This is a genomic window from Streptomyces sp. NBC_00670 (assembly GCF_036226765.1).
GTDB lineage: Bacteria > Actinomycetota > Actinomycetes > Streptomycetales > Streptomycetaceae > Streptomyces.
In genome coordinates this window covers 910,794-1,025,081 of the sequence record NZ_CP109017.1, presented here as the reverse complement: position 1 = coordinate 1,025,081, position 114,288 = coordinate 910,794, and the positions used below count along the sequence as shown (strand labels likewise).

The 114,288-nt window shown below is 73.6% G+C and carries 99 protein-coding genes (2 of these 99 running past the window's edge); 51 read left to right on the top strand and 48 right to left on the bottom strand.

The window, feature by feature from the left end:
- Positions 1-159, top strand: the final stretch of a protein-coding gene (locus tag OIE12_RS04470) for a hypothetical protein (protein ID WP_329141731.1). 597 nt of this gene lie to the left of the window's left edge; the window shows 159 of its 756 coding nt (coding positions 598-756); its start codon lies off the left edge, out of view; the stop codon is at positions 157-159.
- On the opposite strand, the gene OIE12_RS04465 is transcribed toward OIE12_RS04470, so the two are convergent.
- Positions 156-593 (bottom strand): MarR family winged helix-turn-helix transcriptional regulator, encoded by a 438-nt coding sequence (locus tag OIE12_RS04465; protein ID WP_329141730.1) that lies wholly within the window; start codon positions 591-593, stop codon positions 156-158. The two genes, OIE12_RS04470 and OIE12_RS04465, sit on opposite strands and share 4 nt — an antisense overlap.
- A 193-nt stretch (positions 594-786) precedes the next feature.
- Here OIE12_RS04465 and OIE12_RS04460 point away from each other — a divergent pair, with 193 nt between their 5' ends.
- Both OIE12_RS04460 and mltG read left to right on the top strand, forming a co-directional pair.
- Complete coding sequence (locus tag OIE12_RS04460; RefSeq protein WP_329131945.1) at positions 787-2,589, top strand: ABC transporter ATP-binding protein; 1,803 nt, start codon at positions 787-789, stop codon at positions 2,587-2,589.
- 43 nt (positions 2,590-2,632) lie between these two features.
- Positions 2,633-3,496: an endolytic transglycosylase MltG gene (mltG, locus tag OIE12_RS04455; protein ID WP_329131943.1), complete on the top strand. Its 864-nt coding sequence runs from the start codon at positions 2,633-2,635 to the stop codon at positions 3,494-3,496.
- A gap of 77 nt (positions 3,497-3,573) precedes the next feature.
- Here the strand turns inward: mltG and OIE12_RS04450 are convergent, their stop codons facing one another.
- Complete coding sequence (locus OIE12_RS04450) at positions 3,574-4,659, bottom strand: NAD(P)-binding domain-containing protein (protein ID WP_329131941.1); 1,086 nt, start codon at positions 4,657-4,659, stop codon at positions 3,574-3,576.
- Between the two features lie 97 nt (positions 4,660-4,756).
- Here OIE12_RS04450 and OIE12_RS04445 point away from each other — a divergent pair, with 97 nt between their 5' ends.
- Positions 4,757-5,179 (top strand): secondary thiamine-phosphate synthase enzyme YjbQ, encoded by a 423-nt coding sequence (locus OIE12_RS04445; protein ID WP_329131939.1) that lies wholly within the window; start codon positions 4,757-4,759, stop codon positions 5,177-5,179.
- 146 nt (positions 5,180-5,325) lie between these two features.
- Positions 5,326-5,541, top strand: a complete 216-nt coding sequence (locus tag OIE12_RS04440) for a DUF4177 domain-containing protein (protein WP_329131937.1) — start codon at positions 5,326-5,328, stop codon at positions 5,539-5,541.
- Between the two features lie 48 nt (positions 5,542-5,589).
- Here OIE12_RS04440 and OIE12_RS04435 read toward each other — a convergent pair whose 3' ends face one another.
- The 7 genes from OIE12_RS04435 to OIE12_RS04405 form a co-directional block, all read right to left on the bottom strand.
- On the bottom strand, positions 5,590-6,336 hold the full coding sequence (locus OIE12_RS04435; protein ID WP_329131935.1) for a vWA domain-containing protein: 747 nt from the start codon (positions 6,334-6,336) through the stop codon (positions 5,590-5,592).
- The gene (locus tag OIE12_RS04430; protein WP_329131933.1) at positions 6,314-8,635 is read right to left on the bottom strand and encodes a glycoside hydrolase family 3 N-terminal domain-containing protein; all 2,322 of its coding nucleotides are present in this window, start codon (positions 8,633-8,635) and stop codon (positions 6,314-6,316) included. Before OIE12_RS04430 ends, OIE12_RS04435 begins: the two co-directional genes overlap by 23 nt.
- Positions 8,632-10,566: a cellulase family glycosylhydrolase gene (locus OIE12_RS04425; RefSeq protein ID WP_329131931.1), complete on the bottom strand. Its 1,935-nt coding sequence runs from the start codon at positions 10,564-10,566 to the stop codon at positions 8,632-8,634. The genes OIE12_RS04430 and OIE12_RS04425 overlap by 4 nt, the downstream gene beginning before the upstream one ends.
- A gap of 64 nt (positions 10,567-10,630) precedes the next feature.
- Positions 10,631-11,674 carry a LacI family DNA-binding transcriptional regulator gene (locus OIE12_RS04420; RefSeq protein ID WP_329131930.1) on the bottom strand — a complete coding sequence of 348 codons (1,044 nt, stop codon included), beginning with the start codon at positions 11,672-11,674 and terminating at the stop codon, positions 10,631-10,633.
- The gene (locus tag OIE12_RS04415; RefSeq protein ID WP_329131928.1) at positions 11,671-12,498 is read right to left on the bottom strand and encodes a carbohydrate ABC transporter permease; all 828 of its coding nucleotides are present in this window, start codon (positions 12,496-12,498) and stop codon (positions 11,671-11,673) included. Before OIE12_RS04415 ends, OIE12_RS04420 begins: the two co-directional genes overlap by 4 nt.
- An 18-nt stretch (positions 12,499-12,516) precedes the next feature.
- Positions 12,517-13,458, bottom strand: a complete 942-nt coding sequence (locus OIE12_RS04410; RefSeq protein ID WP_329131926.1) for a carbohydrate ABC transporter permease — start codon at positions 13,456-13,458, stop codon at positions 12,517-12,519.
- Positions 13,459-13,507: 49 nt separating this feature from the next.
- The gene (locus OIE12_RS04405) at positions 13,508-14,797 is read right to left on the bottom strand and encodes an ABC transporter substrate-binding protein (protein ID WP_329141729.1); all 1,290 of its coding nucleotides are present in this window, start codon (positions 14,795-14,797) and stop codon (positions 13,508-13,510) included.
- A 240-nt stretch (positions 14,798-15,037) separates the two neighbouring features.
- Here OIE12_RS04405 and OIE12_RS04400 point away from each other — a divergent pair, with 240 nt between their 5' ends.
- Together OIE12_RS04400 and OIE12_RS04395 are read left to right on the top strand one after the other, a co-directional pair.
- Positions 15,038-15,730, top strand: a complete 693-nt coding sequence (locus OIE12_RS04400) for a response regulator transcription factor (protein WP_329131924.1) — start codon at positions 15,038-15,040, stop codon at positions 15,728-15,730.
- A 278-nt stretch (positions 15,731-16,008) separates the two neighbouring features.
- Complete coding sequence (locus OIE12_RS04395; RefSeq protein ID WP_329131922.1) at positions 16,009-17,751, top strand: sensor histidine kinase; 1,743 nt, start codon at positions 16,009-16,011, stop codon at positions 17,749-17,751.
- A gap of 167 nt (positions 17,752-17,918) precedes the next feature.
- Here OIE12_RS04395 and OIE12_RS04390 read toward each other — a convergent pair whose 3' ends face one another.
- From OIE12_RS04390 to OIE12_RS04360, 7 genes are all read right to left on the bottom strand, one after another.
- A complete protein-coding gene (locus tag OIE12_RS04390) occupies positions 17,919-18,656 on the bottom strand; it encodes a DUF2249 domain-containing protein (RefSeq protein ID WP_329131919.1) in 738 nt (245 codons plus the stop codon).
- Positions 18,657-18,764: 108 nt separating this feature from the next.
- Entirely contained in the window at positions 18,765-19,220 is a 456-nt protein-coding gene (locus OIE12_RS04385) for a Crp/Fnr family transcriptional regulator (protein WP_329131917.1), read from the bottom strand.
- Between the two features lie 180 nt (positions 19,221-19,400).
- Positions 19,401-20,015, bottom strand: coding sequence for a vitamin K epoxide reductase family protein (locus OIE12_RS04380; RefSeq protein WP_329131915.1), 615 nt, complete (start codon positions 20,013-20,015; stop codon positions 19,401-19,403).
- The gene (gene narI / locus OIE12_RS04375; protein WP_329131913.1) at positions 20,012-20,761 is read right to left on the bottom strand and encodes a respiratory nitrate reductase subunit gamma; all 750 of its coding nucleotides are present in this window, start codon (positions 20,759-20,761) and stop codon (positions 20,012-20,014) included. Before narI (OIE12_RS04375) ends, OIE12_RS04380 begins: the two co-directional genes overlap by 4 nt.
- Positions 20,758-21,570: a nitrate reductase molybdenum cofactor assembly chaperone gene (gene narJ, locus OIE12_RS04370; protein ID WP_329131911.1), complete on the bottom strand. Its 813-nt coding sequence runs from the start codon at positions 21,568-21,570 to the stop codon at positions 20,758-20,760. Before narJ (OIE12_RS04370) ends, narI (OIE12_RS04375) begins: the two co-directional genes overlap by 4 nt.
- Entirely contained in the window at positions 21,567-23,084 is a 1,518-nt protein-coding gene (gene narH / locus OIE12_RS04365) for a nitrate reductase subunit beta (RefSeq protein WP_329141728.1), read from the bottom strand. The genes narJ (OIE12_RS04370) and narH (OIE12_RS04365) overlap by 4 nt, the downstream gene beginning before the upstream one ends.
- Before the next feature lie 34 nt (positions 23,085-23,118).
- Positions 23,119-26,826, bottom strand: a complete 3,708-nt coding sequence (locus tag OIE12_RS04360) for a nitrate reductase subunit alpha (protein WP_329131909.1) — start codon at positions 26,824-26,826, stop codon at positions 23,119-23,121.
- A 370-nt stretch (positions 26,827-27,196) separates the two neighbouring features.
- Between OIE12_RS04360 and OIE12_RS04355 the strand changes: the two genes are divergently transcribed.
- From OIE12_RS04355 to OIE12_RS04340, 4 genes are all read left to right on the top strand, one after another.
- Positions 27,197-28,447: a TIGR04053 family radical SAM/SPASM domain-containing protein gene (locus tag OIE12_RS04355; protein WP_329131907.1), complete on the top strand. Its 1,251-nt coding sequence runs from the start codon at positions 27,197-27,199 to the stop codon at positions 28,445-28,447.
- Positions 28,444-31,185, top strand: coding sequence for a multicopper oxidase domain-containing protein (locus OIE12_RS04350; RefSeq protein ID WP_329131905.1), 2,742 nt, complete (start codon positions 28,444-28,446; stop codon positions 31,183-31,185). The genes OIE12_RS04355 and OIE12_RS04350 overlap by 4 nt, the downstream gene beginning before the upstream one ends.
- Entirely contained in the window at positions 31,185-31,637 is a 453-nt protein-coding gene (locus OIE12_RS04345; protein WP_329131903.1) for a hypothetical protein, read from the top strand. The genes OIE12_RS04350 and OIE12_RS04345 overlap by 1 nt, the downstream gene beginning before the upstream one ends.
- A gap of 153 nt (positions 31,638-31,790) precedes the next feature.
- Positions 31,791-32,786, top strand: a complete 996-nt coding sequence (locus tag OIE12_RS04340) for an Acg family FMN-binding oxidoreductase (RefSeq protein WP_329131901.1) — start codon at positions 31,791-31,793, stop codon at positions 32,784-32,786.
- Positions 32,787-32,849: 63 nt separating this feature from the next.
- On the opposite strand, the gene OIE12_RS04335 is transcribed toward OIE12_RS04340, so the two are convergent.
- The gene (locus tag OIE12_RS04335) at positions 32,850-33,272 is read right to left on the bottom strand and encodes a pyridoxamine 5'-phosphate oxidase family protein (protein WP_329131899.1); all 423 of its coding nucleotides are present in this window, start codon (positions 33,270-33,272) and stop codon (positions 32,850-32,852) included.
- Positions 33,273-33,645: 373 nt separating this feature from the next.
- On the opposite strand from OIE12_RS04335, the gene OIE12_RS04330 reads away from it, so the two are divergent.
- The 6 genes from OIE12_RS04330 (at position 33,646) to narI (OIE12_RS04305) (ending at position 42,532) form a co-directional block, all read left to right on the top strand.
- A complete protein-coding gene (locus OIE12_RS04330) occupies positions 33,646-34,836 on the top strand; it encodes a nitrate/nitrite transporter (RefSeq protein ID WP_329141727.1) in 1,191 nt (396 codons plus the stop codon).
- An 82-nt stretch (positions 34,837-34,918) separates the two neighbouring features.
- The gene (locus OIE12_RS04325) at positions 34,919-35,392 is read left to right on the top strand and encodes a hemerythrin domain-containing protein (protein WP_329131897.1); all 474 of its coding nucleotides are present in this window, start codon (positions 34,919-34,921) and stop codon (positions 35,390-35,392) included.
- 270 nt (positions 35,393-35,662) lie between these two features.
- Positions 35,663-39,352, top strand: a complete 3,690-nt coding sequence (locus OIE12_RS04320; protein WP_329141726.1) for a nitrate reductase subunit alpha — start codon at positions 35,663-35,665, stop codon at positions 39,350-39,352.
- Positions 39,352-41,088, top strand: coding sequence for a nitrate reductase subunit beta (narH, locus tag OIE12_RS04315; protein WP_329131895.1), 1,737 nt, complete (start codon positions 39,352-39,354; stop codon positions 41,086-41,088). Before OIE12_RS04320 ends, narH (OIE12_RS04315) begins: the two co-directional genes overlap by 1 nt.
- Complete coding sequence (narJ, locus tag OIE12_RS04310) at positions 41,085-41,753, top strand: nitrate reductase molybdenum cofactor assembly chaperone (RefSeq protein ID WP_329131894.1); 669 nt, start codon at positions 41,085-41,087, stop codon at positions 41,751-41,753. The genes narH (OIE12_RS04315) and narJ (OIE12_RS04310) overlap by 4 nt, the downstream gene beginning before the upstream one ends.
- Positions 41,750-42,532 carry a respiratory nitrate reductase subunit gamma gene (narI, locus tag OIE12_RS04305; protein WP_329131892.1) on the top strand — a complete coding sequence of 261 codons (783 nt, stop codon included), beginning with the start codon at positions 41,750-41,752 and terminating at the stop codon, positions 42,530-42,532. The genes narJ (OIE12_RS04310) and narI (OIE12_RS04305) overlap by 4 nt, the downstream gene beginning before the upstream one ends.
- 181 nt (positions 42,533-42,713) lie before the next feature.
- On the opposite strand, the gene OIE12_RS04300 is transcribed toward narI (OIE12_RS04305), so the two are convergent.
- The 5 genes from OIE12_RS04300 to OIE12_RS04280 all read right to left on the bottom strand — a co-directional run bounded on the left by OIE12_RS04300 (position 42,714) and on the right by OIE12_RS04280 (position 49,561).
- Entirely contained in the window at positions 42,714-43,976 is a 1,263-nt protein-coding gene (locus tag OIE12_RS04300; protein WP_329131890.1) for a vWA domain-containing protein, read from the bottom strand.
- Positions 43,973-45,211: an AAA family ATPase gene (locus OIE12_RS04295; protein WP_329131888.1), complete on the bottom strand. Its 1,239-nt coding sequence runs from the start codon at positions 45,209-45,211 to the stop codon at positions 43,973-43,975. Before OIE12_RS04295 ends, OIE12_RS04300 begins: the two co-directional genes overlap by 4 nt.
- Before the next feature lie 67 nt (positions 45,212-45,278).
- Complete coding sequence (locus OIE12_RS04290; protein WP_329131886.1) at positions 45,279-46,682, bottom strand: hypothetical protein; 1,404 nt, start codon at positions 46,680-46,682, stop codon at positions 45,279-45,281.
- A 176-nt stretch (positions 46,683-46,858) separates the two neighbouring features.
- Positions 46,859-49,093, bottom strand: a complete 2,235-nt coding sequence (katG, locus tag OIE12_RS04285) for a catalase/peroxidase HPI (RefSeq protein WP_329131884.1) — start codon at positions 49,091-49,093, stop codon at positions 46,859-46,861.
- A gap of 24 nt (positions 49,094-49,117) precedes the next feature.
- A complete protein-coding gene (locus tag OIE12_RS04280; protein WP_329131882.1) occupies positions 49,118-49,561 on the bottom strand; it encodes a Fur family transcriptional regulator in 444 nt (147 codons plus the stop codon).
- Between the two features lie 339 nt (positions 49,562-49,900).
- On the opposite strand from OIE12_RS04280, the gene kdpF reads away from it, so the two are divergent.
- From kdpF to OIE12_RS04260, 4 genes are read left to right on the top strand one after another with little or no spacing between them, the layout of a single operon-like run.
- Positions 49,901-49,999, top strand: a complete 99-nt coding sequence (kdpF, locus tag OIE12_RS04275; protein ID WP_030377838.1) for a K(+)-transporting ATPase subunit F — start codon at positions 49,901-49,903, stop codon at positions 49,997-49,999.
- A gap of 8 nt (positions 50,000-50,007) precedes the next feature.
- Positions 50,008-51,669, top strand: a complete 1,662-nt coding sequence (kdpA, locus tag OIE12_RS04270; protein ID WP_329131879.1) for a potassium-transporting ATPase subunit KdpA — start codon at positions 50,008-50,010, stop codon at positions 51,667-51,669.
- The gene (kdpB, locus tag OIE12_RS04265; RefSeq protein WP_329131877.1) at positions 51,666-53,759 is read left to right on the top strand and encodes a potassium-transporting ATPase subunit KdpB; all 2,094 of its coding nucleotides are present in this window, start codon (positions 51,666-51,668) and stop codon (positions 53,757-53,759) included. The genes kdpA and kdpB overlap by 4 nt, the downstream gene beginning before the upstream one ends.
- 27 nt (positions 53,760-53,786) lie before the next feature.
- Entirely contained in the window at positions 53,787-54,458 is a 672-nt protein-coding gene (locus OIE12_RS04260) for a potassium-transporting ATPase subunit C (RefSeq protein ID WP_329131875.1), read from the top strand.
- A 15-nt stretch (positions 54,459-54,473) separates the two neighbouring features.
- Here OIE12_RS04260 and OIE12_RS04255 read toward each other — a convergent pair whose 3' ends face one another.
- Entirely contained in the window at positions 54,474-55,055 is a 582-nt protein-coding gene (locus tag OIE12_RS04255) for a TetR/AcrR family transcriptional regulator (protein ID WP_329131873.1), read from the bottom strand.
- A 270-nt stretch (positions 55,056-55,325) separates the two neighbouring features.
- Here OIE12_RS04255 and OIE12_RS04250 point away from each other — a divergent pair, with 270 nt between their 5' ends.
- The 5 genes from OIE12_RS04250 (at position 55,326) to bla (ending at position 61,251) form a co-directional block, all read left to right on the top strand.
- Entirely contained in the window at positions 55,326-55,928 is a 603-nt protein-coding gene (locus tag OIE12_RS04250; protein WP_329131870.1) for a (2Fe-2S)-binding protein, read from the top strand.
- Positions 55,925-56,917 (top strand): FAD binding domain-containing protein, encoded by a 993-nt coding sequence (locus OIE12_RS04245; RefSeq protein WP_329131868.1) that lies wholly within the window; start codon positions 55,925-55,927, stop codon positions 56,915-56,917. The genes OIE12_RS04250 and OIE12_RS04245 overlap by 4 nt, the downstream gene beginning before the upstream one ends.
- Positions 56,914-59,052: a xanthine dehydrogenase family protein molybdopterin-binding subunit gene (locus OIE12_RS04240; RefSeq protein WP_329131866.1), complete on the top strand. Its 2,139-nt coding sequence runs from the start codon at positions 56,914-56,916 to the stop codon at positions 59,050-59,052. The genes OIE12_RS04245 and OIE12_RS04240 overlap by 4 nt, the downstream gene beginning before the upstream one ends.
- A complete protein-coding gene (locus OIE12_RS04235) occupies positions 59,045-60,190 on the top strand; it encodes an XdhC family protein (protein WP_329131864.1) in 1,146 nt (381 codons plus the stop codon). Before OIE12_RS04240 ends, OIE12_RS04235 begins: the two co-directional genes overlap by 8 nt.
- Before the next feature lie 137 nt (positions 60,191-60,327).
- Positions 60,328-61,251 carry a class A beta-lactamase gene (gene bla / locus OIE12_RS04230; RefSeq protein WP_329131862.1) on the top strand — a complete coding sequence of 308 codons (924 nt, stop codon included), beginning with the start codon at positions 60,328-60,330 and terminating at the stop codon, positions 61,249-61,251.
- A 253-nt stretch (positions 61,252-61,504) separates the two neighbouring features.
- On the opposite strand, the gene OIE12_RS04225 is transcribed toward bla, so the two are convergent.
- A complete protein-coding gene (locus OIE12_RS04225) occupies positions 61,505-62,017 on the bottom strand; it encodes an Lrp/AsnC family transcriptional regulator (protein WP_329131860.1) in 513 nt (170 codons plus the stop codon).
- A 220-nt stretch (positions 62,018-62,237) separates the two neighbouring features.
- Here OIE12_RS04225 and OIE12_RS04220 point away from each other — a divergent pair, with 220 nt between their 5' ends.
- Together OIE12_RS04220 and OIE12_RS04215 are read left to right on the top strand one after the other, a co-directional pair.
- Positions 62,238-63,707, top strand: coding sequence for an FUSC family protein (locus OIE12_RS04220; protein WP_329131858.1), 1,470 nt, complete (start codon positions 62,238-62,240; stop codon positions 63,705-63,707).
- A 114-nt stretch (positions 63,708-63,821) separates the two neighbouring features.
- The gene (locus tag OIE12_RS04215) at positions 63,822-64,856 is read left to right on the top strand and encodes a lactonase family protein (protein WP_329131856.1); all 1,035 of its coding nucleotides are present in this window, start codon (positions 63,822-63,824) and stop codon (positions 64,854-64,856) included.
- A gap of 137 nt (positions 64,857-64,993) precedes the next feature.
- Here the strand turns inward: OIE12_RS04215 and OIE12_RS04210 are convergent, their stop codons facing one another.
- The 4 genes from OIE12_RS04210 to OIE12_RS04195 all read right to left on the bottom strand — a co-directional run bounded on the left by OIE12_RS04210 (position 64,994) and on the right by OIE12_RS04195 (position 69,083).
- A complete protein-coding gene (locus OIE12_RS04210) occupies positions 64,994-65,917 on the bottom strand; it encodes a sirohydrochlorin chelatase (protein ID WP_329131854.1) in 924 nt (307 codons plus the stop codon).
- Positions 65,918-66,055: 138 nt separating this feature from the next.
- On the bottom strand, positions 66,056-67,195 hold the full coding sequence (locus OIE12_RS04205) for an N-acetylglucosamine kinase (protein ID WP_329131852.1): 1,140 nt from the start codon (positions 67,193-67,195) through the stop codon (positions 66,056-66,058).
- A complete protein-coding gene (locus tag OIE12_RS04200) occupies positions 67,192-67,869 on the bottom strand; it encodes a uracil-DNA glycosylase (protein ID WP_329131850.1) in 678 nt (225 codons plus the stop codon). The genes OIE12_RS04205 and OIE12_RS04200 overlap by 4 nt, the downstream gene beginning before the upstream one ends.
- Before the next feature lie 128 nt (positions 67,870-67,997).
- Entirely contained in the window at positions 67,998-69,083 is a 1,086-nt protein-coding gene (locus OIE12_RS04195; RefSeq protein ID WP_329131848.1) for a WD40/YVTN/BNR-like repeat-containing protein, read from the bottom strand.
- Positions 69,084-69,376: 293 nt separating this feature from the next.
- Here OIE12_RS04195 and OIE12_RS04190 point away from each other — a divergent pair, with 293 nt between their 5' ends.
- Complete coding sequence (locus OIE12_RS04190) at positions 69,377-69,943, top strand: Rv1733c family protein (RefSeq protein ID WP_329141725.1); 567 nt, start codon at positions 69,377-69,379, stop codon at positions 69,941-69,943.
- 60 nt (positions 69,944-70,003) lie between these two features.
- On the opposite strand, the gene OIE12_RS04185 is transcribed toward OIE12_RS04190, so the two are convergent.
- A complete protein-coding gene (locus OIE12_RS04185; protein WP_329131846.1) occupies positions 70,004-70,744 on the bottom strand; it encodes a TetR/AcrR family transcriptional regulator in 741 nt (246 codons plus the stop codon).
- Positions 70,745-71,025: 281 nt separating this feature from the next.
- Here OIE12_RS04185 and OIE12_RS04180 point away from each other — a divergent pair, with 281 nt between their 5' ends.
- Positions 71,026-71,271 (top strand): DUF2630 family protein, encoded by a 246-nt coding sequence (locus OIE12_RS04180; protein ID WP_329131844.1) that lies wholly within the window; start codon positions 71,026-71,028, stop codon positions 71,269-71,271.
- 95 nt (positions 71,272-71,366) lie between these two features.
- Here the strand turns inward: OIE12_RS04180 and OIE12_RS04175 are convergent, their stop codons facing one another.
- The 3 genes from OIE12_RS04175 to OIE12_RS04165 form a co-directional block, all read right to left on the bottom strand.
- On the bottom strand, positions 71,367-72,086 hold the full coding sequence (locus OIE12_RS04175; protein WP_329131842.1) for a phosphatase PAP2 family protein: 720 nt from the start codon (positions 72,084-72,086) through the stop codon (positions 71,367-71,369).
- Positions 72,087-72,156: 70 nt separating this feature from the next.
- Positions 72,157-73,092, bottom strand: coding sequence for a M56 family metallopeptidase (locus OIE12_RS04170; RefSeq protein ID WP_329131840.1), 936 nt, complete (start codon positions 73,090-73,092; stop codon positions 72,157-72,159).
- 79 nt (positions 73,093-73,171) lie between these two features.
- On the bottom strand, positions 73,172-73,801 hold the full coding sequence (locus OIE12_RS04165; protein WP_329131837.1) for a DUF5134 domain-containing protein: 630 nt from the start codon (positions 73,799-73,801) through the stop codon (positions 73,172-73,174).
- A gap of 180 nt (positions 73,802-73,981) precedes the next feature.
- Between OIE12_RS04165 and OIE12_RS04160 the strand changes: the two genes are divergently transcribed.
- Both OIE12_RS04160 and OIE12_RS04155 read left to right on the top strand, forming a co-directional pair.
- Positions 73,982-75,667 (top strand): FUSC family protein, encoded by a 1,686-nt coding sequence (locus OIE12_RS04160; RefSeq protein WP_329131835.1) that lies wholly within the window; start codon positions 73,982-73,984, stop codon positions 75,665-75,667.
- Positions 75,664-76,275 (top strand): MarR family winged helix-turn-helix transcriptional regulator, encoded by a 612-nt coding sequence (locus OIE12_RS04155; protein WP_329131833.1) that lies wholly within the window; start codon positions 75,664-75,666, stop codon positions 76,273-76,275. Before OIE12_RS04160 ends, OIE12_RS04155 begins: the two co-directional genes overlap by 4 nt.
- 20 nt (positions 76,276-76,295) lie before the next feature.
- On the opposite strand, the gene OIE12_RS04150 is transcribed toward OIE12_RS04155, so the two are convergent.
- Complete coding sequence (locus OIE12_RS04150) at positions 76,296-76,688, bottom strand: VOC family protein (protein ID WP_329131831.1); 393 nt, start codon at positions 76,686-76,688, stop codon at positions 76,296-76,298.
- Positions 76,689-76,992: 304 nt separating this feature from the next.
- Here OIE12_RS04150 and OIE12_RS04145 point away from each other — a divergent pair, with 304 nt between their 5' ends.
- Entirely contained in the window at positions 76,993-77,532 is a 540-nt protein-coding gene (locus OIE12_RS04145) for a GNAT family N-acetyltransferase (protein WP_329131829.1), read from the top strand.
- A gap of 13 nt (positions 77,533-77,545) precedes the next feature.
- Here the strand turns inward: OIE12_RS04145 and OIE12_RS04140 are convergent, their stop codons facing one another.
- Positions 77,546-78,229, bottom strand: coding sequence for a glycerophosphodiester phosphodiesterase (locus tag OIE12_RS04140; protein ID WP_030377866.1), 684 nt, complete (start codon positions 78,227-78,229; stop codon positions 77,546-77,548).
- A gap of 551 nt (positions 78,230-78,780) precedes the next feature.
- On the opposite strand from OIE12_RS04140, the gene OIE12_RS04135 reads away from it, so the two are divergent.
- From OIE12_RS04135 to OIE12_RS04120, 4 genes are all read left to right on the top strand, one after another.
- A complete protein-coding gene (locus OIE12_RS04135; RefSeq protein ID WP_329131825.1) occupies positions 78,781-80,178 on the top strand; it encodes a DUF6421 family protein in 1,398 nt (465 codons plus the stop codon).
- A 35-nt stretch (positions 80,179-80,213) separates the two neighbouring features.
- A complete protein-coding gene (locus OIE12_RS04130) occupies positions 80,214-80,969 on the top strand; it encodes an SDR family NAD(P)-dependent oxidoreductase (RefSeq protein ID WP_030377868.1) in 756 nt (251 codons plus the stop codon).
- Between the two features lie 38 nt (positions 80,970-81,007).
- Positions 81,008-82,078 carry a threonine aldolase family protein gene (locus OIE12_RS04125; RefSeq protein WP_329141724.1) on the top strand — a complete coding sequence of 357 codons (1,071 nt, stop codon included), beginning with the start codon at positions 81,008-81,010 and terminating at the stop codon, positions 82,076-82,078.
- A gap of 86 nt (positions 82,079-82,164) precedes the next feature.
- Positions 82,165-82,758, top strand: a complete 594-nt coding sequence (locus OIE12_RS04120; RefSeq protein WP_329131823.1) for a transglutaminase domain-containing protein — start codon at positions 82,165-82,167, stop codon at positions 82,756-82,758.
- A 22-nt stretch (positions 82,759-82,780) separates the two neighbouring features.
- Here OIE12_RS04120 and OIE12_RS04115 read toward each other — a convergent pair whose 3' ends face one another.
- Positions 82,781-83,509: a lysophospholipid acyltransferase family protein gene (locus OIE12_RS04115; RefSeq protein ID WP_329131821.1), complete on the bottom strand. Its 729-nt coding sequence runs from the start codon at positions 83,507-83,509 to the stop codon at positions 82,781-82,783.
- A 318-nt stretch (positions 83,510-83,827) separates the two neighbouring features.
- Between OIE12_RS04115 and OIE12_RS04110 the strand changes: the two genes are divergently transcribed.
- From OIE12_RS04110 to OIE12_RS04095, 4 genes are all read left to right on the top strand, one after another.
- A complete protein-coding gene (locus tag OIE12_RS04110) occupies positions 83,828-84,157 on the top strand; it encodes a TlpA family protein disulfide reductase (RefSeq protein ID WP_329131819.1) in 330 nt (109 codons plus the stop codon).
- A gap of 205 nt (positions 84,158-84,362) precedes the next feature.
- The gene (locus OIE12_RS04105) at positions 84,363-84,884 is read left to right on the top strand and encodes a flavin reductase family protein (RefSeq protein WP_329131817.1); all 522 of its coding nucleotides are present in this window, start codon (positions 84,363-84,365) and stop codon (positions 84,882-84,884) included.
- 212 nt (positions 84,885-85,096) lie between these two features.
- Positions 85,097-85,882, top strand: coding sequence for an electron transfer flavoprotein subunit beta/FixA family protein (locus OIE12_RS04100; RefSeq protein ID WP_329131816.1), 786 nt, complete (start codon positions 85,097-85,099; stop codon positions 85,880-85,882).
- Between the two features lie 90 nt (positions 85,883-85,972).
- Positions 85,973-86,935 (top strand): electron transfer flavoprotein subunit alpha/FixB family protein, encoded by a 963-nt coding sequence (locus OIE12_RS04095; protein WP_329131814.1) that lies wholly within the window; start codon positions 85,973-85,975, stop codon positions 86,933-86,935.
- A 102-nt stretch (positions 86,936-87,037) separates the two neighbouring features.
- On the opposite strand, the gene OIE12_RS04090 is transcribed toward OIE12_RS04095, so the two are convergent.
- Positions 87,038-87,847 carry a hypothetical protein gene (locus OIE12_RS04090; RefSeq protein WP_329131812.1) on the bottom strand — a complete coding sequence of 270 codons (810 nt, stop codon included), beginning with the start codon at positions 87,845-87,847 and terminating at the stop codon, positions 87,038-87,040.
- A 7-nt stretch (positions 87,848-87,854) separates the two neighbouring features.
- Entirely contained in the window at positions 87,855-88,931 is a 1,077-nt protein-coding gene (locus OIE12_RS04085) for a LacI family DNA-binding transcriptional regulator (RefSeq protein ID WP_329131810.1), read from the bottom strand.
- 174 nt (positions 88,932-89,105) lie between these two features.
- Here OIE12_RS04085 and OIE12_RS04080 point away from each other — a divergent pair, with 174 nt between their 5' ends.
- Positions 89,106-90,059, top strand: coding sequence for an ROK family protein (locus OIE12_RS04080; protein WP_329131808.1), 954 nt, complete (start codon positions 89,106-89,108; stop codon positions 90,057-90,059).
- 146 nt (positions 90,060-90,205) lie between these two features.
- Here OIE12_RS04080 and OIE12_RS04075 read toward each other — a convergent pair whose 3' ends face one another.
- A complete protein-coding gene (locus tag OIE12_RS04075) occupies positions 90,206-92,269 on the bottom strand; it encodes an NPCBM/NEW2 domain-containing protein (RefSeq protein ID WP_329131806.1) in 2,064 nt (687 codons plus the stop codon).
- A gap of 211 nt (positions 92,270-92,480) precedes the next feature.
- Between OIE12_RS04075 and OIE12_RS04070 the strand changes: the two genes are divergently transcribed.
- Both OIE12_RS04070 and OIE12_RS04065 read left to right on the top strand, forming a co-directional pair.
- A complete protein-coding gene (locus OIE12_RS04070; protein ID WP_030377881.1) occupies positions 92,481-92,678 on the top strand; it encodes a hypothetical protein in 198 nt (65 codons plus the stop codon).
- Between the two features lie 184 nt (positions 92,679-92,862).
- Positions 92,863-93,903: an NUDIX hydrolase gene (locus tag OIE12_RS04065; protein WP_329131803.1), complete on the top strand. Its 1,041-nt coding sequence runs from the start codon at positions 92,863-92,865 to the stop codon at positions 93,901-93,903.
- Positions 93,904-94,147: 244 nt separating this feature from the next.
- Here the strand turns inward: OIE12_RS04065 and OIE12_RS04060 are convergent, their stop codons facing one another.
- Entirely contained in the window at positions 94,148-95,503 is a 1,356-nt protein-coding gene (locus OIE12_RS04060) for a dipeptidase (protein ID WP_329131801.1), read from the bottom strand.
- Between the two features lie 194 nt (positions 95,504-95,697).
- On the opposite strand from OIE12_RS04060, the gene OIE12_RS04055 reads away from it, so the two are divergent.
- The 3 genes from OIE12_RS04055 (at position 95,698) to OIE12_RS04045 (ending at position 99,049) form a co-directional block, all read left to right on the top strand.
- Positions 95,698-96,903, top strand: coding sequence for a geranylgeranyl reductase family protein (locus OIE12_RS04055; RefSeq protein ID WP_329131799.1), 1,206 nt, complete (start codon positions 95,698-95,700; stop codon positions 96,901-96,903).
- 113 nt (positions 96,904-97,016) lie between these two features.
- Positions 97,017-98,387 (top strand): sensor histidine kinase, encoded by a 1,371-nt coding sequence (locus OIE12_RS04050; protein ID WP_329131796.1) that lies wholly within the window; start codon positions 97,017-97,019, stop codon positions 98,385-98,387.
- Positions 98,384-99,049 carry a response regulator transcription factor gene (locus tag OIE12_RS04045; protein ID WP_329131794.1) on the top strand — a complete coding sequence of 222 codons (666 nt, stop codon included), beginning with the start codon at positions 98,384-98,386 and terminating at the stop codon, positions 99,047-99,049. The genes OIE12_RS04050 and OIE12_RS04045 overlap by 4 nt, the downstream gene beginning before the upstream one ends.
- 23 nt (positions 99,050-99,072) lie before the next feature.
- On the opposite strand, the gene OIE12_RS04040 is transcribed toward OIE12_RS04045, so the two are convergent.
- From OIE12_RS04040 to OIE12_RS04030, 3 genes are all read right to left on the bottom strand, one after another.
- The gene (locus OIE12_RS04040; RefSeq protein WP_329131792.1) at positions 99,073-99,834 is read right to left on the bottom strand and encodes a maleylpyruvate isomerase N-terminal domain-containing protein; all 762 of its coding nucleotides are present in this window, start codon (positions 99,832-99,834) and stop codon (positions 99,073-99,075) included.
- A gap of 114 nt (positions 99,835-99,948) precedes the next feature.
- Complete coding sequence (locus OIE12_RS04035) at positions 99,949-101,118, bottom strand: MFS transporter (protein ID WP_329131790.1); 1,170 nt, start codon at positions 101,116-101,118, stop codon at positions 99,949-99,951.
- Between the two features lie 137 nt (positions 101,119-101,255).
- A complete protein-coding gene (locus tag OIE12_RS04030) occupies positions 101,256-102,407 on the bottom strand; it encodes a methyltransferase (RefSeq protein ID WP_329131788.1) in 1,152 nt (383 codons plus the stop codon).
- A gap of 213 nt (positions 102,408-102,620) precedes the next feature.
- Between OIE12_RS04030 and OIE12_RS04025 the strand changes: the two genes are divergently transcribed.
- Positions 102,621-103,865, top strand: a complete 1,245-nt coding sequence (locus OIE12_RS04025; protein ID WP_329131786.1) for an ROK family protein — start codon at positions 102,621-102,623, stop codon at positions 103,863-103,865.
- A gap of 37 nt (positions 103,866-103,902) precedes the next feature.
- Here OIE12_RS04025 and OIE12_RS04020 read toward each other — a convergent pair whose 3' ends face one another.
- On the bottom strand, positions 103,903-104,487 hold the full coding sequence (locus OIE12_RS04020) for a DUF4865 family protein (protein WP_329131784.1): 585 nt from the start codon (positions 104,485-104,487) through the stop codon (positions 103,903-103,905).
- Positions 104,487-105,059, bottom strand: coding sequence for a TetR/AcrR family transcriptional regulator (locus tag OIE12_RS04015; RefSeq protein WP_329131782.1), 573 nt, complete (start codon positions 105,057-105,059; stop codon positions 104,487-104,489). Before OIE12_RS04015 ends, OIE12_RS04020 begins: the two co-directional genes overlap by 1 nt.
- Positions 105,060-105,238: 179 nt before the next feature.
- Here OIE12_RS04015 and OIE12_RS04010 point away from each other — a divergent pair, with 179 nt between their 5' ends.
- A complete protein-coding gene (locus tag OIE12_RS04010) occupies positions 105,239-105,529 on the top strand; it encodes an SHOCT domain-containing protein (protein ID WP_329141723.1) in 291 nt (96 codons plus the stop codon).
- A gap of 127 nt (positions 105,530-105,656) precedes the next feature.
- Here the strand turns inward: OIE12_RS04010 and OIE12_RS04005 are convergent, their stop codons facing one another.
- Positions 105,657-106,166 (bottom strand): ATP-binding protein, encoded by a 510-nt coding sequence (locus OIE12_RS04005; RefSeq protein ID WP_329131780.1) that lies wholly within the window; start codon positions 106,164-106,166, stop codon positions 105,657-105,659.
- A 440-nt stretch (positions 106,167-106,606) separates the two neighbouring features.
- Entirely contained in the window at positions 106,607-106,930 is a 324-nt protein-coding gene (locus tag OIE12_RS04000; protein WP_329131778.1) for a hypothetical protein, read from the bottom strand.
- 271 nt (positions 106,931-107,201) lie between these two features.
- Between OIE12_RS04000 and OIE12_RS03995 the strand changes: the two genes are divergently transcribed.
- Entirely contained in the window at positions 107,202-108,326 is a 1,125-nt protein-coding gene (locus OIE12_RS03995) for a PLP-dependent cysteine synthase family protein (RefSeq protein ID WP_329131776.1), read from the top strand.
- A 92-nt stretch (positions 108,327-108,418) separates the two neighbouring features.
- On the opposite strand, the gene OIE12_RS03990 is transcribed toward OIE12_RS03995, so the two are convergent.
- Positions 108,419-109,288 carry a DeoR/GlpR family DNA-binding transcription regulator gene (locus tag OIE12_RS03990; protein WP_329131774.1) on the bottom strand — a complete coding sequence of 290 codons (870 nt, stop codon included), beginning with the start codon at positions 109,286-109,288 and terminating at the stop codon, positions 108,419-108,421.
- A 372-nt stretch (positions 109,289-109,660) separates the two neighbouring features.
- On the opposite strand from OIE12_RS03990, the gene OIE12_RS03985 reads away from it, so the two are divergent.
- Positions 109,661-112,048 (top strand): hypothetical protein, encoded by a 2,388-nt coding sequence (locus OIE12_RS03985; protein WP_443053758.1) that lies wholly within the window; start codon positions 109,661-109,663, stop codon positions 112,046-112,048.
- Here OIE12_RS03985 and OIE12_RS03980 read toward each other — a convergent pair.
- A protein-coding gene (locus OIE12_RS03980; RefSeq protein WP_329141721.1) for a right-handed parallel beta-helix repeat-containing protein crosses the window boundary here: on the bottom strand, positions 112,018-114,288 show its 3' portion. It continues 171 nt past the right edge of the window; the window shows 2,271 of its 2,442 coding nt (coding positions 172-2,442); its start codon lies off the right edge, out of view — the gene reads right to left on this strand; the stop codon is at positions 112,018-112,020. The two genes, OIE12_RS03985 and OIE12_RS03980, sit on opposite strands and share 31 nt — an antisense overlap.

Genomic DNA, 114,288 nt, shown 5'->3' with positions numbered 1-114,288 from the left:
AAGGGCGGCAGCATCTGGCTGCACATGGACCACGGCAGCGGCACCTCCGCGTGCGTCAGCCTGTCCAAGTCCGGCATGGAGTACCTGCTGCGCACGCTCGACCCGGCCCAGCACCCGGTGGTGGTCATGGGCGACAAGGCCGATCTGAAGGCCGCTTAACGGGCGTCCCCCGGCGGCGGCGCGGCAGGTGCGCCGCCACCGTGCCGGCCCTCCACCAGCGCGTCCAGCAGATCCTCCAGCGCCGTGCGCTGATCGCCCGTCAGAGGGGCGAGGATCTCCTCCACCGCCGACCGCCGTGCCGCGTGCAGTTCGCGCAGCGACGCCAGCCCGTCGTCCGTGAGTTCGATCCGGGTGACCCGGCGGTTCGTGGGATCGGGCACCCGGCGCACCTTGCCGCTCGCCTCCAGCCCGTCGACCAGCGTCGTCACGGCCCGCGGCACGACCTCGAGCCGGGCGGCGAGGTCCGCCATGCGCGGCGGCTCACCGTAGTGCGCGAGAGTGCGCAGCAGCCTGGACTGGGCGGGGGTGATGCCCAGATTGCGCTCCTGCAGATGATGTTTCTGAATGCGGTGCACCCGGCGGGTGAGCCGCATCAGATGCTCGGCGAGCAGCCCTTCGGCATCGGAACGGTCGGACGGGCCCTCGTGGTGGTGGGACGGGGCGTCGTGGTCGGCGGGGCCGGACGTGGTCATGACGGAAACAATATCAGGACCAAGTTCATTGTGAGTATAGGTAACAATGAGCTATGCTCCGTCTGTCATCGACGTCTCACCACCCGTAGGAGCCATGCCCCACGACGACATCACCTGGACCCCGTCCCCCGGCACCTCGACCGACCAGCCCCGGCAGGTGCGCCGCATCCTCGGACTCTTCAAGCCCTACCGCGGCCGGCTCGCGGTCGTCGGCCTCCTGGTCGGCGCCTCCTCGCTGGTCGCCGTCGCGACCCCCTTCCTGCTCAGGGAGATCCTCGACGTCGCGATCCCGCAGGGCCGCACCGGACTGCTGAGCCTGCTGGCCCTCGGCATGATCCTCAGCGCCGTCGTCACCAGCGTCTTCGGCGTCCTGCAGACCCTGGTCTCCACGACCGTCGGCCAGCGTGTCATGCACGACCTGCGCACCGAGGTCTACGGCCGGCTGCAGCGCATGTCGCTCGCGTTCTTCACCCGCACCCGCACCGGTGAGGTGCAGTCCCGCATCGCCAACGACATCGGCGGCATGCAGGCGACGGTCACCTCCACCGCGACGTCTCTGGTCTCCAACGTCACCAGCGTCGTCGCCACCGTCATCGCCATGGTCGCCCTCGACTGGCGGCTCACGGTCGCCTCGCTGCTCCTGCTGCCGGTCTTCGTCTGGATCAGCCGCCGGGTGGGCAGGGAACGCAAGAGGATCGCCACCCAGCGCCAGAAGCAGATGGCCGCCATGGCCGCCACGGTCACCGAGTCGCTCTCCGTCAGCGGCATCCTGCTCGGCCGCACCATGGGCCGCGCCGACTCCCTCACCCACTCGTTCGCCAAGGAGTCCGAAGGACTCGTCGACCTCGAGGTGCGGTCGAACATGGCCGGGCGCTGGCGCATGGCCGTCATCAGCGTCGTCATGGCCGCCATGCCCGCCTTCATCTACTGGGTCGCCGGCATCGCCCTCCAGATCGGCGGACCGTCGATCTCCCTGGGCACGCTGGTCGCCTTCGTCTCGCTGCAGCAGGGCCTGTTCCGGCCGACCGTCAGCCTGCTCGCCACCGGTGTGCAGATCCAGACCTCGCTGGCGCTGTTCCAGCGCATCTTCGAGTACCTCGACCTGCCCATCGACATCACCGAGCGGGAGAACCCCGTCCACCTGGACAAGGTCAGGGGCGAGATCCGCTTCGAGGACGTCACCTTCGCTTACGACGACAAGGGCGGACCCGTCCTGCGGGACATCGACATCCGCGTTCCGGCGGGCGGCAGTCTCGCCGTCGTCGGCCCCACCGGCTCCGGCAAGTCCACGCTCAGCTACCTGGTGCCCAGGCTGTACGACGTCACCGGCGGCCGGGTCACCCTGGATGGCGTCGACGTGCGCGACCTCGACTTCGACACGCTCGCCCGCGCGGTCGGCGTCGTCTCCCAGGAGACGTACCTCTTCCACGCCTCGGTCGCCGACAACCTCAGATTCGCCAAGCCCGACGCCACCGACGAGGAGCTGTACGCGGCGGCCGGGGCGGCACAGATCCACGACCACATCGCGTCCCTGCCCGACGGGTACGACACGGTCGTCGGCGAGCGCGGCCACCGGTTCTCCGGCGGGGAGAAACAGCGCCTCGCCATCGCCCGCACCATCCTGCGCGACCCGCCCGTGCTCATCCTCGACGAGGCGACCAGCGCCCTGGACACCCGCACCGAGCACGCCGTGCAGGAGGCCATCGACGCGCTGTCGGCCAACCGCACCACGCTGACCATCGCCCACCGGCTCTCCACCATCCGCGGCGCCGACCAGATCGTCGTCCTCGACTCCGGGCACGCGGTCGAACGCGGGACGCACGAGGAACTGCTGGCCCGGGGCGGCCGGTACGCGGCACTCGTCCACCGGGACGCCCAACTGGAGCCGACAGGATGACGATATGCCAGGTTTGTGGCGGTACCCGCGTTACGGTGCCCGTATGCCGACGCACATCCCGCCATGGAAGACGAGGAGCACGGTCCGTCTGACCCGCCGCGGCCGTGCCGCCCTCGTCGCGACCGGAGCCGTCCTCGCGGCCGCCGCCGTGGCGGTACCGCTGCTGACCCTGGGCGGCGGTGACCGGGAACACCGGCCCCGGACACTCCTGATCCCGGAAGGACGGCGGGCGAGCCAGGTCTACACGGCCGTCGACAAGGCACTCGGACTGCCCGCGGGCAGCACCGCGAAGTCCGTACCCAAGGCGGACCTGAGGCTGCCGGCGGAGGCGCACGGCAACCCGGAGGGCTACCTCTTCCCGGCGACGTATCCGATCGACGACAGGACGACGCCGAGGTCCCTGCTGCGGTTCATGGTCGACACCGCCCACGACAAGTTCGACGGCGGCCCGAGCACCGCCGGGGCGCGGCCCACCGCGAGCACCGCCTACCGGACGGTCACCGTAGCGAGCATCGTGCAGGCGGAGGCCGACCGGAAGGCGGACATGGGCAAGGTGGCCCGGGTCGTCCTCAACCGGCTCCAGCGGGGCATGCCCCTGCAGATGGACTCGACCCTCAACTACGCGCTGCACCGCTTCGCACCGGTCGTCTCCACGGCCGACACGAAGATCGACAGCCCCTACAACTCGTACCGGCGGATGGGGCTGCCGCCGACCCCGATCTCCAACCCGGGCGAGGACGCGCTGCGGGCCGCGCTGCACCCGACGCCCGGGAACTGGCTGTACTTCGTCACCGTCAAGCCGGGCGACACCCGCTTCACCGCGAGCTACGAGGAACACCGGCGGAACGTGGCCGACCTCAACCGGCTGCGGGCGAGCGGCACGCCGTCGTCCACCGCGCCGCACTGACGCGACCGCCCGCGGGCCGGGCACACGCCCGGCCCGCGCCCGGACCACCCGGCCCGTGCCGGCCCCGAAGGGGCGGCTCAGGCGGCTGCCGCCGGTTCCGCCGCCAGCAGCCGACGGATGTCGCGTACCGCCGCCCGGCCGGCCCGGTTGGCCCCGATCGTGCTGGCCGAGGGGCCGTAGCCGACGAGATGGACGCGGGGGTCGGCCGCCGCGCGGGTGTTCTCGACGCGGATGCCGCCGCCCGACTCGCGCAGCCGGAGCGGGGCGAGGTGCCCGACCGCGGCCCGGAACCCGGTTGCCCACAGGATGACGTCGGCGTCCACGCGCCGCCCGTCGTCCCACTCCACGCCGCTCTCCGTGATCTGGTCGAACATCGGCCGGCGGTTCAGGACGCCGTCGGCGAGCGCCTGCCGTATCGCGTCGTTCAGCGGCAGCCCGGTCACCGAGACGACACTTCTCGGCGGCAACCCCTGGCGCACCCGCTCGTCGACCAGCGCCACGGCCGCCCGCCCCAGGTCCTCGGTGAACGGAACGTCGCGGAAGACCGGCGGACGCCGGGTGACCCAGGTGGTCGCGGCGGCGTACGGGGCGATCTCCATCAGGTGCTGGGTCCCGGACGCGCCCCCGCCCACCACGATCACCCGCTGTCCGGCGAACTCCTCGGGGCCCGGGTACTGGGCGGTGTGCAACTGCCGTCCGCGGAAGGTCTCCTGGCCCGGGTAGCGCGGCCAGAACGGCCGGTCCCAGGTGCCGGTAGCGTTGATGAGCGCACGCGTCGACCAGACGCCGGCGGAGGACTCCACGCGCAGCCGGCCGCCCACGCCCTCCCGTACGGCGCGGACGTCGACCGGGCGCCGCACCCGAAGATCGAAGGTGCGTTCGTACGCGGCGAAGTAGTCGGCGATCACCTCGGAGGAGGGGCGCCCCGGGTCCGCGTCCGTCAGCTCCATGCCCGGCAGCGAGTGCATCCCGTGCACCTTGCCGTACGTCAGCGAGGGCCAGCGGAACTGCCAGGCGCCGCCCGGGCGCGGGGCGTGGTCCAGGACCACGAAACCGGTCTCCGGCTCGAAGCCGGTGCGCCGCAGGTGGTAGGCGGCCGAGAGCCCCGCCTGCCCGGCACCGACGACCACGACCTCGACCTCGCGCACCCCAGTGTCGTTCATGTTTCTACTAACCTCGTTCGGGGTGCCGCTCTTCCCGCCCCGCCCCGGCGGGCGAGCCGGGAGGTGTGAAAGCGGGCGCGCGGGTGAGGATGGGGGCATGCCCGATGCCTTCGCCACCCATGTTCTGCACGTGTCCTCCGGCAGCTCGGAGAGGGTCGTCGACCTCACCCGCGACTGCGAGGCCTTCCTGCGCGAAACCGCGGCGGGCCGCGACGGCCTGCTGAACGTCTTCGTCCCGCACGCCACCGCGGGCATCGCGATCATCGAGACCGGCGCCGGCAGCGACGACGACCTGCTCGCCGCCCTGCACACGCTGCTGCCCGCCGACGACCGCTGGCAGCACCGCCACGGCAGCCCCGGCCACGGCCGCGACCACGTCCTCCCGGCCCTCGTACCGCCCCACGCCACCCTCCCGGTCGTCGACGGCACCCTCCAGCTCGGCACCTGGCAGTCCGTCTGCCTGGTCGACACGAACGAGGACAATCCCGACCGCCAGGTCCGGCTGAGTTTCCTGGGGTGACCGTCCGCGGGTGAGGGGCGGCCCGGTGAGCGCTCCGTGCCGAGCGGAGCTGGTGCCCGGCCGTGCGTGGGGAAGGCCGGGGATGATTGGCTGGCCCCGGCAATCCGACGCCTATCCGGCCTGGCCGGCAGGAGGACCGCGCAACCATGAGCAGCTCTTACGCGTACGAGTACAAGGTCGTCACCTTCCGGGAGTCGTTGGTCGGGGACGCGTTGGACAGCGACAAGCTGGAGAAGGTCCTGAACAAGCACGCCGAGGACGGTTGGCAGCTCAAGGCCCTCACCGCCGCCGACGTCAAGGGGCGCATAGGCCCCGGTGCCGTCGAGGGGCTGCTGCTGACCTTCGAGCGCCCGCGCGGCTGACCGGAACGTTCCGCGCGGCGCGGAACCGGCACGGTGCGATGCGACTCCTCACCGCACGACCCCGGCCTCCCGCGCGGCGGTCAGCCACTGGGGGAACTCCCGCAGCAACCGGTCGAAGAGCCGCTGGTCCGCGAGGGCCCGCGGCGTCCGTCCGGCATGGAAGAAGCCCGCGTTGTCGACGACGCGGCGGGCCGGAACGGCGAGGGTGTCCAGCTTGCGCAGAAAGGCGAACTCGTTGTCGTCGGGGTCGCCGAAGCCGATGAACTGCCAGAACAGCGGCAGACGGGCGGCCTTGCACAGGTAGCGTTCGGCGGCCTGTCTGCTGGTGGGACCACCGTCGGTCTGGAAGACGACCAGGGCGGGGCAGTCGCTGCCGGACTCCAGGTAGTGGTCGATGACCTCGTCCATCGCCCAGTGGTAGTTGGTGCGTCCCATGTGGCCGAGGTTCTCGTGCAGCTTGTTGATCCGGCCCCGGTGTCCGCCGATGGCCAGGTCCGTGGAGCCGTCGACGTCGGTGGAGAAGAACACCACCGGCACGGTCCCGTCGTCGTCCAGGTGGGCGGACAGGGACAGCACCTGTTCGGCCAGGTGCTGCATGGTGCCGTCCCGGTAGTAGGGCCGCATGGACCCGGAGCGGTCCAGCACGAGGTACACCGCGGCCCGCACGTCCTCCAGTCCGTGTCTGCGGACGCTGGAGCCCGCCGCCTTGTACAGATCGACCAGGTCGGGTGCCTTCTCCCGCATCGTGGTGAGGCTGACACCCGCCGTGCGCTCAATGCCGTTCGTCGAGACCATCGCCCCATGATGGAGCCTGTCCGCCGGCATCCGTGGCGGTTGCCGTGATCTCCAATCGGACCCCCTGCGTCCGGTCCGACGCCGGGCCCGTTTCCAGGAGCACTTCTCCGGGTTCCACCGTGAGATGCAGGGCGCGGTCCACGGAGGCCAGGGTGTTGCCGTCGATCGTGAAGACCGCCTCGGCCTCGGTGCCGGGAGGGACGGTCAGGCGGGTGAAGCCGCGCAGTTCGCGGACGCGGGGCCAGGACGTGGCACCGGTGAGGCGGCGGAGGTAGAGCTGGACCGTTTCGTAAGCCGGGCGGGGGCCGGTGTTGCGGACGGTGACCCGGCAGGTCAGGTGCGGGGTGCCGGCGTCCACGCGGTGCGCCGACAGGCGGGGCGGGCCGTACTCGACGGTCGTGTACGACAGGCCGTGGCCGAACGCGTGGCGGGGCAGGGCGGGTTGGTCGACGTAGCCCCGGTAGCGGTGGTCCTTGGCGTTGTAGAAGACCGGCAGCTGGGCGGCCGAGCGGGGGACGGACACCGGGAGGCGGCCGCGTGGCTCGCAGACGCCGAAGAGGACGTCGGCCACCGCGCGTCCGCCCAGTGGCCCCGGGTACCAGGCACTCAGTACGGCCGACTCGGTGGCGGTGACGTCCGGTACGGCGTGCGGGCGGCCCTGGACCAGGACCACGACGACCGGGGTGCCGGTCGCCGCCACCGCCTCCAGCAGCGCCCGTTGACCGGCCGGCAGCGCGAGGTCCGCCAGGTCGACGCCCTCCCCGCACGTCATGCCGGACGGCGCCCCGGAACCGGTCACCGCCGCCCCGTTCGCGTCGAAGACCGTGTCGGCGGAGCGGGCGCTGGAGCCGCCGAGGACCAGCACCGCCACGTCGGAACCGGCCGCGAGCGAGACGGCCGCCGGGACGCCCGACACGTCGTCGCCCACCAGCGCGCAGCCCCGCGCGTGCACCACCTCCGTACCGGGCGCCGCCGCCACGCGGATGCCGTCCAGGACGGTGATGCCGGCGCCGGGCCGCTGCGGTGCCGTGTAGTCGCCGAGCTGCTGCGCCAGACAGTCGGCGTTCGGGCCGAGGACCGCGAGCCGCCGTACCGCGCGGGACAGGGGGAGGACCCCGCCCTCGTGGGACAGCAGTGTCACCGAGGCACGGGCGAGGCGTTCGCCCAGAACCGGCAGCGGCAGGCTCTCACCTCCGGCCGACGGCACCGGCGCCTCGAACAGGCCCAGGCGGAACTTCAGCGTGAGGACGCGGGCCACCGCCGCGTCCAGCGCCGCCTCGGACACCAGACCGCGTTCCACCGCCTCGCCCAGCCGCGTGAAGCAGTCGTCCCAGAGGCTCAGATCGCAGCCGGCGTCCAGGGCCAGGGCGCCGGCCGACACCGGGTCGCCGGTGAGCCGGACCAGGCGGTCCACGGCGGTGCCGTCCGCCATGACGACGCCGTCGAAGCCCCAGCGTTCCCGCAGCAGCTCCGTCAGCAGATACTTGTTCGCCGCGCACGGCAGGCCGTCGAACTCGTTGTACGCCGCCATCACCCCGGCCGCGCCCGCCGCGACGCCCGCCCGTGCCGCCAGGAGATGGATCTCGTGCAGTTCCCGCACCCCCAGCTCCGTCGCCGCGCTGTTGCGGCCGCCGACCGTGGCGCCCTGGCCGGCGAAGTGCTTGAGCACCACGCCCACCCCGGCCCGCCGCGCCCCCTCGACCAGCGCCCCGGTCAGCCGGGCCGCGAGGTACGGGTCCTCCCCGAAGCACTCCTCGGCCCGCCCCCAGCGCGGGTCGCGCACCAGGTCGAGCGCGGACACCAGCGCCACGTGCGCGCCCCGGGCGCGCAGTTCGGCACCGGCGGCCGCGGCCGCCTCGGCGTACAGCTCCGGGTCCCAGGTGGCGCCGACCGCCAGGTTCACCGGCAGCACGGTGCCGTCCAGGGCCTGGTGGCCGTGCGGCATCTCCTCCACCAGCAGGACCGGGATGCCGAGCCGGGTGTGCTCGCGGACGTAAGCCTGCACCTCGGCCGCCATCCGGGCGCCGTCCCGCGCGTCCAGCCCGTCCGCGAAGCCGACGCCGGACCAGGGGTCCGCCCGCTGGAGCCCGTACAGCGCGCCCATGCCGTCGAAGGCGGCGACCTCCGCGCGGAAGGCGGAGGTGAGGCGGTGGCCGTCCCCGGCGCGCGCGTAGGCGTGCCAGCCGTACATGCGCTGGTTGACCTGGCCGACCTTCTCGGCGAGCGTCATCCGGCCCAGCAGGTCGCGGACCCGGTCCGCCACCGGGGCGGCGGCATCCCGATAGCGGGGGAGCGTCATCGCAGTTCCAGCACGGCGACCCCGTACGCGTCGAGCGCCACGTCCGCGACGGGGGCGCCGCCCTCCAGCGTGTGCAGTGTGCCCTCGGCGGCGGGGGTGACGGTCAGCGGCGCGGCGCTCTGGCTGACCAGCCACACGAAACGCCGTCCGTCGGCGTGCACCAGCACATCCGCCGAGACGTGCGGATCGGTGACCGTGACCGGCCGTCGTATGCCCGCGACCTCCGCCAGCGCCTGGTACAGACGGTGCGTGGCGTCCGGGTTGGCGCGCGGGGTGCGGGCCGCCATGTGCTCCAGGGGGTACGTGGCCAGCACCGTGCGCCCCGCCCCCGTCCCGTGCACGAGCAGCGCCGGCCGGCCGTGGGCGTCCACCGCCACGACACGGGCCGCTCGCGGCACCACGGGCAGATAGGCGCGGCTGTCCTCGTTCCCGGCGACCGGGAACCGCAGCACCTCGCCCGCCCGCAGTCCGCCGAAGTCCTCGGTGAACGTCATCTCCAGCACGTCGTCCTCGATCGGCTCGGCCACGCCGTAGGACAACTGGAGCTCCACGCCGAACAGTCCGTCGAGGTCGTCGAACCAGGGGCCCCGCGTGGCCGGGTGCTCGCCGGAGCAGAACGACAGGTAGACGGTGGCGCCCGCCTCCGCCCGGCGGGCCAGCTCGCGGCGGGTGCGGGTGGTGAGCTGGCGGGTGGCCGGCAGCAGGTACAGGGCGGCGTCGCCGGGCAGTCCGTCGGCCTCGCGGGCGAGGGCCACCGGCAGGTCGGCGGCGCGCGCGGTGACGTAACCCTGGTGCAGGGAGGTGAAGATGAGCGGCCGGTCGGCGGGGCGGCTGTAGGGGTAGCCGCGTTCGAGGAAGGCGGGCACCACCAGGGCGGCGTCGGCGTCGGCGCGAGTGCAGCGGGCGAAGTCGACGGCCCGCAACACCTCGGCGAAAGCGGCCAGTTCACGCAACGGCTGCTTCGGTGCGCCGGTGGAGTCGGTGATGCCGAAGTGCATCTCGAAGGGGTGGTGGTCGTAGGGGGACCGGTCCCACAGGTCGTCGTAGTCGGTGTTGTTCCAGGCGATCCATCCGGTGGCGCCGCCGAGCAGCGAGTTGTGCAGGGTCTGGCGGTAGAAGACCCCCGCGTTGGCCGCCGAGACGGTGTCGGTGGACAGGCCGAACTCCTCCAGCACGACCGGCTGCCCGGTCACCGAGGCCAGCTCGCACTCGAAGGCGGCGCGGTAGTGCTGACGTGGCCGGTCGGTGTCCGAGCGGTACACGTGCGGGCCCACGAAGTCGACGTACTCGGCGGTCTCCCGCAGCGAGAAGCCGTTGTCGCGGCCGGTCACCTCGATGCCCCACGCCCCGTCGCCCAGCGACACCGGCTGGGTGGCGCCGGCCGCGCGCACCGCGTGGCACATGGCCTGCGCCCACGCCGTCACCACGTCGGAGGAGGGCGGGTCGACCTGGTAGATCCGCCCGTAGCCGGGCATCTCGTTGGTGATCAGCCAGCCCGTGACCGCCGGGTGGTCCTTGAAGCGGCGGGCCATGCGGTGCACGAACCAGGCCTGCCGGCCCACCATCCACACGTCCTCGTACAGGTCCCGGCCGCCGCGCCAGGCCGGGTCCCAGTTCTCCCCGGACATGTGCCCGACGATGAACGTGGGCACCGTCCCCATGCCCGCCTCCCGGTGCGCGTCGAGGAAGTCCTCGAACCGCGCGCACAGTTCCTCGTCGATCCGGTGCGGCTCCGGGTGGAAGTCGGGCCAGTAGAAGAAGGACCGGGTCATGGTCAGCCCGTGCTCGCCGAGTACCCGCAGCTCCTCGCGGACGGTCTTCGGGTCGTAGTTCCGCCACATCAGCGGACCCCCGGTGCGGGACCAGAAGTTGGCGCCGAGCCAGGGCAGGACGTCGGACTGGTGGGTGAGCTGGGCGCTGTGGCGTCGCATGGTCCTTCTCGCGGGGAGGGGATCGGGTACGGGTGGTGCGGGGTGGTCGTGAGGGCCGTGCGGGTCAGCCGGGTGCCGGTCCGGTGGACTCGCGGACGACGAGCCGCGGCCGTCCGGTGAGGGCGGGCTCCTCGACGTCCTCGCCGCACAGGGCGAGCAGCATGCGCGCGGCGGCGGCGCCGACCCGCTGCACCTGCTGGTCGACGGTGGTGAGCCGGGGATGCAGCCAGCTCCCCAGCGGCAGGTTGTCGTAGCCGACGACGGACACGTCTCGGGGGACGGTCAGCCCGGCGCGCTGCGCGGTGCCAATGCCGCAGACGGCCATGGAGTCGTTGGCGTACACGAGCGCGGTCGGCCGGTCGGCGGCGTCGAGGAGTGCCTCGGTGGCGCCGACCGCCCGCCGTTCGCTGAAGTCGGTGTGCAGCACGGCGAACGGGCGCAGCCGGGCCTCGCGCAGGGCGTCCTCGAAGGCGGCCCGGCGCACCCGCGTGTGCTGCAGCTCCGGCGGTCCGGCGACGTAGGCGATGCGCCGGTGGCCGAGGCCCAGCAGGTGCCGTACGGCCTCCGTGACCCCGGCGCCCTGGTCGCCGAGGCCGATCCGGGGGACGACGGCGGTGCCGTCCGGCGAGCCGAGCAGGACCGCGGGCAGGCCGAGGCGGGCCAGCAGGGCGGGCCGGGGGTCGTCGTCGCGGGCGTCGGTGAGGACGGCGCCGTCCACCCGGCCCTCGGCGGCGAGCCGCTCGTACAGCGCGTGCTCCTCGGGCGGGCCGGTGACCAGGTGCAGCAGCAGACCGTAGCCGCGGGGCGCGAGTTCGCCCTCTATGCCGGTGATCAGCTCGCTGAAGTGCGGGTCGGAGCCCAGCACGTCGGTGGGGCGCCGCACCACCAGGGCGAGGCTGCGGGTGCGGGCGTTGCGCAGGGCGGCGGCGGGGGCGCTGGGGGACCAGCCGAGCTCCAGTGCCGCGTCGAGGATGCGGCGGCGGGTCGCCTCGGAGAGCCGGCCCTTGTGGTTGAAGGCCTGGGAGACGGCGGCGGTGGAGACGCCGGCCGCCGCCGCGACCGCCTTGATCGTGGGGCGGCGGGCCGCCCGTCCGGTGGGCGCGCTCACATCTTCACCGCGCCGCTGACCAGGGCCTGCTGCATGCGCTTCTGGAGCACCGTGTAGACCACCCAGACCGGGATCAGGGTCAGCACGGTGCCCGCGGTGAGCACGCCGTAGTCCGTGCCGGTGATCGACTTCAGCGTGGGCAGCGCCACCTGGACCGTGCGCTGCGAGGGGTCGGGGCCGATGATGACCAGGGAGTACAGGTATTCGTTCCAGAAGGTCAGGAAGTTCAGCAGCAGGACCGTGGCGATGCCCGGCAGGCACATCGGGGTGTACACGTGCCGCAGCACCGCGAACGTGGACGCCCCGTCGAGCCGGGCTGCCTCCTCCATCTCGGCGGGGATGGTCCGCATGAACTGCACGAGGATCACCACCGACAGCGGCAGCGCCGTGGCGGGCAGGAACAGCACCATGAACGTGCGGGTGTGGAACAGCCCGGTGGCCGCCGCGAGCAGGAAGGTGGGGAACAGGGCGGCGAAGGTGGGGATCAGGAAGCCCAGCGAGAACACCTTCTCGATGAGCCCGGCCAGGCGCCCCGTCGACCGCGCCAGGGCGAACGAGGCGGGGATCGCCAGCAGCAGGGTGAGCACCAGCGAGAACACCGTCACCAGCGCCGAGTTGACGACCGCGAGCCCCAGGTCGCCGTTGTCGAAGGCGGTGCGGAAGTTGCCGAGGCCGAGGGAGGACGGCGGGGCGAAGGGGTGCGCGAAGATGTCGTCGTTCGACTTGAACGCCGAGGCGAGGAAGTAGTAGAGCGGGACCACGAGCAGCACCGCGTACGTCCACACCAGGAGGTGGGCCGGCAGCCAGCGTTTGCCGAGCTTCATCGTTGTCGCTCCGATCGATCAGTAGGTCTGGCGGAAGACGCGGCGGATCGTCAGCAGCCCGGCGAGCCCGACGAGGAAGAGGAAGACGCCCACGGTCTGGCTGTAGCCGAGGTCCGCGGCGATGAACGCCTTCTGGTAGACGAGGAACGACAGCGTCGTGGACGACGTGCCGGGGCCGCCCTGGGTGAGCAGCAGGACGTGCTGCGCGGAGCCGAACAGGGTCCACAGGAACTGCAGCATCGTCACCACGCCGACGTAGTCGCGGATCACCGGGAAGTGCACCGTCCACATCGTCCGCCAGTGCCCCGCCCCGTCGAGCTGGGCCGCCTCGCCGAGTTCGTCCGGCACGCTGCTCAGCCGGGCGGCGAACAGGACGGCCGTGAAGCCGATGCCGCTCCAGACGTCCAGGGCGATCAGACAGGCCAGCGCGGTGGACGGCGAGGCCAGCCAGGCGTCGGTGAGCGAGCCCAGACCGACGCCCTCCAGCGCCCCGTTGACCAGACCGTCCGGGGACAGCGCCGCGTAGAAGACCATGGCCTTCGCCGGGGTCGAGATCAGCCCCGGGATGAACAGCAGATAGCGCAGGACGCGGTGGCCGGGCGGGCGCTGGGCCACGTAGTAGCCGAGCATGTACGCGCACACGATCATCAGCGGCAGCGCGACGGCCAGCTGGATCGCGGTGTTCTCGACCGAGTCCCAGAACACCGGGTCGTCCAGGACCGTACGGACGTTGTCCAGACCGGCGTAGGACACCGGTTGCAGCATGCCCGGCCAGTGCAGGGCCGCGATCACGAAGATGGCGAGCAGCGGCCCGACCATGAAGAGCAGGTACCACACCAGGGCGGGCACGGCGAGGACGGTGCCGCCCTGCCGGAGCGTGCGCGGGGCCGAGGCGCGCGAGGAGGGCGGGACGGGGCGGCGGGCGGAGGTGCCGTCCGGTGTCGTCGTCAGCGTCGTCATGCGGTGACTCCCGGAGGTCGGGTCGGCGAGGAGGGGCGGGTCCGGCGGGTCATGCGGACCGGTACGCGGACTCGAGGGCGGCACGGACCTTCGCCGGGCCGGTGCCCCTGGTGAACGAGGTGCTGGTCGCCGTGATCAGCGGCTGGGTGGCGGCGGGCGGCACGTACACGTCGGGCAGCAGCACCTCGCTCACGTCGGAGCCGAGCCGCTGGGCGGCCGCCACCAGCGGGAAGTCCTTGCTGACGGTGTCCGAGCGCACGGCCATGTCGCGGCCGCTCTCGGTGATGAAGCGCGAGACGGTGTCGGGCCGGTACATGAACCGCAGGAACTTCTCGACGTGCCCGATCTTGCGGACGCCGTTGGGGCTGATCCAGAACCCGATGAGGGTGAACGCCCGGATGATGGTGGGGCGCTCGTGCGCCGCCCCGTCGGCGAGCGGCCAGCCGCCCACCTCGGTGTGCCGGGCCGCTTTGTCCGGCACCTTGGCCAGCGCGGAGGACATCGCCGACTCGATCGCCGCGGCCTGCGTGTTGTACTGCGTGGTCATCGTGTCGGAGGTCAGTCCCTGGGCCTTGTCCGCGAAGACGCCCGCGTCGCGCAGGGTGGTGAAGTACTCGATGCCCTCGCGGGCGCCCCGGACGCCGAAGTCGCCGGTGGAGTAGACGTGCCGGGCCTCGTCCTGGGACAGGAACGTCTGGATGATCTGTGCCAGCAGCTTCTGGCCCGTCCAGTCGTTGCCGCCGACGGTGACGGGGGCGATGCCCTTGGCGCGGAGCTTGCGGGCGGCGGCGATCAGGGCGTCGCCGGTGGTGGGGATCTCGTCGACGCCTGCCTTGTCGAGCAGGGAGCGGTTGTAGGCGACGGGCCAGTTGGTGGCGAAGTAGGGGAAGGCACGGAGCCTGCCCTTGTCGTCGGTCCACGCGGACAGCGCGGCGGGCAGCACCCGCTCGCGCAGCCCCCAGTCGTCCAGGTAGGGCATGACGTCGACGGTGGCGTTCACGTCCGTCCAGGCCAGGGTCTTGTCGTAGAGGTTGACCATGACGACGTCGGCCTCCTTGCGGGCCAGCCGGGAGGTCTCGTAGACCTGGCCCAGGTCGTCGCCGTTGATGAGGTTCTTGACCTTCAGACCGGGGTTCTCGTCCTGGAAGCGGTCGACGGCATCGAGGTAGGTGGGGGAGCCCGGCGCGGTGGTGCCGAGCTGGGTGTGGACGACGAGGGTGTCGGGATCGGAGTCCGCCGCGGCCAGTGCCGAGCAGCCGGACAGGGCGGGCAGGGCGGCGGCCGCGGCCAGACCGGTACCGGCGGCGAGCAGGTCGCGCCGGGTCAGCGAGGAGCGCACAGCGGGGTCTCCAACCAAGCGGTTAACGATTGGTTAATCGATGTACCTCGGGAGGTGGGAGGACCATAGGGAGTGCGGGGGCCGGGGTCAAGGGGTGGGACCGGGTCCGTCGGCGGGCAGGGACGCTTCGGCGGCCGTCCGCGCGCGGGGCGTGCCAGGGCCGATCGGCCCTGGCACGGGAGCCCGGTGGCCGGGAAGGATGGCCCGTACAGCCGTACCCAGCGCGACAAGGAGCGACCGATGACGGACCGCGAGCAGGCCGGGACCGAGCGCCCGATCCGGGTCTTCCTCCTCGACGACCACGAGGTGGTGCGGCGCGGAGTGCACGACCTGCTGAACGACGAGGCGGACATCGAGGTGGTCGGCGAGGCGGCCACCGTCGAGCAGGCGCTGGTGCGGGTGCCCGCGCTCCGTCCGGACGTGGCGGTCCTCGATGTGCGTCTGCCCGACGGCGACGGGGTGACCGTCTGCCGCGAGCTGCGCTCCCGGCTGCCGGAGCTGGCCTGTCTGATGCTCACCTCGTTCGACGACGAGGAGGCGCTGCTCGACTCGATCATGGCGGGTGCCTCCGGGTATGTGCTGAAGCAGATCCGGGGTTCCGACCTGGTCTCGGCCGTGCGCACCGTCGCCCGCGGCCAGTCGCTGCTCGACCCCAGCGCCACCACCAGGCTGATGGCGCGGCTGCGCGGGGGACAGGAGAAGCCGGAGGAGCCCGACGCGCTGCCCGGGTTGACCGACCGCGAGCGCGAGATCCTCGCCCTGATCGGCGAGGGGCTGACCAACCGGCAGATCGGGCAGCGCCTCTACCTCGCCGAGAAGACCGTGAAGAACCACATCTCCCGGCTCCTCGCCAAGCTCGGCGTGGAGCGCCGCATCCAGGCAGCCGTCATCGCCACGGAGGCCCGCGACCGGCTACGCGGCGACAGCCGCTGATCCCGCCGGCGTGCGCCGGCCTCCCGGCCCGGGGTGGCCTGCCGGCCCGCGTCGGCCGCCGGCCCCGTCGGCGCCCTCCGCGCACCCGTAGGGCGGGGAGGCCGCGCCGGGCCGTCGCCGCGTCGGCTGCCCGGCTCCCGTCGGCCTCCCAGTCCGTCTGGGGCGGGGGAGCCCGTGCCCGGTCGTGGTCGGGTCGCTACTGTTGCGGGTGGGTGCTGTTTCGGGCGTGGGTGTTGTGCGCGGATGGCGGGATGTCATCGGGGCTTGGAGGGCTGGGCGTGGAGAGCTCCGGGGTGTCGGGAGGCGCGGCGGAGGCCGCTGTCGTGCGGCTGCCGCAGTTGCGGCTGGACGAGCTGCTCGAAGAGCTCCAGGCCCGGCTGGACGCCGCCCGCGGCACCCGCGACCGGGTGCACAGCCTCCTTGAGGCGGTGCTCTCCGTCGGCCGCGAACTCGACCTGGAACACGTGCTGCACAGCATCGTCGACGCCGCCGCCACCCTCGTCGACGCCGAGTACGCGGCCCTCGGCGTCATCGGCCCCGACGGCAAACGCCTCTCGGCCTTCCTCACCGTCGGCGTCAGCGAGGAGCAGATCGCCCGCATCGGCCCCTACCCGGAGGGTCACGGCATCCTCGGCGAGCTGATCCGGCACCCGGAGCCGCTGCGCCTGGCCAAACTCTCCGAGCACCCGGCGTCATACGGTTTCCCGGCCCACCACCCGCCGATGAACAGCTTCCTCGGCGTCCCGATCCGGGTCCGCGAGCAGGTCTTCGGCAATCTGTACCTCACCGAGAAGCGCGGCGGACTGGAGTTCGACGAGGAGGACGAGTCGGTCCTGTCCACGCTGGCCGTGGCGGCGGGCGTCGCGATCGACAACGCCCGGCTGTACGAGGAGTCCCGGCTGCGCGAGCGCTGGCTGCGGGCGAGCGCGGAGATCACCCACGGCCTGATGTCCGGCGCCGCGCAGGCGGAGGTGCTCGGCCTGATCGCCGAACGCGCGCGCGAGATCACCGGCTCGGCCCTCGCCGTGATGTCCACGCCCGTCAGGAACACCGACACCCTCACCGTCGAACTGGCGATCGGCCGACAGGCCGAGGCGCACCGCGGCCTCGTGCTGCCCGTGGAGGGCACCCTCACGGGCCGCGCGTTCGCCGGAGGCGCGCCCGTGACCAGCGACGACGTCGGGACCGACGACCGGGTCACGGCCGGACCGCCGCGGTTCGCGGGCCTCGGCCCGGCGATGGCGGTGCCGATCGGCGCGGGCGAGAGCATCCGCGGAGTGCTCCTGCTGGCCCGGGGGACCGGCGCCCCCGGCTTCTCCGGCAAGGACGTGGAGCCCCTGAAGAGTTTCGCCGCGCAGGCCGCCCTCGCGATGGAGTTGGCCGAGCGCCGCAAGGACGCCGAACAGATCGCCGTCCTGGAGGACCGCGACCGGATCGCCCGCGACCTGCACGACCTGGCCATCCAGCGGCTGTTCGCCACCGGCATGACCCTGCAGAGCGCGGGGCGCCTCGTCGACCACGCGGGCGCCAAGGAACGCGTCCTGCGGGCGGTGGACGACCTCGACGAGACCATCAAGATCATCCGGTCCACGATCTTCGGCCTGCGCACGCACGACGACGAGGCGGCGCCCGGACTGCGGGCCCGCGCGGTGCGGGTGGTCGGGGAGGCCACGCGGGTCATGGGGTTCGCGCCCAGCGTGCGGATGGAGGGGCTGCTCGACACGCACGTGCCCCGAGACACCGCCGACCACGTGGTGGCGGTGCTGTCCGAGTCCCTCACCAACATCGCGCGCCACGCGCACGCCGACCGCGCCGAGGTCACGCTGGAGACCGACGGCAGGACCGTACGCCTCACCGTGCGCGACAACGGCGTGGGCATCCCGGCCGAGGGGCGCCGCAGCGGCCTCGCCAACATGGCGGCCCGGGCCCGGGAACTCGGCGGCGACCTGGAGTGGAGCACGCCCGAGGACGGCGGGACCCGGCTGGTGTGGCAGGCGCCGGTGAGCGGGGCGGGACGGTGACGACGGTGGTGCGCGGGCGCTGACGGCGGCGGTGCGCGGGCACGGACGACGACGGCGGCGTGCGCGGGCGCCCACGGCGTACGCGAAGGCCCCCGGCGGTCTGCCGGGGGCCTTCGTCGTGCGCCGTGGGCGTGCGCCTTCGCCGGGTGACGGGTGACGGTGCCGGTTCAGGCGTCCGCGCCCGCCTCCCGGCCGATGCGGATCTGCCACCGCTCGGGCCCCGACTCGACGTACTCCCAGGTGAAGGCGCCGGGATGGGCGGCCTGGAACTCCCGCCGCAGCGGCTTGGGGTCGTGGTTGTTGACCAGGGTGAAGGACTCGCCGGGAGCCAGCCGCGCGAACCGGGCGAAGATCCGCGGGTGACGCCGGCCGTGTGGGATTTCCCGGACGTCGACGACCGCCGGGTCCTCCAGGGTGCCGCCGGCCAGGAGGGTGTCCAGATCCCCGACCAGCGCGGGCAGATCGGCACCGGGCAGACCGACGAGGGCCGGCAGCAGCACATCCCGCTCCACCGCCAGGTGAGCCCGCAGCACCGCTTCGATCGCCCGGGCGAGCGTGGCGGCCGAGGCGGCGTCCCCGGCCGCCGACAGCCGGTCGACGTAACTGTCGAGCACGCCGCCGGTGGTGCGCAGCCCGCGGACCAGCAGCCGGGTCTCGGCGGCGCCGGACGCCGTCGCGTACAGGGTCCGGTCGGCGGCGCCCAGGTAAGGCCGCAGCTCGCCCGTGCAGAACTCGGTCAGGGCGGCCCGGACCGACTCGCCGGCCTCCGCGGCCTCGGGTTCGACCTCGGTCAGCGTGGCGAGCCGGCCCTGGAGCCGCTGTTGCGTCCGGTGGAGGGCGCTCTGTGCCCGGACGGCCGGATCGGTGTCGGTCGACTCGATGTAGATCTCGGAGGACGGCGCCATGGTGCCTGCCTTTCTCGCTGCGGCCGCTGCGGTTCGGCACCAATTATTACATGTGCCTCTTGGAGAAATTACATGTGCCGGTGCGACGGCCGCCCGGCGGGGCGGTTCCTACCGGGTTCCGCTGCCGTACGGGGCGTAGAGATCCAGGAGCCGGACGCGGGTCGCGTGCAGCCGGTGGGCGACCACCTGGCCGACCCAGCAGGCGACCGCCCGGCCGAGCTCCGGGTCGTCCGCGCAGAGCGCCCGGACGGCCTCGGCGTCGAACTCCCGGGCCCGCACCGGGCTCGTCGCCTCGGCGCCCAGCTGCCAGACGTGCGGCCCGAAGTGCCAGGAGCAGCCGACCAGTTCGCCGTGGCCCAGGGACTCGATGACGGCGGCCCGGCGGCCGGGGACGTGCAGGTCGAGGGTGACGGTGCCGGTCCGGATGATCCAGAACCGGTCGGCCCGCCGCCCTTCCTCGAACAGCCGGGTGCCGACGTCGAAGGAGACCTCACGGGCGAGGGCCGACAGCCGTTCGCGGTGTTCGACCGGCAGGGCCGCGGCCAGGGTGGTGGTGGAGGTCATCGCACCGGCTCCTTTCGATCAGGGGAAGAACGGGAGGGGGTCGGGGGCCCTGCCGGCGGCTTCCCAGCAATGGGCTTCCCCACCGGTGGGGCCCTCTCTTCAGCGTCCGCCCGGAAGGGCCGTGGCGCCAGGGCCGACCGGCCCTTCCTGCGCGGTTCGCGGAGGCCGGTCGGGCCGGCGTCAGAGCAGACCGCTCCAGTACGGCCAGAACCTGGTCAGCACGAGGACGGCGATCAGCCCGTACCAGGCGGCCAGCAGCAGCCCGTGCGTGTCCAGGACCAGGATCAGCAGCCCCCGCCCGGCGGCCGGGACGGGAATCGTTCCGGACCGCAGGTTGCGCAGGGTGACGTACCAGAACAGCGCGATCGTCACGAGCCACACCACGGCGCAGTACGGGCAGATCCGGCCCAGCACGTACAGCGACTCGTAGATCAGCCAGTGCGCGAACACCACACCGGCCAGCGCCCCCGCGTTCAGCCCGAGCCAGACCCAGCGGTGCAGCAGGGCCCCGCCCAGTACGGCCACGCCCAGCGCGGTGACGGCGGCGAACGCGCCGAGCCCCAGCAGCATGTTGGGGAAGCCGAACACATTGCCCTGCGCGCTCGCCATCGTGCTGCCGCAGCCCACCACCGGACTGATGTCGCACGACACCTGGTAGTCCGGGTTCTCCAGCACCCGCCAGTCCTCGACCGCGAGCCGGAACGCCGCGAGCCAGCCGACGACGCCGGTCAGGGTCAGCAGCAGCCCCATCCGCCGCCCCCGGAACCGGTGGTGTACCGGGTATGCCGTCCTCATGCGGCGCGCCCGGTGCCCGCCTTGTGCGCGCCTGAACGTGTCCTGCCCGGCGGCACGGTCGCGGCCCGGCGCCGGTAGACCAGGTAGGGGCGGGTGAGGTAGCCGACCGGGGCGCTCCAGACGTGGACGAGCCGGGTGAAGGGCCAGACGGCGAAGAGCAGGCAGGCGCTCAGCGCGTGCAGCTGGAACAGCAGCGGCGCCCCGGACATCGCCTCGGGCCGCGGCTGGAGGGTGAAGACGCCCCGGAACCACACCGAGACGGTCTCCCGGTAGTCGTAGCCCCCGCCGAACACGTTGTGCGTGGCCGTGGCGGCAATGCCGAGCAGTACGGTGGCCGACAGCAGCGGGAAGAGCACCTTGTCGCTGCGGTCGGTGCCGAGCCGGATCCGCCGGGTCAGCAGCCGGCGGGCGCACAGCATGCCGAGCCCGGCGACCATGGCGACGCCCGCGACCGAGCCCGCCCACACGGCGCCCGTGTGGTACATGTGCTCGCTGATCCCGGCCGCCCGGGTCCAGGAGGCGGGCACCGCGAGCCCGACCACATGCCCGCCGATCACCATGAACGCCCCGACGTGGAAGAGCGGGCTGCCCCAGCGCAGCCAGTGGTGTTCGAGGAGCTGGCTGGTGCGCGAGGTCCAGCCGAACTGGTCCTGCCGGTAGCGCCAGACGTGCCCGACCACGCACACGGCCAGACAGATGTAGGGCAGGGCGACCCACAGCAGCAGGTCGGTTCCTGAAGCGTTCATCGGGGACCATCCACGGACGACGGGAAGGGGGACGCGAGGGTGGGCGGGGCCTGCTCGGGCGGGACGAAGGTCCCCGGCGGGGCGAAGACGCTCGGCGGGGCGAACGTGCCGCCCGCGTACGGGTCCAGGCCGACGTCCTCGTTCGGCGGCCCCTGTGCGGCCAGTTCCGCCACCGCCGCGAGGTCCGCGTCGGTGGCCGGCGGCAGCAGCGCGAGCAGCGCGGCCAGCACGTGCCGGTAGGGCGAGTCCGCGTCGGCCAGCGCCCGATGGATCAGTTCGAGTCCGCGCCGGTGCTGACGCAGGGGTGCCTCGCCCGCGCCCGGCCCGGCGAGCGCGGCGAACTCCAGCACCACCGGCAGATGGTCGGGCAGTTCACCGCCGTCGACCTGCCGGCCGGCGGCCCGGTAGCGCTGCGCCAGGGTGAGCAGGGCCATGCCCCGGCGGCGGGTGTCACCGTGCAGGTAGTAGGTGAGGTAGAGACTGCTGCGGCGGCGCAGGTCGAAGGTCTCGACGTAGGTCCGCTCCAGCAGTTCGGGCTCCGCGTGACTGAACCACTCGGTGAACGCGGCCAGTTGGGCCCCGGACTCCGACGGCGGCAGCCCCGCGACACAGGTCGCCACGTCCTCGCGGGCGGCGGCGAGCTCCGCGTCCGGGTACTGCAGCAGCAGCGACACCAGCCGCAGTAGAAGCGACCTCTCCCGCGCCTGCGCGGGCGTGAGCCGGGACGGCCGCCGCACGGCCGCCCGCAGCCGGGTACGGACCGGGGCGGGCCCCGGGCGGCCGGCACCGGCGAAGGTCAGGGGGCTCATGCGTGTCCTCCGGGTGAGGTGCGGCGCAGGGTGGGGATGCCGAGCATGACCTTCCGTTCGCCGGCCGGCTCGCCCGAGGTCTCCACCGGGCAGCGGTCCTCCATCGCGGTCAGCGCGGCCGCGTCCTCCTTGTGCGCGGCCGGGACGACGTACCGGTCCTGGTACTTGGCCACCGCCAGCAGCCGGTGCAGGTCCCGGGCCTCCGCGGCGGTCAGGCCGACGGCCTTCAGCACGGCCTCGTCGCCCTCCTCGCCGAGCGTCCGCTCCCGCATGTACGAGCGCAGCGCCGTCAGCTTCATCAGCACCCCGCCCACCACGTCCGTGTCCCCGGCGGTGAACAGCTCCGCCAGGTACTCCAGCGGGATGCGCAGCCGGGTGACGGCGGCGAACACGTGGTCCGGGTCGTCCTGGTTGCCGCCCGCGGAGGTGACCGCGTCCAGGACGGGGGAGAGCGGCGGCACGTACCAGACCATCGGCAGGGTCCGGTACTCCGGGTGCAGCGGCAGCGCCACCTTGTACTTCGACACCAGCGCGTACACCGGGGAGCGGCGGGCCGCCTCCAGCCAGTCCTCCGGGATGCCGCAGGCACGCGCGGCGGCGATCACCTCCGGGTCGGACGGGTCAAGGAACACGTTCCGCTGGGCATCCAGCAGATCCTTCTCGTCCGGGGTCGCCGCGGCCTCGCCCACCTTGTCGGCGTCGTACAGCAGCAACCCCAGGTAGCGCAGCCGGCCCACACAGGTCTCCGAGCAGACCGTGGGCTGCCCCGCCTCGATGCGCGGGAAGCAGAACGTGCACTTCTCGGCCTTGCCGGTGGCGTGGTTGACGTACACCTTCTTGTACGGGCACGCCGTCACGCACATCCGCCAGCCCCGGCACCTGTCCTGGTCGACCAGGACGATGCCGTCCTCCACCCGCTTGTACATCGCGCCGGACGGACAGGCCGAGACACAGGCCGGGTTGAGGCAGTGCTCGCACAGCCGGGGCAGATGGAACAGGAAGGTCTGCTCGAACTCGAACTTCACCTTCTCGGCCCACTCGCCGCTCAGGTTCGGGTCGCCGCCCGCGTGTTCCGGGGCGCCGCCGAGACCGTCCTCCCAGTTCGCGCCCCAGGTGATCGAGGTGGGCCGGCCGGTGAGGACCGAGCGGGGGCGGGCGACCGGCATATCGGGACCGGCGGGCGCGCTGATCAGGTTGTCGTAGTCGTACGTCACCGGCTCGTAGTAGTCCTCCAGGGCCGGCAGGTCCGGGTTGGAGAACAGCGACAGCAGCCGCTTGACCCGGCCGCCGGAGCGCAGCACCAGCCGCCCCCTGCGGTCCAGCGTCCAGCCGCCCTTCCACTGCTCCTGGTCCTCGTAGCGGCGCGGGTAGCCGACGCCCGGCTTGGTCTCCACGTTGTTGAACCAGGCGTACTCGACGCCGGTCCGGTTGGTCCACGTCTGCTTGCAGGTGACCGAACAGGTGTGACACCCGATGCACTTGTCGAGGTTCATCACCATGGCGATCTGGGCCATGACCCTGCCGATGGTGGCTTCGCCACGGGGCACGTCAGTACTCCACTTCCTGGCTGCGGCGGCGGATGACGGTGACCTCGTCCCGCTGGTTGCCGGTGGGCCCGTAGTAGTTGAAGGCGTAGGTGAACTGGGCGTAGCCGCCCGCCAGATGGGTCGGCTTGACCAGCAGCCGGGTCAGCGAGTTGTGCATGCCGCCCCGCTTGCCGCTGACCTCGGTCCTCGGCACGTTCACGTTGCGGTCCTGGGCGTGGTACATGTACACCGTGCCCTCGGGCATCCGGTGGGTGACCACCGCGCGGGCGGCCACGACGCCGTTGCGGTTGTACGCCTCGATCCACTCGTTGTCCCTGACGCCGATCCGCTCGGCGTCAGGGACGGACATCCAGATCACCGGCCCGCCCCGGGACAGGTCGAGCATGTATTTGTTGTCCTGGTAGTTGGAGTGGATGGACCACTTCGAGTGCGGGGTGAGGTAGCGGACCGTGACCTCCGCCCGGCCGTCCTCGCCCAGGTGCTCGTTCCCGTAGTGCCGGATCGCGTTCAACGGCGGCCGGTAGACCGGGAGTTGCTCGCCGATCTCGGCCATCCAGTCGTGCTGGACGAAGAAGTGCTGGCGGCCGGTGAGGGTGTGCCAGGGCTTTCTGTGCTCCACGTTGATGACGAACGGGGAGTAGCGGCGCCCGCCGGTCTCCGAGCCCGACCACTCGTACGACGTCATCACCGCGCGCGGCTGGGTGCGGGTGTCGGTGAACGTGATCCGCTCCGCCTCCCGTTCGGCCGCCAGCTCCACCAGGCCCTCGCTGCCGGTCTGCCGCTCCAGCTCCCGGAACCCCTCGGTCGCCAGGCGCCCGTTGGTGGTGCCGGACAGCGCGAGGATCGCCTCGCACATGTCGCTCGCGGTGGCCAGCGAGGGCCGGCCGGCGCCCACCCCGTCGTGGACGGTGCCGCAGCGGTGCCGCAGCTCCTCGATCTCGCGGTCCGGGTGGACGGTGACACCCTTGGTGGTGGTGCCGAGCGTGTCGAGCAGCGGGCCGACGGCGCGCATCTTCTGTGCGACGGCCGCGTAGTCCCGTTCGACGACGACGAGTTTGGGCATGGTGCGCCCCGGCACCGGCTCGCACTCACCGGTCTTCCAGTCCCGCACCACCCCGCCCGGCTGGGCGAGTTCGTCCGGGGTGTCGTGGGTGAGGGGGACGGCGAGGACGTCGGTACGGGTGCCCAGGTGCGTGGCGGCCAGCTCACTGAACCGGTCGGCGAGCGTGAGGAACGTGTCGTAGTCGGTGCGGGACTGCCAGGGCGGGGCGATGGCCGGGGTGAAGGCGTGCACGAAGGGGTGCATGTCGGTCGACGACAGGTCGTCCTTCTCGTACCAGGTCGCGGCCGGCAGCACCACGTCGGAGAGCAGACCGGTGGAGGTCATCCGGAAGTCCATGGTGACCAGCAGGTCGAGCTTGCCCTCGGGTGCCTCCTCGTGCCACACCACCTCCTCGGGGCGCTCGCCGGGCGGGGTCTCGGCGGAGCGGACCGCCGCGTCGGCGCCCAGCAGATGGCGCAGGAAGTACTCGTTGCCCTTCCCTGAGGAGCCCAGCAGATTGGCCCGCCACACGGTGAGCACACGGGGGAAGTTGGCCGGGTCGTCCGGGTCCTCGGCGGCGAACCGCAGCCGCCCCGACCCGAGTTCGTCCACGATGTGCTCGGCGACCGGCCGGCCCGCGGCCGCCGCCTCGTCGGCCAGGTCGAGCGGGTTGCGGTTGAAGCCGGGGTGGCCCGGGGTCCAGCCGAGCCGCACCGCCTGCGCGAGACAGTCGGCGAACGCCTTGCCCTTGAACCGGCCCTCACCGAGCGGCGAGGCCAGTTCCTCGGGCCCGAAGGCCTCGTAGCGCCACTGGTCGGTGTTGAGGTACCAGTACGAGGTGCCCGCCATGTGCCGGGTGGGCCGCTGCCAGTCGAAGGCGAACGCCAGGTGCTGGAAGCCGGTCAGCGGACGCACCTTCTCCTGGCCCACGTAGTGCGCCCAGCCGCCGCCGTTGACGCCCTGGCAGCCGGTCATCGTGGTGAGCGCCAGGAAGGCGCGGTAGATGGTGTCGGAGTGGAACCAGTGATTGGTGCCCGCACCCATCGCGATCATCGAACGGCCGTTGGTGCGCTCCGCGTTGCGGGCGAACTCCCGGGCGATCCGGGCCGCCTGCTCCGCCGGCACCGAGGTGATCGTCTCCTGCCAGGCCGGGGTGTACGGCCGGCTCGCGTCCTCGTACGACGTCGGCCAGTCGCCCGGCAGACCGGGCCTGCCCACCCCGTACTGGGCGAGCATCAGGTCGAACACGGTGGTGACGAGGCGCCCGCCGAGTCGCCGGGCGGGCACCCCGCGCACCATCACCGAACCGCCCTCGGTGGCTCCCTCGTCGAACCGGGGCAGCGCCACCTCGACGCGCTCCCCGGCCCGGTCGAGCAGGCTCAGCTCCGGTACGACACCGCCCAGATCCAGGTTCCAGCGGCCCTTGTCCCCTGCCGCCCAGCGGTGGCCGAGGGAACCGTTCGGGACGACGGGCTCTCCGGTGGCGGAGTCCAGCAGCACCGTCCTGGAGTGCGCGTTCTCCTCCCGCGCGGCCTCGCCGCCCAGGTCGGCGGCGGTCAGGAACCCGTCCGGGACGAGGCCGTGCGCACCCTCGCGCAGGGTGATGAGGAACGGGGCGTCGGTGAACGTCCGCAGATAGTCCCGGAAGTACGGCACCTCGCGGTCGACCAGGAACTCGCGCAGGATCACATGCCCCATGGCCATCGCCAGCGCCCCGTCGGTGCCGGGGTGCGGGGAGAGCCACTCGTCGGCGAACTTCACGTTGTCCGCGTAGTCGGGGGAGACCGCGACGACCTTGGTGCCGTTGTAGCGGGTCTCGGTGAGGAAGTGCGCGTCGGGCGTGCGGGTGACCGGGATGTTGGAGCCCCACATCACCAGATAGCCGGCGTTCCACCAGTCCGCCGACTCCGGCACGTCCGTCTGGTCCCCGAACACCTGCGGCGAGGCCACGGGCAGGTCGGCGTACCAGTCGTAGAACGACAGCAGCGTGCCGCCGATCAGCGACATGAAGCGGGAGCCGGCCGCGAACGACGCCATCGACATCGCCGGGATCGGCGAGAACCCGGCGACGCGGTCCGGGCCGTACGCCTTGACGGTGTGCACATGGGCGGCGGCCACCAGCTCGGCCACCTCGTCCCAGCTCGCCCGCACCAGGCCGCCCTTGCCACGGGCCCGCTTGTACGCCCGCGCCTTCGCCGGATCGCCGGTGATCTCCGCCCACGCGGCCACCGGGTCACCCAGCCTCCGGCGCGCCTCGCGCCACAGCTTCAGCAGCGTGCCGCGCACATACGGGTAGCGGACCCGGCTGGGGGAGTAGGTGTACCAGGAGAACGAGGCCCCGCGCGGGCAGCCGCGCGGCTCGTACTCGGGGCAGTCCGCGCCGATCGAGGGGTAGTCCGTGGCCTGGTGCTCCCAGGTGATCAGGCCGTCCTTTACGTACACCATCCAGGAACAGGAACCGGTGCAGTTCACGCCGTGCGTGGAGCGCACCACCTTGTCGTGGGCCCAGCGGTCCCGGTAGAACCCCTCCCACTTGCCGTCGTTCTCGCCGAACACGGCGCGCCCGTCGGCGGAGACCTCGTCGCGGGTGAGCAGCCGGCGGCCGGCCAGCGGCCAGTCCCGGTCGGTGTGCGGTGGCCGCCGCCGTGCCTTCTCGTCGTTCTCCATGGCCGGAAACGTATGCCGGGGCAGGGGCCCGGGACCTTGGGCCGAACGCCCCCGGCCGGACGCCCAAGGGTCCTGCCCGGCCCGCCGCCCCAGGGACCAACGGCCCTGGAAGCAGGGCCCCTCGGCGGGCCGGGCGCGGACCTCGGGAGGTGCAGGCTGACACCGACCGAACCGGAGGCAGCGCAATGTACGACCGCACCCACAGGTGGCCCGGCCCCATCCCCCGTCCCTGGCCGAGGCCCGCCCGGCGGCCGTCCCGCCACCCCCTCCGGTCCGGTCGGCGTCCGGCCGCCGGCCACGTCCGCCCTGACACCCGGGCGGCCGGACACACCTGTGGCATCCGGCTCGGACGGGCGCACGGGGGGCGGCGGTGAGCGCGGGCGTTCCGGCGGCCGGCGGCGGACCCGCCGTGCGCCGGCAGCGGCAGAACGTGGGCGAGCGGCCGTTCCTCGTGATCTGGGAGTCCACCCGGGCCTGCCCGCTGGCCTGCGTGCACTGCCGCGCCGAGGCCGTCCCGGACCGGGATCCGCGCGAGCTGGACACCGGGGCCGCCAAGGAACTGATGCGGCAGATCGCCGACTTCGGCCGCCCGGCACCGTTGTTCGTGATCACCGGTGGTGATCCCTTCCAGCGGCCCGATCTGCTCGAACTCATCGCGTACGGCGCGGAGGTGGGCGTCCGCGTCGCCGTCTCGCCCTCCGGCACGCCGACGCTGACCGCCGAGCGGCTGCGGGCCGTGCACGAGGCCGGCGCGGTCGGCCTCTCGCTCAGCCTGGACGGCTCCACCCCGGAACTGCACGACGGCTTCCGGGGCGTGCCCGGCGTCTACCGCTGGACCCTCGACGCCTGGGACGCCGCCCGCGCGCTCGGCATGAAGGTGCAGATCAACACCACCGTCACCCGGCACAACCTGCACGACCTGCCGGACGTCGTCCGCCTCGTGCACACCCACGGCGCGATGCTGTGGAGCGCCTTCTTCCTCGTACCGACCGGACGCGGCGCGGCCCTCGGCGCGCTGACGCCCGCCGAGACCGAGGACGTCCTGAACTTCGTGTACGACGCCGGCCTGACCGTGCCCGCCAAGACCACCGAGGCCCACCACTTCCGCCGCGTCGCCCTCCAGCGCCGCGTCCTCGCCGGTCTGGGCGAGGACCACGAGCAGGCGCTCGGACTGGGGCCGCTGTACCGGGAGTTGCGGGCGCGCACGGCCGAGCTCGGCCTCGCCGCCGGGGGCCGCCGGGCCCGGCGGCCGCCGCTGGACGTCAACGCCGGCCGCGGCTTCGTCTTCGTCTCGCACACCGGGACCGTGCACCCCAGCGGGTTCCTGCCGCTCGGCGCGGGCAATGTGCGGCGACGGCCGCTGACCGAGATCTACCGCACCTCCGCGCTGTTCACCGGGCTGCGCGACCCCGACCGGCTCGGCGGCCGGTGCGGTGCCTGCGAGTTCCGCCGGGTCTGCGGCGGCTCCCGCTCCCGCGCGTACGGCGTGACCGGCGACCCGTACGCGGAGGAGCCGTGGTGCGGGTACGTGCCGGGGTCGTTCCCCCACCAGGAGGAATTGGCCGCGCTGATGTCCGGGACGGGGGCGCGGACGGCGCCGAGGGGAGGGGAGACGTCGTGAGCGGGGGCGAGGCCGACGACGCGCCACGGCCGGACGGCCGCAGAACGCTGCCGCTGCTCCAGGAGGGCGGTGGCCCCGGCGGACCCGGAGAGCCGGGCGCCGGTGGCCCGGGCGGCCCCGGCATCCGGGCCGGCCACCCCGCCCGACAGGGGGTGCGGGCATGGCAGATGTGGGCGCATCTGGTGGTCGCCGGATGGGCCGGGCTCGCGTTGCTCGCGGCCACCGAGCGGGACACCCTGCCGGTGGCTCGCTGGCTGGCGGTCCATCTCTTCCTGCTCGGCGCCGCCACCACCGCGCTCGTGGTGTGGAGCGAGCACTTCGCCGTCGCGATGCTGCACGCCCGGGCCCCCGACCGGCGGTGGAGCACCGTACGGCTCGCGGGGGTGAACGTGTCCGTCGCCGGGGTGCTCCTCGGCGTGTGGGCCGACCTGCCGGCGCTGATCGCGGCGGCGTGCGCGGGACTGGTCGCCGCCGCCGTCGCGCACCTCGTGGTGCTCGTCCGCCTCGGCCGGGGCGCGCTGGGCGGCCGGCTCGCGCCCGTCACCGCCTACTACCGGGCCGCCGCGGCCGCCCTCGCCGTCGGGACGGTCCTCGGCGGGCTGCTGGCCACCGGGACCGTGGGCGCGGACGGGCACACCGGGCTGCGGCTCGCGCACCTGCACGTCATGCTGCTGGGCTGGATCGGACTGCCCGTACTCGGCACCCTGTTCATGCTCTGGCCCACCGCACTCGGTGTCCGGATGCACCAGGACACCACCCGGACGGCCCGTCGCGTGCTGGTCCTCACCGGGGGCGGACTCGCGCTCGCCGTGGCCGGGCTCGCGGGCCCGGCGGCCCTGCCGGACCCGGCCTCGGGCCCGGCGGGCGCCTGGCGTGCGGTGACCGTCGCCGGGTTCGCCGCCTACGCCACCGGTGTCGCCCTCGCCGTACGGGTGTGGGCGGGCATCGTCCGACGGGGGCACACGCCCGTCTCGGTCGCCGCCGCCTGGTCGCTGGCGGCGTCGGCGGTGTGGCTGGCGGCCGGGATCGTCAGCGACCTGGTGCTGTTCGCCACCCACACGGCGGCCGACGCCCAGAGCGGCGTCGAGTCCCTGATTCCGCTGTTCCTGCTCGGCTTCGTCGCCCAGGTGTTGATCGGCGCGCTGACGTATCTGCTGCCGGTCGTGCTGTCGCACGGCCCGAGGGAGCGGGCGGGTTCGCGGGCCGTACTGGAACGGGGCCGGCAGCCCCGGCTGGCCGCGCTCAACCTGGCCGTCGCCCTGCTCGTCCTGCCGCTGCCCGGGCCCGCCGCCACGGTGGGCACCGTGCTCGCCGCGGGCGCCGCACTGGCCTTCCTCGGGCTCGTCCTTGCGGTGCTCGGCCGGCGGGTGGCCGCCGCGGCGGGGCCGCCCCGGGCGCCCGTGCTGATCGGCACGGCGGTGGCCGCCGTCGTCACGGCCCTGGCCGTGCTCGTGGCGGGGAGCGGCGGTACGACGACGACCGCGTCCGGCGCCGGCGCGGGCGGCGGCGCCGCTTCCGGAACCCGTACCGTGGCGGTGTCCCTGCACGACATGCGGATCACCCCGAGCCGCATCGAGGTTCCCCGGGGCACCGCGCTGCGGCTGAAGGTCACCAACCGCGACGCGCAGCGGCACGATCTGAGGATCGAGGACGGCCCCGCCACCTCGCTGCTCTCCGACGGACAGTCGCGCACCCTCGACCTCGGCACCCTCACCGGCGACCGCGCGGGATGGTGCACGGTACCGGGGCACCGGGCCGCCGGGATGACGCTGGCCATCGTGGCCACCGGCGGCACGCGGGCCTCCGCCGGGAGCGCCGGTGGCCACGACGGCCATTCCGCGAGCGCCTCGGAGGGCTCGGGACTCGACCTCTCCGCCGGCTTCTCCGCCGGGTGGCACGCCCGGGACGCCGCCCTGGCCCCGGCGGCCGGCACAACCGTGCACAAGGTCGAACTGCACGTCCGGCAGCGGACGGTGGAGGTCGCGCCCGGGGTGCGGCAGCGGATGTGGACCTTCGGCGGGAGTGCGCCCGGGCCCACCCTGCGCGGGAAGGTCGGCGACGTCTTCGAGGTCACCCTCGTCAACGACGACACCACGATGGGCCACGGCATCGACTTCCACGCCGGTGCGCTCTCGCCCGACGTGCCCATGCGCACGCTCGACCCGGGGGAGCGGCTCGTGTACCGGTTCCGGGCCGAGCGGGCCGGGGCGTGGCTGTACCACTGCAGCACCGCGCCGATGCTCCAGCACATGGGCAACGGCATGTACGGCGCCGTGATCGTCGATCCGCCGGGGCTGGACGCCGTCGACCGGGAGTACGTGCTGGTCTCCTCCGAGCTGTACCTGGGGACGCCGGGGAGCGCGGCGCAGGTCGCGAAGATGCGCGCGGACACGCCGGACGCCTGGGTGTTCAACGGGGTCGCCGCGCAGTACGCGAAGGCGCCGTTGCGGGTGCGGGCGGGGGAGCGGGTGCGGTTCTGGGTGGTGGCCGCGGGGCCGAGCGACGGGGTCGCCTTCCATGTGGTGGGGGCGGTGTTCGACACCGTGTACAAGGAGGGGGCGTACGCGTTGCGGGCGCGGGGCGGTGGCGGTTCCGGTGGGTCTCAGGTGCTTGATCTGGCCGCCGCTCAGGGCGGGTTCGTGGAGACGGAGTTCGCGGCGGCCGGGCACTACTCCTTCGTCGATCACGACATGCGGCATGCGGAGGCGGGGGCGCACGGTGTGGTGGAGGTGCGGTGATGGGCGGGGGCGCGATCGGGCTGTGGCAGGTGGTCCGTTTTCTGCACGTGGCCGGGGCCGTGCTGTGGGTGGGCGGGCAGCTGGCGCTGTCGTTGGTGGTGCTGCCGCTGGCCCGGCGGGTGCTGGGGGAGGAGGAGCGGGGGCGCTTCGCGGCACGGGTGGGACGGCGGTTCGGGATGCTGACGGGGGCGGTGTTCCTGCCGGTGCAGCTGGGGTCGGGGTGGGCGATGGCCTGGCACAAGGGGGTGACGTGGGCGTCGCTCGGGGAGCCGGGGTACGGGCGGGTGCTTGCGGCGAAGCTCGGGTTGTTCGGGGTGGTGATGCTGACGGCGGTGGTGCATGGGTGGGCGCATGCGAAGGGGCGCCCGGAGTTGGCGCGGGCACTGGCTGTGGGGTCGCTGGTGGGGTCACTGGGGGTGGTCCTGCTGGCGACGGCCCTGCCGGCGACGTGACAGCGCGTTGCCTCGCCCCCGGCCGCCCTTGCCCTTCCCGTCCCCAGGGGCTGTGCCCCTTCGACCCCGGCGGGGGCTGCGCCCCCTGCACCCCCCGCACGGGACTTCGTCCCGTTGTGCGCAGTTCCCCGCGCCCCCGAGAGAGGAGCCGTCATGCGGATGCCCGAGGTTGACGCGGCCTTGGTGGAGCGGTTGTTGTACTCCGCCGTCGCCGCGCCGTCGATTCACAACACGCAGCCGTGGCGCTTCGGCATGGATGCCGGTACCCGGACGATCCAGGTCAGGGTGGACCGTGCGCGCACCCTGCCGCACGCCGACCCCCGGCTGCGTGCGCAGCACCTCTCCGTCGGCGCCGCCGTCTTCAACCTTCGCGTCGCCGCCGCGCACTTCGGCTGGGAACCCCTCGTCCACCTGCTGCCCGACCCGGCCGACCCCGATCTGCTCGCCACCGTCCGGCTCGGCGCCGCCGCGCCGGGCGCGCGGCCTGCGTACCGGCAGCTGTACGACGCCGTCGCCCGCCGGCACACCAGCCGGCTGCCGTTCACCGGCCGGCCCGTGCCGGAACACATCGTCGCGGAGATGACCGCCGCGGCCCGCGCCGAGGGCGCGCACCTGGACATGCCCGACTTCGCCGGCACCCGGCGGCTGCTCGGTCTGACCGCTGTCGCCGAGGACCGCAACGCCGCCGACCCCGCCCGTACCGCCGAGGCCCGGGCCTGGGTCAGCGCCCCGGGCGCGGGCGCCCCGTACGGCATCCCGCTCACCTCCCTCGGCCCCCGGGACGCCTACGGCCGGATGCCCATGCGGGACTTCACCGGCCCGCTGTCCACCCTGCGGCCGCCCGCCCTTCGCTTCGAACGGCACGCCCAGGTCGCCCTGTTGTGGACCCCGCACGACCGGCGGGAGGACTGGCTGCGTGCCGGGCAGGCCCTGGAACGCGCGCTGCTGGTGGCCACCCGGCACGGGGTGCGCACCTCGATGCTGCACCAGGCCATGGAGTGGCCCGACCTGCGGGCGGCGACGACCGGCGCCCGGCAGCGCTGCGCCCCGCATCTGCTGATCCGCTTCGGCTACGGCCCGGACGGCGGCCGCACCCCCCGCGCCACCGCCCGCCCGGATGGGGAGCACGACGACACCCCGGTCCCGTAGGAACGGGAGCGGGGTGTGGAGGGGCGGGCCGGTCGCGGCGTTCGCGGACGGCCTCCGCGCCGCTCAGTCCGTGCCGCGCACATCCGTCAGCTCACGCCCGGTGACCATCGCGGACTCGATGCGGATGAAGACGTCCTCCCGGATCGGCATCCAGGACCGCGGCCCGCTGCGCAGCAGCCGCTCGTGTTCCGCCGGGTCGGTCACCACCGCGGCCGGCCCGGTGACGACGACGCTCCAGCCGGAGCGGTTCGCCGCGTCGAACTCGTCCGCCTCGAAGGCCACCACGACGCCGTCGACCGCCCGGACCAGGTCCGACCCCGCCGAGGTGCGCAGCAGCACCGAGGAGTCCGCGTCCAGGACGAAGTTCACCGGGAGCACCGCGGGGAGCGCGTGCCGGGTGTACACGACCCGGCCGACCGGCACCCTGGCGAGCAGCCGCAGGCACTCCTGGCGGTCCATCGCGCGGAAGACGTCGTATCGCAACATCCCTCCATGTTCGCCGCCCCTCGCCACGTGCGTTAGGGCCGGTCGGCCCCCATTCGTCCGCCGGGGGCGCCGGACCGCGGGACGGGCCACCCGGTCCCGTCGAGGGGGACGGTCCGCCCGTCGGGAGGGGCCCTTCGGCCCACCCCGGGCGGGCGGACCGTCGCCGACAGTGGGACCGGGTCACCGGGCTGCCGCACCGGCGGCCCTGCGGCCCGGGCGCCCTCCGGTGCCGTACACCCGCGTGAGCGAAGGGACGGACGGCATGCCTCAGCCGTCGAGGACGCAGAACGACAGCCCGGAGCAGGACACCTCCCCGGAGCAGGACACCTCCCCGGCGCCGGACGCCGCGCTCGTGCCCGGGCGGGCATGGCTGATGCTGGCGCTGGCCACCGCCGGCTTCGCCGTGAACTTCTGGGCCTGGGCGCTGCTCAGCCCCCTCGGCCCGCGCCTCAAGGACAGCCTGGAGCTGTCCTCCTTCCAGCAGTCGCTGCTGGTGGCCGTGCCGGTCGTGGTCGGCTCGCTGGGCCGCGTCCCGGTCGGCGCGCTCACCGACCGCTTCGGCGGCCGGGTGATGTTCCCGCTGGTCTCGGCGGTGACCATCGTGCCGGTGCTCTATCTCGGCCTGGCCGGTCACTCCTCGCTCGCCGCCCTGCTGACCGGCGGGTTCTTCCTCGGCATCGGCGGCACCGCGTTCGCCGTCGGCGTGCCCTTCGTCAACGCCTGGTTCCCGCCCGAGCGGCGCGGTCTGGCCATCGGCGTCTTCGGCATGGGCATGGGCGGCACCGCGATCAGCGCGCTCACCACGGTCAAGCTGGTCGACGCGCACGGCATGGCCGACCCCTTCCTGCTCACCGCCGCCGTCCTCGCCGTGTACGCCGTACTGGCCGCGCTGCTGCTGCGGGACGCGCCCGGACGGACCGTCCCGACCCAGCCGCTGGGCCGCCGGCTCGCCGCCGCCTGCGCACTGCCCCTGACCTGGCAGGCCTCGGCCCTGTACGCGGTGGCTTTCGGCGGCTACGTCGCCTTCTCGGTCTATCTGCCCACCTATCTGAAGACCGGCTACGGGCTCACCCAGGCCGACGCGGCCAACCGGATGGCCGGCTTCGTGCTGCTGGCGGTGGCGATGCGTCCGGTGGGCGGCTGGCTGTCGGACCGGCTCGGCCCGGTGCGGGTGCTGACCGTGTCGCTCGGCGTGGTGCTCGCCGGCGCGCTCGTCCAGTCCCTCACCCCCGCGCTGGCCCCCACCGGCACGCTCGCCTTCCTCGCCCTGGCCGCCGCGCTCGGCGCGGGCAGCGGCGCGGTCTTCGCGCTGGTCGCCCTGCTGGCCCCGGCCGAGCAGGTCGGCTCGGTCACCGGGATCGTCGGCGCCGCGGGCGGACTGGGCGGCTTCCTGCCGCCGCTGGTGATGGGCTCGCTGTACGGCGCCTACGGGTCGTACGCGCTCGGCCTGCTCCTGCTGGGTCTGGTCGCCGCGGCGGCGCTCGTCTTCACCGGCACCGGGGTGCGCACCGCCGTCACCCGCCGTGCCGCCCGGGTTCCGCAACCCCGGCCCCAGCCGCGCTGAGCGGCCCACGGCAAACGAGAAGACCCACACGCGACACATCCGAACCACCCGACGCACGCATCGGACGAGGAGGGCACGAGCCATGTGCGAGTACTGCGGCTGCCAGGCGGTGGAGTCGATCGGCCGGCTCACCCGCGAGCACGACACGGTGGTGGACATGATCGGCCTGGTGCGGGACGCCCACCGCGACGGCGACCTCACCCGCACGGCCGAACTGGCCCGCGACATCGCCGCCGTGCTCGCTCCGCACACCCAGGTGGAGGAACACGGACTGTTCCCCGCCCTGGCCGGCGACTTCCCCGAGAAGATCGCCACTCTGGAGGAGGAACACCGCGCGATCGAGGCGGTGCTGGCCGAGGCCGCGTCCGGCGTCCCGGCGGACCCCGCCTGGCCGGACCGTCTCCTCGACGCCCTGGCCGTGCTGCGCGCGCACATCCTCAAGGAACAGGACGGCGTCTTCCCCGCCGCCCTCGCCTTCCTGAGCACCGAACAGTGGGAGGCCGTCGAAGCGGTACGCGCCCGGGTGGGCGGACAGGTGCCCGAATCGTCGCCCTGACCGGCCCGGCGGTCCGTCCGTGCCGTCCGGTGCCCCCGCGCCGGGCGGCACGGAGGTGCGTCCGATGGAATTCTGACTTCGCATGTGTCGACCGCCCGATACGCGGTAAGCCAGGGGGTGGCGCGACAGGAGATCAGCACAGGGACGAGCAGGACGAGCGAGCGACCACGGGAGAACCCGGGAGGGAGCGGCGCGGTGGCCACGGAGACCGATCCGGCGTCGGAGAGCGGCGGCAAGAGCGGCAGCGGAAGCGGAACGGCACGACCCGGACTGGACGGCGAACTGACGGACGCGCTGGTGCGCTCCCGCCGCTACTTCACCCGGGCGGAGATCTCCCCGGACCTGCGCACCCTGCGCAGGAAGGGCGGCCGGCGGGCGGACGACTTCTACCGGGAGCGCTGGTCGCACGACAAGGTGGTGCGCTCCACGCACGGCGTGAACTGCACCGGCTCCTGCTCGTGGAAGGTGTACGTCAAGGACGGCATCATCACCTGGGAGGCCCAGCAGACCGACTACCCCTCGGTCGGCCCCGACCGCCCCGAGTACGAGCCGCGCGGCTGCCCGCGCGGCGCCGCCTTCTCCTGGTACACCTACTCGCCCACCCGGGTCCGCTACCCGTACGTCCGGGGCGTGCTGCTGCGGATGTACCGGGAGGCGAAGGCCCGGCTCGGCGACCCGGTGGCGGCCTGGGCGGAGATCACCGGCGACCCCGAGAAGGCACGCACGTACAAGAGCGCGCGCGGCAAGGGCGGCCTGGTGCGGGCGAGCTGGGACGAGGCGGTGGAGATGGTGGCCGCCGCGCATGTGCACACCATCAAGGAGTACGGGCCCGACCGGCTGGCCGGCTTCTCGCCGATCCCCGCGATGTCGATGGTGTCGCACGCGGCGGGCGCCCGCTTCTACTCGCTGCTCGGCGGAGTGATGCTCTCCTTCTACGACTGGTACGCCGACCTGCCGGTGGCCTCGCCGCAGGTCTTCGGCGACCAGACGGACGTGCCCGAGTCGGGGGACTGGTGGGATGCCGGATACCTGATCATGTGGGGCTCCAATCTGCCGGTGACCCGCACCCCCGACGCGCACTGGATGGCCGAGGCCCGCTACCGGGGCCAGAAGGTCGTCGCGGTCTCCCCGGACTACGCCGACAACGTGAAGTTCGCCGACGAGTGGCTGCCCGCCCAGCCCGGCACCGACGGGGCGCTCGCCATGGCCATGGGGCATGTGGTGCTCAAGGAGTTCTTCGTCGACCGCCGCACCCCGTACTTCGAGCATTACGTCAAACGCTTCACCGACCTGCCCTTCCTCGTCGCCCTCGACGAGGCGGCGGACGAGCCCGGCACGTACGCACCGGGGAAGTTCCTCACCGCCGCCGACCTCGGCGGCACCCACGCCGAGGCCGAACACCCCGAGTTCCGCACGGTGTTGCTGGATGCCGACGGCACCCCGGTGGTCCCGGGCGGCACCCTCGGCGACCGGTTCGGCGAGGGCGGCGCCGGGAAGTGGAACCTCGACCTGGGCGACACCGACCCGCTGCTGTCGGCCGACGGCGGCGGCGAGACGCCGGTCACCGTCCTGCTGCCCCGCTTCGACGCCCCCGACGGCAGCGCGGGCCTGCTGCGGCGAGGGGTCCCGGTGCGGCGGATCGCGGGGCGTGCGGTGACCACGGTGTACGACCTGCTGCTCGCCCAGTACGGGGTGGGCCGCCCGGGACTGCCCGGCCGCTGGCCCACGTCCTACGCGGACGCCGAGGAGCCGTACACCCCCGCCTGGCAGTCCGTGATCACCGGCGTGGACGCGGCGCGGGCGGCGCGGATCGCCCGGGAGTTCGCCGCCAACGCCGAGGAGTCCCGCGGCCGTTCGATGATCGTGATGGGCGCCGGGACCAACCACTGGTTCCACTCCGACACCATCTACCGCGCCTTCCTCACCCTGACCACCCTCACCGGCTGCCAGGGCGTCAACGGCGGCGGCTGGGCCCACTACGTCGGCCAGGAGAAGGTGCGCCCGCTCACCGGCTACTCCGCCCTCGCCACCGCCTCCGACTGGAACCGCCCGGCCCGGCAGATGATCCAGACGGCCTACTGGTACCTGCACGGCGACCAGTTCCGCTACGACCCGTCCTCCGCCGACGCGCTCTCCGCGGCCGGACCCACGGGTCCGGGCGGCCCGTTCGCCGGGCGGAGCACCGCCGACGTCATCGCCGCCTCCGCCCGGATGGGCTGGATGCCCTCCTACCCCACCTTCGACCGCAACCCGCTCGACCTCGCCGACGAGGCGGAGGCCGCCGGCCGCCCCGCCGCCGAGCACGTCGTGGACGAACTCGCCGCCGGACGGCTGGGGTTCGCGGGCGAGGACCCGGACGCCCCCGAGAACTTCCCCCGCGTCCTGACCGTCTGGCGGGCCAATCTGCTCGGCTCCTCCGCCAAGGGCAACGAGTACTTCCTCAAGCACCTCCTCGGCACCGACCACTCCGTCCGCGCCGCCGAGGCACCGCCCGAGGCCCGGCCCCGGGACGTGGTGTGGCGCGAGGAGGCCCCCACGGGCAAGCTCGATCTGCTGCTCACCCTGGACTTCCGGATGACCAGCACCACCGTCTTCTCCGACGTGGTGCTCCCCGCCGCCACCTGGTACGAGAAGCACGACCTCTCCAGCACCGACATGCACCCCTACGTGCACGCCTTCAACCCGGCCATCGCCCCGCCCTGGCAGACCCGCACCGACTGGGACGCCTTCGTCACCCTCGCCCACGCCTTCAGCCGGCTGGCCGCCACCCACCTCGGCGTGCGCAAGGACGTCGTCGCCGCCCCGCTGCTGCACGACACCCCCGACGAACTGGCCACCCCGCACGGCAGGGTGCGGGACTGGAAGGCCGGCGAGTGCGCCCCCGAGCCCGGCCGCACCATGCCGAAACTGCTCACCGTCGAACGCGACTACGCCGCCGTCGGCGAGAAGATGACCGCCCTCGGCCCGCTGCTCGACACCCTCGGCGCCACCACCAAGGGCGTGACGTTCAAGCTGGACAGCGAACTGGAGTACCTGCGGCACAAGAACGGCACCGTGCGCGGGGGAGCGGCGAACGGCCGGCCCTCGCTCGCCCGCGACGTGCACGCCTGTGAAAGCATCCTCGCCCTGTCCGGCACCACCAACGGCCACCTCGCCACCCAGGGTTTCCACACCCTGGAGGCACGCACCGGCACCCGGCTCGCCGATCTGGCCGCCGAGCACGAGGGCAAGCGGATCACCTTCGCCGACACCCAGGCGGCCCCCGTCCCGGTCATCACCAGCCCCGAGTGGTCCGGTTCGGAGACCGGCGGACGCCGCTACTCCCCGTTCACCGTCAACGTGGAGCGCGGCAAGCCCTGGCACACCCTCACCGGCCGCCAGCACTTCTACCTCGACCACGACTGGATGGCCGCCCTCGGCGAACAACTCCCCGTCTACCGGCCCCCGTTGAACATGCACGCCCTGTTCGGCGAACCACGGCTGGGAGAGACCGGCGAACTCGGCGTGACCGTGCGCTACCTCACCCCGCACAACAAGTGGTCCATCCACTCCGAGTACCAGGACAACCTGTTCATGCTGTCGCTCTCCCGGGGCGGCCCCACCATCTGGATGAGCGTCCAGGACGCGGCCAAGGTCGGCGTGCGCGACAACGACTGGATCGAGGCGGTCAACCGCAACGGCGTCGTCGCCGCCCGCGCGATCGTCTCGCACCGGATGCCCGAGGGCACGGTGTACATGTACCACGCACAGGACCGGCTGATCGACGTGCCCCGCACCGAGACCACCGGCCGCCGCGGCGGCATCCACAACTCCCTCACCCGGCTGCTGGTCAAGCCCAGCCACCTCATCGGCGGCTACGCCCAGCTCACCTACGCCTTCAACTACCTCGGCCCGACCGGCAACCAGCGCGACGAGGTCACCGTCGTCCGCCGCCGCGCCAACCAGGAGGTGACGTACTGATGCCCCGCGCCGAAGCCCCCATCGGGCGCGTGATGGCCCAGATGGCGATGGTGATGAACCTCGACAAGTGCATCGGCTGCCACACCTGCTCGGTCACCTGCAAACAGGCGTGGACCAACCGCACCGGCGTCGAGTACGTGTGGTTCAACAACGTCGAGACCCGCCCCGGCCAGGGCTACCCGCGCCGCTACGAGGACCAGGAACGGTGGCGCGGCGGCTGGGAACTGAACAAGCGCGGCCGGCTCCAACTGAAGGCCGGCGGCCGGTTCAAGAAGCTGATCACCATCTTCTCCAACCCCGTCCTGCCCACCCTGGACGACTACTACCAGCCCTGGACCTACGACTACGAGACGCTCACCAACGCCCCGCTCCAGGAACACACCCCCGTCGCCCGCCCCAAGTCGCTGATCACCGGCAAGGACATGAGCATCAAGTGGTCCGCCAACTGGGACGACGACCTGGGCGGTTCGGCACAGCACGGCGAGCAGGACGTCGTCCTCGGCGAGATCTCCGAGAAGATCAAACTGGAGTTCGAAGAGACGTTCATGTTCTATCTGCCGCGCATCTGCGAGCACTGCCTCAACCCCTCCTGCGCGGCCTCCTGCCCCTCCGGCGCGATCTACAAGCGCGAGGAGGACGGCATCGTCCTCGTCGACCAGGACAGGTGCCGGGGCTGGCGGATGTGCGTCACCGGATGCCCGTACAAGAAGGTCTACTTCAACCACCGCACCGGCAAGGCCGAGAAGTGCACCTTCTGCTTCCCCCGCGTCGAGGTCGGCCTGCCCACCGTCTGCTCCGAGACCTGCGTCGGCCGGCTGCGCTACATCGGCCTCGTCCTCTACGACGCCGACCGCGTCCTGGAAGCCGCCACCACCCCCGAGGACACCGACCTCTACGAGGCCCAGCGCTCCGTCCTCCTCGACCCGGACGACCCCGCCGTGATCGCCGCCGCCGAACGGGACGGCATCCCGCGCGACTGGATCGAAGCCGCCCGGCGCTCCCCGGTGCACGCCCTGATCAACACCTACAAGGTGGCGCTGCCGCTGCACCCGGAGTACCGCACCCTGCCGATGGTCTGGTACGTGCCCCCGCTCTCCCCGGTCGTCGACGCCGTGCGCGAGACCGGACAGGACGCCGAGGACCACCGCAACCTCTTCGCCGCCGTCGACGCCCTGCGCATCCCCGTCGACTACCTCGCCCAGCTGTTCACCGCCGGGGACCCCGCCCCGGTCGACGCCGTACTGCGCCGGCTGGCCGCCATGCGCGCCTACATGCGCGACATCAACCTCGGCCGCGAACCCGACCCCGCCATCCCCGAACGCGTCGGCATGGGCGAGGAGCAGATGTACGACATGTACCGGCTGCTCGCGCTCGCCAAGTACGACGAGCGGTACGTCATCCCGCCCGCCCACGCCGAACAGGCGCACTCCCTGGAGGAGCTGGCCACCGAGTGCAGCCTCGACTACGAGGGCGGCCCCGGCATGGGAGGCTCCGGACCCTTCGGCGAGACCTCCGGGGGCGCGGCACCCATCGCCGTGGAGAACTACCGCGCCCTGCGCGACCGCCAGCTCTCCGACACCCCGGCCGCGCCCGCCGGCAAGGGCACTCGCGTCAACCTCCTCAACTGGGACGGCAAGGGCTCACCGCCCGGCCTGTTCCCGCCGGCGGAACCGGGTGACGACACGAACGGCGCCCCGGGCGGCGACAGCGACGGGGAGGTCGAGCCGAAGCCATGAGGACCACGAAGCGAAAGCTGCGCCCCGCCGCCCGCACCGAGCCCTGGCACCCCTACGCCTGGCAGGTGCAGTCGCTGCTGCTCGGCTACCCCGACGCGGACTTCGCCGGGCACCTCGACCTCGCCCGCCGCGCCGCCCCCGCCCTGCCCGGCCCCGTCCGCGACCCCCTGCTCGCCTTCACCGCGCACGCCGGGCGCACCCCCGCCGAGGACCTGGCCGTCGCCTACGTCGCCACCTTCGACCACCGCAAACGCTGCTGCCCGTACCTCACCTACTACGCCCACGGCGACACCCGCAAGCGCGGCATCGCCCTGCTGCGGCTCAAGCAGGCCTACGCCGCCGCCGGACTGCGCCCCGTCGAGGACGAACTCCCCGACCACCTCGCCGTCGTCCTGGAGTTCGCCGGCGTCGACCCGCCCGCCGGACACCGGCTGCTCACCGCACACCGCGCCGGACTCGAACTCCTCCGCCTCGCCCTGCGCGCCGAGGACTCGCCCTGGGCCCACCTGCTCCAGTCCGTCTCCGCCACGCTGCCCCCGCTGGGGGGCGACGAGGAGGAGGCCGTCGCCCGGCTCGCCGCCGAGGGGCCGCCCGGGGAAGAGGTCGGGCTCGCCCCGTACACGCCCCCGCAGTTCATGCCCGACCCCGCAGGAGGCCCGCGATGACCGCACCCCCGCACGCCCTCGCCCCGGCCCACCTGACCACCGCCGCCGAGGCCGGGCCGGGCGGCGTCTTCCTGTGGGTGATCCTGCCCTACCTCAGCCTGGCCTTCTTCGTCCTGGGCCACGTCTGGCGCTACCGCTACGACAAGTTCGGCTGGACCACCCGCTCCTCCCAGCTCTACGAGAGCAGACTGCTGCGCATCGGCAGCCCCCTGTTCCACTTCGGCATCCTCGTCGTCCTGCTCGGCCACATCGGCGGACTGCTCATCCCCGAGAGCTGGACCGACGCGGCCGGCATCAGCGAGCACACCTACCACGTGGCCGCCGTCGTCCTCGGCACGATCGCCGGGGTGTGCACCCTGGGCGGGCTCGCCCTGCTGCTGTACCGGCGGCGCACGGTCGGCCCGGTGTTCTCCGCCACCACCCGCAACGACAAGGCGATGTACGTCTCGCTCACGCTGACCATCGCGCTCGGCCTGTCCGCGACCGTCGTCGCCAACATCGTCGGCAGCGGCTACAACTACCGGAACACCATCTCCCCGTGGTTCCGTGCGCTCTCCTACGGCGAGCCGGACCCGGATCTGATGACCGGCGTGCCCCTGCTGTTCCAACTGCACGCGCTCAGCGCCCTGTTCCTCTTCGCCTTCTGGCCCTTCACCCGCCTCGTCCACATGCTCACCGCCCCCCTCGGCTACCTGACCCGTCCCTACATCGTCTACCGCAGCCGCGACGACCGCCTCGGCAACCGGCCCCCACGCCGCGGCTGGGAACGCGTCGGCTGAACGGGCCCAGGGGGGTGGTGGCGGTGTGAGGGTGCGCGAGCACTCACCGTGCCCCGTCAGGGGCGCGGGGAACTGCGCGAGAAGCCCCACCGGCGGCCAGCCGACAACGAACCCAACGGGGTCCAAGGGGCGGAGCCCCTTGAAGGGACGGGAAGGGTAGGGGCGGCGGGGGCGAAAAAACTCACCCGATCTCCACCACACGGGCCCACGCCGGCGGCAGCTCCGGCACGTACTCGGGGTCGTCCTCGTCGTAGCCGTACGCGCCCCGAGGAAAGAGACCGACCACCGTTCGACAGGGCGGACGCGTGCTCGGCCACGGCGTCTGACCGTCCGTGAGCGCCACCACCACATCCGGCCGCGGCCACCCCCGCAACGCCCTGGCGAAACCCGCCCGCAGATCCGTCCCCCCACCACCCACCAGCGCGATACCCTCCGCCCGGCACAGCGACCGCACGCCCTGCGCCGCCGCATCGCACGACACCACGCTCACCAGATCCCGGCGCCCACCCACGGCCCGCGCGATCGCCGCCACCTCGAGCAGCGCACTGCCCAGCTCGGCGTCACTGACCGACCCCGAGGTGTCGACCACCACCGCCACATGCGGCGGTCTGCGCCGCAGACTCGGCAGCACGGCACCCGGCACCGAGGCCGACCGCCGCGAGGGCCGGCCGTAGCTGTAGTCCTCACCGGCACCGGGCGCGGAGACCGCCGCACGCACTGCCGCACCCAGCAACTCCCGCCACGGCTGCGGCGGATGGAACGCCTCCTCCGCCCACCGCCGCCACCCCCCGGGGACGTCCCCGTGCCGGCCGGTGATGCCCCGCGCCACCCGGAACCGCACCGCGTCCCGCTCCTGGGCGCTGAGTCCGTGCGCGCCGTCCGGCCCGAGGTCCCACTCCCGGTCCAGCCCGTCGGCGCCGCTGCCGCAGTCCAGCCAGGCCCAGTCCTGGGTCCGCGGGCCCAGTTGGAACCAGTGCAGGTACTCCTCCATCAGCTTGCCCTCGGGCAGATCGAGGGTCGCGGGCAGCACGGCACCGGCGGGCCGGAGCAGCCCCTCGCCGAACACGTCGTCGTTGATCTCGCAGTCCGCCGCGATGTTCATGCGCAGCCGTTCCGCCGGACCGGTCAGCCCGCGCTCGCGGGCGACGCGGTCGCTGCGCCCGTGGTGGTCGCGCAGCAGGTGCGTCACCTCGTGCACCCACACCCCGGCCAGCTCCTCCACCGGCATGGCGTCCACGAACGCGGGGGAGACGTAGACGCGCCAGTGCCGGTCGACGGCCATCGTCGGCACCCGGCGGGACTCGACGGGGTGCAGCGCGAACAGCGCCGCCGCGAGATAGGGCCGGACCCGGGCGGCGTGCAGCCGGGCGGCGAACAACTTGTCGAGGTCAAGGGCGCTGTCGGCGCCGTCCGGCACCCAGGACGCGTCCGTCGGCCCGCTCATCGGACGGCCTTCGCGGTCGTGGAAATCTTCGCCGCGGTCCGGGCCGCCGCCCGGTCCGCGCGCCGGGCGAGGGCCACCGTCCCGGTGAGCCGTTCGATCGAGGCGGGCACGTCCCAGTCCTCACGGCGCAGCGAGGCGAGCGTCGTCGCCGGGACCACCACCACGTCCGGCGCACCGGTCTCCGCCGCCCGCACCAGCACCGCCCAGGCCGCGTCCCAGCGGGCCCGCTCCGGGCGGGCCCGGACCGCCGCCACCACCGCGTCCAGCGCGGCCTGCCGCAGATCGCCCCGCTCGGGCAGGCCGGCGACGGCCGGGTCGGCGAGCAGGATCTCGGGGTCGGGCAGGTCCATCCGGTCCAGCCAGGCCAGGAGTTCCAGTCCGGGACCGTCACCCACGGTGCCGCGCACCAGCAGCGCCAGCACCTCGCGGGAGGAACCGGCCGCGGTGGCGAAGGCGAGCAGGGACAGCGTCATCTCCCAGCTGCGGGGCGAGGGCCAGGCGCCGCCCCGGCGACTCTCGCCGGAGGGCAGCCGGTGCACCAGCGTGGGGCGGGCGTCGAGGAACCCGCACACCGCACGGCGTGCGAAGGCCACGGCCTCGGGCAGCGCCGCCGGGTCGAGCCGGGGCAGGGTCGCCCGGGGCCAGGTGCCGCCGAGCCCCCGGACCACCACCTCGTGGTCGTGGACCCACTGCAGATGCACGAACCGGTTGGCCAGCGGCGGGCTCAGCTCCCAGCCGTCGGCCGCCGAGGAGCGCGGATTGGCGGCGGCCACGATCCGCACCCCCGGCGGCAGCCGCAGCGCGCCGACCCGCCGCTCCAGCACCAGCCGGAGCAGCGCGGCCTGGACGGCGGGCGGCGCGGTGGACAGCTCGTCCAGGAACAGCAGCCCCTGCCCGGCCCGCACCAGGCGCACCGCCCAGTCCGGCGGGGCCATCGGCACGCCCTGCGCCGCGGGGTCGTCGCCGACGACGGGCAGCCCGGAGAAGTCGGACGGCTCGTGCACGCTGGCGATGACCGTGGTGAGCGGCAGATCGAGGGCGGCGGCGAGCTGGGTCAGGGCGGCCGTCTTGCCGATCCCGGGTTCGCCCCACAGCAGCACGGGCAGATCGGCCGCGACGGCCAGGGTCAGGGCCTCCAACTGGACGTCGGGGCGCGGCTCGGTGGTGGTGTCGCGCAGCAGGGTCAACAGGCCGGCGGCGACGTCGAGTCGGGACGCGGGGGCAAGCGTGGTCATGTGGCATCACCTGGGGGTTCGTGGCGGATGGAGGCAGGGTGGGGCACGGCTCGTGGCCGGCCCGGGCTCAGTAGAAGGTCTTCGTGGGAAGCGCGTCCGTACGTGGGCGCCGACGCTTGCGGTGCCCGGAGCCGGCGACCGCACGGAAGCGTCCGGGGCCGGGGTCCGCCAGGCCCGCCCGGTACATCCCGTGCGCGACCCGGCGCCGTGCGGCGCCATCCAGCGCGTCCCGCAACGGCCCGTCGCGCAGCACCGCCTCGCGCCCCAGCAGGCCCTCGACGACGGCGAGCGCGCCGGTGACGTCACCGTGGTGCAGACGTTCGCGGACGTCGGGGAGGCAGTCCGGGCTGCGGTGGAACGCGTCGACGATCCGCAGACAGGGCAGCGGTTCGCCGGTCAGGGCGGCCAGCAGCTCCTCCCGGCGGATCTCCTCAGGGGTGTGGTCCAGCGGTGCCAGGACCCCGTCGACCAGGCCGATCCGGTGCCGGGCGCCCCGGCACGGCACGACGTGGGTCCCGCTCGCGGGCGCCCGCCGCTCGTGCGCGGAGTCCGGAGCACGGCCTGGTACGAGGGCCGCGGCGACCAGCGGATGCAGCCGGTCGGCGGTGAGCTCACCGGCCCGCAGCAGCTCCAGATCGGGCGGCACCCAGGTCGCCGCGTCGGGCAGCACGGGCATGCCGGAGAAGCCACCGCCGTCCGCCGGGGCCGTCACCGCCGCGATGCGCGGGGCGGCCGAGCCGTCCGTGACGACGTCCAGGAGCAGCCGCTGCCCGCCCCCGAGCCGTACGAGGACGGCACCGGAGTCGCGGCCCTCGGCGGCGAGCAGGAGCCCCGCCTCGGCCGCCCACCGGCCGACGGCACAGCGGTGGCCGTCCGGCACCGCTCGCAGCGGCTCGGGCACCTCCTCGTCCGGCGGCCGGTCGGCCCCGGACCGCACCCGCAGCTCCCCGGCCCTGCGGGCGTCCCACAGATGACGGTGCAGGTCCAGCCGGAAGCGCCGGCTGGGCCGGGGATGCGGATGGTGCCGGGCGTCGGCCGTGGCGGGGGTGCCGTCCCACAGTGCCAGGCCGATCCGCTGGCCGCCGTCCGCCCACGCGGGCGGGGTCCGCACCACGAGGTGCGGTGGGGCCGGGCCGTCGGTCCCCGGGGTGTCGTAGTGGGCCAGTGCGAGGGTGAGCCCCGGGCGCAGCAGTCCGTCGGGGGCGATCCTCGGCAGGTGCCAGCGCAGCAGGTCGGGGGCGAGGTGGCGCAGATCGTCCCGGACGCGGGCCGCGAGGTCACGGCCGTGGGCGCGGGCCACGGCACGCAGGTCGAGATCGACGTCGACGCCCGCGGCGGCACACGCTCCGGCCCAGTCACCGGCACGGCGGCGCGCGGTCGCGGTCTCGATCATGGAGGGCGGCACGGCGTACTCGCGTACGCGCCGCCAGAGGGAGAGGCGGACATTCCCGGTCGCGGGGTGAGTGGCCATCAGCACTCACCTTGCGCGGACGGGACCCCCCATCTGTGAACGGAGTAAGTGGTCATCGCCGGGAGCGTAACGCCACCGGACGCGGAGTGTCATCGGGATTTTCCCGCCGCGCACCGCGCGGGGAACAGCCGTGCGGGCCGGCCGGTGACACACACCGGCCGGCCCGCACGCCGGGATCAGGCCAGGTCGAACCGGTCGAGGTTCATGACCTTGTCCCAGGCCGCGACGAAGTCGCGCACGAACTTCTCCTTCGCGTCGTCGCTCGCGTAGACCTCGGCGAGCGCGCGCAGCTCGGAGTTGGACCCGAAGACCAGGTCGGCACGGCTGCCGGCCCACTTGATCTCGCCGGTGGCCGCGTCGCGGCCCTCGAACGTGGTCTGGTCCGCGGAGGTCGACTTCCACGCCGTGCCCATGTCCAGCAGGTTGACGAAGAAGTCGTTGGTCAGCGCGCCGGGCGTGGTGGTGAGCACGCCGAGCTGCGACTGCTGGTGGTTGGCGCCCAGGACACGCAGACCACCGACGAGGACGGTCATCTCCGGGGCGCTCAGGGTCAGCAGGTTGGCCCGGTCGACGAGGAGGAACTCGGCGGGGAGCCGGTTGCCCTTGCCGTGGTAGTTGCGGAAGCCGTCGGCGGTCGGCTCGAGCGCCGCGAACGACTCCGCGTCCGTCTGCTCCTGCGTGGCGTCCACCCGGCCCGGCGTGAACGGCACCTCGATCTCGAAGCCGGCCTCCTTGGCCGCCCGCTCGACGGCCGCCGCGCCGCCCAGCACGATCAGGTCGGCCAGCGAGACCTGCTTGCCGCCGGTCTGCGCCGAGTTGAAGGACTCCTGGACGCCCTCCAGGACACGCAGGACCGTCGCCAGGCGCTCGGGGTCGTTGACCTCCCAGCCGCGCTGCGGCTCCAGACGGATGCGCGCGCCGTCGGCGCCGCCGCGCTTGTCGGTGCCGCGGAAGGTGGACGCCGAGGCCCACGCGGTGGACACCAGCTGGGCCACCGACAGCTCCGAGGCGAGGATGCGCTCCTTGAGGGCGGCCACGTCGGCGGCGTCGATCAGCTCGTGGGTCCGCTCCGGCAGCGGGTCCTGCCAGATCAGCGTCTCCTCGGGGACCTCCGGGCCGAGGTAGAGCGACTTGGGGCCCATGTCACGGTGGGTCAGCTTGAACCAGGCGCGCGCGAAGGCGTCCGCGAACTCGTCCGGGTTGTCCTTGAACCGGCGCGAGATCGGGCCGTAGACCGGGTCGAACCGCAGCGCGAGGTCGGTCGTCAGCATCGTCGGCTGGTGGCTCTTGGCCGGGTCGTGCGCGTCGGGGACGGTGCCGGCCCCGGCGTTGTCCTTCGGCCGCCACTGGTTGGCGCCCGCGGGGCTCTTGAACAGCTCCCACTCGTAGCCGAAGAGTATCTCGAAGAAGCTGTTGTCCCAGGTCGTCGGGGTGTTGGTCCAGGTCACCTCGAGACCGCTGGTGATGGTGTCGCCGCCCTTGCCGGAGCCGAAGGCGTTCTTCCAGCCCAGGCCCATCTCCTCGAAGCCGGCGGCCTCGGGGTCGGCGCCCACGTTGTCGGCGGGGCCGGCGCCGTGGGTCTTGCCGAAGGTGTGGCCGCCCGCGATCAGGGCGACGGTCTCCTCGTCGTTCATCGCCATCCGGCGGAACGTCTCGCGGATGTCGCGGGCCGAGGCGACCGGGTCCGGGTTGCCGTTGGGGCCCTCGGGGTTGACGTAGATGAGGCCCATCTGGACGGCGCCGAGCGGGCTCTCCAGGTCACGGTCACCGGTGTAGCGCTCGTCGCCGAGCCAGGTGGTCTCGGGACCCCAGTACACGTCCTCCTCGGCCTCCCACACGTCCTCGCGGCCGCCGGCGAAGCCGAACGTGGTGAAGCCCATGGACTCCAGGGCCACGTTGCCGGAGAGGATCAGCAGGTCGGCCCAGGACAGGTTCTTGCCGTACTTCTTCTTCACCGGCCACAGCAGCCGGCGGGCCTTGTCCAGGTTGGCGTTGTCCGGCCAGCTGTTGAGCGGGGCGAAGCGCTGCTGGCCGGAGCCGGCGCCGCCGCGGCCGTCGCTGATCCGGTAGGTGCCGGCGCTGTGCCAGGCCATGCGGACGACGAGCGGGCCGTAGTGGCCGAAGTCGGCGGGCCACCAGTCCTGCGAGGTGGTCAGCACCTCGGCGATGTCCCGCTTCACGGCGGGCAGGTCGAGGCTCTTGAACGCCTCGGCGTAGTCGAACTCCTCACCCATGGGGTTGCCCACGGCGGGGTTCTTGGCGAGCACCTTCAGGTTGAGGCGCTCGGGCCACCACTGGCGGTTGCCACCGCCCTGGGTGGGGTGCGGGGCGCGCGTGTGCGCGACCGGGCAGCCGCCGCTCTCGCCCTCCGTCTTCGGGTCCGTGACGATCGCGTCGTGGTTCTCAGACATGAAAATCCTTCCGAGCTGGGCGAATCACTGTGCTGAACTGCGAGCGGTGGAACAGCGGGGGCACAGGCCCCAGTAGATGACCTCGGCCTCGTCGACCGTGAAGCCGTGGTCGTCCGAGGCGGTCAGACAGGGTGCGTGGCCGACCGCGCAGTCGACGTCGGCCACGACACCGCAGGACCGGCACACGAGATGGTGGTGGTTGTCCCCGACCCGCCCCTCGTACAGCGCGGGGCTGCCGGGCGGTTCGAGCCGGCGCACGAGTCCCGCCGCGGTGAGCGCGTGCAGGGCCTCGTACACCGCCTGGAGCGAGATGTGGCCCACGCGTGCGCGCACCCCGGAGGCCAGGGCCTCGACACCGAGGTGGTCGCCCTCGCGCACGGCGTCCAGCAGCGCGACGCGGGCGGCCGTCACACGCAGGCCCGCACCGCGCAGTTCCTCCGCGGTCGTCTCTGGCCGGGATGCGGTCATGCGGGCGAACCTACAGCCGTAAACACGATGGATTCAAGAAAACGAGGAGTCAAAGTTTGATGAGTCCTGCGGGCGGTCCGGTGAACGGCGGGTGCCGCACGTCCCCGGCCGGTGTCAGCGCCCCGTCAAGCGCACGTCAGAGGGCTGTCAAGGCCGCTCCCGCCGCCGTCAGGGAGCCGTCAACGGCGGCCGCACCGGGCCGGACGGGAGGTTTGCTCGTCCTGTCCGATCCCTCCTCCGCACCGTTCAGGAGCCCGCGATGGCCGATGCGGCCTTCGTCCTCACCACCCTCGCCCTCTTCGCGCTGGTCGCTCTCGTTGCCAAGGGGGTGACGAAGCTGTGACCGCCTCCGCCCTCGAACAGGGCATCGGCCTGGCCGTGGCCGTCGCCCTGCTGGGCTACCTCGTCCTCGCCCTGCTCTTCCCGGAGAGGTTCTGAGCCGCCCCATGGGTCCCGTACTCTCCGGCGCGCTCCAGGCGCTCGCCCTCGTCGGCGCCCTGGCGCTCGTCCACGTCCCCCTCGGCGCCTACATGGCCCGGGTCTACTCCTCCGGCCGGCACCTGCGCGTGGAGCGGTGGCTCTACCGCGGCATCGGCGCCGACCCGGACGCCCCCATGCGCTGGCCCGCCTATCTGCGCGGCGTCCTCGCCTTCTCGGCGGCCGGGGTGCTCTTCCTGTACCTGCTGCAACGCGTGCAGGGGCTGCTGCCGCTCTCGTCCGGCTTCCGGGCCGTCGACCCGGACCAGGCGTTCAACACCGCCGTCTCCTTCGTGACCAACACCAACTGGCAGTCGTACTACGGCGAACAGACCATGGGCCACGTGGTGCAGACCGCCGGGCTCGCGGTGCAGAACTTCGTCTCGGCGGCCGTCGGCATCGCCGTCGCCATGGCCCTCGTCCGGGGCTTGGCCCGCGGCCGCACGGGCGAACTCGGCAACTTCTGGACCGACCTGGTCCGGGGCGTCGTCCGCATTCTGCTGCCGGGCGCGGCGATCGCCGCCGTGGTGCTGGTGGCGTGCGGCGTGCTGCAGAACTTCTCCGGCATCCACGAGGTCGGCCGGTTCACCGGCGGGGCGCAGCAGTGGAACGGCGGCGCGGTCGCCTCCCAGGAGGCCATCAAGGAGCTGGGCACCAACGGCGGTGGCTACTTCAACGCCAACAGCGCCCACCCCTTCGAGAATCCGGGCCCGTTCACCAACCTCTTCGAGGTCTTCCTCCTCCTCGTCGTCCCGTTCTCACTGCCGCGCACCTTCGGGATCATGGTCGGCTCGCTGCGGCAGGGGTACGCCGTCCTCGCCGCCATGGCCACCCTGTGGGCGGGTTTCGTCGCGCTCATGATGTGGGCGGAGTTCGGCGCCCACGAGGGGGCGCTCGGCGTCGCGGGCGGGGCGATGGAGGGCAAGGAGGTCCGCTTCGGCGTCGGCGGCTCCGCACTGTTCGCCGCCTCGACGACGCTCACTTCGACCGGCGCGGTGGACTCCTCCCACTCCTCGTTCACCGGACTGGGCGGCGGCCTCGCCCTGCTCGGCATGATGCTGGGCGAGATCGCGCCCGGCGGCACCGGCTCGGGCCTGTACGGCATGCTCGTCATGGCGGTGCTCGCGGTGTTCGTCGCGGGGCTGCTGGTCGGCCGCACCCCGGAATACCTGGGCAAACGGATCGGCATCCGCGAGATCCGGCCGGCCGCCTGCTCTCTGCTGGTCACCCCGGCGCTGGTGCTCGTCTTCACCGCCGCCGCCATGGCGCTGCCCACCCCGCGCAACTCCCCGCTCAACCCCGGAGCGCACGGCTTCACCGAGATTCTCTACGCCTACACCTCCGCCGCCAACAACAACGGCTCGGCCTTCGCCGGGCTGAACGCCGACACGCAGTGGTTCAACACCACCCTCGGCATCGTCATGCTGCTGGGCCGGTTCCTGCCGATGGTGTTCGTCCTCGCCCTCGCCGGCGCGCTCGCCGGGCAGCGCCCGGTGCCGGTGACGGCGGGCACCCTGCACACCGGGAAACCGCTGTTCACCGGCGTCCTGGTCGGCACGGTCCTGATCCTGACGGGGCTGACCTACTTCCCGGCGCTGGCGCTGGGACCGCTCGCGGAGGGACTGGCATGACCATCGACAGGACGGCACGTCCGAACCCCGCTGCCCTGCCGGGGCAGTTGGCCGCCGCGCTGCCCGGCGCCCTGCGCAAGCTGGACCCGCGCGCGCTGGTCCGCTCGCCGGTCATCTTCGTGGTGTGGACGGGCTCCGTGCTGACCACCGCGTACTCCTGCACGGACCCGGGCGACGCGTTCGGCTGGACGATCAGCGCCTGGCTGTGGCTCACCGTGCTCTTCGCCAACGGGGCGGAGGCGGTGGCCGAGGGGCGCGGCAGGGCACAGGCCGACGGCCTGCGCCGGGCCAGGACCGCCGCCGTGGCCCGCCGGCTGGCCGGCGGCACCGAGGAACGGGTGCCGGGCACCGCGCTCACCGTCGGCGACCTCGTCGTCTGCGAGGCGGGCGACGTGATCCCGGGCGACGGCGACGTCGTCGAGGGCGTCGCCGGCGTGGACGAGTCCGCCATCACCGGCGAGTCCGCGCCGGTCGTCCGGGAGTCCGGCGGCGACCGCAGCGCCGTCACCGGCGGCACCCGCGTCCTCTCCGACCGCATCGTCGTCCGGATCACCGCGCGGCCGGGGGAAACCTTCCTGGACCGGATGATCGGCCTGGTCGAGGGCGCGGCCCGGCAGCGGACGCCGAACGAGATCGCGCTCAACATCCTGCTCGCCTCGCTGACGATCGTCTTCCTCCTCGCCTGCGCCACCCTGCCGCCGATCGCCGGCCACGCGGGCGCCCGGCCGACCATGGCGGTGCTGGTCGCGCTGCTGGTCTGCCTCATCCCCACCACCATCGGCGCCCTGCTGTCGGCCATCGGCATCGCCGGCATGGACCGCCTGGTGCGGCGCAACGTACTGGCCATGTCCGGCAGGGCGGTCGAGGCCGCCGGCGACGTCTCCACGCTGCTGCTCGACAAGACCGGCACCCTCACCCACGGCAACCGGCGGGCCGCCGCGTTCGTCCCGGTGGGCGGCGCCACGCAGGCCGAGGTCGCCGGGGCCGCCCGGCTGTCGTCCCTCGCGGACGAGACCCCGGAGGGCCGCTCGGTGGTGGAACTGGCGGAGAAGGTCCTGGCGGAGGCCGCGCCCGTACGACGTGGCGGGGCACCGTACGAGGCCCGCGAGCCGCTTCCGGACGCGCTCGCGGACGCCCGGTGGATCCCCTTCACCGCCCGCACCCGCATGTCCGGCGTGGACGTGGCCGGGCGCCGGATCCGCAAGGGCGCCACCGCCTCCGTCCTCGCCTGGGTACGCGAGCGCGGCGGCACCGTGCCGCCGGACGCGGAGGAGAGCGCGGAGCGCATCTCCCGGGCGGGCGGCACCCCGCTGCTCGTCGCCGTCGAGGACGCCGGGGAGAGCGGCGGGGCCCGGGTGCTCGGCGTCGTCCACCTCAAGGACGTCGTCAAGGACGGCGTCCGGGAACGCTTCGACGAACTGCGCCGCATGGGCATCAGAACCGTCATGATCACGGGCGACAACCCGCTGACCGCGCGGGCCATCGCCGAGGAGGCCGGCGTCGACGACTTCCTCGCCGAGGCCACCCCCGAGGACAAGATGGCGCTGATCCGGCGGGAGCAGTCCGGCGGCCGGCTGGTCGCGATGACCGGTGACGGCACCAACGACGCGCCCGCGCTGGCCCAGGCCGACGTCGGGGTGGCGATGAACACGGGCACGTCGGCCGCCAAGGAGGCCGGCAACATGATCGACCTCGACTCCGACCCGGCCAAGCTGATCGAGATTGTCGAGATCGGCAAACAACTCCTCATCACCCGGGGCGCGTTGACGACGTTCTCGCTCGCCAACGACGTCGCCAAGTACTTCGCGATCATCCCCGCGCTGTTCGCGTCGGTGTACCCGGGCCTGGACCGGCTCAACATCATGGGGCTCTCCAGCCCCGACTCCGCGATCCTCTCCGCCGTCGTCTTCAACGCGCTGGTCATCGTCGCGCTGATCCCCCTCGCGCTGCGCGGAGTGCGCTACCGGGCGATGAGCGCGGACCGGATGCTCCGCCGCAACCTCGCCCGCTACGGGCTGGGCGGACTGCTCGCGCCGTTCCTCGGCATCAAGCTGATCGACCTGCTCGTCTCCCTCCTCCCCGGGTTCTGACCCCGGACCGGCACGGTGGTGTACGTCATGAACAACTCCCTTGTGAACACCGCCCGGTCGGCGGGCGCGGGACTGCGCGCGCTGCTGGTCCTCACCCTGGTGACGGGCGTCCTCTATCCGCTCCTCGTCACCGGGATCGCCCAGGGGCTGTTCCGCGACCGCGCGAACGGCTCGGAGGTCCGGGCGGACGGACGGGTGGTGGGCTCCTCCCTGATCGGGCAGTCCTACGAGGTGGCGGGAAAGCACGGCAAGAGCGCGCCCGACCTCCGGTGGTTCCAGGGCCGCCCGGCGGACGGGCTCGGCACCAACTCCGTCAACACGCGCTACCGGCTGCTGCTGTCCGGGGCGACCAACCTGGCCGCCGACAACCCCGTCCTCGTCGACCGGGTGCGGGCGGCCCGGGCGGCGGTGGTCCGGGACAACTCGGTGCCCGGGTACACCGTCCGGCCCTCGCAGGTGCCCGCCGACGCCGTCACCTCCTCGGGCTCCGGGCTCGATCCGGACATCTCCCCGCGGTACGCGGCCCTCCAGGTGCACCGGGTCGCCGCCCGCAACGGGCTGTCCGTGGCGGACGTGCGGAAACTGGTCGCGGACCACGCCGAGGGGCGCACGCTCGGCTTCCTGGGGGAGCCCCGCGTCAACGTGCTCGCGCTCAACGTGGCGCTCAAGGACCTGGTGACGCGAACCGGACAGGGCTGAGGGTGGGCAGGGCCCTCACCGCCGCCCCGGCGCCCCCGCGCGCAGTCCGTCCATCACCAGGTCGAGGAGCCGGGTGGCCCGCTCCTGCCAGCCGTCCTCGGGAGTGAGCATCCACAGGCCGGAGATGGCCAGGACGAAGTCGTCGCCGGTGACCCCGGGGCGGATCGTCCCGGCCTCCTCGCAGGCGCGGACCAGGAGTTCGGCCGCGGCCGTCAGCGGGGTGGGCTCCGGCCGCCCGGGGCTGCCGGGGCCGCTGGTGGCCTGGCGGATCGCCTCGGCCAGACCGGCCTTGGTCATCGCGAACCGCGCGAGCCGGTCCATCCACTCCCGCAGCGCCACGTCCGGTTCCCGGTGCTCCAACAGACAGGTCGCGTGCTCGGCGACCTGCTGCATCTCGTGGCGGTAGATCTCGAGGACGAGGGCCTGACGATTGGGGAAGTTGCGGTAGAACGTGCCCTGCCCGACGCCCGCCTTCCGGGCGATCAGGCTGAGCGGCGCGTCCGCGCAGCGGGTCAGCTCGACCACCGCCACGTCCAGGATGCGCTCGCGGTTGCGCTGCGCGTCCGAGCGCAGGGGGGCGCCCTTCTCGTGTCCCATTCGTCCTCCCCTCGGGCCTGTCGTGGGGTCAGCCCTTGCTAAGCGGACAGCTGTCCGGTAGCTTTCCAAGTACCGGACAGCTGTCCGGTTGGCCCCCATAGTACCGGTGGGCAGCGCTTTTACGCCATGTGCGGGGTCCTGTGCCCGGCGCTCCGTGCGCTCCCCCCTTGACGCGTCCAGACCCGATGCCGTCCTTCCTGAATCCTTTCCCCTCCGTGTGCTCCCCGTGCTCCTTACCGACGTGTTCCGGATACACGAAAGAAGCTGATCATGGCACCCTCGACGTCCAGCGCCATCACCTTGAAGATCAATGGCGAGAAGTACCCGCTGACCGTCGACCACCGCACCACCCTGCTCGACGCCCTGCGCGAGCGGCTCGATCTCACCGGCAGCAAGAAGGGCTGCGACCACGGACAGTGCGGCGCCTGCACGGTCCTCATCGACGGACGCCGTGAGGTGTCCTGTCTCAATCTGGCCGTCGCGGCCGAAGGACGCGAGATCACCACCGTCGAAGGACTCGCGCGCGGCGAGGAGTTGCACCCGGTGCAGCAGGCCTTCCTCGACCTCGACGGCTACCAGTGCGGCTACTGCACCCCCGGACAGATCTGCTCGGCGGTCGCGGTGATCGAGGAGCACGCGGCCGGCTGGCCCAGCGCCGTCACCGACGACGTACGCCCCGAGGCCGGGCCACCACCGCTGAGCCCCGAGGAGATCCGCGAGCGGATGAGCGGCAACCTGTGCCGCTGCGCCGCCTACGTGTCGATCGTCCAGGCGGTCTCCCGCGCGGCCGACACCACCGCCGAGCAGCGGCGGACCGAGCCCACGGGCTCCGAGCACACCGGCCGTACGGCGGACGCGGAGGCGGCGGCATGAAGGAGTTCGGATACCAGCGCGCCGGTGACGTCTCCGGCGCCGTCGCCCTGCTGACCGCCGACCCGGACGCCCGCTTCCTCGGCGGCGGCACCAACCTCGTCGACCTGATGAAGTCCGGCGTGGAGCGCCCCGGACTCCTCGTGGACGTGCGTCAACTCCCCCTGGACGAGATCGAGTCGACGCCCGGCGGCGGACTGCGCATCGGCGCCACCGTCACCAACAGCGACCTCGCCGTCCACCCCGAGGTCCGCCGCCGCTACCCGGTGCTCACCCAGGCCGTACTGGCCGGCGCCTCCGGACAGCTGCGCAACATGGCCACCGTCGGCGGCAATCTGCTCCAGCGCACCCGCTGCGGCTACTTCACCGACGTGACCAAGCCCTGCAACAAGCGGGAACCCGGCAGCGGTTGCCCCGCCATCGAGGGCGAGCACCACAACCACGCCATCCTGGGCGCCTCCGACCACTGCGTCGCCACGCACCCCTCGGACATGGGTGTGGCGCTGACCGCGCTCGACGCCGTCGTCACCTACGAAACCGCCGACGGCCCCGGCGAGTTGGCGCTCGCCGACTTCTACCTCCCCGTCGGCGACACCCCGCACCGGGAGACCGCCCTGCCGCCGGGCGCCCTGATCACCGGCGTCACCGTGCCGCCCGCCCCGGTCGCCGCCCGCTCCCGCTACCGCAAGGTGCGCGAGCGCGCCTCGTACGCCTTCGCCATCGGCTCCGTCGCCGCCGCGCTCGACGTCTCCGACGGCGTCGTGCGCGACGTGCGGCTCGCCTTCGGCGCGGTCGCCTCCCGCCCCTGGCGGGCCCGCGCCGCCGAACGCGCGCTGACCGGGGCGCCGGCCGACGCCGAGACCTTCGCCGCCGCCGCGGACGCCGAACTGGCCGCCGCCCGGCCGCTGCGCGACAACACGTACAAGGTGACGCTGATGCGCAACCTCGTGGTGGCCGTGCTCACCGAACTCGCCGAGGAGGCCGCCCGATGACCACCGCCACCACCGGCCGTACGACCCCGATCGGCGTCGTCGGCACCGCGCACACCCGGGTCGAGGGCCGCGAGAAGGTCACCGGCGCGGCCCGCTACGCCGGAGAGATCCCCTTCGCCGACCTCGCCCACGGCTGGCTGGTGCTCTCCACCGTCGCCCGCGGCCGGATCACCGCCGTCGACACCGAGCCCGTCCTCGCCATGCCCGGCGTGCGCGCCGTGCTGCACCACGGCAACGCCCCGCGCGTGGAGACCCAGTACATGGGCATGATGGGTCCGCCGGACCCGACCTCGACCGTCTTCCAGACCGACCGGGTGCCCCATCTCGGCTGGCCGGTGGCGCTCGTCGTCGCCGAGACCTCCGAACAGGCCCGCGAGGCCGCCGAGTCGCTCGTCGTCCACTACGAGGTGGAACCCCACGACACCGGCTTCGCCGGTGACCGGCCCGAGGCCCACACGGTGGACGGCATCATGCCGGGCGTGACGGAGAAGGGCGACCTGGCGGCCGAACTCGCCGCATCCGCCCACGTCGTGGACGCCGAGTACACCACGCCCGAAGAGCACCACAGCATGATGGAGCCGCACGCGGCGACCGCGCGCTGGGACGGCGGCCGGCTGGAGCTCATCGACTCCAACCAGGGCACCACCTGGGTGCAGAACGAACTCGCCCAGATGTTCTCCCTCGACCCCGGCGCGGTCCGGGTGCGCTCCGAGCACATCGGCGGCGGCTTCGGCAGCAAGGGCCTGCGCGCCCACCAGGTCGCCGCGGTGATGGCCGCCACGACCCTGCAGCGGCCGGTGCGTGTCGTCATGACGCGCCGCCAGATGTTCTCGCTCACCGGCTACCGCAGCCCCACCTCGCAGCGCGTGCGCCTGGGCGCCGACGCCGACGGACGGCTGCGCGCGCTGGAGCACCGCTCCGTCAGCCAGACCTCCACCGTGCACACGTTCGTCGAGCCGAGCGCCGGCGTGCCCCGCATCATGTACGACGCCGCCGCCCACCACACGGCCAACCTCGTCGTCCCGCTCGACGTGCCGACGCCGACCTTCATGCGGGCCCCCGGCGAGGCGCCCGGGTCCTTCGCCCTCGAATCGGCGCTCGACGAACTCGCCGAGAAGACCGGCCTGGACCCGATCGAGCTGCGCGTGCGCAACGAACCCGACCGGGGACCGGTCTCCGGGCTGCCGTTCAGCACCCGCAACCTGGTCGGCTGCTTCCGTGAGGGCGCCCGCCGGTTCGGCTGGGCCGACCGCGACCCGCGCCCCGGCGTGCGCCGCGACGGCCGCTGGCTGCTCGGCACCGGCGTGGCCGGCGCCTCCTTCCACTCGGGAGCGGGTCCCTCCACGGCCCTGGCGACGGCGGAGCCGGACGGCACCTTCACCGTGCGGATCGCCGCCGCCGACATCGGCACCGGCGCCCGCACCGCGCTCACCCTGATCGCCGCCGACGCGCTCGAAGTGCCGGTGGACCGGGTACGCGTACGCATCGGCGACAGCGACTTCGGGCCCGCCATGCTCGCCGGCGGCTCGATGGGCACCCGCTCCTGGGCGTGGGCCATCAACGCGGCGGGGCGTGAACTGCGCGAACGGCTCGCGCTCGGGACCGGCATCCCGCCCGAGGGCATCACCGTCCGCTCGGACACCACCGCCGCGCTCGGCACCCTCGCCCAGAAGGAACGGCACTCCTTCGGCGCGCAGTTCGCCGAGGTCGCCGTGGACCCCGCCACCGGCGAGGTCCGGGTGCGCCGGATGCTCGGCATCTTCGCGGCCGGCCGCATCGTCAACCCGCTCACCGCCCGCAATCAGCTCGTCGGCGGCATGATCTGGGGCATCTCCATGGCCCTGCACGAGGAGGCGGTACGGGACCGGGCCACCGGCGGCCTCTACGGGGCCGACCTCGCGGGCTACCACGTCGCCACCCACGCCGACGTGCCGCACGTCGAGGCCGACTGGATCGAGGACGACGACCCCGACGACCCGGTCGGCATCAAGGGCGTCGGCGAGGTCGGCATCGTGGGCGCCGCCGCGGCCATCGCCAACGCGGTCCGGCACGCCACCGGCGTACGCCACCGTCACCTGCCCATCCGCCCCGACCGGGTGCTGGGGGCCCAGGACGCGGGAGCACCGGATGCTTGACCTCGCCGGGCAACTGCACGACTGGCTGGCCGAGGGCCGGGAGTTCGCGGTGGCCACCGTGGTCGCCGTCGGCGGCAGCGCGCCCCGCGGCCCCGGTGCCGCCCTCGCCGTCGACAGCGAGGGCACGGTGATCGGCTCGGTCTCCGGCGGCTGCGTCGAGGGCGCGGTCTACGAGCTGTGCCAGGAGGCGCTGGCGGACGGCTCCACCGTCGTCCAGCGGTTCGGCTACAGCGACGAGGATGCCTTCGCCGTGGGCCTGACCTGCGGCGGGGTCCTCGACATCATGGTCACCCCGGTCGGCGCCGACGCCCCCGCGCGGGAAGTCCTGCGGACGGCGCTGGCGGCCGCCGCCTCCGGCGCGCCGGCCGCCGTCGCCCGCGTCGTACGGGGCCCGGCCGAACTCCTCGGCCACGTCCTGGCCGTGGGCTCCGACGGGGGGCACGAGGGCGGGCTCGGCGGCCACCCCGAACTGGACCGCACGGCCGCGGCCCAGGCCCGGGCGCTGCTCGACGTGGGCCGCACCGGCACCGTCGAGGTCGCCGAGGACGGCAGCCACTGTCCCGGCGGGCTCACCCTGCTCGTCGAGTCCAGCGTGCCGCCGCCCCGCATGATCGTCTTCGGGGCGATCGACTTCGCGGCGGCCCTGGTGCGGGCGGGCAAGTTCCTCGGTTACCACGTCACCGTGTGCGACGCCCGCCCGGTCTTCGCCACCCGGGCCCGTTTCCCGGAGGCCGACGAGGTCGTCGTCGACTGGCCGCACCGCTATCTGCGCGGCACCGGGACCGACGTCCGCACGGTGCTGTGCGTCCTCACCCACGACGCCAAGTTCGACGTGCCGCTGCTTGAGGAGGCGCTGCGACGGCCGGCCGCGTTCGTCGGGGCCATGGGGTCCCGGCGCACGCACGCCGACCGCGAGCGGCGGCTGCGCGAGGTCGGCGTGAGCGAGGCCGAACTGGCGCGGCTGCGGTCACCGATCGGGCTCGACCTCGGCGCCCGTACGCCGGAGGAGACGGCGCTGTCCATCGCCGCGGAGATCGTCGCGGCCCGGCGGGGCGGCACGGGCGTCCCGCTCACGGGCTCGGGCACGCCGATCCACCGGGACGCCGGGGAACGGGGGGTGGCGGCGGAGGCGGCGTGAGGGGAGGGGCGGTGGAACTGTGTCTCCCTGCGAGGCGTCCATGAAAATGATCACGAACGTGGACAGCCGTGTGGGGACAGTCATGTGGGAAGCCACGTGGACAGTCACACCGTGCGCAGGAACAGGAGAGCACCGTTTTGGGAACCCTGGGACACACGAAGCTCCGCCCCGGCCGTCGTACCGCGCTGACGCTCGGCGCGGGGGCCGCCCTCGCCGTCGCACTGCCCGCCGCGTCGGCGCACGCCGCCACGGGAACCGCCGGGCTCGCCCGGCGGTTCCGGGCGCTGGAGGAGGAGTACGCCGCACGCCTCGGCGTCTACGCGTACGACACGGCCACCGGGCGGAGTGTGCGGTACCGCGCGGACGAGACGTTCGCCCTCTGCTCGGTGTTCAAGACGCTCGCCGCCGGGGCGGTCCTGCGCGACCTGGACCGGAACGGCGAGTTCCTCGCCAAGCGGATCCGGTACACCGAGCAGCAGGTGACGGACTCCGGTTACGCGCCCGTCACCGGCCGGCCCGAGAACCTCGCCGACGGCATGACCGTCGAGGCGCTGTGCGCCGCCGCGGTCTCCGAGAGCGACAACTGCGCGGGCAACCTGCTGCTGAGCGAGCTGGGCGGCCCGACCGGGATCACCCGGTTCTGCCGCTCGCTCGGCGACCGCACGACCCGGCTCGACCGGTGGGAGCCGGACCTCAACTCGGCCGAGCCGTGGCGGACGACGGACATCACCACGCCGCACGCCATCGGCCGGACCTACGCGCGCCTCCTCCTCGGCCGCGCGCTGCCGGACGCCGACCGGGAGCGGCTGACGGGGTGGCTGATCGCCAACACCACGAACGGCGAACGCTTCGGTACCGGGCTGCCGGACGACTGGACCCTCGCCGACAAGACCGGCGGCGGCGCGAGCTACGGCGTCGCGAACGACGTCGGCGTCGCATGGCCCCCCGGCCGGCCCCCACTGCTCCTCGCGGTGCTCTCGACGAAGAAGGACCCCGCGGGTCCGACGGAAAACGCCCTGGTGGCCAGGGCAGCGGCCCAGGTGGCCGCGGCGCTGACCTGACGGGGCGGCGGGGGGTGCGTTGTCGGCCGACGGCGGGTGGGGTGCGCCGCGCAGTTCCCCGCGCCCCTGAGGGGCGCGACCCGGCGCTCAGCCACGACGCACCCTGATCGAGGGGCGCAGCCCCGAGTGTTCCAGGGGCGCGGGGAACTGCGCGACCAGCCACAGCGCACCCGCACCGGACCTGTCCTCCCCAGCCGGTACGGCGCCCCGGGGCCGGCAGGCCACCCCCCGGCCGGGAGGCCGCCGCGCGCCGTCAGGCCGGGGGCGGGCTCGTGCCCGGGCCGTCGGCCTGGGTGGCCGCCGCGCGGCCTACGGCCGCCACCAGCGGCAGCAACCGGTACCGCACCCGCTCCCGCAACGCCACCTCCGTCCGCGTACGGACGACCCCCGGCACGCTGATCACCGCCTGCACCACGTCCTCCAGATGCGCGTTGTCCCGCGCGACCACCCGCGTGAGCAGATCCCCGCCCCCCGTCGTGGAGAACGCCTCGACGATCTCGGGAACGGCGGCGAGCGCGTCGCCCACCTCGTCCAGCCGCCCCTGCGTCACCTCCACGTGCACGAACGCCAGCACCGGATGCCCCAGCGCCGCCGGCGAGAGGGACGGCGCCGTACCGGTGATCACCCCGTCCCGCTCCAGCCGGTCGAGCCGCGCCTGCAAGGTGCCGCGCGCGACCCCCAGGATGCGCGCGTACTCCCGCACGCTGGTGCGCGGCTGCTCCAGCAGCAGCCGCAGGATGCGGGTGTCGAGCTGATCCACGGCCATGGTCCGTTGGCCCTCCGGTCGGCGGCGTCGAGCGTCGCCGACTGTACCAATGGCCCAGTGCGACGAGCACCTGTTGAGCCACACCCGCACCTCCGCTTATCTTCGCCACATCAATGGCGCCGCGCAGCGCAGGACGGCAACGAAGCCGGATCCGTGCCCGCGGCGCCTTTCCATGTCCGTTGAGGGGGGCGGAGAACCGACGGTGGAGACGGTCAAGAGGATGTTCACGGCCGCGGACCCGGGCCGGACCCGGCTACGGGTCTCGCTGCGCGCGGTGCTCGGCATCGGCCTCGCCGTGACCGTCTGCGCGGCGGCGGGACTGCCGCTGCCCGCGTCGATCACGGGCGGACTGGCCGCCCTGCTCGCACTGTTCACCGTCGCCGACCCGACCGTACGCGGCCAGGCGGCCACCACCGCACTGCTCCCCGCCGTCGGCCTGCCGGTGCTCGCGCTCGCCTCGGCGCTGCACGGGCTCCCGCTGCTCCGCGACGCCGCCTGGCTCGCGCTCGTGCTCGCGGGCGTGTACGCCCGTCGCTGGGGCCCGCGCGGCCACGCGCTGGGCATCTTCGCGTTCATGATGTTCTTCACCGCCCAGTTCCTGCACGCCGTCCCCGGCGCGCTCCCGCGCCTGACCGCCGCCGTGCTGCTGTCCGTCGGCACCGCCGCCGGGATCCGGTTCGGGCTGTGGTGCGTGGAGCGCGGTACGGCCCCGCCCGCCGCACCGGCCCCGCCGGCCGGGCGCGGACTGGCCCGGCACACCACCCGGCAGGCCTTCCAGGCCACCGCCGCCTGCGCCTTCGCGACGGCCGCCGGCGAACTGCTGTCGTACGAGCGCTGGTACTGGGCCGTCGGCGCCGCCTGGTGGATCTTCGTCAACACCGCCTCGCGCGGCGAGACGCTGGTCCGCGGCTTCCGCCGGGTGTTCGGCACGGTCACCGGCCTGGTCGCCGGCCTGCTGGTGGCCGTGCCGGTGCACGGGGCACCGGCGCCGACGGCGGCCCTCGTCGCGGTGTGCGTCTTCGGGATCTTCTACTCGGCGCCCCTGTCGTACAGCTGGATGATGTTCTTCGTGACGGTCATGGCGGGCCTGCTCTACGGGCTGCTGGGCGTGCTGCACCCCGGGCTGCTCGGTCTGCGGCTGGCCGAGACGGGCGTGGGCGCGCTCGGCGCGGCGCTCGCCGTCGCGCTGGTGCTGCCGGTCACGACGCACGCCGTCACCGACCACTGGGTGCGGCGCGCACTGCACGCCGTGCACGCCTGCACCACCGCCGCCTCCCGCCGCCTCGCGGGCGACGAGGCGGCCGACCCCGCGCCGCGCGTGGCGGAACTCGAAGCGATCCTGGGACGCGTACGGATGGCGCTCGCGCCACTGGTGCACCCGCTCAACCCACTGCGGGCGCGCGGAGCGCGAGCACGGACGGTCCTCGCCCTGCTGGACGAATGCGTCCGCGAAACCCGCGGCCTGGCGACCGTCGCCGCCCACCCCGACGCCTCCCACGACACCCGCCTCACCGAGGCCTGCGCCCGCGTGGAAACGGCGGTGCACACACTCCTGGGCGCGGTCCCCGCTCCCACCCACACACCCCCACCGGCATCCCACCCCCCGCACCCGGCCGCGGAACGCGCCCTGACCCACCTCCACACCCTGGAACACACCCTGACAGCCCTCGCCGTCCCCCTGAAGGCCTGAGCCTCGACCGGGAGCCCGTCACGTCCCCCGGGGGCGCCGCCCCCACCTGGTCTAGACCCCCTGCTACCGTCGCCTGCGACGGACCAAGCGCGGCGAGAGGGGACGAACGTGGGCGTGAGCGACACCGTCGAACGGCGGGCGTACATCGGGTCGTACACGGCGGAGGGCGGCCGCGGCGTCCTGACCGCGACCGTCGACGAGGACACCGGCGCCCTCACCCCCCTCGGCGCCGCCGGCGACGTACCCGACCCGTCCTTCCTCGCCCCGTCCCCCACGGCCGGACTGCTCTACGCCGTCAGCGAGACGTCCGACGGCGCCGTCGCGGCCTTCCGCGTCACCGGCGACACCCCGGAGCGCGTCGGCCCCCTCGTTCCCGTCGACGGCGGCGGCCCCACCCACCTCAGCGTGCACGCCGGACATGTCGTGACCGCCAACTACGTCTCCGGCAGCGTCACGGCCGTCCCGCTGCGCGCCGACGGCACCCTCGCGGACGCCGCGTCCGGCGTGCTCACGCACACCGGCTCGGGCCCCGACCCCAAGCGCCAGCAGAGCCCGCACGCCCACCAGGTGCGGCCCGACCCAAGCGGCCGCTGGCTGGTGAGCGTCGACCTCGGCACCGACTCCGTCCGCGTGTGCACCCTGGAGGCCGGGGTGCCCGTCCTGCGCCACGAGTACGCGCTGCGCCCCGGTTCCGGCCCCCGCCACCTCGCGTTCCACCCCGACGGGGAACACGCGTACGTCGTCAACGAGCTGTCGCCCACGGTCACCGTCTGCCGCTGGGACGCCGACGCCGGCGCGCTCAAGCCGCTCGGCGAGACCTCCGTGCTGCCGAGCGCCCCCGACGGCGACGCGTACCCCTCCGGCATCGTGGTCTCGCCCGACGGCAGGTTCGTGTGGACCTCCACCCGCGGCCAGGACGTGGTGTCCGTCCTGGCCGTCGAACCGGGCGGCGAGAGCCTGCGGCTGATGGCGACCGTGCCCTGCGGCGGCGCCTGGCCGCGCGACCTCGCCCTGTCCGGCCGCTTCCTGTACGTGGCCAACGAGCACTCAGGGAACGTCGCCTGGTTCGCCCTCGACCCCTCCTCCGGACTGCCGCGCGCGGGTGGCTCGCTCGAGGCCCCGGCGGCCTCCTGCGTGGTGTTCGCCTGAACCGGTCCGGACGCGGGACACGCCACGGCACGCCTGGACACGCCCGGACATGCCGGGACACGCCGAAGGGCCCGCCTCCCCGGGGGGAGCGGGCCCTTTTCGCGTTCTCGTACCGGCTTCCGCCGACGTCCGGCGGCTCAGCGCACCGGCGTGCCCTGCGGCTGCGGCTGGGCGATGCCGAGCGCCGTCGTGTACTTGGCGAGCACCAGCTTGCCGATCGCCGGGTACGCCCCCAGCGGCTCGGCCGTCGCGCAGTCCGCCTCCTTCGCGGCGGCCTCCAGCAGGCCCTCCTCGATCTCGGGGCCGACCAGGTACGGCGCGAGCGCGAGCTGCTGCGAACCGGCCGCCCGCAGCTCCTCGGCCACGGCCGAGATCGCGCCCTCCTCGTCCAGGGCCGCCGCCATCACCGGCACGGCGAGCCGCGCGGCGAGCAGCATGCCGGTGATCCCGGCCGCCTGCACCGCCTCGTCGCCGCCCACCGACGCCAGGACGATGCCGTCGGCCGCGGTCGCCACGGTGAACAGCCGGGCGCGGTCGGCGCGGGCCAGACCGGCCTCGGAGAGCCGCACGTGCAGCGCCTCGGCGAGCAGCGGGTGCGGGCCGAGGACGTCCGTCAGCTCGGCCGCGATCCGGCTCTCCATGACGGCCTGCCGGATCCGGCGCAGCAGCGCGTTGTCCGGGCCGGCGAGCAGCGGCACGACGACGCCCACGGGGCCGTCGGGCTCCTTGGCGTCGCTGCCGGCGGCGCGCGCCTGCTCGTAGCGGGCGGTGCGCTCCTCGGCCGCGCGGGCCAAAACGTGCCCCAGCGCGGGGAACTCGGTTTCGTCCCCGTCCACGTACGCGATGCGGGCATCGAGACCGGGCAGCTCGGACCGCGCGATGCTCACCACCTCTTCGGCGAGGCTGCGCATCGCGGCGCTGGGCGTGCCCGGCACCGCGAGGACGAGCGCGGGCGAACCCTCGGGAACCGCGAGGGGTTCCGGACGGCGGTGCCGCCCGGGCTGACGCGGACGCGGCATTCGTACAGGCAGGCCATTCGCGGGCCCAGTGGGGGAGCTCATGGCGCCGCATGCTACTGGCTTCCTGGGCTCCCCTGTTCGGGGAGGGTGCAGGTGAGCGGTATCCGTCCGGATTTGTCTGATGAGGTACGTACGAATTCGAGACGATCGGCGTGGTTCGGCCATGTCGGCGGACGATTGTCAGGGCTGTTGGGGGAGGTGGCGGACCGTCCCGCCCCGGGGGGAACCGTCGCCGGGCGGAGTCCCACGTTCGGGTGGCTGAAAAGTCATGTCGTCGGTGCGGTGGCCGGTCGCGGGTGCGCTGCCGGCAGCGGCGGGCGGCGTCCTCCCGTCGACGCTCACGTGCAGCATCCGCGCGTCCTGGGGGAGCGCGAGCGATCCCGCCGCCAGGTCGCACGCGATCCGCACCGCGCCGTGCAGCGGATCGCCCTCGGCGGGCACCCGCCGCGCGTGCGGCAGACAGCGCGACAGCTCCTCCGCCAGGGGGACGGCCAGCGCCTCGCCCAGCTTCAGCAGGCCGCCGGTGACGGCCAGCCGGGGCTTCCCGGAGGGCGGGCAGACGGCCGCCGCGGACTCCGCGAGATGCCGGGCCGCGTCCCGCAGCACGCCCGCCGCGACCGGGTCGTCCCCGGCGTGGGCGGCCACCTCGGGCGCGAACGAGGCGAGTACGGCGGCCCGGTCCGTCCGTGGATACAGTCGCCCCGGCAGCCCGACGACCGGCCCGAACACCTCCTCGGCCCGCCGCAGCAGCGCCGCCGAGCCGCCCGGCCGCCCGTCGTGCGCCCGCAGCGCCGCCTCGAGCCCGGCCCTGCCGATCCACGCGCCGCCCCCGCAGTCGCCGAGCAGATGCCCCCAGCCGTCCGCCCGGCGCCAGCCGGACAGATCCGTGCCGACGGCGATCAGCCCGGTGCCGGCCGCGACCACCGCGCCCGGCCGGGCGCCGAGCGCGCCGGTGTAGGCGGTGACGGCGTCGGCGGCCAGCGCGAGCCGCGACACGCCCAGCTCCCGCTCCAGCGCGGCGGGCAGCTCGGCCCGCAGCCCGTCGCCGAGCGTCGCCATCCCGGCCGCCCCGACGGCCACGGCGGCCGGCGCGTCCGCCCCCACCTCCACCAGCAACCACCGCACGGCCGGCACGAGTTGCGCGAGCAGATGCCCGGCGTCGATCCCCCGCTCCCCGGTCCGCACCGGCTCGCCGGAGACGAACGGCCCGGCGGCCACCGAACCGTCGGCCCGCGCCAGCACCACGCGCAGCCCGGATCCGCCCGAGTCCACCCCGAGCACGACCCCCGACCGCTCCCGCCCCGGCGGCACCGGGGTCACGGAAGGCGCCAGTCCACCGGGGTCGCGCCCTGGCGGGCCAGCAGGTCGTTGGCGCGGCTGAACGGGCGGGAGCCGAAGAAGCCGCGGTCGGCCGACATCGGGGACGGGTGCGAGGACTCCACTGACGGCAGGTCGCCGAGGAGCGGGCGCAGATTGCGGGCATCGCGGCCCCACAGGATCGACACCAGCGGACGGCCCCGGCCGGCCAGCGCCCGTATCGCCTGTTCGGTGACCTCCTCCCAGCCCTTCCCGCGGTGCGCGCCCGGCTTGCGGGGGGCCGTCGTCAGCGCCCTGTTGAGCAGCAGCACGCCCTGCCGCGTCCACGGCGTCAGATCGCCGCTGGACGGCTGCGGCAGCCCCAGGTCGGTATGGAGTTCGCGGAAGATGTTGAGCAGACTGCCCGGCAGCGGCCGCACCTCCGGCGCGACGGAGAACGACAGCCCCACCGCGTGCCCCGGGGTCGGATACGGGTCCTGCCCGACGATCAGGACCCTGACCTCGTCGAAGGGCTGCTGGAAGGCCCGCAGGACGTTGGGTCCCGCCGGCAGGTACGTCCGCCCGGCGGCGATCTCCGCGCGCAGGAAGTCGCCCATCTCGGCGATCCGTCCGGCCACGGGGTCCAGGGCCTTCGCCCAGCCCGGTTCGACGATCTCATGCAACGGTCGTGGTGCCACGGCCGTCACCCTACTGCCGGAGGCGCCGGGACGATCAACCGATGACCGGGCGGTGGCCGGAACCGACCGCATCGTTCGCGAACCCGGCGCCGCCCGCGCCTCGTCGACCGCCACCGGCGCGGTGCCGCTCACCCGGTCACCGCCGCCCGTACGCAGAGCACGTCCGGCAGGTGCGAGGCCAGCTGCCGCCAGCTGTCCCCGTCGTCCGCCGAGGCGTACACCTCGCCGTTGCGGTTGCCGAAGTACACGCCCGCCGGGTCCGCGTCGTCCGTGCACAGCGCGTCCCGCAGCACCGTCCCGTAGTGGTCCTCCCGCGGCAGCCCCGCCGTCAGCGGCTCCCAGCTGCGGCCCGCGTCCGCCGTACGGAAGACCCGGCACCGGTGGTCCGCCGGGACCCGGTCGGCGTCGGCGTTGATCGGGAAGACGTACGCCGTGTCCCCGCGGTGCGGATGCGCGGCCACCGCGAACCCGAACGTCGACGGCAGCCCCTCGCCGATGTCCGTCCAGTGCGCCCCGGTGTCGTCGCTGCGGTACACACCCCAGTGGTTCTGCAGATAGAGCCGGTCGGGATCCGCGGCGTCCCGGGCGACCTTGTGCACGCACTGGCCGAACTCGGGGTCGGGATCCGGCAGGAAGACCGCCGAGACACCGGAGTTGGACGGCGCCCAGCTCGCGCCGCCGTCCCGGGTGCGGAACACCCCGGCGGTCGAGACGGCGACCGTCACCGCGTCCGCGTCGCGCCGGTCGGTGAGTACCGTGTGCAGCCCCTCACCGCCGCCGCCCGGCACCCATCTGTCCCGCGTCGGGTGCTCCCACAGGGGGCGGACCAGGGAGAAACTCTCCCCTCTGTCCTCCGAGCGGTACAGCGCCGCCGGTTCCGTGCCCGCGTACACCACGTCGGGCTCCGCCGCGGCCGGGTGCAGCTGCCACACCCGCTCCAGCGACGCCCCGGTGTCCTGCGGGAACTTCACGGCCGGCCGCGCCGGCTCCGTCCACGTGCGCCCGAGGTCGTCGGAATGGAAGACCGACGGGCCCCAGTGCGCGCTGTCCCCTCCCACCAGCAGCCGCGGCGTCGGCCCGCGGGTGTCGATCGCGACCGAGTAGACCGCCTGCGCGTTGAAGTACGGCCGCTCGTCGAACTCCCAGACGCCACCCCGCCGGCGCCCGATGAACAGCCCCTTGCGGGTGCCCACGGTGAGCAGAACGTCGGACATGCCGACCACCTCCGAAACCTCGTTGTTCCAGACATGGGCCAGTCTGCACCCCACCACTGACAGTGGCCCCGGAACGACTCCGCGACGGCTCCCGGACGGCCGCGGAACGACTCCCGAGCGGACCGCACGGCGCCGGTGCGGGTGCCCCGGATCCGGGTACCTGGACGGTCGGCGCGCCGCACGGGCGACGCACCTCACATGAGCAGGACGGCGGCGGCCCGCGTAGCAGAGGGCGGGCGGCGGACGTCCGGCGTGTCGATGGTTCCGGGGCGGTGAGGAGGATGCCGGTGAAGGTGGCATTCCGACGACGCAGGGTCTGGCTCTGGCGGTGGCGGCGCAATCCGCTGCGCCGCCGCAGCGACAGGGTCGAGGCCTGGGTGGTGCTGGTCACCTGGATCGTCACCGTGACCGGCGGCGTGCTCGCCGGTGTGGCGGCGACGCACACGGTCGAGCGGACCCTCGCCCGGGAGCGGGCCGACTGGCGGCCCGTGGTCGCCCGGCTCCTGGAGAACGCGCCCGTCTCCGCCTCCGGCGGCGCCCGGGTGTGGGCCGAGGCCCGCTGGACCGCCCCCGACGGCGCCGCCCGCTCCGGCCAGGCCAGGGTCCCGGCCGGCAGCACGCGCGGCACCACGGTCACGGTCTGGACGGACCCGGCGGGCCTGCTGGTCAACAGGCCCCCGTCCGCCGCCACGGCCGCCACGCGGGCCGCCCTGATCGGCGCTCTGACGGGAGTCGGCGCCGGAACGGTTCCGCTGGTGTGCGGCCGGCTTCTGCGCGGCCGGCTGGAACGCCGCCGGATGGACCAGTGGGACGAGGACTGGGCACGCCTCGGACCGACCTGGGGCCGCACGACGGGCTGAGCCCCCCACCCTCGCGGGCGGCACGGTCACCTGTGCGCGCACCGCCGGCTTCCGGCCCGGCTACTCGCCCGCCGGCCGCCCGGTGCGCTCCCCGGCGCGTCCCCCGTCCCGGCGCTCGCGGTCCCCACGTGCCCCGTCCCGGCTCTCGGTGGCGAAGAAGCGCGAAAGGTCCGTCGCGTGCGCCCCCTGCGCCCCCGTCGACCCGCCGCTCTCCGGCGGAGCCCCCTGCTCCCACGCGAGGCCGTACCGGCGGAACAGCTCCGCCCGCAGCACCGGCAGCGACATCGGCGCCCCCGGCACCAGGGCCGCGTACACCGCCCCCATCAGCAGGGCGCGCAGCATGGGGTAGTCCCGCTCGGGGTGGTCCGAACCGTTGCGGACGACCGTGTCGCGCAGCAGTTCGGCCAGTCGCTGCTGCTCGGGGCACTGCACGAAGCCCTCGGCCTGGAGGATTCCGGCCATGTGGTGCCGCATCAGCACGGGGTGGTCCCGGGTCAGGCCCAGGATCGCGTCGATCGCCCGGGCCATGCGCTCGCGTCCGTCCTCGGTGCGCGGCGCGCGCTCGAGCCCTTCCTCCAGTGTGCGGTGCATCAGCCGGTGCACGGCCGACTGCAACAGTTGCCGCTTGCCGGGGAAGTAGTACGACACCAGCCCCCGGGCCGAGCCGGCGCGGTCCGCGATGTCGGCCAGCGTCGTGGCGTCGTAGCCCCGCTCGCCGACGAGCTCCACGGCGGCCTGGAGAAGCCGCTCCCGGGAACGCCGCCGCAATTCTTCATTGACCGAGGCGCTGCGCGGCGACATCCTGTAACTCCTGCGTTGACTGGCTGCCAGCCAACTATAGTCAACGCATCCCCGGACCCGGTCGGCGCGGGTCCTCGGGGCTGCCGTCCGCCTCGGGCGACGCGGGGGATCGTCCGAGGCGGACGTGCGGGGGAGCGGGGGGAACGGGGCCGCGCCCGGTCCGGGAGCGGCCCCGGGCGCGGTTCCCGTACAGGTGTGGCAGCGCGGTTTCTCGTACAGGTGTCGCAGTGCGGGAAAAGCCTCCCTAGAGTGGGGCGGGAGCCCTCCAGGAGGCGTACGACATGGACGAGCAGCAGATTCTCGGCAGGATCACGGCCATGGTCGACGAGGAGCGTGCGCTGCGCGACGCCCTCGCGTCCGGGCGGATCGACAGCGACACCGAACACCGGCGGCTCGGCGACATTGAGCAGGAACTCGACCAGTGCTGGGACCTGCTGCGCCGGCGCCGCGCCAAGACGGAATTCGGCGAGAACCCGGACGAGGCCACGGTGCGCCCGGTCTCGCAGGTCGAGAACTACCAGGGCTGACCGGGCCCCCGGCGCACCCCGGCGAGGACCTCGGCGGCATCGGGGCGCGGGCTCCGCGCGGCCGGGCGTGATCCTTCGGGACGGCCCCGCAGCGGTCAAGGACGCCCGTCCGGCGGGCGGGCGGGCACGTCGCCGTACCACCGCGCGTAGGACGTGACCGCCAGGGCGACCAGCAGGGCGCCGAGCAGCCAGCCGCCGACGACGTCCGAGGGCCAGTGCACCCCGAGCCAGATCCGGGTCAGCCCCACGCCCACGACCGACACGACGGCCGCCGTCACCGCCGTACGCCACAGCGCGCGCCCGGCCCCGTACCGGCGCAGCAGCCACAGCAGCAGTCCGCACACCACCGTCGCCGTCAGCGCGTGCCCGGAAGGGAAGGCCGCGTAGTGGGCGGAGTCGACGGGGTCGGGCCACACCGGACGCGGCCGGTCGACCAGGGCCTTGAGGGACTGCTGGAGCAGGGTGCCCAGCGCGCACGTGGCCGCCACCCACAGTGCGAGCAGCCAGGCGGAGCGCCGCCACACCAGCCACACGACGGCGGCCGCGCACAGCAGCCGCATCGTCACGGGGTCCCACACCCAGTCCGTGAGGATCCGGCACGCGTGCGTGAGGTCCGGGTGCCCGACGGCCCAGCGGTGGGTCGTGCGCGCGAGGTCGCCGTCGGCGGAGACGAGGGGATGCCAGGAGACGGCGACCAGCACGGTCAGCAGGACGGCCGGGACGGCGAGCGCGGCGCAGACGACCGCACCGCGGCGCGCGACGGTGCGCGCGGAGGCCGGAGCGTCCGGTGGTGTGTCGACGTGCGGCGGGTGCATGGTCCGATCCTCTCCGGCCGGCGAGGCCGAGAACCACACCCTCAGTGCGGTGGCGTCCGAACGGCCCCGGCTATCCCAGTGCCCTCAGTCCCGGGACGAACGCCACCAGGACCGGGATGACGGGGACCAGAGCGGCCGTCGCGGTCAGACGGAGCCGGTGGGCCGCGGGGAGCCGGTCGGGGGGCGTGAGCAGCCGGTGGACCCGCTGCGGGACGTGCGCCTGCGGGGTCGGGCAGGGGCCGAACAGGCCCCGGTCCTCGTTGAGTCCGACCAGGGCCAGGGCGGTGGTGAGACGGCCGAAGCGGCGGGAGGCCATGTCGTCGGCGGCCAGTTCGACCAGCCGGTGCATCTCGTCCCGGAACGCGGCGAACACCGGCACCTGCGGGAACCCGTTGGCCAGCGCGTCCGAGCAGTGCAGCAGCCAGTCGTGCCGGGCCTGCGCATGGCCCTGTTCGTGCGCCAGCACCGCGTCCAGCTGGCGGCCCTTGAGCCGGCGCAGGGCGGCGGTGGTGAGGGCCAGTTGGGGTGCGGCGCCCGGCAGCCACCAGGCGTCGGGGCGCTCGCCCTCGATGATCACCAGCCGGTCGGTGCCCGGCTCCTCGCCGGGCAACAGCGGGGAACGGACGAGGAGTTCGTTCCGGCTGCGCCGGCGGTGGGTGCGGGCCCGGAGGATCTCCCGGACCAGCATCGCCCCGCTCCACAGCCCGCCGCAGGCCAGCGCCACCGCCGTCGCGGCGGCCCAACCGCCGCCGGGGCTCAGGGCGTAGGCGTTGACGACCGAGTGCGGGGCCGGGGCGAACACGTGTCCGCGCACCGCGCCCCAGGCGGCGGCCGCGCTCAGGGTCATCGAGAGGCCGCAAGCGACGAGGACGGCCGCCACGACGCACTGCCACACCCACAGGGCGACCACGGGTTCCCGGTCCGGCCAGTCGGCCCGCGCGAGCAGCCGTGGGGCGACGACGGCGGTCAAGGCGCCGAGCAGCAGCAGTGCCGCGGGAACCATCATGGGGCGAAGCCTATGAGCCGGGCGGTGCCCCGGGATACGCGCCGTCCGCGCAAAGTGACGCACGCCACGGAGCGCGGCCTCACATCATCAGCAGCATCGCGAGCATCCCCATCGCCATGGACAGCCGACAGGCGCGCGCCAGTTCGAGCCGGTCCCGCCACAGGACGGCCCCCCGGCCGACTCCCCCCGTATCACGGGCCCGAGCGCCCCCGACCTCGCCCATCCCGCCCATCCCGCCGACTCCACCGCTCCCGCCGGCGACCGCCGGGGCCGGTATCAGGCGGGCGCCCGACCACAGCACGTACCCGGCGAAATACAGCGCCAGCACGCCCGTCACGGTCGGTGGTCCCGCGGCCGAGCCGTGTCCGTGGTGGCCGGAGGAGGGGGAGGCGGACATGACGGCGGCCATGTAGGCCATGGCGCCCGTGCCCACGAGGTGGTGCAGATGGTGCCCTCCTGCCCGGGCCGCCCACACCGCGCGTATCGCCGCCGCCCCGAACACCAGCGCGCAGATCCCCCACGCCCAGCGCGGCGGCGCCAGGACGGCGGCCGGGACCGCCATGGCCGCCATGCCGAACCCCATCAGCGCCTCGCCGCCCGCGGCCCGGCGCTGCTCCTCGACGGCGCTGCGCGTGCGCAGCAGACAGTAGGCCCCGGTCACCGCGCACAACGCGACGAGCAGCCACCCGGGCGAAGCCGATCCGTGCACGTGCACCCGCACCCCCCTTGGTTTCCTCTCCTCACCGTCGGTCAGGGCATGCCCCGGCGGGAGGACGTGCAAAAGGGCGCAAAGGGGCAGGCGGGGGAGCGCGCGCGGGACGTCGCGCTTCCGGAGGCGCCGGACGGGAGCGAGGTATTTCACGAGTAAAACACATGCTAAACTTTCCGCATGCCCAGCGCCGCCCCGCGTCCCCACGCCAAGCCCCCACGGATCCGCCGGCTCCCGCTCCTCGCCGTCCTGCGCCTGGGCGGCCCGTCCGACATCTGGTTCAAGCCCGCCCTGAGCAGCGTCGCCTCCGTCGCACCGCCCACTCTCGCCCTGCTCGCCGTCGGCCGTCTCGACCTGGCGATGTACACGATGGCGGGCGGGCTCTGCGCCCTCTACGCGCACAGCCGCCCCTACGCCGCACGGGCGCGCGTCCTCGCCCGGGTCGTGGCCGGCATGCTCGCCGGTCTCGCCCTCGCCCTGGTGGCGGCCTCGCTCACCACCAACCCCCTCGTCCTGGTGCTCGTCGGCGCGCTGATCGCCGCCGTGCAGAAGACGCTGTGCGACGCCACCCGCATCGGCCCGCCCGGCCACGTCGTCCTCACCTTCATCGCCTCCGCGGCCCTGTTCGTGCCGCAGTCCCTCGGGCAGGTCCCCGGGCATCTCGCGCTGACCGCCGTCGCCGGTGCCTGGGCGTGGCTCGTCGGGATGGCCCCGGGGCTCCTCCGGCCGCACGGACCCGAGCGCCGTACGACCGCGCAGGCGCTGCGGGCGACCGCCGCATACGCCGCGACGGGCGGCACCGGCGAGGGCGCGGGCCGAGCGCACGCCACGGCCGCGGCAGCCGTGCAGACCGCCTGGCAGTCCCTGCTCCCGCCCACCCGTTCGACCGCCACGCGGCGGGCCCTGCGGCGGCTCCTGGTCCGGGCGGAGGTCGCGCTCGCCGCGCCCGCCGACACCGACCCCGGCCGGCTGCGCGACTGGGCCCGCGCCCTGCGCGGCACCGGACCCGTCCCCGACGCCGGCGGCCTGGGGGAGGCGGCGGAGGAACTCCTCGGCGTCGAGGCCGAGGCGGAGGCCGCGCACGAGGCGCCCGCACGGCCCCTGCGCGACGGGTGGAGCCACCTCGCCCCGATCGCGCTGCGCACCGCACTCGGCTGCGCCCTCGCCGGTGCCGCCGCGCTCGCGCTCGGCGTCGGCCGCCCGTACTGGGCGCTCGTCACCGCCGCCTCCCTCTACCAGGCCAACGTCACGCTCACCTGGAGCCGTGCCGTCCAGCGCGTCGTCGGCAACGTCCTCGGCGTCCTGCTCTTCGCCGCGATCGTCCCCCTCGCGCATCTCGCCCCGGTCGCCCTCGTGCTGTGCTGCCTGGCCTTCAACTTCGCCGCCGAGGCGTTCATGGGCCGCAACTACTGGCTCGGCACCGTCTGCGTGACCCCCATGGCGCTCCTCGTCACCGAGTTCGCGCGCTTCCAGCAGCCGGGCGAACTGATCGCCGACCGGGTCCTGGACACGCTCGTGGGCGCGCTGGTCGGCTTCGTCGCGGCCGTCGCCGTCACCAACCGGCGGGCCGGCGACCGGGTCGAACAGGCGGTCGGGACGGTGGAGCGCGCGCGGGAGCACGCGGCGCGCACGATGGCCGCCGAGCGCCCGGCGCCCGGCGCGCTGGAGTCCGCGCGGCGCGCGCTGGCCGCCGCCGTCGTCGAACTGCGCGCCGCCGCCGACGCCGCGGCCGGCGAATGGTGGCAGCGTGCCCTCCCCGAGGAGCGGGTGCTGGCGGCCGAACAGTCGGCACACCGTACGCTCGCCGCGACGGTACGACGTCAGGGACTGCACACACCGCACACCTCGGAGGACACACGGGCATGACGGCGGCGAAGGCGACGGGCGCGGCACCCCCGGCGGACGGCGGGAGAACCGGGGACGGCCGGGCGGGCACCCCCGGCCCCCCGCACGACCCCGCGCGCACCTCCGCGCACGACACCGTGGCCACCGTCGTCCGGCAGTGGCGGACCGTGCGGCCCGACGTCGACACCCGCCCCATGGAGATCATCGGCCGCATCAACCGCTGCGCCGCCCTCCTCCAGCAGGCCGAGGACGCCCCGCTGCGCCACGCCGGGCTCACCCGGCCCGAGTTCGACGTCCTCGGCACCCTGCGCCGCACCGACCACGAGCTGACCCCGGGCGAACTGGCCCGGGAGACGTTCTCCTCCGGGGCCGCCGTCACCAAGCGGCTCAAACAGCTGAGCGAGCGCGGGCTGGTCGAGCGGCGCAGTGACGACCGCGACCGCCGGGTCGCCCATGTCCGCCTCACCGACGCAGGACGCGAACTGGTCGACTCCGTCCTGCCCGAACAGCTCGCCTACGAGGCGGCCGCGCTCTCCGGCCTGGACGGCGCACAGCAGGGCGAACTCGCCGGGGTCCTCGGCGAACTCCTCATCCAGCTGGAGGGCCGGCTCGGCGGCCCTCGCGGCTGACCCGGGGGCCGCGGGCCAGGTCAGATGCCCGGCCGGTACCGCATCGGATGGTCGGCCGGGACCTCCACGAGCGCGATCCGGACGCCGTCCGGGTCCTCGATCCACATCTCGACCAGCCCCCACGGTTCCTTCACCGGCGGCCGGACGATCCCCACGCCCTTCGCGACCAGCTCCTCGTGGGCGGCTGCCGCGTCCGTGACCTGGAGCCACAGCCGGACGGAGGGCGGAACGGGGCCCTCGGACCGGCCGGACACCTCCAGGAAGCCCCCGCCGAGGAAGTAGACGGTGCCGCGCTCCGGACCCGTGCCGAACTCGCGGTACACGGGCAACCCCAGCAGCTCGCCGTAGAAGACGCGGGAACGCTCGGGATCCGTCGGCCGCAGCAGCACACGGCTGCTCAGTACATGCACCATGCCTGCCGAGCCTAAGGCCTGTCGTTCGGATCAGTTCGCGGACGCGGGGTCCGGCACGCACATCCGCGGCGTTGTCGTCGGTCGCCGACTTCCCCACGCGCTCAACTTCGTTCGAGCAGGGGGACCCCCACCGCGTCGGCTCCCTCCTCCGCCTTGCAGTTGCACGCACCAGACCCCGCTCACCGGCGGTCGAGTCGACACCGTCGGCCCCCTGCGACCTGATCCGAACGGCGGACCCAGCCATGTCAGACCCCGGCGTTAGTCTCTTTCCTGCCGTGCCGCACGACTGATCGGAGCCGTCCCCATGGACACCGCCGCCGCCCCGTTGACCTTTCGCGACGCCACCGCCGCCGACGTCGACGCGCTCGTCGTGCTGATCGAGTCGGCCTACCGCGGGGACTCCAGCCGGACCGGCTGGACCACCGAGGCGGACATACTCGACGGGCAGCGGACCGACCCGGAGGGTGTGCTCGAGGTCGTCGAGTCGCCGGGCAGCAGGCTGCTCGTCGTGGAGCGCGACGGGGCGCTCGTCGCCTGCTGCCAGCTGGAGCACCGCGGCGAGAGCGCCTACTTCGGCATGTTCGCGGTCCGCCCGGGACTGCAGGGCGGCGGGCTCGGCCGGGCCGTGCTGGCCGAGGCGGAGCGGACGGCGCGGGAGAGCTGGGGCGTCACCGAGATGCAGATGACGGTGATCTCCGTACGCGAGGACCTGATCGCCTGGTACGAGCGGCGCGGCTACCGCCGTACGGGCCGGACCAGTGCCTTCCCGTACGGCGACGAGCGCTTCGGCATACCGCTCCGCGACGACCTGCGGTTCGAACTCCTGGTCAAGCCGCTGGGCTGAGCCGCGGTGCCGGTCAGGCGGTGAAGCGGCCGGTGCGCTTGATCTCCGGGTAGTCGGTCGTGGCGCCGTCCAGCTCCAGGGCGCGGACGAGACGCAGATGGTCCTGGGTGTTCACCACCCAGCCGATGATCCTCAGGCCCGCCTTGCGCGCGTACTCGACGACCTCCAGGGTCAGCCGGCGGATGTTGAGCACGAGCGTCGTGGCGCCGACGGCCGTGGCGCGGTCCACCACGTCCAGGCCGTAGCGGCTGGCGACCAGCGCGGTGCGCACGCCGGGGACCAGCCGGGCGATCTCGGCGAGCGCCTCGTCGTGGAAGGAGAGCACCTCCACACGCGCGACGAGGTCCCGCCGGGTCATCACCTCGGCCAGTGCCCGGGCCGCCGCGACGTCCTTGATCTCGGCCTGGAGCGGCGACGCCACCGCGTCCAGGACCTCCTCGAAGGTCGGCACGCGCTCGCCCCGGCCGGCGTCGAGCGCCCGCAGCTCGGCGAGGGTCTTCTCGGCGATGGGGCCCGCGCCGTCGGTCGTCCGGTCCACCTCGGCGTCGTGCATGACGACGAGGGCTCCGTCCTTGCTCAGGTGCAGATCCAGTTCGATCAGGTCGAGGCCCGCGCGCTCGGCGGCGACGAAGGACCGGAGGGTGTTCTCGGGCTCGATGCCCATGACTCCGCGGTGACCGATGGTGAGGAAGTTCAAGGTTCATCTCGCTTCCGTCGACGGCGGCTCGGCTGCCGCGCACTGCACCTTCGTACCCACGCGGCAGGGCGCAGCCTAATGGCCCGCACCCGTGGTGAACCCGGTCGGACACGGCGAAACGGAGGCACCCGGCCACGCGGGCCCGCAAAGCCCGCCCGACCGGCGTCACCCCTGGGTGGGCGCGTCCCCGCAGCCGTTGACCGACGCGGGCCGCACCGCCCGCCGCCGAAGACCGCGGGCAACCTCCTGCGCCGAGCATCCCCGGCAGCCGCTCCGGCGTCTCCGCCGGCCGCCCCCGGCCGCTCCGGTGGCCGGATCCGGTCGGCCGGTCACATCCTGGGGTGATGCCGCCCGGCCGGCCCGCGCACCGCACGCGCCCGGCGGTCGCATGTGTGGAAGTAGTCGTTTGAACGGCAGGAGACGGGAAAAACAACGGTTGGAGTGGGGATCGCACCGCACAATTTGTCGCGGGCGCCCTTGCTGGGGCAAACCGTGCGGGCATACGGTGTCCTCACGGTTCCCGCGAAAACTTCTCCCGTGAAGGATGGGTCATGACGGAAATTCTTGCGCCGGTGGGTTCGGAGGGGCAGGTTCCTCCGCAGGTCAAGGTGGTGGACCACCCTGCCTGGCCCGTGCTCAAGGATGCCGTGGAGCGGATCCGGCCATGGCAGGCCAAGGACGGCTCGATCGACTTCGAGGCCGAGGACGCCCCCTCCGCCGCCGACGCACGGGCCGCCGTCCGCCGGGTGATCGATGCCGTCGAGGAGCTGTCCCCGCTGCTGCCGCACGACGCCGCGTACCACCAGGCGCTCGTCAAGGATCTCGACCACTGGGCCGAAGGCGGTTTCGCCGTGCCCGACTTCCTGGACTCGCTGCTCGCCTTCCGGCCCGCCGCCGACCGCCGGGACGGACTGCAGCACCTGGTCGTCTTCCCGATGTACACGCAGAACGGCAACCCCGACCGCAACCTCGAGGCGGTCGTGCTGCGCATGGTCTGGCCCGACTGGCTGGCCGAACTGGAGCGCACCCGGTACGACAACCCGCTGTTCTGCGGCATCACCTTCGAGGACTTCACGGCCGGCTACGACACCAACTCGGCCGTTCTCTTCCCCGAGACGATCGCCGTGCGCGAGGCGCCGGAACGATTCTCCTGGGGCGGCATCTTCTGCGACCGCGAGGCCGCCCGCTTCCGCCGTGTCACCGCCGCGGCCGTCGACCTGCTCGGTCTGGAGCTGCCCGAGGACATCGCCGCCATGGTCCACGACCAGAAGCGCTGCGAGGAGGCGTTCGTCCTGTGGGACATGGTCCACGACCGCACCCACAGCCATGGCGACCTGCCCTTCGACCCGTTCATGATCAAGCAGCGCCAGCCGTTCTGGATGTACGGCCTGGAGGAGCTGCGCTGCGACCTCACCGCCTTCCGCGAGGCCGTCACGTTGCAGGCCGACGGCGTCCCGCAGGCGCGTGACGTGCAGTACGCGGTGCTGTTCGACCGCATGTTCCGCTTCCCCGTCACCGGCGCCCGGGTGCGCAACTACGACGGCCTCGGCGGCCAGCTCCTCTTCGCCTACCTGCACAAGCACGACGTCGTCCGCTGGACCGACAACAAGCTCTTCATCGACTGGCAGCGCGCCCCGCAGGTCACCAACGACCTGTGCGCCGAGATAGAGAAGCTCTACCGGGACGGCATCGACCGCCCCAAGCTCGTGCACTGGTTCGCCGGCTACGAGCTGGTCTCCACCTACCTCTCCCCGCACCCGGGTTCGAAGTGGGCGCAGGGTCCCGACGCCCTCGATCTGAGCCTGCCGCCGCGCAAACTCGTCGACGACGTGCTGCCGGACGAGTTTCCGCTGAGCATGTTCTATGAGGCGCTGTCCAAGAAGCTCAAGAACGTGATTGCCTCGACCAAGGGCATCACGGCGGACACCGCCGAGCGGATCGCCGCGTGAGCGACCGCACCACCACTGCTCAGGAGGCGAAGAACATGGGGAACGGGGCCAACGGAGCTCTCAGCGGTGCGGTGATCGCGGTGGCCGGCGCGGGCGGACCCGCCGGCCGGGCGACACTGCTGCGACTGGCCGAGGCGGGCGCCACCGTCGTCGCCTCGGACAACGATCCCGAGCGGCTGTCGGAGGCCGTCGACGCGGCGAGCTTCGCGCACGGCGGCGCCACCGTCACCGGAGACACCGTCGACCTGCTCGACCTGAAGTCCACCCACGAGTGGGCCGCGCACATCGAGAAGGATTTCGGCCGGGTCGACGGGCTCGTCCACCTCGTCGGCGGCTGGCGGGGCAGCGAGACCTTCACCAAGACCAGCCTCGACGACTGGGACTTCCTGGAACTGCTGCTCATCCGCACCGTGCAGCACACCACCCTCGCCTTCCACGAGGCGCTGCAGCGCAGCGACCGCGGCCGGTACGTCCTGATCAGCGCCTCCGGCGCCACCAAACCCACCGCGGGCAACGCCGCCTACTCCGCCGCCAAGGCCGCCGCCGAGGCCTGGACCCTGGCCATGGCCGACTACTTCCGCAAGGCGGGGGGCCCGGACGGGCCGACCTCGGCGGCTGGGATCCTGGTGGTCAAGGCGTTGGTGCACGAGGCCATGCGCGCCGACCGGCCCAACGCGAAGTTCGCGGGCTTCACCGACGTCGAGGACCTGGCCGAGGCCATCGCCGGAATCTGGCAGAAGTCCGCCGCCGAAGTGAACGGAAACCGTCTGTGGCTGACCGAGAAGCCGTGAACCCTTCCCGGACCGATGCCGTACGCCCCGCCGACGCGGTGAACCCCCCGAAGACCGACGCGCGCCGCCACCACGACCCGTCGGTGCGCGGCTTCGCCAGCGACAACTACGCCGGGGTCCACCCGGAGGTGCTCGCCGCCCTGGCCGTGGCCAACGGCGGGCACCAGGTGTCGTACGGCGAGGACGACTACACCGAGAACCTCCAGCGTGTGATCCGCGGCCACTTCGGCCCCACCGCCGAGGCCTTCCCGGTCTTCAACGGCACCGGCGCCAACGTCGTCGCGCTCCAGGCGGTCACCGACCGCTGGGGCGCGGTGATCTGCGCCGAGAGCGCGCACATCAACGTCGACGAGTGCGGGGCGCCCGAGCGGGTCGGCGGACTGAAGCTGCTCACCGTGCCCACCCCGGACGGCAAGCTCACCCCCGAGCTGATCGACCGGCAGGCGTACGGCTGGGACGACGAGCACCGCGCGATGCCGCAGGTCGTCTCGCTCACCCAGAGCACCGAACTCGGCACCCTCTACACGCCCGAGGAGATCCGCGCGATCTGCGACCACGCCCACGCGCGCGGCATGACGGTCCACCTCGACGGCTCCCGCATCGCCAACGCCGCCGCCTCGCTGGACGTGCCCATGCGCACGTTCACCAACGCCGTCGGCGTCGACCTGCTGTCGCTGGGCGGGACGAAGAACGGCGCGCTGTTCGGCGAGGCCGTCGTCGTCATCAACCAGGACGCCGTGCGCCACATGAAGCACCTGCGCAAGCTGTCGATGCAGCTCGCCTCCAAGATGCGCTTCATATCGGTGCAGTTGGAGGCGCTGCTCGCCAAGGATCTGTGGCTGCGCAACGCCCGGCACTCCAACGAGATGGCCCAGCGCCTGGCCGAGGGCGTCCGCGCGGTGCACGGCGTGGAGATCCTCCACCCCGTGCAGGCCAACGGCGTCTTCGCCCGGCTCCCGCACGAGGTGACGAGGCGGCTGCAGCAGCGCTTCCGGTTCTACTTCTGGGACGAGTCGGCGGGCGACGTGCGCTGGATGTGCTCCTTCGACACGACGGAGGACGACGTCGACGCGTTCGTGGCCGCGCTGAAGGAGGAGATGGCGCGGTAGGCAGTCCCTGCGGGGTAATGCATAGGTATGCGGTCGCTCGTAAAGTCATTGACTCGTGAGTGATCGTTTTCCTATGCTCTGCGGGCATGCAGCTGATCCAGGAAGACCCCGACCTCTCCGCGTACCTCGCCGCCGACGAGGCCGTGGACCATCACCATCCGCGCGTGCGGCAGACGGCGGCGCGGCTCGCCGCCGAGGTGGCGGACTCGTATGCCTATGCGCAGGCCGCGTACGAATTCGTGCGCGACACCATTCCCCACTCGGCGGACTCCGGAGATCCGCGCGTCACCTGGCGCGCCTCCGACGTCCTGGAGCAGCGCACCGGCATCTGCTATGCCAAGGCGCACGCCCTGGCCGCGCTCCTGCGCGCCGAGGACATCCCGACCGCGCTGTGCTATCAGCGCCTCGCCCACGACGACGGGAGCGGGCACGCCGTGCACGGGCTGGTCGCGGTCCGCTTCCGCGGTGCCTGGCACCGGCAGGATCCGCGCGGCAACAAGCCCGGCGTGGCCGCCCGGTTCTCCCTGGACGGCGAGGAACTGGCCTGGGTCCCGGACCCGGCGGCCGGCGAGGCGGACCACCCCCTCCTGTACGCGGCACCGCACCCGGCGGTGCTGACGGCGCTGCGCGGCGCTCCGGACCGGGCCCATCTGTGGCGGACGCTGCCCACCGCCCTCTGAGCGGCGCGGGGCGCCCGCCGGGTCAGCGGGCCTCGGCGGCGCGCAGTGCCTCCGGGGTCGGGGCGGTGCCGCCCAGGTGCGCGGGCATCCACCACGTGTCGTGGGGGCCCTTCGGGCGTACGGGGTAGGCGCGCTGTGCGGCCTCCAGCAGTTCCTGGACGCGCTCCCGCAGCCGCCGGGTGATCGCACCGGCGTACTGGTCGCGCGCGGCCTCGACCGCCTCGCCGACCCGGACCGTGATGGGGGTGTGGCTGCGCTTGAAGTTGCGCGGGTGGTCCTTGGTCCAGAGGCGCTGGGTGCCCCACAGCGCCACCGGGATCAGCGGCACCCCCGCGTCCTGCGCCAGCCGGGCCGCGCCGGACTTGAAGCTCTTCAGCGTGAACGACTGCGAGATCGTGGCCTCCGGGAAGATGCCGACCACCTCGCCGGAGCGCAACGAGTCCAGCGCGTGCTCGTACGCCGCCTCGCCCTGCCCCCGGTCGACCGGGATGTGCCGCATGCCGCGCATCAGCGGGCCGGAGATCCTGTGCCGGAACACCGACTCCTTGGCCATGAAGCGGACCAGCCGCTTCTGCGGCCGGGCCGCCAGACCCGCGAAGACGAAGTCCAGATAGCTGATGTGATTGCTCACCAGCACGGCACCACCCGACCGCGGAATGTTCTCCGTGCCCTGGCAGTCGATCTTCAGGTCCCACACCTTGAACAGGGTGCGGGCGAAACCGATGACGGGGCGGTAGACCAGCTCTGCCATGGGACGGGGTGGCCCCTTCCTGCTTCTGCCGGGGAAGGGCTCCCGGCGACAAGTTACGCAGCCGTAGGTTTGCGGCTCTCGCAGATCGTGCCCGAAGAACGAGCGGGGGACCAGCCCTGGTGCCCGCAGGAGGCGTAATCCTCGTCACGTCGCCACGTCGCCACGTCGCCACGTCGCCACGTCGTCAGATCGATGAGTCGACACCTCACTGTGCCGCCGTACCGGGAATCCCCGCGGCCCCGCCGATGGTTGCCCGGAGGGCACAGGGCGCGCGGATCGCGCCCGGGTGCCGCGTCGACGGCGGAGTGGAGGACCTCGGTGCACGGGCAGGACGACGACAGGCGGCTGGGCGAGGAGCAGTTGGGGCGGGAGCTGGGGGAGCGGGCCACGCTCGTCCAGTTCTCCACCGCGTTCTGCGCCCCCTGCCGGGCCACCCGGCGGGTGCTCGCCGAGGTCGCCGGAATGGTGCCGGGCGTGGTCCACGTCGAGATCGACGCCGAGCAGCACCTCGACCTCGTACGGGCGCTCGAGGTGGAGGCGACCCCCACGGTGCTCGTCCTCGACGCGGCCGGACGTGTCGTACGGCGTGCGGCGGGGCAGCCGCGCAGGGTGGACGTGATCGCCGCGCTCGGCGAGGCGGTGCGATGACGGGCGGGTGGTTCCGGCGGCCCACGGCGGCCGGGGCGTACTTGACTGTGCGCACCACCTTTCGTCAATCTGACCGCATGTCGTCGGAAACCCTTCTCGCCGGGCGCGGCCACCGGTCCGCCGCCCGAGGAGTGCGCGGCGCGCGCTGTCCGGGCCGTTGAACAGTCACGGACCCACGCGCCCCGCCACTCGGAAGGACAACTCGATGACGGCCCCTTCCTCGCTCGACAGCTCCCTCGACGCGGCCCGGCCCGCCTCGCCCGATCTGCTCCGCTCCGTCTTCCGGCGACACGCGGCCGGGGTCGCCGTCGTCACCGCGCGGGGCGGCGCGGGGCCGGTCGGCTTCACCGCCACCTCGCTCACCTCGGTCTCGGCCGACCCGCCGCTCGTCTCCTTCGGGATCAGTACCGGCTCCTCCAGCTGGCCGGCCGTCGCCGAGGCCGGACACGTCGGCGTCCACATACTCGGCGAACACCAGCGGGAGCTGGCCGGCACCTTCGCGCGCCACGGTGCCGACCGCTTCGGGGCGCCCACCGGATGGCGCGAGGGACCCGAGGGCGTGCCGGTCCTGGACGGCGTCCTGGCCTGGCTGGTGTGCCGCGTGGTGGCGCGGGTCCCGGCGGGGGACCACCGGATCGTGCTGGCCGAGGTCGCCGTCGGCGACCCCTCGGGGGAGGGCCGCCCCCTCGTCTACCACCAGGGTCGGTTCAACGGTCTGCGGGACTGAACCGCCCCCGTCCCCGGGGCCTCGCGGGCCCGTCGTACGGCGTTGTCAAGGTCACAGTTCCAAGCGCTTGCTCAGTGGGCACGATATGAGTGTACTGACGAGTAATATTTCGTTCGGGGCGCGGTCCGTCCCGACCGGGATCGGCCGCTCCGGGCGCCTATGCTGCCTGGAAGAAGGCAGACCGGAAATGACGATGCAGTAGGAGAGCCGGCGTGAGCTTGAGGATCGTTGTCACTGTGAAGTACGTGCCCGACGCCACCGGCGACCGGCACTTCGCCGAGGACCTGACCGTGGACCGGGACGACGTGGACGGTCTGCTCTCCGAGCTGGACGAGTACGCGGTCGAGCAGGCGCTGCAGATCGCCGAGAACGCCGACGACGCCGAGGTCACCGTCCTGACCGTCGGCCCCGAGGACGCCAAGGACGCGCTGCGCAAGGCACTGTCGATGGGCGCCGACAAGGGCATTCACGTCGAGGACGACGACCTGCACGGCACCGACGCGATCGGCACCTCCCTGGTCCTGGCCAAGGCGGTCGAGAAGGCCGGCTACGACCTGGTGGTCTCCGGCATGGCCTCCACCGACGGCACCATGGGCGTCGTCCCCGCGCTCGTCGCCGAGCGCCTCGGTGTGCCGCAGGTGACGCTGCTGTCCGAGGTGTCCGTCGAGGACGGCGTGGTCACCGGCCGCCGGGACGGCGACACCGCCTCCGAGCAGCTCCAGGCCTCCCTGCCGGCGGTCGTGTCGGTCACCGACCAGTCCGGCGAGGCCCGTTACCCCTCCTTCAAGGGCATCATGGCGGCGAAGAAGAAGCCGGTGGAGTCCTGGGACCTGTCCGACCTCGGCATCGAGGCCGAGGAGGTCGGCCTGGAGGGCGCCTACACGGTCGTCGAGTCGGCCGCCGAGCGTCCGGCCCGCACCGCCGGCACGATCGTCAAGGACGAGGGCGAGGGTGGCAAGCAGCTCGCCGCCTTCCTCGCGGAGCGCAAGTTCATTTGATGCAGCCTCGCGAGCCAGAAGTTCATCTGAGCCACAGGCTCGTCCCGCTTCCCGCCCCTCATCTTCCGCAAGCAGGAGAGAAGAAGTCCCATGGCTGAAGTCCTCGTCTACGTCGACCACGTGGACGGCGCCGTCCGCAAGCCCACCCTGGAGCTGCTGACCCTGGCCCGCCGCGTCGGCGAGCCGGTCGCCGTCGCGCTCGGCAACGGCGCCGGCGACACCGCCGCCGCGCTCGCCGAGCACGGCGCGGCCCGGGTCCTCACCGACGACGCCGCCGAGTACGGCGACTACCTCGTCGTCCCCAAGGTCGACGCCCTCCAGGCCGCCGTCGCCGCCGTCTCCCCGGCCGCCGTGCTCGTGCCCTCCTCCACCGAGGGCAAGGAGATCGCCGCCCGCCTCGCGCTGCGCCTGGGCTCCGGCGTCATCACCGACGCCGTCGACCTGGAGGCCGGGGAGGCGGGCCCGGTGGCCACGCAGTCGGTGTTCGCCGCCTCGTACACCACCAAGTCCCGCGTCTCCAAGGGCACTCCGGTCATCACGGTCAAGCCGAACAGCGCCGCCGTCGAGGCCGCCCCGGCCGCCGGCAGCGTCGAGGCGCTGAGCGTCACGTTCTCCGACGGAGCCACCGGTACGAAGGTGACCTCGCGCACGGCGCGGGAGTCGACGGGGCGGCCGGAGCTGACCGAGGCCGCGATCGTCGTCTCGGGCGGTCGTGGCGTCAACGGCGCGGAGAACTTCTCGCTCATCGAGAACCTCGCCGACTCGCTCGGTGCGGCCGTCGGCGCCTCGCGTGCCGCCGTGGACGCCGGGTGGTACCCGCACTCCAACCAGGTGGGCCAGACCGGCAAGTCCGTCTCGCCGCAGCTGTACATCGCCAACGGGATCTCCGGGGCGATCCAGCACCGGGCCGGTATGCAGACGTCGAAGACGATCGTCGCGGTCAACAAGGACGCGGAGGCGCCGATCTTCGACCTCGTCGACTACGGCGTCGTCGGTGACCTCTTCGAGGTCGTGCCGCAGCTGACGGAGGAGATCAAGGCGCGCAAGGGCTGAGCCCGCGTGTGAGTGGTGGCGGGGCGGTGGGGTGTGCGGGAGTTCTCTCGCCCCCGCCGCCCCTACCCTTCCCGTCCCCGGGGGCTGCGCCCCCGGACCCCCCTAAAAGATTGCGCAGTTCCTCGCGCCCCTGACAGGGGATACGTGGCGTTCCAGGCCTGACGTTGTCACCAGTTTCTCCTCGGCGAGGAGTTGGGTGCCCCGGGTGCACAGGTCGCCGTTGTGCCTGGCCCGGGAGACGAACTCTTCCGCCGTCGCCCCGAACAGCTCGCGCAACCGGGGTGTGGCGAGCAGGAGTTCGGTGAGCAGGGCGTGTTCGCCGGGGTGTTGGCGCGGGGCGCCCGTGCCCGTCCCGTCGTGCAGGACGCCGCGGCGGTTGACGTAGGCGTGGACGCCGTCCAGGCGCTTGCCGCACTCCAGTTCCACCTGCACCGCGTACGAGGGCAGCCAGGCGCGGTCGTAGCCGCCGGTGGGGCGGAAGACGCCCTCGCTGGCGTCGATGACGGCCAGTTGCTCCTCGTCCAGCCAGGTCACGAACAACTCCCGTACCGTGCCGGGGGAGTGGAACGGTGACGCGGAGACGTAGCCGAGCAGACTGATGTGCGCGGAGACGCCGATGTCGAGGCCCGTCACCCGCGCCTTGACCATCGGGATCGGCGCGGCGATCCCGGAACCGGCCATCTTGTGCCGGAGCTGGCCGGGGCAGGCGTTGGAGCCGATGGCGAGGACGGGGACCCGGTCCTCGTAGGTGCAACGGTCCAGCGGCAGCAGGTGGTCCCCGGAGAGCAGTCCGGAGGACGCCGGCCACGCGCCCGGGTAGAGCAGCGGGTGCTCGCGCGGGGCGTCGGCGAGCCCCAGGGCCTCCAGAGTGCGGTCGTCGGGGATGTGGTCGTCGGTGACGTGGTCCGGCACGGGCGGCTCAGTCCGCCGGAGGCAGTTCGCCGGAGCCGCGCTGGATCAGCCGGGTCGGCAGATCGATCCGCTCGGGGCCGAGGGGGCCGCCGTCGAGCTGGCGGAACAGCCGTTCCGCGGCCGTGCGGCCCAGCGCGGCGGCGTCCTGGGCGACGACGGTGACGCCCGGCCGGAGCAGATCGGCGAGCTCGAAGTCGTCGAAGCCGACCAGGGCGACCGGGCGGCCGAGCTCCGCGAGGACCCGGACGACGGTGACGGTGACGCGGTTGTTGCCCGCGAAGATCGCGGTCACCGGGGAGGAGCCGGCCAGCATCTCCTCGGCGGCGCGCCGCACCCGCTCCGGGTCGGTGACGCCCAGCGACATCCAGCCGTCCGCCACGGTTATCCCGGCGTCCTCCATGGCCGCCCGGTAGCCGCGCAGACGTTCGGCGGCGGTGTGGATGCGGGGCATGTCGCCGATGAAGCCGATCCGGCGGTGGCCGTGCGCGATGAGGTGGGCGACGCCGTCGCGCGCCCCGCCGAAGCTGTCGGAGAGCACCACGTCGGCGTCGATCCGGCCGGCCGGACGGTCCACGAACACCGTGGCCACGCCCGCCTTCAACTCCGGCTCCAGATAACGGTGGTCGTCCCCGGCCGGGATCACCACCAGTCCGTCCACGCGCCGCGCGCACAGCGCGAGCACCAGCTCCTGTTCACGCTCGGGGTCCTCCGCGCTGGAGCCGTTTATCAACAGCGCGCCGTGCGCCCGGGCCACCTCCTCCACCGCGCGGCTGAGCGGACCGTAGAACGGGTCGGCCAGATCCTCCAGGACCAGACCGATGCTCGCCGTACGGCCCTTGCGCAGCACCCGGGCGCTGTCGTTGCGCCGGAAGCCCAGCGCGTCGATGGCCTCCTGGACGCGCCGCTCGGTGTCCGGGGTCACCCCGGGCTCGCCGTTGACTACGCGCGAAACGGTCTTCAGACCGACTCCGGCACGCGCCGCGACGTCCTTCATGGTCGGGCGGTTTCCGTAGCGGCTGGCCGCGATGCGGTCTCCTCGGCGGGCGGTCTCGGGCACGATGCGCTGTCCTGTCCTGTCGTCCACGGGGTCCGGCACGGTTCCTGTTCGCACCCGGGATGCGTCGGTCCATGGGGTTGTATGAGGATGTGGCGTCGAGCATAGAGCCTGGACAACGTTGTCAGATGCGGGAGAGACTGTCCACCGCAATCTCCGGCCTGCGCTTTCCCGCCGATACGACACTGGGGAGACCACACACTGATGCACACCGACCTCGTGGCCGCGCTCGACATCGGAGGCACCAAGATCGCTGGTGCGCTGGTGGACGGCCATGGCCGGATACTGCTGCGCGCTCAGGCCGCCACGCCCGCGCAGGAGAACGGCGACACCGTGATGGGCGCCGTGGCCCAGGTCCTCGGCGAGCTGACCGCCTCGCCACGGTGGGGCGCGGTGCGGGCCGTCGGCATCGGCAGCGCGGGCCCCGTGGACGCCTCCGCAGGCACGGTGAGCCCGGTCAACGTGCCGGGCTGGCGCGGCTATCCGCTCGTCGAGCGAGTGCGGGCGCTGACCGGCGGGCTGCCGGTCGAACTGATCGGCGACGGGGTGGCCATCACGGCGGCCGAGCACTGGCAGGGTGCGGCGCGCGGCCATGACAACGCGCTGTGCATGGTGGTCTCGACGGGCGTCGGCGGGGGCCTGGTGCTCGGTGGACGGCTGCACCCCGGGCCGACCGGGAACGCCGGGCACATCGGGCACATCAGCGTCGACCTCGACGGGGACGCGTGCCCGTGCGGGGCGCGCGGTTGCGTGGAGCGCATCGCCAGCGGGCCGAACATCGCGCGGCGCGCGGTGGAGGGGGGCTGGCTGCCCGGGCCGGACGGCGACGCGTCGGCCGCGGCGGTGGCCGCGGCGGCGATGACCGGTGACCCGGTGGCCCTCGCCTCCTTCGAGCGGGCGGCGCAGGCGTTGGCGGCGGGGATCGCGGCGACGGCGACGCTCGTCGAGATCGACATCGCGGTGATCGGCGGAGGTGTCGCCAAGGCGGGCGAGGTGCTGTTCGCTCCGCTGCGGCGGGCGCTCACGGATTACGCGACGTTGTCGTTCGTACGGGGGCTCGAGGTGGTGCCGGCGCGGATGGGGACGGACGCGGGACTGGTGGGGGCGGCGGCCGCGGCATTGACGGGGGTGGAGGAGGGGACGGTGGCGGGGGTTTAGTTTTCCCGCCCCCGCCGCCCTTTCCCGTCCCAATCCGGGGGGCAGGCCCCTGGACCCCCAAAAGGATCGCGCAGTTCCCCGCGCCCCTGATCAGGGGGGCGGGGAACTGCGCGCGGAACCAAGGGAAGGGGTGGGCCGGCCACCCCCTAGCAGCGCAACCGCGCCTCCGCCCAGTCCGCGTGGTCCGAGTCGTTGCCATCCCCCGCATCGGTCACGACCAGCCGCACGACCTCCGCCCCGGTCACCTCCGCGGAGACCGTCTCCGCCGGCATCGCATTGGTCAGCGTCCCCGTCGACGCGACCTGCTTCCCGTCCGCCCAGACGGAGAACGTCACCGACCCCCGGTCACCCTTCTCGTCGTCCACGCCGACCTCCGCCGTGACCCGCTCGCACCGCTTCGCCGCGTAGAACTCCACCGCGCTCTCCGCGTGCACGCCGAGCCCGTCGCCGTACACGACCCCGCCGATCGTCAGCGGATGACCGTCCCCCGCCGCGTCCTCGCCGTTGCTGGTGTTCCGCTCGACCGGCCCGTACCCGTTCCGGGCGGACAGCCACGGCAGGTCCCCCAGGGACGAGGTCCCCGCCGGCGGCGGCACGGCCATGGTCGCCGTCACCGGCACCGCCAACCGCACCCGCGCCCCCGTCGGCGACCGGTAGGCCGCCCGCACCGTGAGGTCGTACGCCCCCGTCGCCGCCCCCTCGGGCACGTCCACCCTCCAGGACGTGCGCAGCGCGTGCCCCGTCCGCAGCACGGCCGTCCGCGTCGGCGACAGCGCCCGTACGGTCCAGCCCTCGGGCCCGTCGAGCGACACGGAGGCGTCAAGACCGGGCGTACGGCCCAGGCCGTTGAGGACCGACGTGAGCTCCACCGCCGCACCGGCCTGCGTCAGCGTCGAGCCGTCCAGGCCGAGTTCGGCCGCGGGCGGGTACTGCGGCCAGTTCCGGTCGGCCGCGACACGGACGAGCACCGTGCCGTGCGCGGGCACCGTCGCCGCGATCGTGCCCGCGGTGCCGCGGGTCTCGTGCCGCCACAGGTCCCGCACCGTGTAACCGGCCGCCCGGGGCAGTCCGACGGCCGCGGCGGTCGTCGCGATGCGCTGCGCGCTGCCGCTCTCGTTGAACAGCGCCACCGCCCTGCTGCCGTCCTTCATCTCCTTGGCGACCACCCAGCGTCCGTCCTCGGAGGTGATGACCGTGCCCTGCCTGCCGAGCGGGTCCTGGTCGACGGCGACGACCTCCTTGTTGCCGAGGATGTCGAGGGTGGCGTCGGAGGCCGTGCGCAGGTCGGAGCCGATGAGAAGGGGCGCGGCCATGACCGACCACATGGAGAAGTGGGTGCGGTACTCGGTGTCCGTCATGCCGCCGTTGCCGACCTCCAGCATGTCCGGGTCGTTCCAGTGCCCGGGCCCGGCGTACGGGGCGAGCGGCAGGTTCTTCTTGAGGATCGACAGCATCGAACCCCAGTTGTCGCTGATGTCCCCGGTGGTGCGCCACAGGTGGCCGACGTTCGCCGCCCACTCCCAGGGCTTGTTCTCGCCCCACTCGCAGATGCTGTAGACGATGGGGCGCCCGGTGGCTTTGAGGGCGTCGCGCATCGTGGTGTACCGCTGCTTGGCGTCCACGCCCTGGTTGTTGCAGTTGTCGTACTTGAGGTAGTCCACGCCCCAGTCGGCGAACTGCTGGGCGTCGCTGTACTCGTGACCCAGCGCGCCCGGGAACCCGGCGCTGTTGCAGGTCTTGGTGCCCGCGCTGGTGTAGATGCCGAGTTTGAGGCCCTTGGCGTGCACGTAGTCGGCGACCGCCTTGATGCCGTGCGGGAAGCGCGCCGGGTCGGGCACGAGCCTGCCGTCCGCGTCGCGGGCGGGCAGGGCCCAGCAGTCGTCGAGGTTGACGTACTGGTAGCCGGTGTCCTTCAGGCCCTTCTCGACGAGGATGTCGGCGATCCCCTCCACCATCTCCTCGTTGAACTCGGCCCGGCACTGCGTCGAGTTCCAGTTGTTGAAGCCCATGGGCGGGGTCGCGGCCAGCCCGTCGGCGAGGGCGGGGGAGCCGGCGGCCGGGGCGGGGGAGCCGGGTGGTGCGGCCGGCGGGGCGGCGACGGCCGGCGGTGCCGTCAGGGCGCCCGTGCCCAGCAGTACGCCCGCGGCCAGCAGACCCGCGGCGCGTCTTCTCGTACGGGATCGGTCGGTGGTGCCGGACAGGTGACGCATCGTTACGTTCCCTCCGTCCTCGCCCGGGGCGCGGGGTGCGGCGCCGGGTGGCACCGCGGAGCGCACCGGGCAGGAGTTCTGCATGTTCGCGTCAACGCGAGTGTGTGCGGTTACGGTAGACCGTGTTCGACTCTGTTGGAAGCGTGCCGACCCGGTTCCCTCGAGCGCCCCGTCCGCGTGACCTTCGGGGCTCCGCGCAGTTGAACCGGGCATGAAGAAGCGCAGCATGCTCGCCATCGCCTCCCTGGCCACCGGGTTCGTCGTCGCGGCGATCTCGCCCTCGCACTCCGCCGACCACGGTGTCCTCGGCGACCTCAACGTGGACGACGCCCTCAGCGCCGTGGACCACACCACCCTCAGCCACGACAGCCTGGCCCCGGCCGACAACGCCCCCGAGCACAACGGCTGACCGCACCCCGGCATACGGCGCCGGTGCCCCGCCCGGGCACCGGCGCCGTCGTGTGCCATGGCCTCGCCGAGCTCCTCGGGCGGGCGGGGCCGGGCCCCGCGAGGGCGCTCCCTCATCAGAAGCTGGTTTCCGTGGCAGGGTGGAGCGGGCAAGCCACAGGGGGCCGAACAGAAGAGGGGGAAACGTGATCGTCTGGGTCAACGGCGCGTTCGGTGCGGGCAAGACCACGACCGCACGGGAACTGATCGACCTGATCCCGAACAGCACGCTCTTCGACCCCGAGGTCATCGGCGGCGCGCTCACGCAGCTGCTGCCGCCCAAACGCCTCGCCGAGGTCGGCGACTTCCAGGACCTGCCGATCTGGCGGCGGCTCGTGGTGGACACCGCCGCCGCGATGCTCGCCGAACTGGGCGGTGTCCTGGTGGTGCCGATGACCCTGCTGCGCCAGGAGTACCGCGACGAGATCTTCGGCGGCCTCGCCTCCCGGCGGATTCCCGTCCGCCATGTCCTGCTCGCTCCGGCCGAAACGATTTTGCGTGAGCGAATAGCCGGGCGGGAGATCCCGCCGGACCTCCCCGACGGCGACATGCGGGTCACCCAGTGGGCCCTCGACCACATCGAGCCCTATCGCGCCGCCCTCGCCGCATGGCTCACCGCCGACGCCCACACCGTCGACACCAGTTTCCTCACCCCCCACGAGGCCGCCCTGCACATCGCCGAGGGGGTGCGCACCGGCGACGTCCCGGTCCGCGACATCGTGCAGACCCCCCAGCCGACCGCCGAGACCATCGCCGCGGGCGTCCTCCTCTTCGACGAGCAGGAGAGGGTGCTGCTCGTCGACCCCACGTACAAGCCCGGCTGGGAGTTCCCCGGCGGTGTCGTCGAACCGGGGGAGGCCCCCGCGCGGGCGGGGGTGCGCGAGGTCGCCGAGGAGACGGGGATCCACCTCACCGATGTGCCCCGACTGCTGCTCGTCGACTGGGAGCGGCCCGACCCGCCCGGCTACGGGGGGCTGCGGCTGCTGTTCGACGGGGGCCGGCTGGACCCCGGCGAGCGGGGCCGGCTGCTGCTGCCCGGCCCGGAGCTGCGCGCCTGGCGCTTCGTCACCGAGGACGAGGCCGCCGAGCTGCTGCCGCCGGTCCGCTACGCCCGTCTGCGCTGGGCGCTGCGCGCGCGGGAGCATGGTTCGGTGCGGTATCTGGAGGCGGGCGCGCCGGTGGGGTGACGGCCGGTTCCGCGGGACCCCGGCAGGCCCCGGAGCCCCGGGAGCCCGGGCTCGGGAGGCCGGAGCCTGAGAGTCCGGGGGCGTGAGGTGCGTCGGCGGCTGCGCGTGGGTTCGTGGTTGCTCACGCAGTTCCCCGCGCCCCTGAGCAGGCTGGGGTGGGCCGGGAGCGCGGAGTGCGGCCCCCGCGTCCCCGGGGTGGGCCGGGTCGCGGGGCCCGGCCCTGGACGCCCCTGCTGGTGGCGGGTCAGTGACCCGCGTAGGCGCGCAGGAACAGTGCCTCGGCGACCGACAGCCGTTCCAGTTCCTCGGGCGAGACGCTCTCGTCGAGCGCGTGGATCTGCGCCTCCGGCTCGCTCAGGCCGATCAGCAGGATCTCCGCCTCCGGGTACAGCGAGGCCAGCGTGTTGCACAGCGGGATCGAACCGCCCTGCCCCGCGTGCTGCATCTCCTGACCGGGGTAGGCCACCGCCATCGCCTCGGCCATCGCCGCGTACGCCGGGCTGGTGGTGTCCGCGCGGAACGGCTGACCCTGGCCGATCTGCTCGACCGTCACCCGCGCACCCCACGGCGTGCGGTTCTCCAGGTGGGCCCGGAGCAGCTTCGTCGCCTCCACCGTGTCCATGCCCGGCGACACCCGCAGGCTGACCAGCGCGCGGGCGCTCGCCTGCACCGACGGGGTGGCGCCCACCACCGGCGGGCAGTCGATGCCGAGGACCGTGACGGCCGGGCGGGCCCAGATGCGGTCGGCGACCGTGCCCGAGCCGATCAGCTCCACGCCGTCCAGGACCTTGGCGTCCTGGCGGAACTGCTCCTCGTCGTACTGCAAGCCCTCCCAGCGGGCCTCGCCGTCCAGGCCGTCGACCGTCGTGGAGCCGTCCTCGCCGCGCAGCGAGTCCAGCACCCGGATCAGCGCGGCCAGGGCGTCCGGCGCGGCGCCGCCGAACTGGCCGGAGTGCAGGTTGCCCTCCAGGGTGTCGACGCCGATGCGCAGCAGGGTCATGCCCCGCAGCGTCGTCGTCACGGTCGGCAGACCGACCCGGAAGTTGCCCGAGTCGCCGATCACGACGGCGTCGGCGGTGAGCAGCTCCGGGTGCTGCTCGGCGTACCGCTCCAGGCCGCCCGTGCCCTGCTCCTCCGAACCCTCCACTATGACCTTGACGTTGACGGGCACCCCGCCGTTCGCCTTCAGCGCCCGCAGCGCGAGCAGATGCATGATCACGCCGCCCTTGCAGTCCGCCGCGCCCCGCCCGTACCAGCGGCCGTCGCGCTCGGTCAGCGTGAACGGCGGCGTGCTCCAGGCGGCCTCGTCCAGCGGCGGCTGCACGTCGTAGTGGGCGTAGAGGAGCACGGTCCGGGCACCGGCCGGGCCCGGCAGGTAGCCGTAGACCGACTGCGTGCCGTCCGGGGTGTCGAGCACCGCCACGTCCTCGAAGCCCTCGGTGCGCAGCGCCTCGGAGATCCAGCGCGCCGCGGCCTCGCTCTCGCTCCTGGGGAACTGGTCGAAGTCCGCCACCGAACGGAAGGCCACCAGTTCGGTGAGCTCCTCCCTCGCCCTGGGCAGCAGCGAGGCGACGGTCTCGGCGACCGGATTCGACGACATGGGCACGCTCCTTGTGGGTGCGACGTTGTACTTCCGAGAACTTCTGTTTGCCTGTGATCGTGCGGTGCGCGAACGCCGACGGGTGTGCGCTGCGCATACGCTGCCGATCCTCCCACAGCGGTCCGGGCCCGCGACCACCGTAGGATGCGTGGGACAGGTGCGGCAGGCGGCTTGATCGGGAGCAGTAGACCATCGTGAGCAGCGAGAACTCTTCGGCGGAAGGCACGCAGCGGGTGTGGGACGTGGTCGTGGTGGGTGCGGGGCCCGCCGGGGCCTCGGCCGCCTACGCCGCGGCGGTCGCGGGACGCAGCGTGCTGCTGCTGGAGAAGGCGGATCTGCCCCGGTACAAAACCTGCGGCGGCGGCATCATCGGCCCCTCACGGGACACCCTGCCGCCCGGCTTCGAACTGCCGTTCAAGGACAAGGTGCACGCGGTCACCTTCTCGAACAACGGCCGCTTCACCCGCACCCGCCGCTCCCGGCAGATGCTGTTCGGACTGATCAACCGGCCCGAGTTCGACCAGCAGTTGGTCGAACACGCGCAGAAGGCGGGCGCGGAACTGCGCACCGGCGCCACCGTCGTGCGGGTCGAACAGCACGGCGCGGCCGTGCCCGACCGGCGCACGGTCGCCGTCGTCCTCCAGGGCGGTGAGACGGTGCTGGCCCGCGCCGTCGTCGGTGCCGACGGCAGCGCCAGCCGCATAGGGGCGCACGTCGGCGTCAAACTGGACCAGGTCGACCTCGGCCTGGAGTCGGAGATCCCCGTGCCCGAGACCGTCGCCGAGGACTGGAAGGGCCGGGTGCTCATCGACTGGGGCCCCATGCCCGGCAGTTACGGCTGGGTCTTCCCCAAGGGGGACACGCTCACCGTCGGCGTGATCTCCGCGCGCGGCGAGGGCGCCGCCACCAAGCGGTATCTGGAGGACTTCGTCGCCCGGCTCGGCCTCGCCGGTTTCGAACCCAGCGTCTCCTCCGGCCATCTGACCCGCTGCCGCGCCGACGACTCGCCGCTCACCCGCGGCCGCGTCCTCGTGTGCGGGGACGCGGCGGGGCTGCTGGAGCCCTGGACCCGCGAGGGCATCTCCTTCGCCCTGCGCTCCGGACGGCTCGCGGGGGAGTGGGCGGTACGGATCTCCGAGGCGCACGACGCGGTGGACGCGCGCCGCCAGGCCCTGAACTACGCCTTCGCGATCAAGGCCGGGCTTGGCGTGGAGATGAGCGTCGGCAAGCGGATGCTGAAGGCGTTCGAACGCCGTCCGGGACTGTTCCACGCGGCCCTCACCGGCTTCCGCCCGGCGTGGAAGGCGTTCACCGACATCACCCGGGGCGCCACCACGCTGGGCGAACTGGTCCGCAACCATCCGCTGGCCCAGCGGGCGCTGACGGCGTTCGACCGGTAGGCGGGCCGGCGGCCCCCGCGCACCCCCGTCATACCCGTACTACCTGGGGAGTACCGGCGCTCGCCCCGCCAGGGTGACGCCGTGGGCATTCGGTGCCGTCTAGCGTGACGGGCATGAAGGAGCGACGCATGCGGGCCCCGGCGCGGTGGCCCGCGCCCTGGTCCGGGCCGCCCTGGTGGCGCGGCGCGGACGGCGGCGAGGAGGCAGGCGGCGGGGGCACCGGCAGCGCCGGGAGCGCCGGGGGCATCGAGGACGCCCCGGGCGCCGCGGTCACCGGCGGGCCGGCCCCGGCCGGCGGTCACCGGCTGCCGTGGCCCTCGACCGTGTTCCTCACCGCCGTCGTGCTCGTCGGCACCCATGCCGCCGCGCAGGGGCAGCGGGGCGGCGGGCGCGCGGAGCTGGACCCCTTCGCGCTGCTCCTCCTCCTGCTCGGCTGCGGGGCACTGCTGTGGCGGCAGCGCCACCCGGTGGCCGTCGTCTTCACCACGGCCGCGGTGGTCATGGTGTATCTGGGAGCCGGTTACCCCTACGGCCCGGTGTTCCTGGCGGTCGCCGTCGCCTGCTTCGGCGCCGTCGTCACCGGGCACAGACGAGCGGCCTGGGCGGCGGTGGCGATGCTGTGGGCGGGGCACGTCGTAGTGGCGCACTGGCTGTACCGCCTGCTGCCCCCCTCGGGGGACCCGGCCGCCTCCTGGGGACAGGAGGCCGTCGTGGCCGCCTGGGTGGCGGCGGTCGTCGCGGTCAGTGAACTCGTCGGGCTCCGACGGGAGCAGTGGGCCCGCGAGCGGGCCGAACGGGCCCAGGCCGCCCGGCGCCGCACCGACGAGGAACGGCTGCGGATAGCCCGCGAACTGCACGACGTCCTCGCGCACAGCATCTCCGTGATCAACGTCCAGGCGGGCGTGGGCCTGGCGCTGCTCGACTCCGACCCCGAGCAGGCCCGCACCGCGCTCACCACCATCAAGTCGGCCAGCAAGGAGGCCCTGGGGGAGGTGAGACAGGTGCTCGACACGTTGCGCACGCCGGGCGACGCGCCCCGGACGCCGGCCCCCGGCCTGGACCGGCTGCCGGAACTGGTCGCGCAGGCGGCCGACGCCGGGCTGACGGTCGAGGTCGAGGGTGCCGCGCCGAGGCTGCCGCCCGGCGCCGACCTGGCGGCGTTCCGCATCGTGCAGGAGGCCCTGACCAACGTCGTACGGCACTCCGGGTCCCGCCGCGCGCGGGTCCGGCTCGACCCCGCGCGGGGCGTCCTGCGGCTGCTGATCGACGACGACGGGCCCGCGACCGGCACGGACGCCGGAGGCAGCGGCAACGGTCTGGTGGGCATGCGCGAGCGGGCCGCGGCGCTCGGCGGCACCATCGAGGCGGGCCGCCGCCCGGACGGCGGCTTCCGGGTGCTGGCCGTACTGCCCCTGCGCGCACCCCCGGCCGGCGGCGCCCCGGAGCCCCCGGCGACCGACGGCCCACCCGAGGAGGAACGGTGATCCGCGTACTGCTCGCCGACGACCAGTCGCTGGTCAGAGCGGGATTCAAGGCACTGCTCGACGCCCAGCCGGACATCGAGGTGGCGGGCGAGGCGGCCGACGGGGAGGAGGCCCTGCGGGCTGTGCGCGCGCTCGGACCCGACGTCGTCCTGATGGACATCCGGATGCCCCTGCTCGACGGCCTCGCCGCGACCCGCCGCATCACCGAGGACGCGCGGCTGGGCGGGGTCAGGGTGATCATGCTGACCACCTTCGAGCTCGACGAGTACGTCTTCGAGGCGATCCGCTCCGGCGCTTCCGGCTTCCTCGTCAAGGACACCGAGCCGGCGGAACTGCTGCGCGCGGTACGGGCGGTGGTCGAGGGGGACGCGCTGCTGTCGCCCGGGGTGACCCGGCGGCTGATCGCCGAGTTCGCCGCCCGCTCCAAGGAACCCGCGGCCGCCGCGTCGCTCGCCCGGCTCACCGAACGCGAGCGGGAGGTGATGGCCCTGGTCGGCCTGGGGCTGTCCAACGAGGAGATCGCGCGCCGCCTCGTCGTCAGCCCGCTGACCGCCAAGACGCACGTCAGCCGCACGATGGTCAAACTGGGCGCCCGCGACCGCGCGCAACTGGTCGTCCTGGCCTACGAGTCGGGGCTGGTGCGGCCGGGGTGGCTGGGATGAGGGAGCCCACGGCGGACGTCGCCTCAGCCGATGGCCGACGTCTCCCGCCAGAGGCCGGCGAGCGCGGTGTCGCCGGTGACGGAGGGGACCGGAGCGCGATTCCAGAGGGCGAGGTGGAGGACGGCGGCGGGCCCGGCCAGCTCGCAGTCGGCGCCGGCGGTCGCGCCCCGCTCGGTGACCGGGGGCTCCGGGGAGAGCCGTACGGTCCACACCGCGTCCGGGACATCGGTGGCCCGTACCCGCAGGACCCGCGGCTCCGGCGTCCGCACCCGGCTGCGGGAGCGGGCGTGGAAGCCGCGCAGCAACTCGTCGATGCCGTCGGCGGCGAACGCGGGCGCGAAGCCGTGCGCGGGGTCCACGGCGACGGCGGCGGGCGCGGCGCCGCGCGCGGCCTCGGCGTCCACGCGGTGCACGGCCGTCTCGTGCGCCTGCCGCCGCGCCCAGAAGGCGACCGGGGCAGCCGCGCCGGGCAGGAAGGTCCAGCACCGCAGACCGGGCGGGGCGGCGGCGAGCGTGTCGACGAGCCGGCGGTGGCCGTCGCGGTACCAGGCCAGGAGCGCGTCCCCGGTCAGCTCCGGGGCCTCGCCCTGGGGGCGGGGAGAGGTGTGCCCCTCGGCGACGAACGCGGTGGCCCAGCGGTGGATCGCGCCGGTGTGCGCGAGCAGGTCGCGCACCTGCCAGCCGGGGCAGGTCGGCACCTCGGTCCCCGGGCCGGTCTCCTCGGCGATCTCGCCGAGCAGCCGGCCCTCGTGGTCGAGCGTCTCCAGGAAGCGGGTGGTGTCCATGGGCGCAGTCTGACCGACGGCCACCGCCGTGCGGCAGGGGGAGGTATGGGCAAGAACGCCTTGGCCGGACGGCCACGTGGCGTCGGGAAGGGGCGGTCCCGGGGCCCGGCCGCGTCAGGACCGGGCCGCGTGGCGGGTGACGACGGCGATGGCGGCGGCCACCGCGGCGAGGAGCGCGACGCTGGTGAGCGCGGTGGACAGGGAGAACCAGTCGGCCATGAAGCCGATCGCCGGCGGACCGAGGAGCATGCCGCCGTAGCCGAGCGTGGACGCGGTGGCGACGCCGTCCGGACCGCCGAGCGCACCGGCGCGTTCCACCGCCGTGGGGAAGATGTTGGCGAGCCCCAGCCCGGTGACGGCGAAGCCGAGCAGGGCGGCCCAGACGGAGGGGGCGAGCGAGCCGAGCAGCATGCCGCCCGCGGCCGTCGCACCCCCGGCGACCAGGGTCCGGGTCCGGCCCAGCCGTTCGAGGAGCACCGTCCCGGTGAGCCGGCCGACGGTCATGGCGAGGGCGAAGCAGGAGTACCCCACCGCGGCGACGCCCGGTGCGGCCTTGAGGTCCTGCTCCAGGTGGAGCGCGCCCCAGTCGGCCATGGCGCCCTCGCCGTAGGCGGTGCACAGCGCGATCAGACCGAAGGTGAGGACGAGCCCCCGGGTGCGCGCGCCCGAACGCGCCGGGGCCCGCCGGTCCTCCGGCGTCGGCTCCGGGGGCCGCGGCGGTTCCTGGCGCAGCAGGGCGCGGCCCGCCACGGCCGTCACGACCAGTCCGATCACGGTGAGACACAGCAGGTGCTGCGTCGGCGTCAGCGACCCGGCGACCAGGCCGCCGAGCCCCGCCCCGACCATCCCGCCCAGACTGAAGGCGGCATGGAAGCTGGGCATGATCGGCCGCCCCAGCGCGGCCACCAGGTCCACGGCCGCGCTGTTGAAGGCGACGTTGATCCCGCCGTACGCCGCACCGAACACGCACAGCACCGCGCCGAGCGCCCAGGCCGAGTGGGTGAGCGGCGGCAGGGCGATGCTGAGCGAGAGCAGCACGGCGCAGACGACGGTCACGGGATGGCTGCCGAAGCGGCGGCAGAGGCGGCCGGTGAGCGTCATGGTGACGACGGCCCCGGCCGAGACCCCGAGCAGCGCCAGCCCCAGCGCGCTCGCGGAGGCGCCGGTCTGCGCCTTGATGGCCGGGATGCGCACGACCCACCCGGCGAAGACGAAGCCGTCGAGGGCGAAGAAGGTGGTCAGAACGGTACGCAGGCGGACGAGGTCGGTCCTGCTGCCCGGCACGACGGTGTGCGATCGGGCTTTGTTTATGAGCGGCACAAAATCAGACTAGGAGGCGGTGTCGGCAAGGGGCAAGGGAGCCGTGAGGCGCGGACGGCGCGGTGGTCACCGCCCCGCCGGGCCCCGCCCGGTACGCGCGATTACTTCTTGACGGCCTTCAGGACCACGAACTTCGGGTCGCCCGCGACGAGTTCGCTGTTGCCGAACAGGCGCCGCAGGGTGATGTGGTGGCCCAGATGGCGGTTGCCGACCACCCACAGCTCGCCGCCCGGCCGCAGGGCGCGGCGGGCCTGGGCGAACATGCGGCGGGCGGGCGCGTCGGTGGTGGCCTGGTGGGAGTGGAACGGCGGATTGTTCAGCACCAGATCGGCACTGGCCGGGGCGGTGTCCGCGAGGCCGTCGCCGACGAGGAACTCGGCCCGGCCGCCGGCGCCCGCGTTCTCCCGGTAGGTCTCCCTGGCCGACGCCACCGCCTGGTACGACTCGTCGACGAACAGCACGTCGGCGCCGGGTTCGGCGAGGGCCGCCGCGGTGCCCACGATGCCGTTGCCGCAGCCGAGGTCCACCACGCGCCGGCCGGCGCGGGGGCGCGGGAGATGGCGCAGGAAGAAACGGGTGCCGATGTCGAGCCGGTCGGCGCAGAAGACACCCGCGTGGTTGGTGACCCGGCGCCCCGACAGCACGCCGATGCCGTCGGGCAGCGCGTAGCGGTACGGCCACGGGTTGGGCCCCCGGTCCAGGTCCGGGTCGGGGGTGCAGTGGATCAGCCGGGCCTTCTGCTCGGCGAGCGAGGTGCGGGTCGGGCCGAGGATCCGCTCAAAGGTCCGCAGCGTCGAGGTGTGGATCTCCTTCACCATGCCGGCGCCGACGACGACCGTGTTCCGGCGCACGGCCGGGGCGAGCCGGTGCAACTGGTCCTCGAGCAGGGCGAGGCTCTTCGGCACGCGGACGAGGAGGACGTCGACCGTGTCCGGCGGGTCGTCCTGGGTGGTGAGCAGGCGCACGGCCGCCGGATCGACGCCGGCGCGCGCGAGATTGGCGAGGGTGGCCTGCCGGGCGAGGAACGAGTCGGTGATCTGGACGGGGTGGTGCGGAGCAAGGGCGGTGGTGAGCGCGCCCCACCGGTCGCCGAGCACGACGACGCCACCTGTCCTCTCCGGGACGCCGGTCGCCGCGAGGTGGCGCAGCAGATACGCGTCGGCGGCGTCCCAGGCCCGCAGCCGGTCGCGGGGATCCGCGGGGAAACGGGTGAGGTGGTAGGTGCCCTGGGGGACGATCATGGGGTCGTTCATCGCGGGGCCAGGCTATAGGAGTGGCCGGGGGAGCCGCGGGGCCGCGCCCCCCCGCGCGGGGGCTGCGCCCCTGGGCCCAACGGGGAGGGGAGCAAGGCGGTCTGGCGTGTGCGGGCCGGGGGGTAGTTCCCCGCGCTCCTCGAAGACCGGGGGGCGAGGAACCCCCTGGGGCGGCGCCGACCCGTCCGCCCGGATCATGGGAGACTCGCCCTCATGAGCGGCAAGGCGGCCCCGCGCGCGGCGGGGGAAGGGAACACCCGGGCACGGCTGGACCGGGGCCGCGGCGCCCTCGGCCCCGCACTCGAACTCGTGCACACCGGCCGCGCCCCCACCCGCGCCGTCCTCACCGCCGCCCTCGGCGTCACCCGCGCCACCGCGGGCGCCGTCGCCGCCGAACTCGAGGCACTCGGCCTCATCCGCGTCGACGCCCACCCCGGCGCCGCCGCCGGCTCCCAGGGCCGCCCCTCGCACCGCCTGGAGGTCGCCGAGGACGGCCCCGTCGCCCTGGCCGCCCAGATCCACGCCGACGGCTATCGCGCCGCCCTCGTCGGCCTCGGCGGCCGCATCGTGGCCACCGCCCCCGGCTGCGAGACCGTCGATCCCGACCCGGCCAAGGTGCTCGGCTCGGTCGTCGAGGCCGGCGCCGACCTGCTCCGCGCGACCGGCCTGCGCTGCGTGGGCGCCGGCCTGGCCGTCCCGGCCGCCGTGGCCGAACCGGAGGGGCTCGCCCTCAACCCGATGCACGTGGACTGGCCGGCCGGCGCCCCCGTCCGGGAGATCTTCACGGACCTCGTGCGCGCCGCCGGCCTCGAAGGCCCCGCCTTCGCCGCCAACGACGTCAACCTCGCCGCCCTCGCCGAACACCGGCACGGCGCCGGCCGCGGCGCCCGCGACCTGCTCTGCGTGGCCACCGGGCACCGCGGTGTGGGCGGCGCGCTGGTGCTCGACGGACGGCTGCACAGCGGCAGTTCGGGACTGGCCCTGGAGGTGGGGCACCTCACCGTCAACCCCGAGGGCCGCCCCTGCCACTGCGGCAGCCGTGGTTGCCTGGACGTGGAGGCCGACCCGCTGGCGTTCCTCACCGCCGCGGGCCGCGACCCCGGCCCCGAACTCTCCCTGCTGCAACAGGCGAACGACCTGATCCGGGCCCATCACGCAGACGATCCGGCCGTCCGCGCCGCCACCGAGGCGCTCATCGACCGGCTCGGACTGGGACTGGCCGGGCTGGTCAACATCCTCAACCCCGACCGGATCATCCTCGGCGGCTTCCACCGCACCCTGCTGGACACCGACCCCGACCGGCTGAGCGCCGTCGTCGCCGACCGCAGCCTGTGGGGGCGCAGCGGCGGCGTGCCGATCCTGCCGTGCACCCTGGACCACAACAGCCTCGTCGGCGCGGCGGAACTGGCCTGGCAGCCGGTCCTGGACGACCCGCTGACGGCACTCGCGGGAAGCTGAGAAGGGCCGAGGCCCGGCGTTCGGTGCCGGGCCTGCCTCACCACTGCCGGCCGCGCGGCAGCCGGTCCCTCCCCGGTGCCGACAGGCGCAGCACCTGGAAGACGTCGCCGTCCGTCTTCGGTGCCTCGTGCTCCCAGAGCGAGAACCGCACCACCTCCCAGTGCCGGGAGTCGACGGCCACCGCCGCGCACACCGCGCCGTCCAGCGAGACCAGCAGCCCCGCCTCGTGCATGACCTCCTCCGCCACCTCGCCGAGGGCGATCCCCTCGGGAACCGGCCTGCGGTGCCGCACCGCGACGCGCGCCCCGGCACCGGCGACCGGGCTCTCCTCGTACCAGAGCCCCGTCCACTGCCGGACGGACGGCCGCCCGAAGTCGTCGACGAACCCCTGGAACGGCCCCCCGTACAGGAAGGCGTTCATGCCGCGTGCCTCGTGCCACAGGTAGAACGGCGCGTACTGGTTGATGTGGGAGCCGTCCACCCCGCGCTCGCGCACGAGGTACGCCTTGAGCCCGAGCCCGTCCCAGTCGTCGAGCGCGTGCCCGACGCGGGCCACGCGCTCCCGCACGATGCCCATGTCGTAGTCGGCGGGCAGGGTGATCTCGTACTGCATCGCCTGCATCACACGTCTCCCCGGTCGGCGGGCCGCAGCAGGGCGAGCAGTCCGCGCACCCCGGCGTCGAAGGCGGCCGGGGAGCCCGACGCACGGGCCAGGACGTAGCCGCCCTGGACCGTCGCCACGATCGTCGCCGCCACCTCCTCGGCGTCCAGCGACGGCGCGAACTCCCCCTGTTCCTGGCCCTCCTCGACGATCCCGGCCAGTTCCTCGCGCAGCCAGTCCAGCGTCTCGTCGACGGGCGCGCGCAGCGCGTCGCTCGCGATCACCTCCGGGTCCATGGTCAGCCGGCCGACGGGGCAGCCGCGCAGGACGTCACGCTCGCGCCGCAGATACGCCGTCACGCGCGCGTACGGCGTGCCGGGTCCGTGCAGGACGCCGGCCGCGGTCGCCCGCATCTCCTCGGCGGTACGGCGGATCGCGGCCAGCGCGAGGTCGGGCTTGCCCTTGAAGTGGTGGTACATGCTGCCCTGGCCGGCGCCCGCCCGCTCCAGGATCGCCTTGGGGCTGGTGCCCACGTAGCCGCGCTCCCACAGCAGGTCGCGGGTGGACTCCACGAGTCTCTCCGAGGTACTCATACGGTGACTGTACATACCAGTAGTTACAGGCGTCCAGGGGCGGTCGCGCCGTACTCGCGTACTCCCCGCGCGGTACGCGCACCGCCGCCGGCAGTACGACGACGCGGGGCCCCGCCCGGGGCGACGCTGAGGGCATCGAGGAACACGACACCATCGAGAACACCGAGGAGATGACCGAGATGCAGACCCTGGCGCACTGGGACGGTGGGCCCGGCCCGTGGATCCTGTTCTTCCCGCTGATCTGGGCGGCGGTCGTGGTCGCCGGCGTGACGCTGCTGCGCCGCACCGGGTGGCGCGGGCGCGGCGGCCCGTGGCGTTCCGTCGACGCCGGCCGCCCGAGGGGTGACTCGCCCCTCGCGGTACTCGGCCGCCGGTTCGCCTCCGGCGAGATCGACGAGGACGAGTACTGGCGCCGGGCCTCGGTGCTGGAGGAGCACTTCGGCCCCGTCGACAAGCCTCGCTCACCATGACACCGGCCCACACCCCGCGCCCTGAAGGGGCGCGGGGAACTGCGCGGCCGGCCCCCGACGAGCGGCACTCGGCAACGCGCGGACCCACTCCGGCGGGGAACCGCTCAGCCCCGACGGCGCACCGCCGTCACCCCGGCACCGCCGCGGACCGCACCACCGTTCGCTCCCGCCGCCCGGCGGCAGTCACCGCCGTAACCCCTTTCGCGTCCCCGGACGCGAGGTTCGGCACCGACACCACCGGCGCGCACGCCGACAGCGCGAACCACACCACCTTTCCCTCCTCCCCGTCCGGCCGCACGCCCCAGCTCTCGCTGAGTTCGGCGACCATCGCCAGCCCCCGCCCGCAGGTGGAGCCGGGCTCCGCCTCGCAGACGGTGGGCAGCCGGGGGTCGTGGTCGCGCACCGAGACCGTCAGACGGTCGAGCAGCAGCTCGATCTCCACGGTGCACGTCTTGTCGGGCTCGGCATGCCGGTGCACGTTGGTGAGCAACTCGGTCACGCCGAGCGAGGCCCGGTCGATGAGGGCATCGAGATGCCAGTAGCGCAATTGCGCCGATACGATTCTGCGGACCTGTCCGATCCGCGACGGCAGGGCTTGGAGCTCCACCGTGCAGTGCCTGCTTGGCTGGCTGATCACGGCTGCGACTCCCCGAATTGAGGTCCGGAAGAAGACGAGAACGGATCCTGCGTGGTGACCGCGTGTAATACGCCGCCTGGTGCTGCGCGGCCCGCGTCCGGCGGCCGCTGTGGCGCGGCGACCGCGTACGACGGCCGTCCGCTGATCGGGGCGGCCGGTACCCGCGCCGCCTGGCTCGGGGCGGCTTCCGTACGTCGGCCGCCCGCTTGTCGTGGCCGGCGGGCTGGTTCTTCAGCGTGATCGCCGGTAAACCCAGAGTGACGTGTGACCAGAGTGACGCACGGGGTCCGGCTGCGCAACTCGCGAACCGGCCCAGTCGCCGGCCGGCTCCCTCCTCGCGGAACCGGCGCACGCGCGAGCCCGTGCGTGCACTCGCGCGCCGGTGGCCCGAAGCCGTGCGCCCCTGGTCCCGAGACGCCACGCGCGGCGGCCGGCGCCGCTCAGCGGTCGCGGCCCGCCGCCCTGCGGACCGCCTCGATGAACCGCCGGGCCGACGGTGGCCCCGGTGTGCCCGGGGCGGGGTCGCTCTCGCCGAGGGTGAGCGAGTACCGGGTCCCGCCCAGGTCCGCTTGCGCCCGGTCCCCGGCACCGAACCACGGCCTGGACGCGCGCACCGTCTGCACCGGCGCGCTGTCTATCTCGCTGCCGTAGCTGGTGAGCAACCGCACCCTGCCGTCGCTGATCCGGATCTGCCCGGCCCGGGTCAGGGACCGCAGCCCCTTGCCGATGCGCACGCCTCTGGCCGTGAACTCCGGTTCCGGCATGGTGTTCCGCCCCCTCGTGCCTGGGTCGTCCTCCGCCGTGCAGTCTGCCCGCGCACGGCCCCGAGCACCAGTGCGCATCAAGGGTGCACCGCGCACCACCGGGCGCACACGCGAAAACGCGCCCCCCGCGCCGTCCGCCCCCGCCCCCAGCACCGCCTTTGAGCTGCCCAAAGGAGTGTTTATGCAGGTGAGAAGCGTGTGGAAGGTGTCTATCATCGAGTCGTCCGACCGCGCGGAGGCGGCCTCGGCGCACCGCGTAAGGAGTTCCGGCGTGAGCACCACCCCCACCCACCGGCCCGGCGCCACCCTCGACGTCGACCGCACCGACGTGCCGTACCGCGACTGGCTCAAAGAGGCCGTCCGCAAGGTCCAGGCCGACGCCAATCGCTCGGCGGACACGCACCTCCTGCTCTTCCCCCTGCCCGAGCACTGGGGCATCGACCTGTACCTCAAGGACGAGTCGACGCACCCCACCGGCAGCCTCAAGCACCGGCTGGCCCGCTCGCTCTTCCTCTACGGACTGTGCAACGGCTGGGTCCGCCCGGACCGCCCGGTGATCGAGGCGTCCAGCGGCTCGACGGCCGTCTCGGAGGCGTACTTCGCGAAACTGATCGGCGTGCCCTTCATCGCGGTCATGCCGCGCACGACGAGCGCCGAGAAGATCCGCCTCATCGAGTTCCACGGCGGACGGTGCCACTTCGTCGACGACTCCCGCACGATGTACCAGGAGTCCGCCCGCCTCGCGGCGGAGACCGGCGGCCACTACATGGACCAGTTCACCTACGCGGAACGGGCCACGGACTGGCGCGGCAACAACAACATCGCCGAGTCCGTCTTCCGCCAGCTGGAGCGGGAGCGGTTCCCGGAGCCGGCGTGGGTCGTCGCCACCGCCGGCACCGGCGGCACCTCCGCGACCATCGCCCGGTACGTGCACTACATGCAGTACGACACCCGTGTCTGCGTCGCCGACCCGGAGAACTCCTGCTTCTTCGAGGGCTGGACGACCGGCGACCCGGACGTCGTCTGCGAACGGGCCTCACGCATCGAGGGGATCGGCCGGCCGCGCATGGAGCCCAGCTTCGTGCCGGGCGCCGTCGACCGCATGATGAAGGTCCCGGACGCGGCCGCCGTCGCCGCCGTGCGCGCGCTGGACCGCGCGATGGGCCGCAAGGCGGGCGGCTCCACGGGCACCGGACTGTGGAGCGCGCTGAAGATCGTCGCGGAGATGGTGGCCGAGGGGCGGCGGGGGAGCGTGGTCACCCTGCTGTGCGACCCCGGGGACCGCTATCTGGACAAGTACTACTCGGACGCCTGGCTCGCGTCGGAGGGGCTGGACATCGCCCCGTACACGGCCGCGATCGACACCCTGCTGACCACGGGGGTGTGGCCGGACTGAGCACCGGCCGCGGGAACGGGCTTTCGGCAACCGGCAACCGTCCGGCAGCCGGGACCCGCTCACGAGCCGGCGGCAGCCGCCGGCTCCGCGTCTCAACCCGACTGCTCCGTCTCGCCCGGCTCTTCCCGGTCCGCCGTCTCGCCCACCGTCTCCGGCTCCCCGGCGACCACCAGCCGGTCCAGATGTTCCGCCATCTCCGCCCTGGCCTCGGCCGGCAGACCGGAATCGGTCACCAGCGTGTCCACCTGCTCCAGCGTGGCGAACGAACTCAGGCCCACCGTGCCCCACTTGGTGTGGTCGGCGACCACGACCACCCGGCGCGCGGACTGCACGAGGCGCCGGTTGGTCTCGGCCTCGGCCAGGTTCGGTGTCGACAGTCCGGCCTCGGCGGATATCCCGTGCACGCCGAGGAACAGCATGTCGAAGTGGAGCGCCGCGATCGCCTGGTCGGCCACCGGGCCCACCAGCGAGTCCGACGGCGTGCGCACCCCGCCGGTCAGCACCACCGTGGCCGCGCCCTGCCGCTGACCCATGGCGCGCTGCGCGGAGTGGAAGACGTCGGCCACCCGCACCGAGTTGGTGACGACCGTGAGGTCCGGCACGTCCAGCAGATGGTGCGCCAGCGCGTAGGTCGTCGTACCGCCGGAGAGCGCGATTGCCGTGCCCGGCGCGACCAGTTGGGCCGCCGCCCGCGCGATGTCCTCCTTGGCGGTCAGCTCCAGGCCGGACTTGGCCTCGAACCCGGGTTCGTGCGTGCTCGCCTCGACCACCGGGACCGCGCCGCCGTGCACCTTCTCCAGTACGCCCTGGCGGGCCAGCGCGTCGAGGTCCCGGCGGACCGTCATGTCGGAGACGCCGAGCTTGCGCGTCAGCTCGTTGACACGGACGCCGCCGCGGCGGCGTACCTCGTCGAGGATCAGGGTGCGGCGCTGCTCCGCGAGCAGGTTCTGATTCTCGCTCACGTCCGCTGCGGATCCTTTCCTCGTCCGACTCCGGCCCGTCCTCCGGCGCACCGCCCGCCGCACGGCGTCCGCACCGGTTTCCGACAGACACGGACCGAGGGCGGCGGTGGCGAAGGACGTCCCATCCTCGCACGGCCCACCGACATCCGCGCCACCGCCCGGTCGTCTCCGTCCGCCGTCCCCCCACCCCGTTCTCCGCGCCCCGCCGTCCCCCTCCGTCGTCCGCGCCCCGTCGTCTCCGTCACACATCCTGAGGACATTCCGGTCCCACAGGTGTGACCACGCCCCACAGCGGCAATCCTGTGCCTGCACATGACATGACGACAGAGGCCACCACAGGCGCGCACCCGCGCGCGGGGGAAGTGCGGAACGGTGGAACACACAACGGCACAGAGCACCCTGGAGCTCCTGGTCCACGGAGTCGGCGGCACCACCCCCCAGGAGATGCTGAACGATCCGCGCACGGTACGGATCACCGGCGACGACACCGCCGCCGTCTTCCGCCGCGCCGACGACGTCGACGCCGAGGAACGGCCCGCCGAGCACCGCGACGCCCCGGTGCCCGAGGCCTACGTCTGGTGCAACCTCACCTCCGGCAACGGCTCGCGCGCCCTGTGGCTGCTCCTCCTGCCGTTCATGGTGGTCAACCTCGCCCACTGGATGCGCCCCACCAGCGAGGGCCACCGGCTCCGGACCGTACGCCTGTACGGCCTCCTGGTACGGCTCGCCGGGCTCAGCCTCACCGTGCTGCTGGTCGCGGCCGCCTGCGAGGTCGCCCTCGACCTCACCGCCTGGCAGTGCGCGGGCACCCCCGCGTGCGCGGCCCGCCACTCCTGGCTCGGCTTCCTGTCGCCCACCGGCTCCGACGGCGGCTGGTGGAGCGCGCCGGGGCGCCGGCTCGCCCTGGCCGCGCTGGTGCCGACCGCCCTCACCGGGCTGCTCTGGTACCTCTCCCACCGCACCTGGAGCGCCTACGAGTCCCAGCCGCCACCGCCCCAGGACGAGGACGGCGACGAGCGCACCGACGACGACGCCGGAACGGGGACCTACCGGGCCGCGCTCGGCCGCCCCGGCTTCTGGTACGGACGCCGGCTCGTGGCCCGGCTGCGCGCCGCCCACACCGCCGCCGGTTTCCTCACCGTCGCCGCGGCCGTCGGCACCGCCGCCGCCCGTCACGACCACCGCCCGGGCGGCCCCGCGCTCCTGGACAGCCTCGGCTCTCTGCTGGAACCGGCGTACGTGGCCGGCGCGCTCGTCGTGGTCTGGGTGGTCTGCCGCCGCGGCCGCACCGAGAACCGGCTCGACCGCCGGCTCGACCGCGCCCTGGTCCGGTGGCTGCCCCTGAGCTCCCTGGCCCTGCTCGCGCTCTCCCTGGTGTACGCCTGCGGGTCGCGCCCCGGCTGGCGGTCGGCCGGACGGCTGCCGGGCGACCCGGCGTTCGGCGCCCTCACCCTCGCGCAGTGCTTACTCGTCGTCGTGCTCGCCGTCGTCGCCCACCTCCTCCACCGCACGCACCGCCACCCGCGCACCGCACTGCGCGGACTGGCCGGGCCCGCCGTCGCCATGCTCGCCTGCGCGCTCGGCGGGGTGATGTCCGGCGGCGTCGCCCAGCGGGTCTCCGACTGGCTCGACGGCACCCGCCGCACCCTGCCCGGACCGCCCGTCCTGCTCACCTGGCAGGCCTCCGCGATACCGCCGCTGCTCCTGCTGCTGCTCGTGGTCGTCGCCCTGCTGGCCCGCCGCACGCTGCGACTGCGCCGGGCCGAGACGACCGACGTCGAGCTCGACCACCCCGGCGAACGCACCGACGCCGCCCGCACCCGCCGTATCGCCGGGGTCAGGGCGATGGCCACCCTCACCGACCTGGCACCCCGCGTCATCGGCGTCGTCGCCGTCGCCACGCTGCTGCTGGGCACCGCCGCACTGGTCGGCGCCGAACTCACCGACGAGGTGCCGGGCGACGCCGCCCACGGCACCCCCGCCGCGCTGCAGGGCGCCGCCGACACCACCCAGGCGTGCGGCTCCTGGCTGATAGGGGTCGGCTTCCTGCTCCTCGTCACCTGGGGCCGGCGCGCGTACAAGGACCCCTCCGCCCGGCGCACCATCGGCATCCTGTGGGACGTCGGCACGTTCTGGCCGCGTGCCGCGCACCCCTTCGCCCCGCCCTGCTACGCCGAGCGCGCCGTGCCCGACCTCACCTGGCGCATGGCCACCTGGACCGGTGCCACCGGCGGACGGCTGGTGCTCTCCGGCCACTCCCAGGGCAGCGTGCTCGCCGCCGCCGCGGCCTGGCAGCTCAAGCCGTCCGTACGCCGCCGGGTGGCCCTGCTGACCTACGGCTCACCCCTGGAACGGCTGTACGGGCGCTGGTTCCCGGCGTACTTCGGGCCCGCCTCGCTCAGCGCCCTGCACCGCGAGGTCGACTGCTGGCGCAATCTGTACCGGCTCACGGACCCGATCGGCGGGCCGATCGGGCTGCCCGGCGACTGCGGTCCGCAGGTCGACCGCGCTCCGCTCAGGGACCCGCTCGCCTACGGCCGCACCGCACTGCACCCGCTTCCCGCCCCGATCCTGGGCCACAGCGACTACCAGGCCGACCCGGCGTTCGCCGAGGAACGCCGGCGCCTGCTGGCCCGGCTGCGCCCCGGGGTGCCGGCGCCCCGCCCGGTCGAGGAGGCGGACAACACGGCCGACGACACGGCCGGGGAAGCGGGTAACACGGCCCGGACTCAGGGCAGTTCCGGCAGGTCCTCCGGGTAGAGCAGCGTCAGGTCGTCCGTGCTCGGCTCGGTGAACTGGGCGACCCGGCCCGCGTGCCGTTCCACCATCGCCTCGAACGTCTGCCGCGCGGTGCGGCCGTTGCCGAACGCGGGGCCCTTCGGTATCGCCGCGAAGTAGTCGAGGAGCGCCTCGGGCGCGCCCTTCGCCAGCCGGTACTCCTGCTCCTCCGCCTGCTGCTCCACGATCCGCAGCAGCTCGTCGGGGCCGTAGTCGCCGAAGGTGATCGTCCGCGAGAAGCGCGAGGCGACCCCGGGGTTGACGGTCAGGAAGCGCTCCATCTCGGCGGTGTAACCGGCGACAATCACGACGACCGCCTCCCGGTGGTCCTCCATCAGCTTCACCAGCGTGTCGATCGCCTCGCGGCCGAAGTCGCGCCCGGAGTCCTCCGGGGAGAGCGCGTACGCCTCGTCGATGAACAGCACGCCGCCGCGCGCCCGGTCGAACGCCTCCTGGGTGCGGATCGCCGTGGAGCCGATGTGCTCGCCCACCAGGTCGACCCGGGAGACCTCGACCAGATGTCCCTTCTCCAGCACCCCGAGCGAGGCCAGGATCTCCCCGTACAGCCGGGCCACCGTCGTCTTGCCGGTGCCGGGGGAGCCGGTGAAGACCAGATGGCGCCGTGCGGAGGCCGCCTTGAGGCCCGCCTGCTGCCGGCGCCGGCCCACCTCGATCATGTCGGTCAGCGCGCGCACCTCGCGCTTGACACTCTCCAGGCCCACCAGCGCGTCCAGTTCGCCCAGCACGGCCTTCGACGTGCGGGCGGGCGCCGCCGGTTCGGGCGCGGCGGTCGCCAGGCTCTCCTGCTCCGTGGTGCGCTGGCCGGGGATGGAGCCCAGCAGCCCGGCCGCCGGGGGCGTGGCGGTCTGGACGGCGGTCTCCCGGGCGGGGGAGCGCAGGCTCGCGCTCTCGTCGCTGGTGCAGTCCTCGACGACGGCTCCGCCGCCGCCCGCCGCGTCCGGACCGCCGTCGGCGAACTCGTAACCGCCGCGCGCACAGCGCTCGGTGCGGCACTTGAGTAGCGTCGTGCGGCAGCCGTCGATGACGTGGAAGCCGTAGCCGCCGCTGTCGGTCACCCGGCAGCCCTGGAAGCTGCCCCGGCCGCCCGCCGAGACGTAGAACCCGGCCTCGGCGGGGGAGGTGATGGTGCAGCGCTCGACGGTGGGGTCGGCGCCCTTGGTGACGATCACGCCGGTCTGGACGCCGTCCACCGTGCAGCCGCTCAGGATGCCGCCGCTGCCGTGGTCACGGAACCAGGCGCCCGTCGCCGCGTCCTTGATCCGGCAGTCGTCGAGCTGCGCGGTGGCGCCGTCGCTCACCGAGACCGCGGTGTTGCGGACCTGCGCGAGATCGCTGTCGACGACGTCGGCGCGCGAGCCCCGGTCGAGGACGAACAGCGCGTCCGGCACGTCGTGCACCCGGCAGGACTCCAGGACGGCGGTGGCGCCGTCGCTGACCCACACCGCCGGGTAGTCGCCGGTGGAGTCGAAGATCTCGCACTGGTTGGCGTCCACACGGGTGCCCGGGTCCCAGACCGACAGTCCGTTGCGGCCGAACTGGCGCACGGTCGTGCGGGTCAGGGTGAGCACCGCGCGCGATCTGAGGTCGACCGCGTTCTCCGGCACGTCGTGGATGCGGCAGTCGGCGAGGGTCAGCACCGCGTCCGTGTCCAGGGTGACGCCGTCGGCGGTGGTGCGGTGCACGTCGCAGTCGGTGAGGTGCGCCGTGGCCCGCCCGGTGACCTGCACCCCGGAGCCCTTGACCTCGTAGACCTCGCAACCGACCGCCTCCAGCGAGGAGTTCTCCCCGGTGACCGACAGTCCCGCGCCGGAGGCGTGGTGCACCCGGCAGCGCTCGAGCCGGGGGCGTGCGCCCCCGCGCACGGCCACGCCGGACTGGCCCGCCGCCACCACCTCGCACTCCTCGAACACCCCGCCTCCGCCGTCGACGACGGCGATACCGACCCCGGCCGGGTTGTCCACCGTGCAGCGCCGGACGGTGGGGCGGGCCCCGGCGCGCACCTCGAACCCGGCCGCCGACCGCGTCATGATCCGCAGATCGGCGAACTCGGGAGTGCCCTCCTCCACCAGGACCGCCGGCGCGGCCGAGTCCTGGCCCTCCACGTGCAGATCCTGGACGACCGCGGAGCCGCGCACGGTCAACGGCACCCCGTCCACGGGGGCGAGGCGCACGGAACCGGGCGAACCCTCGGGCCCGCGCAG

Bases quoted from the DNA above. Each gene is read 5' to 3' on its own strand.
- OIE12_RS04465 (WP_329141730.1), bottom strand. From the start codon at position 593: ATGCGGCTCACCCGCCGGGTGCACCGCATTCAGAAACATCATCTGCAG.
- OIE12_RS04460 (WP_329131945.1), top strand. From the start codon at position 787: ATGCCCCACGACGACATCACCTGGACCCCGTCCCCCGGCACCTCGACC.
- mltG (WP_329131943.1), top strand. From the start codon at position 2,633: ATGCCGACGCACATCCCGCCATGGAAGACGAGGAGCACGGTCCGTCTG.
- OIE12_RS04450 (WP_329131941.1), bottom strand. From the start codon at position 4,659: ATGAACGACACTGGGGTGCGCGAGGTCGAGGTCGTGGTCGTCGGTGCC.
- OIE12_RS04445 (WP_329131939.1), top strand. From the start codon at position 4,757: ATGCCCGATGCCTTCGCCACCCATGTTCTGCACGTGTCCTCCGGCAGC.
- OIE12_RS04440 (WP_329131937.1), top strand. From the start codon at position 5,326: ATGAGCAGCTCTTACGCGTACGAGTACAAGGTCGTCACCTTCCGGGAG.
- OIE12_RS04435 (WP_329131935.1), bottom strand. From the start codon at position 6,336: ATGGTCTCGACGAACGGCATTGAGCGCACGGCGGGTGTCAGCCTCACC.
- OIE12_RS04430 (WP_329131933.1), bottom strand. From the start codon at position 8,635: ATGACGCTCCCCCGCTATCGGGATGCCGCCGCCCCGGTGGCGGACCGG.
- OIE12_RS04425 (WP_329131931.1), bottom strand. From the start codon at position 10,566: ATGCGACGCCACAGCGCCCAGCTCACCCACCAGTCCGACGTCCTGCCC.
- OIE12_RS04415 (WP_329131928.1), bottom strand. From the start codon at position 12,498: ATGAAGCTCGGCAAACGCTGGCTGCCGGCCCACCTCCTGGTGTGGACG.
- OIE12_RS04410 (WP_329131926.1), bottom strand. From the start codon at position 13,458: ATGACGACGCTGACGACGACACCGGACGGCACCTCCGCCCGCCGCCCC.
- OIE12_RS04400 (WP_329131924.1), top strand. From the start codon at position 15,038: ATGACGGACCGCGAGCAGGCCGGGACCGAGCGCCCGATCCGGGTCTTC.
- OIE12_RS04390 (WP_329131919.1), bottom strand. From the start codon at position 18,656: ATGGCGCCGTCCTCCGAGATCTACATCGAGTCGACCGACACCGATCCG.
- OIE12_RS04385 (WP_329131917.1), bottom strand. From the start codon at position 19,220: ATGACCTCCACCACCACCCTGGCCGCGGCCCTGCCGGTCGAACACCGC.
- OIE12_RS04380 (WP_329131915.1), bottom strand. From the start codon at position 20,015: ATGAGGACGGCATACCCGGTACACCACCGGTTCCGGGGGCGGCGGATG.
- narI (WP_329131913.1), bottom strand. From the start codon at position 20,761: ATGAACGCTTCAGGAACCGACCTGCTGCTGTGGGTCGCCCTGCCCTAC.
- narJ (WP_329131911.1), bottom strand. From the start codon at position 21,570: ATGAGCCCCCTGACCTTCGCCGGTGCCGGCCGCCCGGGGCCCGCCCCG.
- narH (WP_329141728.1), bottom strand. From the start codon at position 23,084: ATGGCCCAGATCGCCATGGTGATGAACCTCGACAAGTGCATCGGGTGT.
- OIE12_RS04360 (WP_329131909.1), bottom strand. From the start codon at position 26,826: ATGGAGAACGACGAGAAGGCACGGCGGCGGCCACCGCACACCGACCGG.
- OIE12_RS04345 (WP_329131903.1), top strand. From the start codon at position 31,185: ATGGGCGGGGGCGCGATCGGGCTGTGGCAGGTGGTCCGTTTTCTGCAC.
- OIE12_RS04340 (WP_329131901.1), top strand. From the start codon at position 31,791: ATGCGGATGCCCGAGGTTGACGCGGCCTTGGTGGAGCGGTTGTTGTAC.
- OIE12_RS04335 (WP_329131899.1), bottom strand. From the start codon at position 33,272: ATGTTGCGATACGACGTCTTCCGCGCGATGGACCGCCAGGAGTGCCTG.
- OIE12_RS04330 (WP_329141727.1), top strand. From the start codon at position 33,646: ATGCTGGCGCTGGCCACCGCCGGCTTCGCCGTGAACTTCTGGGCCTGG.
- OIE12_RS04325 (WP_329131897.1), top strand. From the start codon at position 34,919: ATGTGCGAGTACTGCGGCTGCCAGGCGGTGGAGTCGATCGGCCGGCTC.
- narH (WP_329131895.1), top strand. From the start codon at position 39,352: ATGCCCCGCGCCGAAGCCCCCATCGGGCGCGTGATGGCCCAGATGGCG.
- narJ (WP_329131894.1), top strand. From the start codon at position 41,085: ATGAGGACCACGAAGCGAAAGCTGCGCCCCGCCGCCCGCACCGAGCCC.
- narI (WP_329131892.1), top strand. From the start codon at position 41,750: ATGACCGCACCCCCGCACGCCCTCGCCCCGGCCCACCTGACCACCGCC.
- OIE12_RS04300 (WP_329131890.1), bottom strand. From the start codon at position 43,976: ATGAGCGGGCCGACGGACGCGTCCTGGGTGCCGGACGGCGCCGACAGC.
- OIE12_RS04295 (WP_329131888.1), bottom strand. From the start codon at position 45,211: ATGACCACGCTTGCCCCCGCGTCCCGACTCGACGTCGCCGCCGGCCTG.
- OIE12_RS04290 (WP_329131886.1), bottom strand. From the start codon at position 46,682: ATGGCCACTCACCCCGCGACCGGGAATGTCCGCCTCTCCCTCTGGCGG.
- katG (WP_329131884.1), bottom strand. From the start codon at position 49,093: ATGTCTGAGAACCACGACGCGATCGTCACGGACCCGAAGACGGAGGGC.
- OIE12_RS04280 (WP_329131882.1), bottom strand. From the start codon at position 49,561: ATGACCGCATCCCGGCCAGAGACGACCGCGGAGGAACTGCGCGGTGCG.
- kdpA (WP_329131879.1), top strand. From the start codon at position 50,008: ATGGGTCCCGTACTCTCCGGCGCGCTCCAGGCGCTCGCCCTCGTCGGC.
- kdpB (WP_329131877.1), top strand. From the start codon at position 51,666: ATGACCATCGACAGGACGGCACGTCCGAACCCCGCTGCCCTGCCGGGG.
- OIE12_RS04260 (WP_329131875.1), top strand. From the start codon at position 53,787: ATGAACAACTCCCTTGTGAACACCGCCCGGTCGGCGGGCGCGGGACTG.
- OIE12_RS04255 (WP_329131873.1), bottom strand. From the start codon at position 55,055: ATGGGACACGAGAAGGGCGCCCCCCTGCGCTCGGACGCGCAGCGCAAC.
- OIE12_RS04250 (WP_329131870.1), top strand. From the start codon at position 55,326: ATGGCACCCTCGACGTCCAGCGCCATCACCTTGAAGATCAATGGCGAG.
- OIE12_RS04245 (WP_329131868.1), top strand. From the start codon at position 55,925: ATGAAGGAGTTCGGATACCAGCGCGCCGGTGACGTCTCCGGCGCCGTC.
- OIE12_RS04240 (WP_329131866.1), top strand. From the start codon at position 56,914: ATGACCACCGCCACCACCGGCCGTACGACCCCGATCGGCGTCGTCGGC.
- OIE12_RS04235 (WP_329131864.1), top strand. From the start codon at position 59,045: ATGCTTGACCTCGCCGGGCAACTGCACGACTGGCTGGCCGAGGGCCGG.
- OIE12_RS04225 (WP_329131860.1), bottom strand. From the start codon at position 62,017: ATGGCCGTGGATCAGCTCGACACCCGCATCCTGCGGCTGCTGCTGGAG.
- OIE12_RS04220 (WP_329131858.1), top strand. From the start codon at position 62,238: ATGTTCACGGCCGCGGACCCGGGCCGGACCCGGCTACGGGTCTCGCTG.
- OIE12_RS04210 (WP_329131854.1), bottom strand. From the start codon at position 65,917: ATGAGCTCCCCCACTGGGCCCGCGAATGGCCTGCCTGTACGAATGCCG.
- OIE12_RS04195 (WP_329131848.1), bottom strand. From the start codon at position 69,083: ATGTCCGACGTTCTGCTCACCGTGGGCACCCGCAAGGGGCTGTTCATC.
- OIE12_RS04185 (WP_329131846.1), bottom strand. From the start codon at position 70,744: ATGTCGCCGCGCAGCGCCTCGGTCAATGAAGAATTGCGGCGGCGTTCC.
- OIE12_RS04180 (WP_329131844.1), top strand. From the start codon at position 71,026: ATGGACGAGCAGCAGATTCTCGGCAGGATCACGGCCATGGTCGACGAG.
- OIE12_RS04175 (WP_329131842.1), bottom strand. From the start codon at position 72,086: ATGCACCCGCCGCACGTCGACACACCACCGGACGCTCCGGCCTCCGCG.
- OIE12_RS04170 (WP_329131840.1), bottom strand. From the start codon at position 73,092: ATGATGGTTCCCGCGGCACTGCTGCTGCTCGGCGCCTTGACCGCCGTC.
- OIE12_RS04160 (WP_329131835.1), top strand. From the start codon at position 73,982: ATGCCCAGCGCCGCCCCGCGTCCCCACGCCAAGCCCCCACGGATCCGC.
- OIE12_RS04155 (WP_329131833.1), top strand. From the start codon at position 75,664: ATGACGGCGGCGAAGGCGACGGGCGCGGCACCCCCGGCGGACGGCGGG.
- OIE12_RS04150 (WP_329131831.1), bottom strand. From the start codon at position 76,688: ATGGTGCATGTACTGAGCAGCCGTGTGCTGCTGCGGCCGACGGATCCC.
- OIE12_RS04145 (WP_329131829.1), top strand. From the start codon at position 76,993: ATGGACACCGCCGCCGCCCCGTTGACCTTTCGCGACGCCACCGCCGCC.
- OIE12_RS04135 (WP_329131825.1), top strand. From the start codon at position 78,781: ATGACGGAAATTCTTGCGCCGGTGGGTTCGGAGGGGCAGGTTCCTCCG.
- OIE12_RS04130 (WP_030377868.1), top strand. From the start codon at position 80,214: ATGGGGAACGGGGCCAACGGAGCTCTCAGCGGTGCGGTGATCGCGGTG.
- OIE12_RS04120 (WP_329131823.1), top strand. From the start codon at position 82,165: ATGCAGCTGATCCAGGAAGACCCCGACCTCTCCGCGTACCTCGCCGCC.
- OIE12_RS04115 (WP_329131821.1), bottom strand. From the start codon at position 83,509: ATGGCAGAGCTGGTCTACCGCCCCGTCATCGGTTTCGCCCGCACCCTG.
- OIE12_RS04105 (WP_329131817.1), top strand. From the start codon at position 84,363: ATGACGGCCCCTTCCTCGCTCGACAGCTCCCTCGACGCGGCCCGGCCC.
- OIE12_RS04095 (WP_329131814.1), top strand. From the start codon at position 85,973: ATGGCTGAAGTCCTCGTCTACGTCGACCACGTGGACGGCGCCGTCCGC.
- OIE12_RS04080 (WP_329131808.1), top strand. From the start codon at position 89,106: ATGCACACCGACCTCGTGGCCGCGCTCGACATCGGAGGCACCAAGATC.
- OIE12_RS04075 (WP_329131806.1), bottom strand. From the start codon at position 92,269: ATGCGTCACCTGTCCGGCACCACCGACCGATCCCGTACGAGAAGACGC.
- OIE12_RS04070 (WP_030377881.1), top strand. From the start codon at position 92,481: ATGAAGAAGCGCAGCATGCTCGCCATCGCCTCCCTGGCCACCGGGTTC.
- OIE12_RS04060 (WP_329131801.1), bottom strand. From the start codon at position 95,503: ATGTCGTCGAATCCGGTCGCCGAGACCGTCGCCTCGCTGCTGCCCAGG.
- OIE12_RS04050 (WP_329131796.1), top strand. From the start codon at position 97,017: ATGAAGGAGCGACGCATGCGGGCCCCGGCGCGGTGGCCCGCGCCCTGG.
- OIE12_RS04040 (WP_329131792.1), bottom strand. From the start codon at position 99,834: ATGGACACCACCCGCTTCCTGGAGACGCTCGACCACGAGGGCCGGCTG.
- OIE12_RS04030 (WP_329131788.1), bottom strand. From the start codon at position 102,407: ATGAACGACCCCATGATCGTCCCCCAGGGCACCTACCACCTCACCCGT.
- OIE12_RS04025 (WP_329131786.1), top strand. From the start codon at position 102,621: ATGAGCGGCAAGGCGGCCCCGCGCGCGGCGGGGGAAGGGAACACCCGG.
- OIE12_RS04020 (WP_329131784.1), bottom strand. From the start codon at position 104,487: ATGCAGGCGATGCAGTACGAGATCACCCTGCCCGCCGACTACGACATG.
- OIE12_RS04015 (WP_329131782.1), bottom strand. From the start codon at position 105,059: ATGAGTACCTCGGAGAGACTCGTGGAGTCCACCCGCGACCTGCTGTGG.
- OIE12_RS04010 (WP_329141723.1), top strand. From the start codon at position 105,239: ATGCAGACCCTGGCGCACTGGGACGGTGGGCCCGGCCCGTGGATCCTG.
- OIE12_RS04000 (WP_329131778.1), bottom strand. From the start codon at position 106,930: ATGCCGGAACCGGAGTTCACGGCCAGAGGCGTGCGCATCGGCAAGGGG.